Annotated in this window: 101 protein-coding genes (1 of these 101 running past the window's edge); 48 read left to right on the top strand and 53 right to left on the bottom strand. The window is 64.6% G+C overall.

Annotated elements, in window-relative coordinates; translation table 11 throughout:
• The 3 genes from fumC to WFP36_RS06240 all read right to left on the bottom strand — a co-directional run.
• A protein-coding gene (gene fumC, locus WFP36_RS06250; RefSeq protein ID WP_336978883.1) for a class II fumarate hydratase crosses the window boundary here: on the bottom strand, nt 1-1160 show its 5' portion. 238 nt of this gene lie to the left of the window's left edge; the window shows 1160 of its 1398 coding nt (coding positions 1-1160); the start codon lies at nt 1158-1160; its stop codon lies off the left edge, out of view.
• Between the two features lie 32 nt (nt 1161-1192).
• On the bottom strand, nt 1193-1915 hold the full coding sequence (gene phbB / locus WFP36_RS06245; RefSeq protein ID WP_336978882.1) for an acetoacetyl-CoA reductase: 723 nt from the start codon (nt 1913-1915) through the stop codon (nt 1193-1195).
• Nucleotides 1916-2049: 134 nt separating this feature from the next.
• Nucleotides 2050-2736 (bottom strand): hypothetical protein, encoded by a 687-nt coding sequence (locus WFP36_RS06240; protein WP_336978880.1) that lies wholly within the window; start codon nt 2734-2736, stop codon nt 2050-2052.
• Between the two features lie 494 nt (nt 2737-3230).
• Between WFP36_RS06240 and WFP36_RS06235 the strand changes: the two genes are divergently transcribed.
• The 8 genes from WFP36_RS06235 (at nt 3231) to WFP36_RS06200 (ending at nt 13097) form a co-directional block, all read left to right on the top strand.
• On the top strand, nt 3231-3665 hold the full coding sequence (locus WFP36_RS06235; protein WP_336978878.1) for a DUF3576 domain-containing protein: 435 nt from the start codon (nt 3231-3233) through the stop codon (nt 3663-3665).
• A gap of 354 nt (nt 3666-4019) precedes the next feature.
• Nucleotides 4020-6539, top strand: coding sequence for a leucine--tRNA ligase (gene leuS, locus WFP36_RS06230; RefSeq protein ID WP_336978876.1), 2520 nt, complete (start codon nt 4020-4022; stop codon nt 6537-6539).
• On the top strand, nt 6536-7033 hold the full coding sequence (gene lptE, locus WFP36_RS06225; RefSeq protein ID WP_336978874.1) for an LPS assembly lipoprotein LptE: 498 nt from the start codon (nt 6536-6538) through the stop codon (nt 7031-7033). Before leuS ends, lptE begins: the two co-directional genes overlap by 4 nt.
• Entirely contained in the window at nt 7030-8073 is a 1044-nt protein-coding gene (holA, locus tag WFP36_RS06220; protein ID WP_336978872.1) for a DNA polymerase III subunit delta, read from the top strand. Before lptE ends, holA begins: the two co-directional genes overlap by 4 nt.
• Before the next feature lie 202 nt (nt 8074-8275).
• Nucleotides 8276-8680, top strand: a complete 405-nt coding sequence (locus WFP36_RS06215) for a hypothetical protein (protein ID WP_336978871.1) — start codon at nt 8276-8278, stop codon at nt 8678-8680.
• Nucleotides 8681-8966: 286 nt separating this feature from the next.
• Complete coding sequence (locus WFP36_RS06210) at nt 8967-9662, top strand: polysaccharide biosynthesis/export family protein (protein ID WP_336978869.1); 696 nt, start codon at nt 8967-8969, stop codon at nt 9660-9662.
• A gap of 43 nt (nt 9663-9705) precedes the next feature.
• A complete protein-coding gene (locus tag WFP36_RS06205) occupies nt 9706-11919 on the top strand; it encodes a GumC family protein (RefSeq protein ID WP_336978867.1) in 2214 nt (737 codons plus the stop codon).
• Between the two features lie 86 nt (nt 11920-12005).
• The gene (locus WFP36_RS06200) at nt 12006-13097 is read left to right on the top strand and encodes a tetratricopeptide repeat protein (RefSeq protein ID WP_336978865.1); all 1092 of its coding nucleotides are present in this window, start codon (nt 12006-12008) and stop codon (nt 13095-13097) included.
• 41 nt (nt 13098-13138) lie between these two features.
• Here the strand turns inward: WFP36_RS06200 and WFP36_RS06195 are convergent, their stop codons facing one another.
• From WFP36_RS06195 to WFP36_RS06185, 3 genes are read right to left on the bottom strand one after another with little or no spacing between them, the layout of a single operon-like run.
• Nucleotides 13139-13702: an LptA/OstA family protein gene (locus WFP36_RS06195; protein WP_336978863.1), complete on the bottom strand. Its 564-nt coding sequence runs from the start codon at nt 13700-13702 to the stop codon at nt 13139-13141.
• Nucleotides 13702-14346: an LPS export ABC transporter periplasmic protein LptC gene (locus WFP36_RS06190; RefSeq protein ID WP_336978861.1), complete on the bottom strand. Its 645-nt coding sequence runs from the start codon at nt 14344-14346 to the stop codon at nt 13702-13704. The genes WFP36_RS06195 and WFP36_RS06190 overlap by 1 nt, the downstream gene beginning before the upstream one ends.
• A gap of 37 nt (nt 14347-14383) precedes the next feature.
• Nucleotides 14384-15001 carry a ribonuclease D gene (locus WFP36_RS06185; protein ID WP_336978859.1) on the bottom strand — a complete coding sequence of 206 codons (618 nt, stop codon included), beginning with the start codon at nt 14999-15001 and terminating at the stop codon, nt 14384-14386.
• A 138-nt stretch (nt 15002-15139) separates the two neighbouring features.
• Between WFP36_RS06185 and ung the strand changes: the two genes are divergently transcribed.
• From ung to WFP36_RS06165, 4 genes are all read left to right on the top strand, one after another.
• Entirely contained in the window at nt 15140-15820 is a 681-nt protein-coding gene (gene ung, locus WFP36_RS06180) for a uracil-DNA glycosylase (protein ID WP_336978857.1), read from the top strand.
• Between the two features lie 106 nt (nt 15821-15926).
• A complete protein-coding gene (locus WFP36_RS06175) occupies nt 15927-16883 on the top strand; it encodes a TauD/TfdA dioxygenase family protein (RefSeq protein WP_336978855.1) in 957 nt (318 codons plus the stop codon).
• Between the two features lie 166 nt (nt 16884-17049).
• Nucleotides 17050-17988, top strand: coding sequence for a TauD/TfdA dioxygenase family protein (locus WFP36_RS06170; protein ID WP_336978854.1), 939 nt, complete (start codon nt 17050-17052; stop codon nt 17986-17988).
• A gap of 146 nt (nt 17989-18134) precedes the next feature.
• Nucleotides 18135-19430 (top strand): HD-GYP domain-containing protein, encoded by a 1296-nt coding sequence (locus tag WFP36_RS06165; protein WP_336978853.1) that lies wholly within the window; start codon nt 18135-18137, stop codon nt 19428-19430.
• Between the two features lie 18 nt (nt 19431-19448).
• Here the strand turns inward: WFP36_RS06165 and WFP36_RS06160 are convergent, their stop codons facing one another.
• The 6 genes from WFP36_RS06160 to WFP36_RS06135 all read right to left on the bottom strand — a co-directional run bounded on the left by WFP36_RS06160 (nt 19449) and on the right by WFP36_RS06135 (nt 30564).
• Nucleotides 19449-20390 (bottom strand): TauD/TfdA dioxygenase family protein, encoded by a 942-nt coding sequence (locus WFP36_RS06160; protein ID WP_336978851.1) that lies wholly within the window; start codon nt 20388-20390, stop codon nt 19449-19451.
• 26 nt (nt 20391-20416) lie between these two features.
• The gene (locus tag WFP36_RS06155) at nt 20417-21343 is read right to left on the bottom strand and encodes a 1-phosphofructokinase family hexose kinase (protein WP_336978849.1); all 927 of its coding nucleotides are present in this window, start codon (nt 21341-21343) and stop codon (nt 20417-20419) included.
• A 25-nt stretch (nt 21344-21368) separates the two neighbouring features.
• Nucleotides 21369-22805, bottom strand: a complete 1437-nt coding sequence (locus tag WFP36_RS06150; RefSeq protein ID WP_336978848.1) for a glutamate synthase subunit beta — start codon at nt 22803-22805, stop codon at nt 21369-21371.
• Between the two features lie 12 nt (nt 22806-22817).
• Nucleotides 22818-27458: a glutamate synthase large subunit gene (gene gltB, locus WFP36_RS06145; RefSeq protein ID WP_336978846.1), complete on the bottom strand. Its 4641-nt coding sequence runs from the start codon at nt 27456-27458 to the stop codon at nt 22818-22820.
• 259 nt (nt 27459-27717) lie between these two features.
• Nucleotides 27718-29271, bottom strand: coding sequence for a hypothetical protein (locus tag WFP36_RS06140; protein ID WP_336978844.1), 1554 nt, complete (start codon nt 29269-29271; stop codon nt 27718-27720).
• Nucleotides 29272-29331: 60 nt separating this feature from the next.
• The gene (locus WFP36_RS06135; RefSeq protein ID WP_336978843.1) at nt 29332-30564 is read right to left on the bottom strand and encodes a TIGR04063 family PEP-CTERM/XrtA system glycosyltransferase; all 1233 of its coding nucleotides are present in this window, start codon (nt 30562-30564) and stop codon (nt 29332-29334) included.
• Between the two features lie 220 nt (nt 30565-30784).
• On the opposite strand from WFP36_RS06135, the gene WFP36_RS06130 reads away from it, so the two are divergent.
• The 4 genes from WFP36_RS06130 (at nt 30785) to WFP36_RS06115 (ending at nt 34141) form a co-directional block, all read left to right on the top strand.
• On the top strand, nt 30785-30958 hold the full coding sequence (locus WFP36_RS06130) for a hypothetical protein (protein WP_336978841.1): 174 nt from the start codon (nt 30785-30787) through the stop codon (nt 30956-30958).
• A complete protein-coding gene (locus tag WFP36_RS06125; protein WP_336978839.1) occupies nt 30951-32363 on the top strand; it encodes a putative O-glycosylation ligase, exosortase A system-associated in 1413 nt (470 codons plus the stop codon). The genes WFP36_RS06130 and WFP36_RS06125 overlap by 8 nt, the downstream gene beginning before the upstream one ends.
• Before the next feature lie 55 nt (nt 32364-32418).
• A complete protein-coding gene (locus WFP36_RS06120; protein ID WP_054531504.1) occupies nt 32419-32868 on the top strand; it encodes a MaoC family dehydratase in 450 nt (149 codons plus the stop codon).
• Between the two features lie 97 nt (nt 32869-32965).
• Nucleotides 32966-34141: an acetyl-CoA C-acyltransferase gene (locus tag WFP36_RS06115; protein WP_336978836.1), complete on the top strand. Its 1176-nt coding sequence runs from the start codon at nt 32966-32968 to the stop codon at nt 34139-34141.
• A gap of 346 nt (nt 34142-34487) precedes the next feature.
• Here WFP36_RS06115 and WFP36_RS06110 read toward each other — a convergent pair whose 3' ends face one another.
• The gene (locus WFP36_RS06110; RefSeq protein ID WP_336978834.1) at nt 34488-35741 is read right to left on the bottom strand and encodes a polyhydroxyalkanoate depolymerase; all 1254 of its coding nucleotides are present in this window, start codon (nt 35739-35741) and stop codon (nt 34488-34490) included.
• Between the two features lie 161 nt (nt 35742-35902).
• Between WFP36_RS06110 and WFP36_RS06105 the strand changes: the two genes are divergently transcribed.
• From WFP36_RS06105 to ppk2, 4 genes are all read left to right on the top strand, one after another.
• Nucleotides 35903-37705: an ABC transporter transmembrane domain-containing protein gene (locus tag WFP36_RS06105; protein ID WP_336978832.1), complete on the top strand. Its 1803-nt coding sequence runs from the start codon at nt 35903-35905 to the stop codon at nt 37703-37705.
• 176 nt (nt 37706-37881) lie between these two features.
• On the top strand, nt 37882-40056 hold the full coding sequence (locus WFP36_RS06100) for a M13 family metallopeptidase (RefSeq protein WP_336978830.1): 2175 nt from the start codon (nt 37882-37884) through the stop codon (nt 40054-40056).
• 64 nt (nt 40057-40120) lie between these two features.
• Nucleotides 40121-40933, top strand: a complete 813-nt coding sequence (locus tag WFP36_RS06095) for an undecaprenyl-diphosphate phosphatase (RefSeq protein WP_336978828.1) — start codon at nt 40121-40123, stop codon at nt 40931-40933.
• A 52-nt stretch (nt 40934-40985) separates the two neighbouring features.
• Nucleotides 40986-41762 (top strand): polyphosphate kinase 2, encoded by a 777-nt coding sequence (ppk2, locus tag WFP36_RS06090; RefSeq protein WP_336978827.1) that lies wholly within the window; start codon nt 40986-40988, stop codon nt 41760-41762.
• Between the two features lie 403 nt (nt 41763-42165).
• Here the strand turns inward: ppk2 and WFP36_RS06085 are convergent, their stop codons facing one another.
• The 3 genes from WFP36_RS06085 to WFP36_RS06075 all read right to left on the bottom strand — a co-directional run bounded on the left by WFP36_RS06085 (nt 42166) and on the right by WFP36_RS06075 (nt 43676).
• The gene (locus tag WFP36_RS06085; protein ID WP_336978825.1) at nt 42166-43023 is read right to left on the bottom strand and encodes an HTD2 family dehydratase; all 858 of its coding nucleotides are present in this window, start codon (nt 43021-43023) and stop codon (nt 42166-42168) included.
• Between the two features lie 12 nt (nt 43024-43035).
• On the bottom strand, nt 43036-43284 hold the full coding sequence (locus tag WFP36_RS06080; protein WP_336978823.1) for a hypothetical protein: 249 nt from the start codon (nt 43282-43284) through the stop codon (nt 43036-43038).
• Between the two features lie 95 nt (nt 43285-43379).
• Nucleotides 43380-43676 (bottom strand): hypothetical protein, encoded by a 297-nt coding sequence (locus WFP36_RS06075; RefSeq protein ID WP_336978822.1) that lies wholly within the window; start codon nt 43674-43676, stop codon nt 43380-43382.
• Nucleotides 43677-43852: 176 nt separating this feature from the next.
• Between WFP36_RS06075 and WFP36_RS06070 the strand changes: the two genes are divergently transcribed.
• From WFP36_RS06070 to WFP36_RS06055, 4 genes are read left to right on the top strand one after another with little or no spacing between them, the layout of a single operon-like run.
• Nucleotides 43853-44752 (top strand): SPFH domain-containing protein, encoded by a 900-nt coding sequence (locus WFP36_RS06070; RefSeq protein ID WP_336978821.1) that lies wholly within the window; start codon nt 43853-43855, stop codon nt 44750-44752.
• An 8-nt stretch (nt 44753-44760) separates the two neighbouring features.
• The gene (locus tag WFP36_RS06065) at nt 44761-44964 is read left to right on the top strand and encodes a type II toxin-antitoxin system antitoxin (protein ID WP_336978819.1); all 204 of its coding nucleotides are present in this window, start codon (nt 44761-44763) and stop codon (nt 44962-44964) included.
• Nucleotides 44965-44969: 5 nt separating this feature from the next.
• The gene (locus tag WFP36_RS06060; protein ID WP_336978817.1) at nt 44970-45293 is read left to right on the top strand and encodes a hypothetical protein; all 324 of its coding nucleotides are present in this window, start codon (nt 44970-44972) and stop codon (nt 45291-45293) included.
• A 47-nt stretch (nt 45294-45340) separates the two neighbouring features.
• A complete protein-coding gene (locus WFP36_RS06055) occupies nt 45341-46294 on the top strand; it encodes a right-handed parallel beta-helix repeat-containing protein (RefSeq protein ID WP_336978815.1) in 954 nt (317 codons plus the stop codon).
• Between the two features lie 123 nt (nt 46295-46417).
• On the opposite strand, the gene ribA is transcribed toward WFP36_RS06055, so the two are convergent.
• The 8 genes from ribA to pabB form a co-directional block, all read right to left on the bottom strand.
• Nucleotides 46418-47443, bottom strand: a complete 1026-nt coding sequence (ribA, locus tag WFP36_RS06050) for a GTP cyclohydrolase II (RefSeq protein ID WP_336978813.1) — start codon at nt 47441-47443, stop codon at nt 46418-46420.
• 35 nt (nt 47444-47478) lie between these two features.
• Nucleotides 47479-48273 carry an exodeoxyribonuclease III gene (locus WFP36_RS06045; protein ID WP_336978812.1) on the bottom strand — a complete coding sequence of 265 codons (795 nt, stop codon included), beginning with the start codon at nt 48271-48273 and terminating at the stop codon, nt 47479-47481.
• Nucleotides 48274-48684: 411 nt separating this feature from the next.
• Nucleotides 48685-49356 (bottom strand): LolA family protein, encoded by a 672-nt coding sequence (locus WFP36_RS06040; protein ID WP_336978811.1) that lies wholly within the window; start codon nt 49354-49356, stop codon nt 48685-48687.
• 63 nt (nt 49357-49419) lie between these two features.
• Complete coding sequence (gene rpmG / locus WFP36_RS06035) at nt 49420-49587, bottom strand: 50S ribosomal protein L33 (protein WP_054531523.1); 168 nt, start codon at nt 49585-49587, stop codon at nt 49420-49422.
• Nucleotides 49588-49713: 126 nt separating this feature from the next.
• Nucleotides 49714-50124, bottom strand: a complete 411-nt coding sequence (gene arfB, locus WFP36_RS06030) for an alternative ribosome rescue aminoacyl-tRNA hydrolase ArfB (protein ID WP_054531524.1) — start codon at nt 50122-50124, stop codon at nt 49714-49716.
• Nucleotides 50117-50797: an RluA family pseudouridine synthase gene (locus tag WFP36_RS06025; RefSeq protein ID WP_336978806.1), complete on the bottom strand. Its 681-nt coding sequence runs from the start codon at nt 50795-50797 to the stop codon at nt 50117-50119. The genes arfB and WFP36_RS06025 overlap by 8 nt, the downstream gene beginning before the upstream one ends.
• Nucleotides 50794-51969 carry a pyridoxal phosphate-dependent aminotransferase gene (locus WFP36_RS06020; RefSeq protein WP_336978805.1) on the bottom strand — a complete coding sequence of 392 codons (1176 nt, stop codon included), beginning with the start codon at nt 51967-51969 and terminating at the stop codon, nt 50794-50796. Before WFP36_RS06020 ends, WFP36_RS06025 begins: the two co-directional genes overlap by 4 nt.
• A complete protein-coding gene (gene pabB, locus WFP36_RS06015) occupies nt 51966-53777 on the bottom strand; it encodes an aminodeoxychorismate synthase component I (protein WP_336978804.1) in 1812 nt (603 codons plus the stop codon). Before pabB ends, WFP36_RS06020 begins: the two co-directional genes overlap by 4 nt.
• 101 nt (nt 53778-53878) lie before the next feature.
• Between pabB and WFP36_RS06010 the strand changes: the two genes are divergently transcribed.
• The 3 genes from WFP36_RS06010 to WFP36_RS06000 all read left to right on the top strand — a co-directional run bounded on the left by WFP36_RS06010 (nt 53879) and on the right by WFP36_RS06000 (nt 60053).
• On the top strand, nt 53879-55465 hold the full coding sequence (locus WFP36_RS06010) for a helicase HerA-like domain-containing protein (RefSeq protein ID WP_336978802.1): 1587 nt from the start codon (nt 53879-53881) through the stop codon (nt 55463-55465).
• Nucleotides 55466-55557: 92 nt separating this feature from the next.
• The gene (locus WFP36_RS06005; protein ID WP_336978801.1) at nt 55558-56997 is read left to right on the top strand and encodes a hypothetical protein; all 1440 of its coding nucleotides are present in this window, start codon (nt 55558-55560) and stop codon (nt 56995-56997) included.
• A 377-nt stretch (nt 56998-57374) separates the two neighbouring features.
• The gene (locus WFP36_RS06000) at nt 57375-60053 is read left to right on the top strand and encodes a M1 family metallopeptidase (RefSeq protein WP_336978799.1); all 2679 of its coding nucleotides are present in this window, start codon (nt 57375-57377) and stop codon (nt 60051-60053) included.
• A 6-nt stretch (nt 60054-60059) separates the two neighbouring features.
• On the opposite strand, the gene WFP36_RS05995 is transcribed toward WFP36_RS06000, so the two are convergent.
• The 5 genes from WFP36_RS05995 to WFP36_RS05975 all read right to left on the bottom strand — a co-directional run bounded on the left by WFP36_RS05995 (nt 60060) and on the right by WFP36_RS05975 (nt 65411).
• Nucleotides 60060-61496, bottom strand: a complete 1437-nt coding sequence (locus tag WFP36_RS05995; protein WP_336978797.1) for a sensor histidine kinase — start codon at nt 61494-61496, stop codon at nt 60060-60062.
• Nucleotides 61493-62236, bottom strand: coding sequence for a response regulator (locus tag WFP36_RS05990; RefSeq protein ID WP_336978795.1), 744 nt, complete (start codon nt 62234-62236; stop codon nt 61493-61495). The genes WFP36_RS05995 and WFP36_RS05990 overlap by 4 nt, the downstream gene beginning before the upstream one ends.
• A gap of 21 nt (nt 62237-62257) precedes the next feature.
• Entirely contained in the window at nt 62258-62971 is a 714-nt protein-coding gene (locus WFP36_RS05985; RefSeq protein WP_336978793.1) for an EF-hand domain-containing protein, read from the bottom strand.
• A 209-nt stretch (nt 62972-63180) separates the two neighbouring features.
• A complete protein-coding gene (locus tag WFP36_RS05980) occupies nt 63181-63588 on the bottom strand; it encodes a cupin domain-containing protein (protein WP_336978791.1) in 408 nt (135 codons plus the stop codon).
• A 23-nt stretch (nt 63589-63611) separates the two neighbouring features.
• Nucleotides 63612-65411, bottom strand: a complete 1800-nt coding sequence (locus WFP36_RS05975; protein ID WP_336980020.1) for an aminopeptidase P family protein — start codon at nt 65409-65411, stop codon at nt 63612-63614.
• A 44-nt stretch (nt 65412-65455) separates the two neighbouring features.
• Between WFP36_RS05975 and WFP36_RS05970 the strand changes: the two genes are divergently transcribed.
• Nucleotides 65456-67540, top strand: a complete 2085-nt coding sequence (locus WFP36_RS05970; RefSeq protein ID WP_336978790.1) for a S9 family peptidase — start codon at nt 65456-65458, stop codon at nt 67538-67540.
• Nucleotides 67541-67661: 121 nt separating this feature from the next.
• Complete coding sequence (locus tag WFP36_RS05965; RefSeq protein WP_336978787.1) at nt 67662-68060, top strand: acyl-CoA thioesterase; 399 nt, start codon at nt 67662-67664, stop codon at nt 68058-68060.
• Between the two features lie 10 nt (nt 68061-68070).
• Here the strand turns inward: WFP36_RS05965 and WFP36_RS05960 are convergent, their stop codons facing one another.
• The 8 genes from WFP36_RS05960 to WFP36_RS05925 all read right to left on the bottom strand — a co-directional run bounded on the left by WFP36_RS05960 (nt 68071) and on the right by WFP36_RS05925 (nt 78401).
• Nucleotides 68071-69837 (bottom strand): sensor domain-containing diguanylate cyclase, encoded by a 1767-nt coding sequence (locus tag WFP36_RS05960; protein ID WP_336978785.1) that lies wholly within the window; start codon nt 69835-69837, stop codon nt 68071-68073.
• A gap of 125 nt (nt 69838-69962) precedes the next feature.
• Nucleotides 69963-71201 carry an SGNH/GDSL hydrolase family protein gene (locus WFP36_RS05955; RefSeq protein ID WP_336978783.1) on the bottom strand — a complete coding sequence of 413 codons (1239 nt, stop codon included), beginning with the start codon at nt 71199-71201 and terminating at the stop codon, nt 69963-69965.
• Nucleotides 71202-71292: 91 nt separating this feature from the next.
• A complete protein-coding gene (locus WFP36_RS05950) occupies nt 71293-71907 on the bottom strand; it encodes a hypothetical protein (protein WP_336978782.1) in 615 nt (204 codons plus the stop codon).
• Nucleotides 71908-72134: 227 nt separating this feature from the next.
• Entirely contained in the window at nt 72135-73778 is a 1644-nt protein-coding gene (locus WFP36_RS05945) for a SulP family inorganic anion transporter (protein WP_336978780.1), read from the bottom strand.
• A 21-nt stretch (nt 73779-73799) separates the two neighbouring features.
• Nucleotides 73800-74123, bottom strand: coding sequence for a helix-turn-helix domain-containing protein (locus WFP36_RS05940; RefSeq protein WP_336978778.1), 324 nt, complete (start codon nt 74121-74123; stop codon nt 73800-73802).
• An 847-nt stretch (nt 74124-74970) separates the two neighbouring features.
• Nucleotides 74971-75258: a GIY-YIG nuclease family protein gene (locus WFP36_RS05935; RefSeq protein WP_336978776.1), complete on the bottom strand. Its 288-nt coding sequence runs from the start codon at nt 75256-75258 to the stop codon at nt 74971-74973.
• 57 nt (nt 75259-75315) lie between these two features.
• Complete coding sequence (locus WFP36_RS05930) at nt 75316-77664, bottom strand: DNA translocase FtsK (protein ID WP_336978775.1); 2349 nt, start codon at nt 77662-77664, stop codon at nt 75316-75318.
• Between the two features lie 203 nt (nt 77665-77867).
• Nucleotides 77868-78401, bottom strand: a complete 534-nt coding sequence (locus tag WFP36_RS05925; RefSeq protein ID WP_336978774.1) for a thiamine phosphate synthase — start codon at nt 78399-78401, stop codon at nt 77868-77870.
• 20 nt (nt 78402-78421) lie between these two features.
• Between WFP36_RS05925 and WFP36_RS05920 the strand changes: the two genes are divergently transcribed.
• Nucleotides 78422-79081, top strand: a complete 660-nt coding sequence (locus tag WFP36_RS05920; RefSeq protein ID WP_336978772.1) for a YggS family pyridoxal phosphate-dependent enzyme — start codon at nt 78422-78424, stop codon at nt 79079-79081.
• 36 nt (nt 79082-79117) lie between these two features.
• On the opposite strand, the gene WFP36_RS05915 is transcribed toward WFP36_RS05920, so the two are convergent.
• On the bottom strand, nt 79118-81883 hold the full coding sequence (locus WFP36_RS05915; RefSeq protein ID WP_336978770.1) for a [protein-PII] uridylyltransferase: 2766 nt from the start codon (nt 81881-81883) through the stop codon (nt 79118-79120).
• Nucleotides 81880-83577, bottom strand: coding sequence for a class I adenylate-forming enzyme family protein (locus tag WFP36_RS05910; protein ID WP_336980018.1), 1698 nt, complete (start codon nt 83575-83577; stop codon nt 81880-81882). Before WFP36_RS05910 ends, WFP36_RS05915 begins: the two co-directional genes overlap by 4 nt.
• Nucleotides 83578-83723: 146 nt before the next feature.
• Here WFP36_RS05910 and lgt point away from each other — a divergent pair, with 146 nt between their 5' ends.
• From lgt to WFP36_RS05875, 7 genes are all read left to right on the top strand, one after another.
• Nucleotides 83724-84623 carry a prolipoprotein diacylglyceryl transferase gene (gene lgt, locus WFP36_RS05905; RefSeq protein WP_336978769.1) on the top strand — a complete coding sequence of 300 codons (900 nt, stop codon included), beginning with the start codon at nt 83724-83726 and terminating at the stop codon, nt 84621-84623.
• On the top strand, nt 84620-85678 hold the full coding sequence (locus WFP36_RS05900) for a class I SAM-dependent methyltransferase (RefSeq protein WP_336978768.1): 1059 nt from the start codon (nt 84620-84622) through the stop codon (nt 85676-85678). Before lgt ends, WFP36_RS05900 begins: the two co-directional genes overlap by 4 nt.
• A 4-nt stretch (nt 85679-85682) precedes the next feature.
• Nucleotides 85683-86114: a VOC family protein gene (locus tag WFP36_RS05895; protein ID WP_336978766.1), complete on the top strand. Its 432-nt coding sequence runs from the start codon at nt 85683-85685 to the stop codon at nt 86112-86114.
• Between the two features lie 194 nt (nt 86115-86308).
• Entirely contained in the window at nt 86309-87331 is a 1023-nt protein-coding gene (locus tag WFP36_RS05890) for an alpha/beta hydrolase (RefSeq protein ID WP_336978765.1), read from the top strand.
• Nucleotides 87332-87335: 4 nt separating this feature from the next.
• Nucleotides 87336-88352 (top strand): alpha/beta hydrolase, encoded by a 1017-nt coding sequence (locus tag WFP36_RS05885; RefSeq protein WP_336978764.1) that lies wholly within the window; start codon nt 87336-87338, stop codon nt 88350-88352.
• A 30-nt stretch (nt 88353-88382) separates the two neighbouring features.
• Entirely contained in the window at nt 88383-89420 is a 1038-nt protein-coding gene (locus tag WFP36_RS05880; protein ID WP_336978762.1) for an alpha/beta hydrolase, read from the top strand.
• Between the two features lie 52 nt (nt 89421-89472).
• On the top strand, nt 89473-90315 hold the full coding sequence (locus tag WFP36_RS05875; protein ID WP_336978760.1) for a hypothetical protein: 843 nt from the start codon (nt 89473-89475) through the stop codon (nt 90313-90315).
• A 3-nt stretch (nt 90316-90318) separates the two neighbouring features.
• Here the strand turns inward: WFP36_RS05875 and WFP36_RS05870 are convergent, their stop codons facing one another.
• The 4 genes from WFP36_RS05870 to WFP36_RS05855 form a co-directional block, all read right to left on the bottom strand.
• A complete protein-coding gene (locus WFP36_RS05870; protein ID WP_336978758.1) occupies nt 90319-92115 on the bottom strand; it encodes a bifunctional metallophosphatase/5'-nucleotidase in 1797 nt (598 codons plus the stop codon).
• A gap of 89 nt (nt 92116-92204) precedes the next feature.
• A complete protein-coding gene (gyrB, locus tag WFP36_RS05865; RefSeq protein WP_336978756.1) occupies nt 92205-94721 on the bottom strand; it encodes a DNA topoisomerase (ATP-hydrolyzing) subunit B in 2517 nt (838 codons plus the stop codon).
• A gap of 173 nt (nt 94722-94894) precedes the next feature.
• Nucleotides 94895-95182, bottom strand: a complete 288-nt coding sequence (locus WFP36_RS05860; RefSeq protein WP_336978754.1) for a UrcA family protein — start codon at nt 95180-95182, stop codon at nt 94895-94897.
• A 574-nt stretch (nt 95183-95756) separates the two neighbouring features.
• Nucleotides 95757-96050: a UrcA family protein gene (locus tag WFP36_RS05855; RefSeq protein WP_336978752.1), complete on the bottom strand. Its 294-nt coding sequence runs from the start codon at nt 96048-96050 to the stop codon at nt 95757-95759.
• Nucleotides 96051-96604: 554 nt separating this feature from the next.
• On the opposite strand from WFP36_RS05855, the gene guaA reads away from it, so the two are divergent.
• From guaA to WFP36_RS05840, 3 genes are read left to right on the top strand one after another with little or no spacing between them, the layout of a single operon-like run.
• The gene (gene guaA, locus WFP36_RS05850; RefSeq protein WP_336978750.1) at nt 96605-98179 is read left to right on the top strand and encodes a glutamine-hydrolyzing GMP synthase; all 1575 of its coding nucleotides are present in this window, start codon (nt 96605-96607) and stop codon (nt 98177-98179) included.
• A 7-nt stretch (nt 98180-98186) separates the two neighbouring features.
• On the top strand, nt 98187-98636 hold the full coding sequence (locus WFP36_RS05845) for a GNAT family N-acetyltransferase (protein WP_336978748.1): 450 nt from the start codon (nt 98187-98189) through the stop codon (nt 98634-98636).
• Nucleotides 98633-99322, top strand: coding sequence for a DNA alkylation repair protein (locus tag WFP36_RS05840; protein WP_336978746.1), 690 nt, complete (start codon nt 98633-98635; stop codon nt 99320-99322). Before WFP36_RS05845 ends, WFP36_RS05840 begins: the two co-directional genes overlap by 4 nt.
• Nucleotides 99323-99343: 21 nt before the next feature.
• Here the strand turns inward: WFP36_RS05840 and phoA are convergent, their stop codons facing one another.
• The 7 genes from phoA to WFP36_RS05805 all read right to left on the bottom strand — a co-directional run bounded on the left by phoA (nt 99344) and on the right by WFP36_RS05805 (nt 104900).
• On the bottom strand, nt 99344-100783 hold the full coding sequence (phoA, locus tag WFP36_RS05835; protein ID WP_336978745.1) for an alkaline phosphatase: 1440 nt from the start codon (nt 100781-100783) through the stop codon (nt 99344-99346).
• A gap of 117 nt (nt 100784-100900) precedes the next feature.
• Nucleotides 100901-101455: a DUF924 family protein gene (locus WFP36_RS05830; protein ID WP_336978744.1), complete on the bottom strand. Its 555-nt coding sequence runs from the start codon at nt 101453-101455 to the stop codon at nt 100901-100903.
• Between the two features lie 7 nt (nt 101456-101462).
• Nucleotides 101463-101867, bottom strand: coding sequence for a hypothetical protein (locus WFP36_RS05825; protein ID WP_336978743.1), 405 nt, complete (start codon nt 101865-101867; stop codon nt 101463-101465).
• Nucleotides 101868-101985: 118 nt separating this feature from the next.
• A complete protein-coding gene (locus WFP36_RS05820; protein ID WP_336978742.1) occupies nt 101986-102507 on the bottom strand; it encodes a hypothetical protein in 522 nt (173 codons plus the stop codon).
• 23 nt (nt 102508-102530) lie between these two features.
• Nucleotides 102531-103955, bottom strand: a complete 1425-nt coding sequence (gene tldD, locus WFP36_RS05815) for a metalloprotease TldD (RefSeq protein ID WP_336980017.1) — start codon at nt 103953-103955, stop codon at nt 102531-102533.
• Nucleotides 103956-104024: 69 nt separating this feature from the next.
• Nucleotides 104025-104522 (bottom strand): hypothetical protein, encoded by a 498-nt coding sequence (locus WFP36_RS05810; RefSeq protein ID WP_336978741.1) that lies wholly within the window; start codon nt 104520-104522, stop codon nt 104025-104027.
• Nucleotides 104523-104645: 123 nt separating this feature from the next.
• A complete protein-coding gene (locus tag WFP36_RS05805) occupies nt 104646-104900 on the bottom strand; it encodes a zinc-finger domain-containing protein (RefSeq protein ID WP_336978739.1) in 255 nt (84 codons plus the stop codon).
• 101 nt (nt 104901-105001) lie between these two features.
• Between WFP36_RS05805 and WFP36_RS05800 the strand changes: the two genes are divergently transcribed.
• From WFP36_RS05800 to WFP36_RS05790, 3 genes are all read left to right on the top strand, one after another.
• The gene (locus WFP36_RS05800; protein WP_336978737.1) at nt 105002-105988 is read left to right on the top strand and encodes an ABC transporter ATP-binding protein; all 987 of its coding nucleotides are present in this window, start codon (nt 105002-105004) and stop codon (nt 105986-105988) included.
• On the top strand, nt 105985-107565 hold the full coding sequence (gene nadB, locus WFP36_RS05795) for an L-aspartate oxidase (protein ID WP_336978735.1): 1581 nt from the start codon (nt 105985-105987) through the stop codon (nt 107563-107565). The genes WFP36_RS05800 and nadB overlap by 4 nt, the downstream gene beginning before the upstream one ends.
• Before the next feature lie 71 nt (nt 107566-107636).
• Nucleotides 107637-107936: a GIY-YIG nuclease family protein gene (locus tag WFP36_RS05790; RefSeq protein ID WP_336978734.1), complete on the top strand. Its 300-nt coding sequence runs from the start codon at nt 107637-107639 to the stop codon at nt 107934-107936.
• Between the two features lie 125 nt (nt 107937-108061).
• On the opposite strand, the gene WFP36_RS05785 is transcribed toward WFP36_RS05790, so the two are convergent.
• A complete protein-coding gene (locus WFP36_RS05785) occupies nt 108062-108409 on the bottom strand; it encodes an iron chaperone (RefSeq protein ID WP_336978732.1) in 348 nt (115 codons plus the stop codon).
• A 548-nt stretch (nt 108410-108957) separates the two neighbouring features.
• On the opposite strand from WFP36_RS05785, the gene WFP36_RS05780 reads away from it, so the two are divergent.
• The 3 genes from WFP36_RS05780 (at nt 108958) to WFP36_RS05770 (ending at nt 111906) form a co-directional block, all read left to right on the top strand.
• Nucleotides 108958-111024 carry a ribonucleoside-diphosphate reductase subunit alpha gene (locus WFP36_RS05780; RefSeq protein WP_336978730.1) on the top strand — a complete coding sequence of 689 codons (2067 nt, stop codon included), beginning with the start codon at nt 108958-108960 and terminating at the stop codon, nt 111022-111024.
• A 131-nt stretch (nt 111025-111155) separates the two neighbouring features.
• A complete protein-coding gene (locus WFP36_RS05775; RefSeq protein ID WP_336978729.1) occupies nt 111156-111446 on the top strand; it encodes a hypothetical protein in 291 nt (96 codons plus the stop codon).
• Nucleotides 111447-111609: 163 nt separating this feature from the next.
• On the top strand, nt 111610-111906 hold the full coding sequence (locus tag WFP36_RS05770; RefSeq protein ID WP_336978727.1) for a hypothetical protein: 297 nt from the start codon (nt 111610-111612) through the stop codon (nt 111904-111906).
• 89 nt (nt 111907-111995) lie between these two features.
• On the opposite strand, the gene WFP36_RS05765 is transcribed toward WFP36_RS05770, so the two are convergent.
• Entirely contained in the window at nt 111996-112214 is a 219-nt protein-coding gene (locus WFP36_RS05765; RefSeq protein ID WP_336978725.1) for a DUF2171 domain-containing protein, read from the bottom strand.
• A 236-nt stretch (nt 112215-112450) separates the two neighbouring features.
• Between WFP36_RS05765 and WFP36_RS05760 the strand changes: the two genes are divergently transcribed.
• Nucleotides 112451-112834 (top strand): PepSY domain-containing protein, encoded by a 384-nt coding sequence (locus tag WFP36_RS05760; RefSeq protein ID WP_336978723.1) that lies wholly within the window; start codon nt 112451-112453, stop codon nt 112832-112834.
• A 138-nt stretch (nt 112835-112972) separates the two neighbouring features.
• On the top strand, nt 112973-114043 hold the full coding sequence (locus WFP36_RS05755; RefSeq protein ID WP_336978721.1) for a ribonucleotide-diphosphate reductase subunit beta: 1071 nt from the start codon (nt 112973-112975) through the stop codon (nt 114041-114043).
• Nucleotide 114044: 1 nt separating this feature from the next.
• On the opposite strand, the gene WFP36_RS05750 is transcribed toward WFP36_RS05755, so the two are convergent.
• A complete protein-coding gene (locus tag WFP36_RS05750) occupies nt 114045-114716 on the bottom strand; it encodes a hypothetical protein (RefSeq protein WP_336978719.1) in 672 nt (223 codons plus the stop codon).
• Between the last annotated feature and the right edge of the window lie 627 nt (nt 114717-115343).

Raw genomic sequence — 115343 nt, 5'->3', positions numbered from 1 at the left:
AGGTTTTCGGTAAAGCTCTCCGCCGCATCGGCCAGCAGTCGGACCGATTGCAGGAAGTTCTGCGCGATCACCGGGCGATAGACGTTCAATTCGAACTGTCCCTGGCTGCCCGCAAAGCTCAGCGCGGCATTATTGCCGAAGACCTGCGCGCAGACCTGCGTCATCGCTTCGCACTGGGTGGGATTGACCTTGCCCGGCATGATGGACGAGCCCGGCTCGTTTGCGGGCAGGGCCAATTCGCCCAACCCCGCGCGCGGACCGGAGCCGAGCAGGCGGATGTCGCTGGCGATCTTGTAGAGCCCGGCGGCGAGCGCGTTGAGCGCACCATGGGCGAAGACCAGCCCGTCCTCGCTTGCCAGCGCTTCGAACTTGTTGGGCGCACTGGTGAAGGGCAAGCCCGTGATCGCGGCGATTTCCTGCGCCATTGCCTCGCCGAAACCGCTCGGCGCGTTGAGGCCGGTGCCCACGGCCGTTCCGCCCTGGGCCAGTGCGTAGATGCCGGTCAGAGTAAGTTCGATCCGCTCGATCCCGGCGGCTACTTGCCGCGCATAGCCGGAAAATTCCTGGCCCAGGGTGAGCGGCGTTGCATCCTGCGTATGCGTGCGGCCGATCTTGACGATCCTGTCCCACGCCTCGGCCATGGCGGAAAGCGAGACATGCATCAGCCGCAGGGCAGGCAGCAGACGGCCCGTCACTTCGCGCGCGGCGGCGACATGGATCGCGCTGGGGAAGGTGTCGTTGGAGGACTGGCCCAGATTGACATGATCGTTCGGGTGGACCGGGCTCTTGGCACCCAATTGTCCGCCAAGGGCCAGGTTGGCGCGATTCGCGATCACTTCGTTGGCGTTCATGTTGCTCTGGGTGCCGGACCCGGTCTGCCACACCACCAGCGGGAAATGGTCGTCCAGCGCGCCCGAGGCCACTTCGCCCGCAGCCACGGCAATGGCATCGGCAAGGCGGGGATCAAGCAGGCCCAGCCGGGCATTCACCCGGGCTGCCGCCTGCTTGATCAAACCCAGCGCATGGATGACGGGCAGCGGGATGCGTTCGCCGCCGATGCGGAAATTCTCGAGGCTGCGCTGGGTTTGCGCCCCCCACAGCCGGTCGGCCGGGACGGCGATCTCGCCGAATGTGTCAGTCTCGATCCGCGTCCCTGCCATCCCGATACCCATTCCGAAGCGCAGGCTGCGCCTCAATACATATGCTGTCCGCCATTGAGCGACATGGTGGAGCCGGTGACGAAGCCCGCTTCCTCCGCCGTGAGGAAGGCGACGCCGCGCGCGATCTCTTCCGCATGGCCCAGGCGGCCGACGGGAATCTTGGCGACGATCTTTTCCAGCACTGGCTCTGGCACGGCGGCGACCATGTCGGTGTCGATATAGCCTGGGGCGATTGCGTTAACGGTCACGCCGACACGCGCGCCTTCCTGCGCCAACGCCTTGGTGAAGCCGTGGATTCCGCTCTTGGCCGCGGCATAGTTCACCTGGCCATACTGGCCGGCCTGGCCGTTGATCGAACCGATATTGACGATGCGGCCCCAGCCACGTTCCCGCATGCCCGGGAAGCAGGCCTTGGCCATGTTGAAGCAGCCGCCGAGGTTGATTCGCATCACCTCGTTCCAGTCCTCGAAGCTCATCTTGTGGAGCGTGGCGTCGCGCGTGATGCCCGCATTGTTGACCACGATCTCGATCGGGCCGACTTCGGCTTCCACTCTTGCGCAGCCCGCCAGCGTCGCATCATGGTCGCCCACATCCCATTTGTAGGCGGGGATTCCTGTTTCCTCGGTGAAGGCGCGGGCCTTTTCCTCGTTGCCGGCATAATTTGCCACCACGGTTCGGCCTTGCTCCTTCAGGGCGAGGCAGATCGCCTTGCCGATGCCGCGAGTACCGCCGGTGACGATTGCGACGCGTGCCATGTATGCTCCTTTTCAGATGATGTTTTCGTACCTCGCTCTCCTCGGGGCCATCGTTACGGGGAACCGGGAAAGCAGGCAAAGAAAAACCCCGCATTGCTGCGGGGTTCTTTCAAACTCGCGACAGAAGCGTCGGATCAGAAGCGGAATTGCGTTCCGACATAGACGGCCTGGCTGTCCTGCTTGCCATTGGTAAGCGGTTCCAGCCGGTCGCGATCCTGCGAATAGCGTACGCCAGCCGTGACGTTGAGGTTGCGGGTAAGCGAATAGCTGCCGCCGACATCCACGGTCTGATCGCCGAGCGAATCGCGAGTGCGCGGGCCACGGCCAGTTTTGTCGTCCTGATCCAGTGCGATGCGGGCAGCAAAGCGGCTGGGCTTTTCCGCAACCCCGGCAGACGGCTGGAACGCGGCCAGATCGGGGATCGCCGCGTCGTTCAGGTCCTTCGACAGCATCGGCGGGCGAGCAAAGCTCTGATAGCCAAGTGAGCGGCCGAGATTGTAGCGGGTGGGCGTGATGCGGGCGACTGCCACGCTGGCCTGCGAATCGCCGACGGTGCCCAAAGCCTGACGCACGGAGATCACGCGGGAGGCATTGCCATCCACTCGCACGGCCACGGTAACCGGGCGTGCGGCACGGTCAGCCGCGCCTGCGGGCGTGAAGCGCATCAGCTTGGTGCCGGGCACCGATTTCTGAGCGACGAGTTCGGCAAGGCGCGGATCGACCGAAGCGGGCGTGAAGGACGCGAGCCTTGCGGAAGCCGGCACACTGATGCCCTCGACATCAAGCGCGCCAAGCGCGAGGCCGGCGCTAGGAACAGCCACCAGCAACGCGGCACCGGCAAATGCGAGCGCTGCGGGAAACCCGCTACGCCGTGCCGATTTACGCTGCCTTGCCATTACCCCTTACACCTTGTCCCAGAGTGCGGACGTATCAAACGCCTATGATCCTGAACCTTCCCTTACAGATCAGGGGAATCGGCCCATTAACTCTCACCTGACACCGATAGTTTTTCCACAAGCGGATGACCAGATTCGAATTTGATCTACGACGTCTGTTTTGCAGGAGTGTTGCAGCGCGTCCACAATTTGCTTTTTCCGGGCATCCGTTCCGGTGTGGCACGGTTAAGCGCGCATTCACGCCCGGGCTGCGCATTGCGGCCTGTCCGCAAGGCCTCGCCCGCACTTGCCGCACGCGGTGCGGTGGCTATAGAGGCTCGGATGCGGCGGAAGCCCTGCAGGGGCCTTGCGCCTGCCTTTGACGAGCAACGGGAACGACATTCGTGATGACGGTCAGCAGCGGGAACGGGATTTCTTCGATGAAGCGCGCAGGCCGGGCCCTGCTGGTCGTGGGCGCGCTTGCTGCCCTTGCGGCATGCGGTGGCGGGCGCGACAAGCGGCCGCAGCTGGATGTGGCGGCCGCTCAGGTCACCTCGATCGGCGTCAATTCCTACCTCTGGCGCGCCACGCTCGAAACGCTGGCCTTCATGCCGCTGACCCAGGCCGACAGTGCCGGGGGCGTGGTGGTGACCGACTGGTACGCCAATCCCGCCAATCCGAATGAACGGATGAAGTTGTCGGTCACGATTCTGGATCAGGACCTGCGGGCCGATGCACTGCGCGTGGCGGCCAGCCGCCAGGTGCTGCAGGGCGGGGTCTGGGTCGAAGCGCCGGTGGAAGCCGCCACGGTCCAGAAGCTGGAAGACATCATCCTCACCAAGGCACGCGACCTGCGCCGCTCGACCCTCGGCTGATCCATCTAAAGAGTCGGAGCGCCTCGGCCGCGGTGCAATTCCGCGCGAGGTGCTTCAATCCGGGCCGATGAGGCTCTAGGCCGTAAACTCATAATTGCCACGCTCGAGGTTTGAGGCAAAATGGCTCAGCGCAAGGAGGAAAGGCGCAGGAATATATCGATATTTCCAGCCTTTCCGACGCGGCGCCGGGCCATTTTGGTCAAATCCCTGCGGGACATCCAAATGGCTTCCATCTCGGACCGAAAGACGCTTGCAATGGCAGCAAGCCGTCGCGGCGCGTCTTTCGGCCCGATATGTTCGCCATTTGGATGCCTCGAGGGTGGCAATTATGAGTTTACGGCCTAGGGGCACATCATGAGCGAAACACGATTCGATCCGTCGCAGGCCGACGGGCGCTGGCAGCGCGCGTGGGACGAAGCACAGAGCTTCCGCGCTGACGATTCTTCCACCAAGCCGCGCAGCTATGTGCTGGAGATGTTCCCCTATCCTTCGGGGCGCATCCATATCGGCCACGTCCGCAACTATACGATGGGCGACGTGCTTGCCCGCTACAAGGCGATGACCGGCCATGAGGTGCTGCACCCCATGGGGTGGGACGCGTTCGGCATGCCCGCGGAAAACGCCGCGATCGAAAAGGGCGTCCATCCGGGCGAATGGACCTATCAGAATATCGCCAACATGAAGGCGCAGCTCCAGCGCCTGGGCTTTGCGCTCGACTGGAGCAGGGAAGTCGCGACCTGCAGTCCTTCCTATTACGGCCACGAACAGGCGCTGTTCCTCGATCTCTATGCGGGCGGCCTCGTCTACCGCAAGGAAAGCGCGGTCAACTGGGACCCGGTGGACCAGACGGTGCTGGCCAACGAGCAGGTGATCGACGGGCGCGGTTGGCGTTCGGGCGCGCTGGTGGAGAAGCGCAAGCTTTCCCAGTGGTTCCTCAAGATCACCGATTTCGCGCAGGAACTGCTCGACGGCCTCGGCTCGCTGGAGCACTGGCCCGAGAAGGTGAAGCTGATGCAGGAAAACTGGATCGGCAAGAGCCAGGGCCTGCAATTCGCCTTCACCCTGTCGGACGGGGAGAAGCTGGAAGTCTACACCACCCGGCCCGACACGATCTTCGGCGCGAGTTTCGTCGCCGTGGCTGCGGATCATCCTGTGGCGCAGAAAGTCGCGGCGGATAATGCCGAGGCGCAGGCCTTCATCGAGAAGTGCCGTGAAGGCGGGACGACCGCTGCCGAGCTGGAAACCGCCGAGAAGCTGGGCTTCGATACCGGCATTACGGCGAAACATCCCTTCACCGGTGCCGATCTGCCGCTCTACATCGCCAATTTCGTGCTGATGGATTACGGCACCGGCGCGATCATGGCCGTGCCGGGGCATGACCAGCGCGACTTCGATTTCGCCACCAAATACGGCCTGCCGATCACCCGCGTGGTCGCCTCCAGCACCGACGATGCCGACAAGCCCTTCGCGGGTGAGGCCGAGGCTGGCGACGGGATATGCGTCAACTCCGGTTTCCTTGACGGGATGAGCGTGGGCGATGCCAAGGCCGCCGTCATCGCCCGTGCCGAAAGCGAAGGCTGGGGACAGGGCCAGACCGTGTGGCGCCTGCGCGACTGGGGCGTTTCGCGCCAGCGTTACTGGGGCACACCGATCCCCTTCATTCACTGCCCCAGTTGCGGGGTGGTGCCGGTTCCCAAGGACCAGCTGCCCGTTACCCTGCCGGAAGATGTCGACATGTCGATTCCCGGCAATCCGCTGGTCCGCCATCCGACGTGGAAGCATGTCGACTGCCCGGCTTGCGGGGGCGCGGCCGAACGCGAGACGGACACGCTCGACACTTTCGTCGACAGTTCGTGGTATTTCCTGCGCTTCGCCAGCCAGTCGACCGACCGGCCCTTCGATCCCGAAGAGATCGCGCGCTGGATGCCGGTGCAGCAATATATCGGCGGGATCGAGCATGCGATCCTCCATCTGCTCTACGCCCGCTTCTGGACCCGCGCGCTCAAGGCCATCGGCAAGCTGGACGTGGCGGAGCCCTTTGCCCAGCTCTTCACGCAGGGCATGGTCACGCACGAGACCTATTCGCGCGAGGAAGACGGGCGCCCCGTCTATTTCAGCCCCGGCGAAGTGGATCGCAGCGCGGATGGTGCGGTGCTGAAGGATGATGGCCAGCCGGTCGAGATCGGCCGCGTCATCAAGATGTCCAAGTCGAAGAAGAACGTCGTCGACCCGGACGAGATCGTCGCGAAATATGGCGCTGATGCGGTGCGCTGGTTCATGCTGTCCGACAGCCCGCCAGAGCGCGACCTGCCCTGGTCGGAAGCCGGCATCGAAGGCTGCTGGCGCTTCGTCCAGCGCCTGTGGCGCCTGTTCGGCCAGTACGATGCGGCTGCCACTGGCGAGGACAAGGCGCTCGATCGCAAGGTGCACCAGACCATCGCCGCCGTGGCCGACGATATCGAGGCGCTGAGCTTCAATAAGGCCGTTGCCCGGATCTACGAACTGACCAGCGCTGCCGAAAAGGCCGCGCCTTCTGCCAGCCGCTCGCAGGCGATCCGGGCGGTGCTGCTGCTCGCCTCGCCGATGATGCCGCACCTAGCCGAAGAAGGCTGGGCCGCGATGGGTGAAACCGGGCTGGTGGCCGATGCCGAATGGCCTGAAGTCGATCCGGCTCTTCTGGTTGAAGACGAGGTCACGGTGGCTGTTCAGGTGAAGGGCAAGCTGCGCGATACGCTGACCGTCGCCAAGGGCACGTCGAAGGAAGAGCTTGAGGCGCTTGCCCTCGCTTCCGAGAAAGTGCAGCGTGCACTCGATGGAGCGGAAGTGCGCAAGGTGATCGTGGTGCCCGACAGGCTGGTCAATCTCGTGGCATGAGGCGCGCAGGCGGCCTTTTTGCTCTGGCGCTGATTGCGCCGGTGCTCGCTTCCTGCGGGCTCCAGCCGATGTATGCCGGGGGCGGCAGCGGGGAAGTCGCCCGCTCGCTTGCCTCGGTCGATATTCCCGCGATCGAGGGGCAGGCTGGCTGGCTGGTGCGCAATGCCCTGCGCGACCGCTTGGGCGAGCCCGATGGATCGGCGCGCTATCGGCTCGATGTCCGGCTCGACGATAATCTCGAAGGTCTCGGCCTGCTGACCGACGATACGATTGGCCGTGAACGCCGCACCCTGCGCGCGCGCTATCAGTTGGTGGATACGGCAACCGGCGAAGTGCTGCTGGATGCCAGCGACGGTTCCGATGCCGGTATCGATGTGGTCAGTTCCGAATATGCCACCATCGCTGCAGAGCAGACCGCGCTCGAAAACCTCGCCCGCGATGTGGCCGACCGGATCGTGACGCGTCTCGCGCTGACCCTGCGCAAAGAGCCGTGAAGGCTACCCAGCGCGATTTCGCCAATAGCGCGCAACGCGCAGCCGGCGCCTGCAAGGTCTTCTTCTTCTGCGGGCAGGACGAGGCAGGCGCCTCCGCGGCGGCGGAACGCATCGTCTCGCTGTTGCCCGATGCGGGCGAGCGGGTGGAGATACAGGGCGGCGATCTGCGCAAGGACCCCGTCCTTCTGGGCGACGAAGCCCGCTCGACTTCGCTGTTCGGCGATACGCGCCATATCGTGGTGCGCGCCAATGGCGATGAAGTGCATGATGCGCTGGACCTGCTGCTCAAGGCGATCGACGCCAAGGAGGGCGAGCCCTGCCCCGTGCTGGTCATTGCCACGGCGGCCACGGACAAGTCACGCACGGCCAAGCTGCTGGAAAAGCGCGACGATGCGCTGGTGGCGATGTTCTATCCGCCCGATCTGGCTCAGGTTACCCAATCCGTGCGGACCATGGCCAGTGTGGCGGGGCTGCGGCTTTCGGGCGATCTTGCGGAACGGATTGCGCGTGCCTCCGGGCTGGACGTACGGCTGGCGCAATCGGAAGTGACCAAGCTCGCCCTCTATCTCGATGCCAGCGCGATCGAGCCCAAGGATGCGAATGCAGATGCGCTCGACGCGGTTGGAGCCAAGACCGAAGAAGACGGGTTCATGCCGCTGGTGAACGCGGTGCTGTCCGGAGAGACGGGCAAGCTGGCTGGCGAATTGCACCGCATGCGCGAAACCTCGATGAACCCGGTGGGCTTGTTGCTCGCGCTCGAACGCCGCGCGGCGCAGCTCGCCGCGCTTGCCGCTAAACTTGGCCCGCGCGGCGACATCAATGTCCTGCTGGAGGCTGAAAAGCGTGCCCGGCGGATATTCTGGCGCGATGAGCGCGACCTTTCCGTGCAGTTGCGGCGCTGGCGTGGACGCAAGCTGGATCGGCTGGTCGCGCGGCTGGTGGAGTTGCACCGCGCCTTGCTGACGAACAACCAGTCGGCCGAACTGCTGCTCTCGCAGGGTCTCGCGGAAATTGCACGGGCCGCCGCGCCGAAGCGCTGACGATCAAGTGTTCGATAACTTTTTAAGTTACTGATTTTACGTATATAATCTAATGTTTCCTGCCATCTCGCAGCTGGTCTCCGCTAACCATTGAAATGCTGCGTGTGCGAGAAAACGGGTGGTCGGGTATCTCTTAATGGGATAACAATCGCATCGTTCCATAGAGTGGGTCAGGGCCTTCGTGCCCAATGAGGGAATGGAAATGATCAGGAAAATCAACATCGGTCTGGCGGTTTGCGCGCTGGGTGCGATGATCTCGGCCAATCCGGTTTATGCTGCCGCAGCCACCCGCTCCGCTCAGGCGCTGCCCATGCTTGCTGCGAGCGTGGGTTCGGTTCCCTATTCGGCGGGCGTCGAAAACGAATGGCGCTGCATCGAAGTGACCGACGAGGCGCTCAAGCTGAAGAAGAAGCACGTCAATGTCGACAAGGCTGGTCGTGTGGTTCTCAGCCCCAAGGGCGCACCGTTCCGCTGCAAGCCCGCGCCGGGTGGCTACAAGTTGAGCTCCGGTGGCGGCTTCCCGTTCGAAATCGTGCTTGGCCTTGCGGGCCTGGGCGGCGCGCTTCTGGCTCTTGCTGGCGGGAAGGGCAGCGACAGCCCCGGCTGAGCCTTCGGCCGGGCATGCCGCAGGTGCAGGTGATGCAGGGGCAACCCGCTGCCCATCACGGCATTTTCCCCACAAGCTCATGGGCTTTCTGCGATATTGTCCTGCTAAAGGGCGCCTTTCAGCGGCGATTTCTTAACCGTTTTTGCGGCAATCTCGCCGCGTGCTTGTTCGAAGCAATCCGACTTTTCAGACGAGGCTGCCGGAAGCGTGGCGCCAGTTGAAGAGGCGGAAGACTTTTCGAGGCCGGGGAGCGGAGCTTTTTCCGGTCGTGACTGAAGGGAAAACAGTGCGAAGAGCCCAACCTTTCAGCCTTGTGTGGCTTGCCCCCTTTGCCCTGCTGGCGGCCTGCCAGCCGCAGCTGCACCCCGATTTGCCGACCGGATCGGCGGCCTATGACGTACTGAACGCCGCCACAGCGGAACAGAGCGGGGCTTATCTGCTCCATTCGGGCGACGTCCTGGCAATCAACGTCTTCCAGGAACCGGATCTGACCGTCGGCGAAATAGCGATCGACGGATCGGGTAATCTTTATCTGCCGCTGATCGGGGAAATCCGCGCGGCGGGGCTCAACCAGGCCGAACTCTCGCAACAGATCGAGCGTGCCTATGGCAATGGCTACCTTCGCAATCCGCGGGTGGCCGTGTCGGTGAAGCAGGCTCTTTCCTCGACCGTTTCGGTGGAAGGCGACGTAGTTCAGCCAGGCGTGTACCAGATCCAGCCCGGCGCCACCTTGCTGACGGCCATGGCGCTGGCACGCAGTCCCGCGCGCACGGCGAAGATGGACGAGGTGCTGATCTTCCGCATGGTCAATGGCCAGCGGATGGGCGCGCGCTTCGACCTCACCGACGTTCGTTCGGGCACCGCGCCCGATCCGCAGATCCTGCCGGGCGACGTCGTTGTGGTCGGCTTCTCTGCAGTGCGCGGCGTGTGGCGCGATATCCTGGAGGCTGCGCCTCTGTTCAACATCTTCACGCGGTTCTGATGGCCGTGGGGTTCAGCGGTCCAATGGACGCAAGGAGCGACAAGTGAACGTGCCCGCGCCGGTGACTCACGAGCCCGCCTATGACGGGCAGCAACCCTATGGCCTGCCAATGGGGGTCTATGGCCCTGGCGCCATCGGTGAAGTTGTACGCTATGTTCTGGCGCTGGTGCGCCGCAATCGTTGGTTGATCGCGGCCATTATCGGCTTGGCGGTCATCGCGGCGATTGCCTTCACCATGCTGGACACGCCGCGTTACACCGCCTCGGCAAGCGTGCAGATCAACGACCAGAGCGAACAGGTTCTGGGCGAAGAACTGGATGCCCAGACCGAGCTGAACAAATCCTCGGATGTCGAGCGGTTCCTGAACACGCAGCTCGAAATCCTGCGCAGCCGTGCACTGGCCCAACGGGTCGCCCGGCGGCTGGATCTGATCGGCAATGAACGTTTCTATGCCGCAATGGGGCTGCCCCTGCCGGAGCAGACCGCCTCGGAGGCCGAACGACGCGAGAATGTGATCAGTCTGCTGCAGTCCAACATGGAAGCGGTTCTGCCGCGCAACAGCCGCATCGTGACGATCAGCTTCTCAAGCACTGACGCGGCTCTGTCGGCCCAGATTGCCAACACTTTTGCCGATGAATTCATTCAGGCCAATCTCCAGCGTCGGTTCGACAGTTCTGCCTATGCCCGCAGCTTCATTGGCGAGCAGCTGGAAGAAGCGCGTACGCGGCTGGAAACGTCCGAGCGCGAGGTGAATGCCTATGCCCGCACCGCCGGCCTGATCCGCATGCGCGAAGTGGCCGGCGACGGTGAGAGCGGCGATGGCGGTTCGAACAGCGTGACCACCTCCAGCCTCATGCAGATCAACCAGGCGGCCAATGCCGCCAAGGCTGAGCGGATTGCCGCCGAAGGACGCTGGCGGGCCGAGCAATCGACCCCGCTTTTCACCTCCACGGCCGTTCTTTCCAATCCGACGGTGCAGGATCTGATGACCCGCCGCGCCGAACTGGATGCGGAACTGAAGAAGAACCGCGAACGCTATCTCGACGATCACCCATCGGTGCTGCAAGGCAAGGCGCAACTGGCGACGGTCAATCAGCAGCTCAACCAGGTGGCCGCCAATGTGCGCGATTCGATCCGCGCCCAATATACAGCGGCGCTGGCAGCGGAGCAGCGGCTGAGTGCGCAAGTAGAGCAGTTGCAGGGTGCGACGCTGGCCGAGCAGGATCGTGCCGTGCGTTACAACACGCTGGCGCGCGAGGCGGATACCAATCGTTCGTTGTATGACGGCCTGCTGCAGCGTTTTCGTGAACTGAATGCTGCCGCCGGTATCGCCAACAGCAATCTGGCGATCATCGACCGCGCCGATCCGCCGCTGGAGCCTTCTTCACCCAGCCTGCCCAAGAATCTCGCCATTGCCCTTCTGCTGGGCGTGGTTGTCGCGGGTGTCGTGGTGTTTATGCGCGATCAGCTGGACGATGCGATCCGCATCCCGGAAGATGTGGAAGAGAAGGTGCAGCTGCCTTTGCTGGGCATCATCCCCGATTCGGGCGACATCTCCCCTGCAGAGGCGCTGGTCGATCCGAAATCGGCCGTGGCGGAAGCCTATGGCTCGCTGCGGGGGGCATTGCTCTACTCGACTCGCCAGGGCCTGCCTCGCCTGATGCTGGTGACCAGCGCGCAGCCAACCGAGGGCAAGAGCACGACCGCTTTCGCCATCGCCACAGGCTTTGCCCGGATGGGCCGTACGGTGCTGTTGATCGATGCGGACATGCGCCGCCCCTCGGTCCATGGCCGCATCGGGCACGACAACCGCAAGGGGCTGTCCAGCCTGCTCGTCTCGCAGGACCCCGCAGACAGCGCATTGGTGGCAACCACCATCCCCAATTTCTACGCGCTGCCCTCCGGTCCGATTCCGCCGAGCCCGACCGAATTGCTCACTTCTCCGCGCATGGCTGCCCTGCTTGAGGAATTCCTCGGCAAGTTCGACGTCGTGATTTGCGACAGCCCGCCGGTTCTCGGCCTGGCGGATGCTCCAGCATTGTCGGCACTGGCGGATGGCGTGGTGTTCGTGATCGAGGCCGAGCGCGGCCGTCGCGGCGCGCTGAAGACCGCGCTCAAGCGCCTGCGCGCAGTGAATGCGGTGTTGCTCGGTGCGGTGCTGACCAAGTTCGATCCGAACAAGTCCGGTAACCGCTATTCCGAATATTACGGCTATTCCTATTACCGCTACGAAGCGGGCGACGAGGCAAAGAGCTGAGCCGGATGGGCGCCTCCGGACCAGCCGTGCGCCTGCTTCTTTCGACCCTGCCTCTCGCCTGTCTGATCGCGGCGTGGGGGAGCGGCTTGGATCGCGCCAGCGCGGATTCTCCGACGCTGGAACGGTTGGTGCCGGGGCCGATGCGCGCACAGGCGGATCGCAGCGCCGGGGCCATGGCTCTGGTAAGGGGTGATCTTCCGCGAGCGCTGACCTTTGCAGAAGATGCGGTGCGACGCGATCCTGGCGAGGCGCTTGGCAATTCCCTTCTCGGCACCGCCCGAGCCATGACAGGCGACATGGCCGGGGCGGAGACAGCGTTTCGCGTTGCCGCGCAGCGGGGATGGCGCGATCGGCTTACCCAGCTTTACTGGTTCGATGCGGCAATGACTGCCGGAGACGTGGAGCGCGCGGCTTTGCGCGCCGACGCGCTGCTACGCGGCGACCCCTTGCTGCCGGGGGCCGACGAATTGCTCACTCCGCTCGAAGCTGGCCCGGAAGGCCGGGCTGCTCTGGCCGCGAGACTTTCGGAGAAGCCGGGCTGGAATGGAGTCTATTTTCGGCCTCGGAGCGATCCCGATCCGTTCATGCTGCAACATCGCGCGCAGGTGGCGCTGGCAGCTTCCGCGCAAGGCAATCCGCTGGATTGCGACATGCTCGGGGATTTCTCCGCCATGCTGATCCGCAGCGGTATGCGACGCGAGGCGGAGCAGCTTCGCAATGCGAGTTGTCCGAACGCCAAGGCGGGCACCGGCGAGGGTATGCTGGCTGATGGCGGTTTTGAACGGCTTGCAGGCAAGCAGAGCAGTGGGCCTTTCGGCTGGAGAAAGTTCGCCAGCGGGGACATGGCTGTCGAGGTGATCAAGCAGTCAAAGGGCGATCATGCGGTGACGGCGCGCAATTCCGCCTCTGTCACCCGGCTGATGCTGTCCCAGGCAATCGACCTTCCGGCGGGGACATGGCGGGTGAAGGCCAATGCCATGGCTGCTCCGGGCAGTCTGGTGGCTTCGCTCGATTGCGATGGCCAGGCCCGTCGCCCGTCCCGGGTCGAGGGTGACCTTGCCGGGGCAGGCCAGCTGCTGCAGGTCGGAACCTGCGAGCGCGCGGTGCTGGGCATATGGCTGCGCCCCGGAGAGGGCGAGGCGACCCTGGACGATATCAAGATAGAACGGGCGAACTGACCTTACCCTTTCGGCCGGGGCCGGAAGCTGGCAGTGTCCGCTCAGTTCTTGGGAACGGAGAAGCTTCCGGTGACACGGCCGGACGACGACGGCGTACCGGCAGTACCGCCGGCCTTGCCGTCCACGCTCGAAAGGCCGGTCCGCAGATCGATCACCAGCCTGCCGCCGGAAAGCGAATCGCTACCGCGGCGCAGTTGGACGCCGCCGGACATCACGATGACGCGGCGGTTGAAATCATAGACGGCGGCCGCACCGCGCGCCGATTCACTGCCGCGCGTTACCTGTACGCCGCCAGTCGCATCGAGGCGCTGGATTTCCAGCGATCCACTGTCGGTATAGGCAACCGTAGTCCGCCCGGCAGTCAGCTTGAGATCGCTCTGGGTGATGATCACGTTGCCGGAGAGGACCACGCGGTTCTGCTTGTCCTGCAGTTCGATCCGGTCGGCGCTGAAGTTCACCGGGGCATCGGTGTTATGCGAGCCGAGCGCCTGGGCAGCAGGCTGCTGCAATCCCGCCACGGCTGCGGCCGTCACGGCAAAGCCGGCAAGCGCTGATCGGAAAGAGACGCTGCGAAGCAGGGCGGGCAGGGAAAACTTGCGGTCCATCATGGCATCCTGAGCTTGCCGGGCTCCATATGGAGCCGGGCATGGCCATCCAGCTTGATCGTGCGCTCATCGAGATTGGCCACGATCCGGTCGGCGCTGAAGGTTCCGGCGGGAATGGCGCCTTCAACCCTGCCTTCGCCCACCAGCGTCTTTTTCTCAAGGTCGATCGCTACATCGCGCGCGGAGGCGCGATAACCGTCGGCGGCGGAGAACTGCACCAGGCCGTTGATCGCCACCTTCTGCGCCTCGAAGTCATATTCGCCCGCGCCGGCGCTGAGCAGGGCGGGGCCCTCCGACAGCAGGATGCGCGCCTCAAGGTCGCGCATGCGCACCACCGGCACACGGGCGCTCTGCTGCACGGCCTCGCCGGCGGTAAGCGAGAAGGGGCGGCCCTTCTCATCCTCGCCGCGATACATGGCGTTCTGCACGCGCAGCCTATCTTCCGCGATGGCCACCTTGTTGCGGTCGAGAATGAAGCTCACCTCGCCGCGCGGGGCGAGCGGAGTGAAGATCATCAACGCCACCACCACGCCGATCAGTGCGGGCAACAGGCGCGCCAGCACTGCCACCAGCCGGTCATGCGAACCGCCGGGCCAGGCAAAGCGGCGCCGGTCCTTGCGCAGAAGGTCGGCTTGTTCAGTCATGATCGTGGCCGGTCATGGGCGGAAACTTTCGTGCAGCCTATTCGTGGCTGAAAATATCCTTGTCCGCCCAGCCCGCAATGTCGAGCCGCGCACGGGCGGGCAGGAAATCGAAACAGGCCTGGGCGATTTCGGTCCGGCCCTCGCGCTCCAGCCGCTCGGCCAGGATATCGCGCAGGCGGTGGAGAAAGCGCACGTCGGACGCGGCATATTCGCGCTGGGCATCCGTGAGCGAGGGCGCGCCCCAGTCCGAACTCTGCTGCTGCTTGGAGATATCCGTGCTCAGCAGTTCGGAAACGAGATATTTGAGGCCGTGCCGGTCGGTATAGGTGCGGACCAGCTTGCTGGCGATCTTGGTGCAGAACACCGGCGCGGCCGTGACGCCGAGATAATATTCGATCGCCGCCAGATCGAAGCGGGCGAAGTGATACAGCTTCACTCGCGAAGGGTCGGCCAGCACCGCCTTGAGGTTCGGTGCGTCATAGGCGCTGCCCTTGGCGAAGCGGACGAGGTGTTCGTCACCCTTGCCGTCGCTGATCTGGACGACGCAAAGCCGGTCGCGCGGAGTGATGAGCCCCATGGTTTCGGTATCGACGGCGACCGGGCCGGGCGCGAGCACGCCTTCGGGCAGGTCTTCTTCATGATAATAGACAGCCATGGCCTCCCCTAGAGCATTTTCGCCACGGGTGGAAACACCTGAGCGCGCGGAAAATACTGCATGTCGCCCGCAAGGGGCATTGGGGATAGCGCAAAAGGGGCGCTGGCAGGCCGCCGCGTGAAAGGATAGCAGGGGCAGATGGCTGAAAACGCACTCCCTCCCACATGGCAACCCGATCTTGGCAGCGTGTTGCAGACGCCCGAGGCGCGCAGGCTGGGCGGCTGGCTGAAGGCCGAGGAGGCAGCGGGCAAGCAGGTCTATCCGCCACGCGGTGCCCGGCTGCGCGCGCTGGAACTGACACCGCTCGACCAGGTGAAGGTGGTGATCCTGGGGCAGGATCCCTATCACGGGCCGGGTCAGGCGCATGGGCTGGCCTTTTCGGTGCCCGAAGGGGTTCGCGTGCCGCCGTCGCTGGTGAATATCTACAAGGAACTGGCGAGCGATCTGGGCGTGACGGCGCCGCCGCACGGCAATCTGGAAAGCTGGGCGCGGCAGGGCGTGCTGCTGCTCAACAACGCGCTCACCGTCGAGGCGGGGCAGGCAGGGTCGCATCAGGGCCGTGGGTGGGAGGCGATTACCGACGCCGCCGTGGCTGCGGTAGCCCGGCGCGAGGAGCCCAGCGTGTTCATCCTGTGGGGCAGCCATGCGAAGAAGAAGGCGATGCGGGTGCCTGAGCTGGCGAACAATACGCGGCACCTGATTCTTGCCGCACCCCATCCCAGTCCCTTGTCGGCCCATTCCGGCTTTTTCGGATCGAAGCCGTTCAGCCAGGCCAATGCTTTCCTGATGGCGCATGGGCGGGGGGGGATCGAGTGGTAACTTTGCCAAATTTGTGCGTGTGACCTGTGTAATTTGTCCGCGATCAATTTCCGACGATAATTAGCTCGCTATCTTAATCCCCATCAGAAGGGGAGAAGGATAGGTTATGGCTATCAAGGTAGAGCCGATCTCCGAGCGTTTCGGGGCAGAAGTTTCGGGCGTGGACATCACCAGGCCGCTCGACCGGGCGACCCAACGCGAAATCGTCGACATCCAGAACAAATGGGGCGTCACCGTGTGGCGCGACACCGGCCTGACCGACGCGACTCACGTCGCCTTCTCGCGCATCTTCGGCCATGTCGAACTGGCCCCGCGCCATTCCGGCAAGCCCTGCCGGATGAGCGAGCCCGAATTGTTCGACGCCTCCAATCTCGATATCGAGGGCAATATCGTCAGCAACGAGAGCATAAGGCTGGGCGCCAAGGGCAACCGGCTGTGGCATTCGGATTCCTCCTTCATGGAAGTCCGCTCCGCCCAGGCGCTGCTCTTGTGCCATGAAGCGCCGCCCCATGGCGGGCCGACCTGGTTTGCAGACACGCGCAGTGCCTATGACGATCTGCCGCAGGCGATGAAGGACCGGCTGGAAGGGCTCGAAGCCACGCATTCCTATTTCTGGTCCCGCCGCCGGGCGGGCTATCCTTACACGGAAGAGGAAATCGACGCGAAGCCGCAGGCCAGGCATCCGGTCGTCCATGTCCATGCCGGTTCCGGCCGCAAGGCGCTGTTCGTCGGGGCGCATACTCGCGACATTCTCGGCATGGATCGCGAGGAAGGCCGCAAGCTGATCGACGAACTGGTCGAATGGTGCACGCAGCCGCAATATGTCTTCGCCGTCCATTACAAGCCCGGCGACATGACCATCTGGGACAATCTGTGCACGCTGCATCGCGGCGGCGAATATGACGATACCCAATATCGCCGCGACATGCGCCGCACCACGGTGCGCGATCCGCAGGCCCCTGCCGCCGCGATCGACCACTTCACCAAGATGTTCACTGCCGCGGGCGATACGCCCTTCTCTCCTGCCGAGAAGACGAAGGAACGGATTCTGGCGGCAAGCTGATAGCGATCTCTCCCCCGGTGCAGCCCGGCTTTCCAGAGCATCGGCCGGGCTGCACCACCCCTTTCCCGCAACTCCCCTCCAGATTCTTTTCCGGCAGGGCCTTGCCTGCCCAACGCGAATTGCTTAATGGCCTGACCATATAATTAGCAGGCTAAGGATTCGCCGCATGTCGATCACGGTCAAACCGATCCTGGAACGCTTTGGCGCGGAAGTGTCGGGCGTGGATATTTCCCGTCCGCTGGACGAGGAAACCCGGCGCGAAATCATCGACATCCAGAACCGATGGGGCATCACCGTCTGGCGCGACACCGGGCTGGACGATGCCAGCCATGTCGCCTTCTCGCGCATCTTCGGCGAAGTGATTCTCGCCCCTGCGACTCGTGGCAAGCCGCGCTTTGCCTTTCCGGAACTGTTCGATGCCTCCAACCTCGATGCGGACGGGAACATCATCGACGACGAGCATCGCCGCCTGACCAATCGGGGCAATCGCCTGTGGCATGCGGACAGTTCCTTCGTGCAGGAACGCGCCGCCCAGTCGCTGCTTTTGTGCCACGAGGCGCCCCATGGCGGGCCGACCTGGTTTGCCGACACGCGCAGTGCCTATGACGATCTGCCGCAGGCGATGAAAGACCGGCTGGAAGGGCTGGAAGCGCGCCATTGCTACTTCTGGTCGCGGCGCAAGGCCGGCTATCCCTATACGGAAGAGGATGTGGACCGCTTCCCCCATTCCACTCATCCGGTGGTGCATGTCCATGCCGGATCGGGCCGCAAGGCCTTGTTCCTTGGGGCCCATGCGCGCGACATTGTCGGCATGGACCGAGACGAGGGCCGCGCCCTGATCGACGAACTCAATGCCTGGACCACGAAGCCGGATTATATCTTCCCGGTCGAATATCGCCCCGGCGACATGGTGATCTGGGACAATCTGTGCAGCTATCACCGCGCGGGCGATTTCGACGAATCCCTCCACCGCCGGGATATGCGCCGCACCACCATTCGCGATCCGCAGGCGCCCGGCTCCGGCGAAGGCTCGGTCCAGGCGATGTTCAGCCAGGCCAGCATGGCCGATGCCCGGATCGCGGGGCTGGCGCCGCTGAAGAAATAGGCTTTGCCGGGCGGCCCGGTGGCAACCCGACCTTAACCACTCTCGTCCGTGAGGCGATAAGGCTCGGTAGCTTAGCTTGTCGCCCCATGCGGCACGAGGATATCCTTCAGCGAAGCCGAAGCCATGCAGGCGTTTCGCTTGCGGAGGTGATCCGCGCCTTCGGCCATGCGCTGGATCTGGCCGAGGGCCAGCCCGAAGGGCACAGCACTCGCGCCTGTTACCTTGGCTGCCTGCTGGGCGCCGAACTCGGCCTCGGCCGGCAGGCGATGGAGGAATTGTTCTTCACTCTGCTGCTCAAGGATCTGGGCTGCTCCAGCAATGCCGCGCGGATCTGGGAACATTACCGGGCGGACGATCTGCGCTTCAAGCAGGCCGCCAAGACGCTGCCCGCCGGCCTTTCCGCCCATCTGGGTTTCCTGCTGCGCAAGAGCGCGGAAGGCGCGCCTCTTTCCCGCCGCATCGGGGTGATCGCCAGCGTGCTGCGCCATGGGGATTCTTTCGCGCAGGACATGGCCCATGCCCGCGCCGGGCGCGGCGCCAGCCTTGCGGCGCAGCTGGGTTTCTCGCCCTCGATCTGCAGCGGCATCTATCATCTGGACGAACATTGGGACGGTTCCGGTCGCCCCAGCCATCTGCATGGCGAGGATATTCCGCTCAATGCGCGCATTGCCCTGATCGCCCAGATCGCGGACGTGTTCTACATCCATGGCGGGCCTGAGGCAGCGATGGACGAAGTGGCGGCCCGTGCGGGAAGCTGGTTCGATCCGCGTCTGGTCGATGCCTTCCACGGCCTTGCGGCGCGCGCGGAAATCTGGGCCGATCTCGGCTCCCCCTGGCTCGCGGGCAAGCTGGCGGCGCTGGTGCCCGATGCGGTGGAGGAAGACCTGGACGAGGACGGGCTGGACCGGATCGCGGCCGTGTTCGGCCAGGTGATCGACGCCAAGAGCCCCTATACCGCCGGCCATTCCGTGCGCGTGGCCGAACTGGCCGACCGGCTGGCGCAAAGGCTGGGCGTCATCACTGCCCGCCGCCGTCCCCTGCGCCGGGCCGCGGCGCTGCACGATATCGGCAAGCTGGGCGTGCCGAACGCCATTCTCGACAAGCAGGGCGGGCTGAGCGAGGCGGAATGGCGCACCATGCGCGGCCATGCGGTTCAGACCAAGGCGATCCTCGGCCGCATCGGCGCCTTTTCGGATATGGCCGCATTGGCCGCCGCCCATCACGAGCGGCTCGACGGCACCGGCTATCCGCTGGGCCTGGAAGATTCCGCCATCGCCCGCGAGACGCGCATCATCACTGTCTGCGACATCTACGATGCGCTCACCTCGCCCCGCCCCCAGCGCCCGGCCATGAGCCGCGAGGAAGCGCTGGAAGTGATGCAGGCGGAAGTGGGGCAGGCGATCGACGGCGAAGTGTTCGAGGCGTTGAAGGCGCTGGTGTAAGCGCCTGACCGCCCGCCTTCAGGCCGCGATCAGCCCCTGTCCGATCATCCATTCCAGTGCCGAGGTTTCCGGGCCGCTTTCGTTGATCGTGGTGCGGCGCATGTCGCGGCGATATTCATCGCTCAGCAGCGGGGTGGCCGCGTGCATGGTGCAGCGATTGTCCCAGATCACCAGATCCCAGCGCTGCCACTGGTGGCGGTAGATGTATTTTTCCTGCGTGGCATGGGCGTAAAGCTCTTCCACCAACTCGCGGCCTTCCGCCTCGCCCCAGCCCTTGATGCCGATGCAGTGCCCGCCGACGTACAGGCATTTGCGGCCATTGGGCCCCGAACCATTCACGCTGCGGACCAGCGGATGTTCCACCGGGGGGAAGGGGATGATGCGCTTTTCCTGCGGCGTAATTTCGCCCTGCAGCCCGGCGCGGCGGCGGCCTTCCCAGAAATCGTGCACGCCGATCAGGCCTTCGATCCGGTCCTTCATCGCCTGCGGCAGATCGTCATAGGCGGCGCGGGCATCGGTGAACCATGTATCGCCCCCGGCACTGGGCGGCGGGGTCTCGACCCCGTGCAGCAGCGACCATTTGGTGGGCATCAGGTGGAACGAACTGTCGGTGTGGAAGCGTTCCGCGCCCTTGGCGAGCTTCGCGGCATCGTCGCCATAGGGAACGATCTCGCCATTGTGATCGAGATTGCCGGCATAGAAGATACCGGGAGTGATCGCGCGGCGGCCCTGCGGGCGCGGCGCCGCATCTCTGGCGCGGCTGGGGATTTCGAGCGGGCCGAAGGCGCGGCTGAAGGCCTTCTGCTGTTCGTCAGTGATTTCCGCGTCACGGATCGCCAGCACGCCATATTGCGCCATGGCCTGCTCCACCAGATCGACCAGCGCGGCATCGGGGGCGCGGGTAAGATCGGCGCCGGTCAACTCGGCCGCGAACACGGGGTGAAGGGGTTTGACTTCCATGGCCTGTCCTCTCTCATGCCCGGTTTCTACCGGGTCTCGGCGGCATAGAGCCGCTCTATATCCGCCACCCGGCACAGATCGGTGCCCGGGGTGAGCACTGCCGCGCCGCCGGCCGCCATGCCATAGCGGAAGGCCTGCACCGGGTCGCGCCCATTGGCGAGGGCATAGACCATCGCGGCGAGAAAACTGTCGCCCGCGCCCACCGCGCTCTTCGCCTCGACCTTGATGGCGGGCAGGATCTGTGCGCCCTCGCGCGTGGCCAGCAGGCCGCCCTTCTCGCCCAGGGTCACCGCAACGATCTCGGCAAGGCCCTGTTCGACAAGGGCCATGGCCGCAGCCCGATATTCGTCCGGATTGTCGAGAGGGCGTCCGGCGAGCTGTTCCAGCTCGTCTTCATTGGGTTTCACCAGATGGACCGAGCCGCCCTTGAGCCCCGCCTTGAGAGCCTCGCCCGAACTGTCGAGCACGAATTTGAAGCCCCGGTCCCGTGCGATTTCGGCGGCCATGGCGAAGAAATCCGCTGGCACGCCGCGCGGCAGCGATCCGCTGGCGACCAGATAGTCGCAGGGCACCGTGGCCAGCTGATCGAGGCAGGCGCGCCATTCTTCCTCGGCCACTTCGGGGCCTTCGGGCACGAAGCGGAATTCCTTGCCGCTTGCCATCTCGTGCACCGTGCAGGCAACGCGCGTGGCGCCCGCGATGCTTATGGGGCGGCGGACGAGCTGGTGCAGGTCCAGCAAGCCGTCCAGCGCCACGCCGGTCGCTCCGCCTGAAAGGTAATGGCACACGGCATTGCCGCCCAGCCGCACGAAGACGCGGGCGACGTTTATTCCGCCGCCGCCCGGATCGTAATGCTCGTCATGGCTGCGCAGCTTGCGCGTGGGTTCCAGGCGCTCGACGTCATAGGAGACGTCGAGCGTCGGGTTCATGGTAATGGTGGCGATGGTGGGCATGGGTCGGCCCCCTATCGCCGCCGGATCAGCGCGGCAGCTCGGTGACGCCCATCAGGGCTTCGTCCACCGCGCGGGCGCACTGGCGGCCTTCGCGGATCGCCCAGACGACCAGGCTCTGCCCACGGCGCATGTCGCCGCAGGAGAAGACCATGTCCTCGCTGGTGCGATAGCTTTCCGTATCGGCCTCGACATTGCCGCGATCGGTCAGCTTCACGCCCGCCTGATCGAGCAGACCGGCCTTCTTGGGGCCGAGGAAGCCCATGGCGAGCAGGATGAGGTCGGCCTTGATGACGAACTCGCTGCCCGGCACTTCCGTCAGCTTGCCTTCCGACCAGTCCGCACGGACGCACTTCAGGCCAGTGACCACGCCGTTTTCGCCCACCACTTCCTTGGTCAGCACGGCCCAGTCACGGTCCACGCCTTCCTCATGGCTGGTGGAGGTGCGCAGCTTCATCGGCCAGTCGGGCCAGGTCAGCAGCTTGTTTTCCTTCACCGGCGGTTCGGGCATGATCTCGATCTGGGTGACCGAAGCCGCGCCCTGGCGGTTGGAGGTGCCGACGCAGTCGCTGCCGGTATCGCCGCCGCCGATCACGACGACATGCTTGCCGGTGGCGAGCAGGCTGCCGCGCGGCGCGGCGCGGATTTCCTCATCGCCCGCGACGCGCTTGTTCTGCTGGGTCAGGAATTCCATCGCCAGGCGCACGCCGGACATTTCGAAGCCGGGGATGTTGAGCATGCGCGCATCTTCCGCGCCGCCCGACAGCACGATGGCGTCGAAGTTTTCCTTCAGGCTCTTGAACGAGATGTCGACGCCCACTTCGGTGGAGGTCTTGAAGGTCACCCCTTCGGCCTGCATCTGCACCAGACGCCGGTTGATGAGGTGCTTTTCCATCTTGAAGTCGGGGATGCCGTAACGCAGCAACCCGCCCATCCGGTCGTTCTTTTCGAACAGGGTCACCGAATGGCCAGCACGCGCGAGCTGCTGGGCGCAGGCCATGCCCGCCGGGCCCGAGCCGACCACCGCCACGGTCTTGCCGGTGCGCTGTTCGGGGACCTGCGGCTGGATCCAGCCTTCCTTCCATCCGCGATCGACGATGGCGCATTCGATCGACTTGATCGTCACTGGCTGGTCGATGAGGTTCAGCGTGCAGCTTGCCTCGCACGGGGCGGGGCAGACGCGGCCGGTGAATTCGGGGAAGTTGTTGGTGGAGTGCAAAGTCTCCAGCGCGCCTTCCCAGTTCCCTTCATAGACCAGATGGTTCCAGTCCGGGATGATGTTGTTCACCGGACAGCCATTGTGACAATAGGGAATGCCGCAATTCATGCAGCGGCTGGCCTGCTCCTGCAGGGCCGGCTCCGCATGCGGAATCACGAATTCCTTATAGTGCTTCACCCGCTCCTTGGGATCGTCATAAGTGCGATCCTGGCGGTCGACTTCGAGAAAGCCGGTTTCCTTGCCCATATTCCGTAACCCTTATTCGGCAGCCACAGAGGCGGCTTCTTCGCGCTCGGCTTCGATCTGCTGAAGCGCGCGGCGATAATCGCGCGGCATCACCTTCACGAACTTCGAGAGCGCATTGTCCCAATCGGCGAGCAGAGCGGCAGCGCGTGCCGATCCGGTGTGCAGCTTGTGCCGTTCCACCAGGATCTTCAGGCGCTCCGCATCGTGGTGCAGCATGTCGCCCATGCCGAAATCCTCGATGCTGACGGGGCGCTGCTGCGGCCGGCCGGCGTAATCGTCTTCCTCCGCGCCCGGGGCGATGCTTTCCAGATCCACCTGGGCCTGGTTGCAACGCTGGGCGAAGCTGCCGTCCTCGTCATAGACATAGGCGATACCGCCGGACATGCCCGCCGCGAAGTTGCGCCCGGTCTTGCCCAGCACCAGCACCACGCCGCCGGTCATATATTCGCAGCCATGATCGCCCGTGCCTTCGACCACCGCGATGGCGCCCGAATTGCGCACCGCGAAGCGTTCCCCGGCCACGCCGTTGAAATAGGCTTCGCCCGCGATGGCGCCATAGAGCACCGTGTTGCCGACGATGATGTTCTCGGTCGGCTCGCGGTTCACGGCGGCAGGCTGGCGCACGATCACGCGGCCGCCCGACAGGCCCTTGCCGACATAGTCGTTAGCATCGCCGACAAGGTCCAAAGTCACGCCATGGGCCAGCCATGCCGCGAAGCTCTGGCCTGCCACGCCGGTGAAATTGATCCGCACCGTATCGGGCTTGAGGCCCGCGTGGCCATACTTTTCGGCAATCCGGCCGGAAAGCATCGCGCCGACAGTGCGGTTCACGTTCACGACCTTGCGATCGATCACCACCGGTTCGCCCTTCTCGATGGCCGGCTTGCAGGCCGCGATCAGATCGTTGTCGAGCGCCTTTTCGAGCCCGTGATCCTGATTCATCGAGTGGTGGAGCGACTTACCTTCGGCCAGCGGCACCCGGTAAAGCAGCTTCGACAGGTCGACGCCCTGCGCCTTCCAGTGGCTGATCGCCTTCTTCATATCGAGGCGGTCGACCCGGCCGACCATTTCCTCGACGGTGCGGAAGCCCATCTCGGCCATGATCTGGCGCAGTTCCTCGGCCACGAAGAAGAAGTAGTTGATCACATGTTCGGGCTGGCCGACGAAGCGCGCCCGCAGCACCGGGTCCTGGGTGGCAACGCCAACCGGGCAGGTGTTGAGGTGGCACTTGCGCATCATGATGCAGCCCGCCGCGATCAGCGGAGCAGTGGCGAAGCCGAACTCTTCCGCGCCCAGCAGGGCGCCGATGGCCACGTCGCGGCCGGTGCGCAGACCGCCATCGACCTGAACCACGATACGGCTGCGCAGGTCGTTCAGCAGCAGGGTCTGCTGCGTCTCGGCCAGGCCGATTTCCCACGGCGAACCGGCATGAGTGAGGCTGGTCAGCGGCGAAGCGCCGGTCCCGCCTTCATAGCCGGAGATCGTGACATGGTCCGCACGCGCCTTGGAAACGCCCGCGGCCACGGTGCCCACGCCCACTTCGGAGACGAGCTTGACCGAAATGCGCGCAGCAGGCTGCACGTTCTTCAGGTCGTGGATCAGCTGGGCGAGATCCTCGATCGAGTAGATGTCGTGGTGCGGCGGCGGCGAGATCAGGCCCACGCCCGGCGTGGAATGCCGGGTCTTGCCGATGGTCTTGTCCACCTTGTGACCGGGCAGCTGGCCGCCTTCGCCGGGCTTTGCGCCCTGCGCCATCTTGATCTGGATATCGTCCGAATTGACGAGATATTCCGTCGTCACGCCGAAGCGGCCCGAGGCGACCTGCTTGATCGCGCTGCGCATCGTGTCGCCATTGTCCAGCGGCAGGAAGCGCTTGGGATCTTCGCCGCCTTCGCCGGTGTTCGACTTGCCGCCGATCCGGTTCATGGCCAGCGCCAGCGTGGTATGCGCTTCCCAACTGATCGAGCCATAGCTCATCGCGCCGGTGACGAAACGCTTCACGATGTCCTTGGCCGGTTCGACTTCGGAGATGTCGATCGGCTTGTCGGCCTTCTTCAGTTCCATCAGGCCGCGGATCGTCAGCAGCCGTTCGGACTGCTCGTTGATCGACTTGGCGAATTCCTGATAGTTCTTCGGGCTGTTGCCGCGCACCGCATGCTGCAGATTGGCGATGTTCGACGCCGTCCAGGCGTGTTCTTCGCCGCGCACACGGGCCTGATACATCCCGCCCACGTCCAGCATGTGCTTGTAGATCGGGTTGTCGCCATAGGCAGTGGCGTGGCGGCGCACTGCTTCTTCGGCCACTTCCTGCACGCCGATACCTTCGATGGTCGTCGCGGTGCCGGTGAAATAGGCGTCGATGAAGGACTGGTTGAGGCCCACCGCGTCGAAGATCTGCGCGCCGCAATAGGACTGGTAGGTCGAGATGCCCATCTTGGACATGACCTTCAGGATGCCCTTGCCCACGGCCTTGATGTAGTTCTTCTTCACTTCGGCCGGGGTCAGGCCGGGGTGCTTCTCGCGGCGGATCTGTTCCAGCGTTTCGAAGGCGAGATAGGGATTGATCCCTTCCGCGCCATAGCCGGCCAGTACGCAGAAGTGATGCACTTCGCGCGCTTCGCCGGTTTCCACCACCAGGCCGGTCTGCATGCGCAGGCCCTGGCGGACGAGGTGATGATGCACGGCAGCCGTCGCCAGCAGGGCCGGGATCGGAATGCGATCCTCGCTCTGCGCGCGGTCGGACAGGATCAGGATGTTCTTGTCGGCCAGCACCGCTTCGGTGGCGGCCCAGCACATTTCCTTGATCGCCTGCGCGATGCCGTCGGCACCGGCAGTCGCATCCCAGGTCATGTCGATCGTGGCGGTGCGGAAGGCGCCGTCCAGCGCCTGCTCGACCGAGCGGATCTTGGCCACGTCCTCATTGGTGAGGATCGGCTGCGACACTTCCAGGCGCTTGTGCGTGCCCGCTTCGCGGCCCAACAGATTGGGGCGCGGCCCGATCATGGAGAGCAGGCTCATCACCAGCTCTTCGCGGATCGGGTCGATCGGCGGGTTGGTCACCTGCGCGAAGTTCTGCTTGAAGTAATCGTAGAGCAGGCGCGAGCGGCTGGAGAGCACGGCAATCGGCGTGTCCGTGCCCATCGAGCCGATCGGATCGTCGCCATCGACGGCCATCGGTTCGAGGAACTTGGCCACGTCTTCCTGCGTGTAGCCGAAGGCCTGCTGGCGCTGCAGCAGGGAGCCCTGTTCTTCCACCTGGCCGCCGAGTTCGGGGTCCACGGTGTCGAGGTCTTCCAGCTTGTACTGCGCCTGGGCCAGCCACTTGTCATAGGGCTGGGCGTGGGCGAGTTCGGCCTTCACTTCCTCGTCGTCGATGATGCGGCCCTGTTCGAGGTCGATCAGCAGCATGCGGCCGGGCTGGAGACGCCACTTGCGCACGATGTCCTCTTCCTTGAACGGCAGCACGCCGCTTTCGGAAGCCATGCAGACCAGATCGTCCTTGGTCACGCACCAGCGTGCGGGGCGCAGGCCGTTGCGGTCCAGCGTGCCCGCGATCTGGCGACCGTCGGTAAAGGCCACGGCGGCCGGGCCGTCCCAGGGTTCCATCAGCGCGGCGTGATATTCGTAGAAGGCGCGGCGGGCCGGGTCCATTTCCGGGTTCTTGGCCCAGGCTTCCGGCACCAGCATCATCATGGCATGGGCCAGCGAATAGCCGCCCGCCAGCAGCAGCTCGAGCGCATTGTCGAGGCAGGCCGTGTCGGACTGGCCATGCGGGATGATCGGCCACAGCTTGTCGAGATCGGGGCCGAGCAGGTCCGATTCCATGGTGCGGCGGCGCGCGTTCATCCAGTTCACATTGCCGCGAACCGTGTTGATCTCGCCGTTGTGCGCGATCAGGCGGAAGGGCTGCGCCAGCTTCCAGCTGGGGAAGGTGTTGGTGGAGAAACGCTGGTGGACGAGGCCGAGCGCGGAAACGCAATCGGCATCCTGCAGATCCTTGTAGAAGCTGCCCACCTGGTTCGCCAGCAGCAGGCCCTTGTAGACGATGGTGCGGCTCGAGAAGCTCGGCATATAGAGCTGAGCGATCTCGGGCATCTCGTGCTTTTCGGCCAGTTCGGCCAGCGGGTTCTGCAACTGCTTGCGGATGGTGATCAGCTTGCGCTCGAACGCGTCCTGATCGGCCGTGTTGGCACCGCGCGCGATCACGCACTGGCGGATCATCGGCATGGATTCGAGCACGGCCACGCCAAGGCCCGCCGTATCGGTGGGCACGTCGCGCCAGCCGACCAGTTCCTGGCCTTCCTTGGCGATGAACTTCTCGAACTGCTCGACCACGAAGTCGCGCGCCTTCTCGCTCTGCGGAAGGAAGCACATGGCCACGGCGTAATCGCCGGCGGCGGGCAGGGTCTTGCCTTCGGCGGCAGCCCACTTGCGGAAGAGCGGATCGGGAATCTGAATCAGCAGGCCCGCACCGTCGCCCAGCAGCGGGTCTGCACCCACTGCGCCGCGATGGTCGAGATTCTCCAGAATCTCGAGCGCCTGTTTCACGATAGTGTGCGATTTCGCGCCTTTAATGTGAGCAATAAAGCCCACACCGCATGCGTCATGTTCGTTCACTGGATCGTAGAAACCTTGAGGCGGCGGATAACCCATCAAATTCCCATTCCTGTCTAGCGCCGTACGGACGCCGCTTCAGCGCAGCGCTTCCGGCAATGAAGCACGACTCACCCTGCCGCGCCGGGCAGCAAAAATGTCGCGAGTTTTCGCCATGGCGACAGGAAACTGTTTTTGCAACTAGGGCAGGGGGGCAAGGGGACGAATTTTACCTTGCGTGGCCGAAGTGCAGCGCGCGCCGGAACCGGCCAAGCCGCATGGAATCAATGGTTAAGCGCGCTTCGGCAGGTTCGGAAAATCAGGCCGCGCCGCTCATGCGGCTGGCGTTCAGGCGCTGGATCGATTCGAGGGCGGAACGCAGCACCCGCTCGGTCTCCGCCCGATTGGGATGGACACGCGGAGCGGCGTCTTCAGCGGGGGCATCGAAGGGACGCACCTCTCCTGACGGCGCACGCACCATCGGGGCAGGCATTTCAGGCAGTTGCGGTTCGGCGAATGCCCCGGGGACGAAGTCGTCCTCCTCGTACTCGTCCTCCTCGTCGAAGAACTCGTCGTCCGCCGGCACAGCTTCGCGCAGCGGCTGGCGCATGGCGAGCAGGGAACTGTATCGCTCCGGCTGTTCGCCCGAATCCCAGTCTTCCTCTTCCTCGATCGCTTCGTCTTCGATCGGCCCTTCGGCAGGGCTCAGTCCTGCAAGCGGGAGAGCGGTGGAGGAGAAGGAGGCTTCCTCATATTCATATTCCTCCTCGCCAAATGCCTCCAGCGCGGGGGCGGGCATTGGCGGGATGGCGGGATCGACATCCGGCTCCTGCGCCTTTGCCACCGATGCGCGGCCCAGGATTCGCTCGGCCGCGGCCAAAGGTTCGACTGCGGCATGCGATTCGGGTTGTGCGAAAGCCTGTTTGGCGGTCGGAATGGCGCCAGCAGGCCGGGCGGCTGCAGCCGGAGCGGCGGGGATGGCCGCGGGCGCGGGCTCCGCCAGCTGACGGGCCAGCTCGCCAAGGAAGGCAGGCGGCGTGCTTTGCGGGCGGCCGGGATGGCGCTGCATGGCCAGCGCCAGGCGTTCGGCAAGCTGCACGGTTCCCATCCGCTCCAGATCGGCATCGGGATCGGAAGGCAGGACGGCGCGCTTCGGCACGGCCTGATGCAGCAGGTGTTCCGGTTCGGGTTCCGGCTCGGGTTCTGCTTCCGCTTCCGCTTCGATTGCAGGCTCCGGTTCGGGAGAGAGCACCGATTCGAGTGCCGGCTCCTCGAAGGGCGCGGGTTCCGCCTCGGGCTCGACTTCGTATTCCGGCGGCGAATCATTCGCATCTGGTTCGGTCGGCACCGCGCGCACATCGTAGTCGAAGGGCGGTATCGGCCGGTATTCTGCCGGAGCGGGTGCTTCCGCTACCTCCACTTCCACGATTTCCTGGGGCAGGAATTCTTCGGGCGCGACATCCTCGGGAGAGGGCATGGGGGCGATGATCGGCGGGCCGAGGTCCTCCATCGCGGAAAGCGGGCGGCGGCCGGTCTCCTGCGCCATCCGCTTGCGCTGCATCGGCGGCACTTTCACGCGGGGCTCCCGCTCTTCGCGCGGGCGTCGCGGCGCGAGCAGGCGCGCGGCGAGATAGCCTGCCAGACCGCCCAAGATGGTGGCGGTCAGCGAAAGGATAAGGCGTGCAGTGAAGCCCAGCGGCGGCGCGGCGGAGGGAAGCACCGCGCTGATCCCGCTCGCCCCCACGATCCGTTCGAGCGCGCTGGCGGGCAGCACCAGCAGGCCCAGGCCGAAAAGCGTCGCGAACCATAGCGCTACCACCGCCGGAAACAGGCGATGGGCGCTGATGGAAGGCTTGGGCTGATTCGCTGCCACTTTGTACCGATTCCCTGACTGCACGGACCTGATGCCGCAGCTTTCCCGCTTTTGCGAGGGTCAGGCTGCGGCGTGAAAACGGCCCTTTGCAGGGGGTGCTAGCAAGGCGTGGTAAACAGGTTGATAACGAAGGACATTGCGGGCCCAGTCGTGGTCCCGCTCCACATGGGCGCGGCCCGCCTCGCGCATGGCGGGCCAGTTCTCGCGCGCGGCGATCAGCTCGGTGAGCGCTTTGGCACAGCCTGCCGGATCGTCCGGCGGGAAGAGGATGCCGGTCTGCCCATGGGTAATCAGCTCGCGATGCCCGCCCACATCCGACGCGGCCACGATCTTGCCCTGCGCCATGGCCTCCAGCGGCTTGAGCGGCGTGACGAGGTCGGTCAGGCGGCTCCGCTTGCGGGGATAGGCCATCACGTCGCACAGCGAATAAAAGCGTTCCACTTCGCCATGCGGCACGCGGCCGGTGAACAGGATCGCATCGCGGGCCGGGCTGGCTTCCACTTGAGCCTTGAGCGCAGCCTCCACTGGCCCGCCGCCCACCAGCAACAACCGCGCGGCGGGATGCTGTGCAATTAGCGCGGGCATGGCGGAAACCAGATCGTCCAGCCCCTCGTAATCGTAGAAGCTGCCGATGAAGCCGATCACCGGGCCCTGCACTTCGATGCCCAGCTGCGCTGCCAGTGCCTCGTCGCGCGGCAAGGGCTCGCCGAACAAGGCGAGGTCCACCCCATTGGGGACGATGGAGACCTTCTCCGGCTCCACGCCGCGCTCGATCAGGTCGCCGCGCAGCCCCTCGCAGATAGTGATGACGTGGCCCGCCCCCGCGATCACGCGGTTCTCAAGGCTGCGCGTCATGCGATATTTGAGCGAATTCTCGCGCCCGGTGCCGTTGCCCACGGCGGCATCTTCCCAGAAGGCGCGAATCTCATAGACCAGCGGAATGCCCAGCTTGCGGCTCGCCCGCTTCGCCGCCAGCCCGCACAGGGCCGGGGAATGGGCGTGGAGAATGTCGGGCCGCCATTCTTGGCACAGGGCCTCTATCGCCTTCGCCAGCGCGCCGATCTCGCGCCATTCGCGCAGGCCCGCAGGGCCATCCGCCTCGCCCAGCGTGCGATGGAAGGCAAGGCCCTCCACCATTTCCGCATCCGGTCCGGGCGCCATGTGCCGCAGGCCCGTGATCCCCCGCACTTCCATTCCCGCTGCCTGCTGCGCCTTGAGGATAGCGCGCGTGCGGAAGGTGTAGCCGCTATGCATCGGCAGCGAATGGTCGAGGACGTGCAGGATCCGGGTCATCGCGGGTAAGCTGTTCCAAATTCCAGTTTCGTCCTTGCGAGGAGTGGCGAAGTCCGACGAAGCAATCCAGCCCCGCGCCGGGCCCTGGATTGCCGCGCGGCCAATGGCCGCTCGCAATGACGATTTGTATAAACCTCGCTCCTCCTAGGAGAATAACGCTTAACACCGCGTCAACCGGGCAGTGCTAGGGGCGGGTTTCGTATTGTTTGGGAACCGGCGCTTGATCGACTATTTCGCGATTGGCCTGACGCATGGACTGATTGCACTCGCCGCATGGCGATTGCTGTCGCGCGCCGATCTCGATGACGATGCGGCCGATCCGCACACGCCGCGCCGCAAGTCGTGGCGCCGGGGCAAGCCTGCCGAACCGGAAGCGGATGCTTCAGATGCTTGACGCGATCCTGTTCCTGTTCGTGATGGGCATGCTGGCGCTGGGCCTGCGCAAGCCGTTCATCTGGGTGCTGGCCTATCTCTACATCGATGTGATCGCCCCCCAGAAGATCGGCTGGACGCTGATGCAGCTCCTGCCCTTTTCGCTGATCGCCTTCGTGGCCGCCTTTGCCGGCTGGCTGCTGGCCGACAGCAAGGAGGGCAGCCGCTTCACGTTTCGCCAGGGCCTGATCCTCGTCCTGCTGATCTATTGCGGCATGACCACGCTGATGGCCGACTTCCCCAAGGAAGCGATGGAGAAATGGGGCTGGGTCTGGAAGGCGATGGTCTTCGCGATCTTCCTGCCGCTCACCCTGCGCACGAAACTGAGGATTGAAGCGGCCGCGCTGGTGATGGTCCTTTCCGTCGGGGCGATCATCATTTCGGGCGGGATCAAGACTCTGCTGGGCGGCGGCGGCTATGGCGCGCTCTATTTCTTCGTGAACGACAATACCGGGCTGTATGAAAGCTCGATCATCTCCTGCGTGGCCATCGCGATCATTCCGCTGATCCTGTGGCTGGCGAAATATGGCACGATCTATCCCACTGACTGGCGAGTAAAGCTGATTGCGGGCGGGTTGATCTTCGCCGCGCTGCTGATCCCGGTGGGCACCGAGGCGCGCACTGGCCTGCTGTGCATCGGCGTGCTGGCGGTGCTGATGCTGCGCAGCGTCAAGCGCCGGTTTCTCTACATGGCGCTGGGCGGCGTGGCATTGCTGATGGCAGTGCCCTTCCTGCCCAAGAGCTTTACCGACCGCATGAGCACGATCGAGAAGCATGAGGGCGATGAATCCGCTTCCACTCGTGTGGCGGTGTGGATGTGGACGCTGGACTATGTGAAGGACCACCCGCTGGGCGGCGGCTTCGATGCCTATCGTTCCAACAGCTTCACTTACAAGACGAAGGTCACGCTCGACATGGGCGGAGGCATCACCCAGACCGAGACGCAGGATGTGACCGACAAGGGCCGCGCCTATCACTCCAGCTATTTCGAGATGCTGGGCGAACAGGGCTGGCCGGGCTTCATCCTGTGGATCTGGCTGCATGTGTTGGGCCTGTGGCAGATGGAGCGGCTGCGGCGGCGCTATATCCAGCGGGCGAAGACCGATCCCAGGCCGGAAGACGCGTGGAAGGGCCCGCTCGCCACGGCGCTGCAGCAGGCGCAGATCGTCTATCTGGTCGGCTCGCTGTTCGTCGGCATTGCCTATCAGCCCTTCATCCTGATGCTGATCGGCCTGCAATGCGCGCTGTGGGCCTATCTCAACCGGGTTGATTCGCCGGTGCGCAAGCGGATCGGGCCGGGGCGGCGTCCTCATGCCCCGGTGGCGGACGGCGATGCCGTAGCGGCAGGGTCAGCCGCGTTGCACTGAGCCTCACAATGGGCCATGAATCCGCCAATTCCGCGATTGTTGGAGAGGCAGAGACATGACCCCGCAGGACTTCGCAGCCAAGGTTGGCGAAACCATCGGCACTTCGGAATGGCTGCTGGTCGATCAGGAAATGATCGACAAATTCGCCGATGCCACCGGCGATCACCAGTTCATCCATGTGAACCCGCAAATGGCGGCAATGACGCCGTTTGGCGGCACCATCGCCCATGGGTTCCTGACCCTGTCGCTGATCCCGGTGCTGACCGAGAAGAGCGACATCCAGAAGCCCGAAGGGCTCAAGATGGCGCTGAACTATGGCGGCAACCGCGTGCGCTTCCTCCAGCCGGTTCGCTCCGGCAAGCAGGTGCGCGCCCATTTCAAGCTGATCGGCATGGCGGAAAAGCGCCCCGGCCAGTGGGAGCAGACGGTGGAGATCACGCTGGAGATCGAAGGCGAGAGCAAGCCCGGCTATGTCGCCGAATGGATCAGCCTGCTGTTTTTCTAGCGTCGTCCCGGCCTTGAGCCGGGACCGCTGGCCGCCTCGTGCGGCGTTAATGGACACCGATCCCGGATCGAGCCCGGGATGACGAGAGGAAAATCCAATGCGTGATGCAGTCATCGTTTCCACCGCCCGCACTGCCATCGGCCGCGCCTACAAGGGCGCCTTCAACGCCACGCAGGGGCCGACGCTCGGCAGTCATTCGCTCAAGGCCGCGGTCGAGCGGGCCGGAGTGGAAGGCGGCGAGGTGGAAGACCTCGTCTGGGGCTCTGCCCTGCCGCAGGGCAGCCAGACGCCCAACATCGCCCGCCTCGTCGCCCTGCGCGCGGGGCTTCCCGTCACCGTTCCGGGCATGAGCGTGGACCGGCAATGCGCTTCCGGCCTGATGGCCATCGCCACCGCATCCAAGCAGGTGGTGCTGGACGGCATGGATATCGTGGCCGCCGGCGGGCAGGAATCGATCAGCACGGTGCAGACCAAGGAACTGCGCGTGGCCTTCGACATGGAACTGATCGCCATGCACAACGCCACCTATATGCCGATGCTGCAGACGGCGGAGATCGTGGCCAAGCGCTATGGCATCAGCCGCGAGGCGCAGGATGCCTATGCCCTGCAATCCCAGCAGCGCACTGCCGCCGCGCAGGCCGCTGGCAAGTTCGATGACGAGATCGTTCCGGTTACCGCCACCATGGCCGTGGCGAACAAGGAAACGGGCGAGATCGCCAAGCATGAAGTGACCATCGCCAAGGATGAAGGCAACCGGCCCGAGACGACGCTGGAAGGCCTGGCCTCGCTCAATCCGGTGGTGCCCGGCGGAGTCATCACCGCAGGCAATGCCAGCCAGCTTTCGGACGGCTCCAGCGCATTGGTGGTGATGGAAGCCTCGCTTGCGGAAAAGCGCGGGCTCCAGCCGCTTGGCCGCTATGTCGGCATGGCGGTCGCCGGCACCGAGCCTGACGAGATGGGCATCGGCCCCGTCTTCGCCGTGCCGAAGCTGCTGGAACGCAACGGCCTCAAGATGGACGATATCGGCCTGTGGGAACTGAACGAGGCCTTTGCCGTGCAGGTCCTCTATTGCCGCGACCGGCTGGGCATTCCCGACGAGCTGCTCAACGTCAATGGCGGCTCGATCTCTATCGGCCACCCCTATGGCATGACGGGCGCGCGCTGTACCGGTCACGCCCTGATCGAAGGCAAGCGCCGGGGCGCGAAATATGTCGTGGTGACGATGTGCGTCGGCGGCGGCATGGGCGCGGCCGGGCTGTTCGAAGTGTTCTGAGGCAGGGTGAAAAGGGGGCCGAAGGTTACGCGAAACGGCCCCCGAAACCCTGTGACTTTCACCGGATATTTGAAAGGTTTTTCAAAAGCTTGTTCTGAAATTACGGCGCGGCGAATGTGACTTTCCGCGCGGGGGCTGTGTCACGCCGCTTTTGCGAGCGGAAACGCTGACGATGGGAAAGAGCGGCCGGCACCCTAGCGCGCAGGGGCGATGTAGGAAAATGTTATAAGCCCCGTCACCCCGGCCTTGTGCCGGGGTCCAGCTTGCGGTTGCCCCGCACGAATACCGGGATACCCGATCCACCCTTAGCTGGACCCCGGCACAAGGCCGGGGTGACAGGAGAGCTTCACGCCACCGCGTGCAGTTTCGAACCCTTCGTGCCCGGATTGGCGCGCATCCATTCTTCCACCACGGGGGCAATGCGTCCGCGCCACTTGCTGCCGTTGAAGATGCCGTAATGGCCGACATCGGGGGCGAGGTGATAGAGCTTCTTCGCCTCGGGCAGATTATGCGCCAGGTCCAGCGCGGCCTTGGTCTGCCCGATGCCGGAGATATCGTCGCGCTCGCCCTCGATCGCCAGCAGTGCCGTGTCGCGGATCGCGCCCAGATCGATCAGCTTGCCGCGATGGACGAACTTGCCGCGCGGCAGGGAATGTTCCTTGAACACATGCTCCACTGTCTGGAGATAGAATTCCGCCGTCAGGTCGCAGACCGAGAGATATTCGTCATAGAAGGCCTTGTGCGAAGCCGCCCCGTCGCCATCGCCTTCGATCAGATGATTGAAGTACTGGTAATGGCTCATCAAATGGCTGCCCAGGTTCATCGCGATGAAGCCGGACAGCTGCAGGAAGCCGGGATAGACCTGCCTTCCGGCGCCCGGATAGGCAACCGGCACAGTGGCGATCACATGGTTGCGGAACCAGCTGAGCGGCCGGTCGGTCGCCACGTCGTTCACGCTGGTAGGCGATGCGCGGGTGTCGATCGGACCGCCCATCATGGTCAGGCTGGCCGGGCGGCAGGGGTGGTCTTCCGCGCCCATGATCGCCGTTGCGGCATAGGCAGGCACGGACGGCTGGCACACGGCCATCACATGGGTGTTGGGGCCCAGGAAGGTCAGGAATTCGATCAGATAGTCGATATAATCGTCCAGATCGAAATGGCCCTTGTGCATCGGCACCATCTTCGCGTCGGCCCAGTCGGTGACATAGACGTCCTGATGCTCGATCATTCGCGCCACCGTGCCGCGCAGCAGCGTGGCGTAATGGCCGCTCATCGGTGCGACCACCAGCAGGCGCGGCGCATCTTCCGGCAGGCCTTCGCGGCGGAAATGCTTCAGGTCGCAGAAGGGCTTGTGCAGCACCACGCTCTCGTTCACCGGCCAGTCCTGCCCGTCGACATAGGCATGGCCCAGATGCCATTGCGGCTTGCCGCGCGGGGCATAGGCATGGGCGAAGACTTCCAGCGCGCTGGCCATCACCGGCGCGGCGCCGGCATAGCCGAGCGGATTGGTCGGGTTGGAGAGAAATTCAGCCCAGACGGAGGCCCAGGTGCTTGCGCCCGAGAGCATGGCGCGCTGGATCTCATATGTATGATAAAGCAAGCGGCGATCCTTGGATGGCCCGACTCCGACCGGCTGAGCGGACCTTTGCCCGGCATTGTGGCGCGTTTCATTTCATTGTGCAATGCAGCACGGATCGGGCGGCGGAGACGGGGCGCCGATCTTCGCTTCATTCCGCCGCCGGATTGGGCTAGGCGCGCGCCATGGCACGCGCACCGCAGAACCGGCCCGATCTAGAACCCGCCAAGTCGCTCGGCCCGCTGGGCATGATCTGGCAGGCGGCGATGCGCTATCCCACGCAGGTCGCGCTCTCGCTTGTCGCGCTGGTGGTGACCGCCGCGGCCACGCTGGCGATCCCGGCGGGCTTCCGCCTGATCATCGACCGGGGCTTTGCCGAAGGCGGCAATCCGGAAGATATCGCGCGCTGGTTCCGTTACCTGTTCATGATCGTCTTCGTGCTGGCCATCGGCACGGGCTGCCGGTTCTATTTCGTCAGCTGGCTGGGCGAACGGGTGATCGCCGATATCCGCAAGGCGGTGCAGTCCAACCTGCTGCGCCTGTCGCCGGGCTTCTTCGAAGAGAACAGCCCGAAGGAAATCTCCTCGCGCATGACGGCGGATACCGCCCAGATCGAACAGGTGGTGGGCACCACTGTCTCGGTCGCCCTGCGCAACCTGATCACTGTGCTCGGCGGAGTGGGCTACCTGTTCTACCTAGCGCCGCAGCTCACTCTGATGCTGGTGGTGGCGGTGCCGGTTGTGGTGTTGCCCATCGTCTGGTTCGGCCGCCGCCTGCGCAAGATCTCGCGCGAGAGCCAGGACCGGGTGGCCGATGTCGGCGCGATGACCACCGAAGTGCTGGGCGCGATGAAGATCGTGCAGGGCTTCAATCAGGAAGGACGCGAGGCCGGACGCTTCGCCGCGATTGTGGAGCGGACCTTCGACACGGCCCGCCGCCGCATCCTGCTGCGTTCGATCATGACCGCCATCGTCATCCTGTTCATTTTCGGATCGATCACCACCCTGATGTGGCGCGGCGCGATCCAGGTTGCCGAAGGTATCCTCAGCGGCGGCACTATCGCCGCCTTCGTCCTCACCGGCGCGCTGGTGGCCGGGGCCTTCGGTTCGCTGACGGAAGTCTATGGCGATCTGCTGCGCGGCGCCGGGGCGGCCAGCCGCCTCAACGAACTGCTCAAGGAAAAGCCCGCCATCGCCCCGCCCGCGCGCCCGCTGGAACTGCCGGTTCCCGCGCGCGGCAGTCTGGCCTTCCAGGGCGTGACCTTCCGCTATCCCACAAGGCCCGAAGTGGCGGCAGTGCAGGATTTCGACCTGACCATCGAACCGGGCGAGACAGTGGCCATCGTCGGCCCTTCCGGTGCGGGCAAGTCCAGCCTGTTCCAGCTGGCGGAGCGTTTCTACGATCCGCAGGCAGGCACGATCCGGCTGGACGGCGTGCCGCTGACCAGCGTGGACCCGGCCGAAGTGCGCCGCCGCATGGCGCTGGTGCCGCAGGAAGGCATCCTCTTCGCCGCCAATGCGCGCGACAATCTGCGCTACGGCAATTGGGACGCATCGGACGAGGCGATCTGGGAAGCGGCCCGCGCCGCCAATGCCGAGGAATTCCTCAGGGCCCTGCCGCAGGGACTGGATACTTATCTGGGCGAGAGCGGCGCGCGCCTTTCGGGCGGCCAGCGCCAGCGCGTGGCGATTGCCCGCGCCCTGCTGCGCGATGCCCCGATCCTGCTGTTGGACGAAGCGACCAGTGCGCTCGACGCGGAAAGCGAACGGCTGGTGCAGCAGGCGCTCGAACGGCTGATGGAGCATCGCACCACGCTGGTCATTGCCCACCGCCTCGCCACCGTGCGCGCGGCGGACCGGATCGTGGTGATGGATGGCGGCCGCATCGTCGAACAGGGCACTCATGCCGAACTGACCGCGGCGGGCGGGCTCTATGCGCGCCTCGCCTCGCTCCAGTTCGACAATGTGGGCTTTGAAAGCGCGAAATAGGGCACATTTTTGCCTTAGGCGGGGCTTGCATTCCGGCGCCCTTTTCGACCAAGTAACAAATGCAACCGATTAACGGCGGCCGTTCGCTGCCGGATGCCGCTATGGCATTGTCCCATGTCCCCCTGACGGAGCCCGGTGCGCCCCCGCGCCGTGCCCGCATGATCGAAGGTTGATTGATGATCCGATCCCTCATCCTCGCCGGTGCCTCGGCCGCGGCGCTTGCCGTTTCCGTTCCCGCCCTTGCCGCCCCGGCCGACAACACGCCCGCGCTCGAAACGCTCGAGCATGAATTCGACGCCGCCCCTGCCGCAGAAGGCGCCGGCGCGCCGGAAATGAGCTTTGGCAGCTGGGGCTTCGATCCCGCCACGCTCGACACTGCCGTGAAGCCGGGCGACGATTTCTTCGCCTACGTCAACGGCAAGTGGGTGCGCGAAAATCCGATCCCGCCGGAATATACCCGTTACGGCGCGTTCAACTATCTCGACGAAAAGTCGAAGACCGACGTGAAGACGCTGATCGACGAGCTGGTCTCGAAGAAGCAGCAGCCCGGTTCGGGCGAGCAGCGCATCGTCGATGCCTATAATGCCTATCTCGATACCGCCGCGATCGATGCGAAGGGCCTTGCGCCCGCCTATCCCTATCTCACCCGCATTTTCCAGGCGAAGGACCTGACGGAACTGAACCAGCTCTTCGCCGAACCCGGCTATCCGGGTCTGGTCGGCGCGGGCATCGCGATCGATGACAAGGACCCGGATGCCTATATCCCGTCCATGGGGTTCAACGGCATGGGCCTGCCGGACCGCGACATGTATCTGGTGGACAGCGAGAAGAACCGCGAGATCCAGGCCAAGTACAAGGACTACCTCGCATGGATGCTGGGCAAGGCAGGCTATGCCGATCCCAGGCCTGCGGCCGAAGCGGTCTATGCCTTCGAACACAAGGTGGCCGAGCTTGAATGGGCCCGCACGGCCCTGCGCAACAGCGACCTGACCTATCACAAGCTGAGCCGCGCGGAACTGGAAGCGCTGGTTCCGCAATATCCGCTCGCCACGCTGCTGGATGCCTCGGGCCTCGGCAAGGTGGAGTATTTCCTCGCTCCGCAGCTTCCGCCGACGAAGGAAAAGGCGGCCGAACTGGGCCTGACGCCCGAGCAGCTGGCCGAGATCGGCGGCGGGTTGCCCGCGATGATGAAGCTGGTGGCCGAAACGCCGCTGCCCACGCTCAAGGCGTTCATGGCCGCGCGCTTCCTTGCCGCCCATGCCGATGTCCTGCCCAGCGAGATCGATCAGGCCAATTTCGATTTCTACGGCAAGGTGCTGAACGGCGCGCAGGAACAGCGCCCGCGCTGGAAGCGCGCGATCGAAGCGACCGAAGCCCAGCTGGGCGAAGTGCTCGGCAAGGCCTATGCCGCGCGCTATTTCCCGGCCGACAGCAAGTCCTCAATGCAGGACCTCGTCGCCAATCTGCGCAAGGCACTGGCGCAGAGCCTGGAAGAAAACACCTGGATGAGCGCCGAGACCAAGGTGCAGGCCGTGGCGAAGCTGGAAAGCTTCTTCCCCAAGATCGGCTATCCCGACAAGTTCGAGACCTATCAGGGGCTGGCGATCAGCCCCGGTGATCCGCTGGGCAATGAAATCGCGACAACCGGCTGGCAGTGGAAGAAGGACCTCGCCCGCCTCGGCACGCCGCCGGATCGTGCGGAGTGGTTCATGCTGCCGCAGACGGTGAACGCCTATTACAACCCCTCCTTCAACGAGATCGTGTTCCCGGCCGCCATCCTGCAGCAGCCCTTCTTCGGGCCGAGCGCGGATATGGCCGTGAATTACGGTGCCATCGGCGGGGTGATCGGCCATGAAATGGGCCACGGCTTCGACGATCAGGGATCGAAATACGATGCCAAGGGCCGTCTGGAAGACTGGTGGACCGATGCGGACCGCAAGGCCTTCGACGCCAAGGGCGACAGGCTGGCGGCGCAATACGACAAGTTCTGCCCGCTCGACGAAGGCAAGACCTGCGTGAACGGCCGCCTGACGCTGGGCGAGAATATCGGCGATCTTTCGGGCCTCAGCCTTGCCTATCGCGCCTACAAGATGGCCTTGGGCGGCAAGGAGGACAAGGTGATCGACGGGCTGACCGGCGACCAGCGCTTCTTCCTCTCCTGGGCGCAGGCGTGGCGTTCCTCGATCCGGCCGGAGCGGCTGCGCCAGCAGATGCTGACCGATCCGCATTCCCCGGCCGAATTCCGCGTCAACGGGCCGCTGCCCAATGTGGATGCGTGGTACAAGGCGTTCGACGTGAAGCCGGGCGACAAGCTGTACCTGCCGCCGGAAGAACGCGTCCATATCTGGTAAAAATACCAACGGTTGGTCGGGCCACGCTTGACTTGGCCCGGCCAGCCGCCATCACCCCCGACCCATGGACCTGACGCTCACCGCTATCCTCCTCGGCATTGTCGAGGGCCTCACCGAATTCGTGCCGGTGTCTTCCACCGGCCACCTCATCCTCGCCACGGAGCTGTTCGGCTATGACGCGCACCAATGGGCGATGTTCAATGTCGTGATCCAGCTCGGCGCGATCCTGGCGGTGGTGGTGCAATATTGGCGGACTTTCTGGAGCGCTGGCATCGGAATGTTGCGGCTTGAACGCGGCAGCCTGCTGTTCGTGCGCAACATCCTCGCTGCCTTCCTGCCGTCTGCCGTGCTCGGCCTGCTGCTGAAGGATTATATCGACGTGCTGCTCGGCAGCCCCTCGGTAGTGGCATGGGCGCTGATCATCGGCGGTATCGCGATCCTCGCCATCGAGAAGAATGCCCATCCCGGCCCGGAAAGAGGCGTGGCGGAACTGCCGCTCAAGCAGGCTTTGGGCGTAGGCTTCGCGCAATGTCTCGCCATGGTGCCCGGCGTCAGCCGTTCCGGCGCAACGATCATGGGGGCGCTCGCCATGGGCATCGGCCGCAAGACGGCGGCGGAACTGTCCTTCTTCCTTGCCGTGCCGACCATGATCGGCGCCTCCACGCTGGAACTGGCCGGCGGGCATGAGGAAATCGCGGCCGGCGTCGCCACGGTCGGCTGGGACGAGATCGCCATCGGCTTCGTGGTGAGCTTCGTGGTCGCGCTGATCGTGATCCGCGCCTTCATCGCCTATGTCAGCCGCCACGGCTTCTCGCCCTTCGCCTGGTACCGCATCGTGCTGGGCGCGGCGGCGGTCGCGTGGCTCGCCTTGCGCTGATCGCCCGGGCGAGGTTAGAACTCCCGCTTCCAAAGGGGGGAGCGACCGGCGCATGGGCAAGCTCAAGGGCAAGCAATATGAAAAGCTGCTGGAACCGCTGCAGATCGGTCTGATCTCCATGGCACAATGGGCCAAGGTAACCGGCGCAAGGGTGCTGGTCCTGTTTGAAGGGCGCGATGCCGCGGGCAAGAGCGGGGTCATCAACGCCATCACCGCCCCGCTCAATCCGCGCCAGTGCCGTACCGTGGCGCTCGCCAAGCCGAGCGAGCGCGAGGCCGGGCAGTGGTATTTCCAGCGCTATGTCGAACATCTGCCCAGCGCCGGGGAAATCGTGCTGTTCGATCGTAGCTGGTATAATCGCGCGGGCGTCGAGAAGGTCATGGGCTATGCCAGCGACGAACAGGTCGACGCGTTCCTCGCCCAGGTCCCGATATTCGAGAAGCAGCTGGTCGATGACGGGCTGCTGCTGTTCAAATACTGGCTGACCACCGACCAGGCCGAGCAGGAACAGCGGCTGGCGGAGCGCTATGACGATCCGCTCAAGCGCTGGAAGCTCTCGCCCGTCGATATGGCCGCGCGCGAGCGATACATTGCCTATACTGTGGCGCGCGAGGCGATGCTGAAGGCCAGCCACAGGGAATATGCGCCCTGGACGCTGGTCGATTTCAACGACCAGAAGCGCGGCAGGCTTACCGTGATCAACAATCTGCTGGCCCGGCTACCGGACGTTTCGGTTCCCCCGCCGGAATTCGCCTTCGAACCGCTCGATTACGAACCGGCCGAGGAATATTACAGCGTGGTCAAGCCGATCCCGTCCTACGATTGTTAGGCAACGTGGACAAATTCGGACCTGAATGAGTGTCTGTTATCTGGGGGAACAGCCTGCGGCTTAAATGACAGGAACGGGGTGGATTGCTGCCAGTCCTCAATTCATCATTCCCGCCTTCGCGGGAATGATGAAGTTGAGTGATTAGAATCCTTATCCCAAGCCACCACACCCGCTCGTCCTGAGCTTGTCGAAGGACACGGGAAACCGTCAGCCCCATATCCCTTTGTTGGGCAAGCGCTGGCGCGTGTCCTTCGACAGGCTCAGGACGAGCGGAGATTGGGAATGACCGCAATGTTGTCGTATCCGGACTGGCAGCTTCCCAGTTGGGATTCTGAAAAGCGGCCATGGAAGCTTGCGCCGGAATTTGTTCGCGCCGCCCAGGATTGAGTGCCGCCCCGCCCGATCAGGAATGGCAGGCGGCTTCGGCCTTCATCACCTGCCGTCCGTCCGCGGCAAAGGCGCCCAGTTCCAGCGCATCGCGCGGCCCCTTGAGCGCCAGCACCAGCTCTTCGTCGGCAATTGCCGGGCTCAGCCCGCGAAAGACGAACCGCGCCAGCCGGTTTTCCCCGCAGGCCCGCGTGGCAAGGCGCAGCAGCAGGGTCGCGGTCAGCGGGCCGTGGACCACCGGGCCGCGATAATTCTCCACCTCGCGCACGTAATCGGCATCGTAATGGATGCGGTGCGTGTTGAAGGTCAGCGCGGAATAGCGGAACAGCAGCGGCAGGGTCGGCACGATCCGTTCCACTGCGTCCCATCCGCTTTCGTCGAAGCGCGTCTCGTCCAGCGGCGGCGGGGCGGGCGGCGTTCCGGGCGGCGGGGCATCGCGATAGACCAGCGTCTGCTTCTCGCTGACGGCGGGGGCATTGTCGGAACGGGTCTCGTGCGCCAACGTGACGAAAGTCAGCTTGCCGCTGCCGCCCTGCTTTTCCTCGATGGCCTCGATCCGGCTGACACGCTCGATCCGGGCGCCGATCTGGATCGGGTTATGGAAGGTCAGCGAACTGCCCGCCCACATGCGGCGCGGGGCGGCAACCGGGCGCAGGAAGCTGCCGGGCGAGCCGTCCGGCGCCGGGTGCCCATCCGGCCCGAGCCGCGCCGTGGGCGTTTCCGGCACGCACAGGCACCAGTGGATCCCTTGCGGCATCGGGCCGTCCCCGCGCGGAGTGAGGTTGAGCGTGGCGAGCCAGCGATGCGCCAGCGGCACGCCCATTCGGTCGGTCTGGCGCTCTTCGCGGCCGATCCAGTCTTGCGCGTCGGTCATGGATTATCCTGCCTATTCGCCCGGGGAGGATTGAACGGCGGTGGAGGCAGGCGCCGCCGGCGTGGCGGAGGGTTCCTCCAGTGCCTCGGGCTGAAGTCGGCGCTGCTCGATCATCTGGGCCGCCTCGTCCAGCGCGCGGGCTTCGGCCACGGTCACGCCGCCCGGGCCGGGATCGGTATCGTTGGGGCCGCAGCCCGCCAGCAGCAGGGCCGGTGTCATCGGCAGGAGAGCAAGGAAGCGCATGGGCGGATCATAATGCATTGCGGCCAAAGAAAAAGCGGGCGCGAACCCCTAGAGTCCGCGCCCGCCCTGTTTCTGTCCGGCCCGACCAGATAGCTGGCCGGCGGCGCCGTGCCTCAGTTGGCGTTCTCGGCCTCGGCAGCGGCGGCTTCCACGTCGGCGGCCGCGGCGGCAGCGGCATCGCCGGCAGCGTTCGCGGTGGTGGTCGCATCGTCGGCCGGCTCGGCATCCTCGGTCGCACCGACATCGGCGGCGGGCAGGGCACCGGCGTCTTCGGCTCCGCTCATCGCTTCGTCCGCAGGCACTTCGACATCATCGGCCATCGCTTCGGTGGAGGCGTCGTCGGAGCTGCCGCAGCCGGCCAGCGTCAGGGCGACGGCCGATGCCAAGGCGATGTGTGCAATCTTCTTCATGGGAATCCCTCTTCCAATCCAGGAATGGCGGGAGGCAAAATCAGGCGCTCCCTGCCTTCAAGCCTAGCCAAGGCGGCCCGCGATGCAATGCCAATCTGCCCGGTTCCGATTCCGTTTGACGGCGAACCGTGCAAAAAATATGATATCATAATTATATCATTCAGGGGAGATTCGCCATGTCGGATTCCAATCGGGCGATGACTGTAAGCCGGGAAATGCCGGCCAGCACCTTCAACGGCTACACCATGTTGCTGATCCTGCTGGGGCTTACCGCCATTGGCGGATGGTGCATCGCGGCGCTGAAAGGCGGGGCTGACCCGGTGCTGGGCCTGCCGTTGGCGCTTTGCATCCTGTTCTTCGTGCTGATCCTGGCGGGCTTCTACATGGTGCAGCCCAACCAGGCCTATGTCATTACCCAGTTCGGCGCCTATCGCGGTACGGACCGCACGCAGGGCCTGCGCTGGGTGTGGTTCTGGCAGGGACGGCGCAAGATCAATGTGCGCGCGCATAACGTCCATTCCGAACGGGTGAAGATCAACGATCTGCGCGGCAATCCCATCGAAGTGGCATGCAACGTGGTGTGGCGCGTGCAGGATACGGCGCAGGCCAGTTTCGACGTGGACGATTATCGCGAATTCGTGAACATCCAGATCGAGGCGGGGCTGCGCACCGTGGGCGCGCGCCATCCCTATGACGACATGAGCGATGACGACAAGACGACCCTGCGCGGCAGCGCCGATGTGATCAGTTCCGAATTGCAGGCCGAGTTGAACGACCGGCTGAAGGTCGCCGGCATCATCGTGGACGAGGCTGGCCTCACTCATCTGGCCTATGCGCCCGAAATCGCCGGGGCGATGCTGCGGCGCCAGCAGGCCGAAGCCGTGATCGCCGCGCGCACCAAGCTGGTGATGGGCGCCGTGGGCATGGTGGAAGATGCGCTGAAGAAGCTGGCAGAGGATGGCGTGGTGGACCTGGATGACGAGCGTAAGGCCGCCATGGTTTCCAACCTGATGGTGGTGCTCTGCGGCGACCGCGAGGCGCAGCCGGTAGTGAACACGGGCACGCTCTACCAGTGATCTGAACCATGGCCGGCCCCGCAAAGAAAGCCTTCGCCCTCAGGCTCGATCCCGCGCTCTTCGCGGCGCTGGAACGCATGGCCGCGCAGGATCTGCGCTCGGTCAATGCCGAGGTCGAAGTGCTGCTGCGCGAGGCGCTGGCCCGGCGCGGAGTGAAGGTTCCGGTGGGCGATGCACCGCGCCGGGGCCGCCCGCCCAAAGAGACGGAGTAAACCCGATGCTGCACAAATTCCTCGAACCGGGCGACTGGTTCGCGCCCAAGAAATACGGCTATGGCTCCGGCCTGCCGATTGCCTGGCAAGGCTGGGTAGTGATGGGCGCCTATATGCTCGTCGTTCTCGGCGCCTTGCTCGCCATCGGAACCGGGGATTCTGTCGCAATCATTGCCTCCACGGCTGTGGTTCTCGGCGCTACCGTGGTGTTGATGCTCATCGCTCGCAAGCGCACGCGCGGCGGGTGGAAATGGCGTTCGGGCGAGGACGACGACACGCCCAGGGGCGGCAGTCGGGGTGGGCGCCAGCGCCCCAAGGGCCAGCGCTGAAACGCGGTTAGCCGCTCCTTAACCGCGCAAATGCTAGGGCCGCCGCCATGGAGACCCGCATCCGCCTTTCGCTCGCTCTTGGCATGGCCGCGCTCGCGGCGGCTTCCGCCCCGGCCCTTCTCGCCCAGGGCGGCAGCGCGCCCTATCAGGTGGTCGAGACCGGGCGCAGCTATGCCAAGCTGCAGCAGGCAGTCGATGCGATCGGCGGGGGCAAGGGATCGATCTCCATCGCGCCCGGCCTCCATGCCGATTGCGCGGTGCAGACGGCGGGGAGCATTTCCTATCTTGCGGCAGAGCCGGGCAAGTCCGTGCTGGATGGCGTGACCTGCGAAGGCAAGGCGGCGCTGGTGCTGCGCGGCAAGAATGCCACTATCACTGGCCTCGTCTTCCAGAACCTGCGCGTGCCCGATGGCAATGGCGCGGGCATCAGGCTGGAACAGGGCAACCTCACTATCGCGCAGAGCTGGTTCCGCGACAGCCAGCAGGGCATCCTTACCGGCGAGGCGCAGAACGGGCGCATCGTGATCGACAAGTCCACCTTTACCCGGCTGGGCACTTGCGAAGGTGCGGGCGGCTGTGCCCATTCGATCTATATCGGCGATTACGGCCAGCTGCGCGTTACTCGCAGTCGCTTCGAACAGGGGCGCGGCGGCCATTACGTGAAATCGCGCGCGGCGCAGGTGCAGATCGCTTCCTGCAGCTTTGACGATACGGGCGGGCGCGGCACCAATTACATGATCGACCTGCCGGCCGGCGCAACCGGGCAGATCACCAATAATTGGTTCGTGCAGGGGACCGACAAGGAAAACCGCTCTGCCCTGATCGCCGTGGGCGCGGAAGATTTGCGGCATACATCGGACGGACTGCAGATTTCGGGCAACGATGCCCGCCTCGCCCCGCGCGCCCAGCCGACCGTGTTCGTGGCGGACTGGACCGGGCACCGCCTTGCCATCGGGCAGAACAAGCTGGGTCAGGGGCTGACGCGCTACGAACGGCGGTGATTCGCGCCATTCGTTACCCCGCTAGTCATCCCGGACTTGTTCCGGGATCCCGCTTTCTTTTCACTATCGCAGCTGGCTTTGAAGCTGGACCCCGGAAAAGGTCCGGGGTGACAAAATGGGTGTCTAAACCAGCAAATGCCCCGCGCCGTCGCGCTTGGTATCGAGATAGCGCTGGTTGTGCGGATTGGCGGGCAACTGGTGCGGTACGCGTTCGATCACGCTGACCCCTGCCGCTGAAAGCGCCGCGACCTTTTCCGGATTGTTCGTCATCAGCCGCACATTGGGCACGCCCAGCAGATCGAGCATCCGCGCGGCAGTGGCGAAGTCGCGCGCTTCTTCCGGGAAGCCAAGCCGACGGTTCGCCTCCAGCGTATCGAAGCCCTGATCCTGCAGGCGATAGGCGCGCAGCTTGTTGACCAGGCCGATGCCGCGCCCTTCCTGCCTGAGATAGAGCAGCACGCCCCAGCCGCCTGCCTGCGCCTCATGCGCCATGGCGTGGAGCGCGGCGTCGAGTTGCGGCCCGCAATCGCATTTGAGGCTGCCGAGGATGTCGCCGGTCAGGCATTCGGAATGGAGCCGCACCAGCGGCGGGCGGTCCGCGTTCTGCTGTCCGATTATCAGCGCGACATGTTCGCGCAGATCGTCGGCACTGCGGAAGGCGACGATTTCCGCATCCTCGCTCGCCGAAACAGGCAGGCGCGCGCGCGTGGCGATGGAAAGGCGCTGCGCATCCGCCAGCGCGGCGACATCGCCCGGAGCCACTGGCTGGGCTTCCCCGGCGTTCACCGGGTCCACCAGAAAGGCCGGAAGGATGCCCGCGATCCGCGCCAGTTCCAGCGCGGCTGCGGCAGCCTCGCGCCAGTCGAGATGCTCGGCCAGGAACGGGCCCTTCATCGGCGCCGATAAGTCCAGCGACGGGTCCGCGATCGGCAGGGCGGCGGCAAGGTCGAAAGGCTCGGTCCCGCGCATCAGCACCGGGGCATGCGGCTCTGCCGCCTCGCGCTGGTTGGCGAGCTTGAGCGTGGCCGCCCGCGCGGCGGAGATCAGCATCTGGCGCGACGAGGCGCCCGGCGCGATGGCGGTTTCCACCGGCAGCAGGATAGGGCCGCCCTCCAGTGCCAGCGGCCAGCCGTGGCGCAACGCGTCCACGGCCTGCGCCGCCCGGCGCGAGGGCGAGGGATTGCTCAGAGTGCAAACTCCGTGATCAGCGGCACATGATCGCTCGGCTTGTCCCAGTCGCGTGCCGCTTCCAGCACGGAATGGCCGACAGCCTGCTTCGCCAGTTCGGGCGAGGCCCACATATGGTCCAGCCGGCGGCCGCGATCATTGGCCTTCCAATCCGGCGAGCGATAGCTCCACCAGCTGTAATAGTGTTCGGGCGCCTTGATCAGTTCCCGCCCGATATCCACCCAGCCATGCGCGTCCTTGAAGCGCTGGAGGGTTTCCACTTCGATCGGGGTGTGGCTGACCACCTTGAGCAATTGCTTGTGATTCCACACATCGCATTCGAGCGGGGCGACATTGAAATCGCCCACGATCAGGGTTGGCCGGTCCACTGTGTCGGCCCAGCGGGTCATCCGCTCGAAGAAATCGAGTTTCTGCCCGAACTTGGGATTGATCGTGCGGTCCGGCTCGTCTCCGCCAGCCGGAATATAGACGTTCTCGAGGATCATGCCCTGGCCCGGCCCGAGCAGTTCCACGCCCACATGGCGGGCCTCGCCATTGTCCTGCCAGTCATGCCGCGAGAATTCGCGCAAGGGGATGCGGCTGACCGTGGCGACGCCGTGATAGCCCTTCTGCCCGTGGATCGCGCGGTGGGTATATCCCAGCTCGTCGAATGCCTTGTGCGGGAAGCTCTCTTCGATCGTCTTGATTTCCTGCAGGCAGAGCACGTCGGGCGCCTCCTCCTGCAGGAAGCGTTCGACGATCGGCATGCGCAGGCGCACCGAATTGATGTTCCAGGAAGCGATCTTGACCATGGCCGGGGGAGATAGGGGGGATGGAACGGGGCGGCAAGGGTGAGGGTGCTTATGCGAGGTGGGTCCCGCTTCCCCACCCGGCCACGCTGGCAATTATGCTGTCTGGGGGGCCGGGTGGGGGAGCGGGCTGGCACGGCCCCGGCGGACCATCGTTCGCCTTGAGCGGCACGGCTGCACGACCGCCGGAATGGGAAAACAAAGAACCCCCGTCCCGGGGGCATTGGGACGAGGGTTCCGTTTGAGCGTTCGTCACGCTGTACAAGGCAGCTTGCTTGGCGGAGGTCAGGGCAACAGGGGGGAAACCCTCCTCGCGCCGCCTTGTGAAACTGTTTTAGGGTCCTTCAGATTGCTGCCTCCTGAACAGGTGAAAGCAGTTCATCGCAGGCCAGTTTCGGCTTGCTGTCAGGCCGTTTAACCCGGGCGACGAGTCGTTACGCGGGGGTCGCGCCACTTGAACGTCGAGTCGGGAATCGCGACTCCGTAACGGTGGTCGGACAGGCGCACGGTGGTGCGCTGATTCTGCGAATCGAGTGCCACCCAGCTCACCAGTTCCAACCCGCCCGGCGCGCCCGGCTTCTTCACGAAGATCAGGGTGATCACGCCATATTCGGGCTTCTTCGGGTCCTTCACCTCGATACTGACGATATCGGGGCTGGAGGTCGGCTGGATCTTGCCGAACTGGGCCACATCGCGCGATGGGTCCAGCAGGGCGCCAAGCGGCGAATTCTTGATCGGCCAGCGCTGCACCTGCGCCACGTCATAGTCGATCATGGTCAGCGAACTGCCATTGCCGACGATCAGCAGGTTCACGCCCTTTTCGTATTCGAAACGAATCCGGCCGGGCTGCTTCAGGCTGAGCACGCCCTTCACTCGCTGGCCGTTGCGGTCCGTCTGAGTGAAGTTCGCCTTGAGCGTGGAGATTGCGCGCAGCGCGCCCACCGCCTGATCCAGCCGCGCATCGCTGGCGGCCGCGGCAGGGGCGGGAAGAGCGGGTGCCAGTGCCAGCGAAGGCACGGCGAGCGCCAGCGCACCGGCAATGACCGGGCGGATGGCGCTCTTCGAAAATGCAGAGATCGTGTTCATGCCCCGCCTGTTAGCACGAAGCCTTGAACTGTGCGTGAATTCCGGACCGGGCCGGAATTCAGCTTACTTGATCTTGGCTTCCTTGAACTCGACGTGCTTGCGAGCAACCGGATCGTACTTGCGGAAGCTGAACTTTTCGGTCGTGTTGCGCGGGTTCTTCTTGGTCACATAGAAGAAACCGGTGTCGGCGGTGGAGACCAGCCGGATCTTGACGGTTGCGGGCTTCGCCATGGCTCTATCCTAAATCTATCTGATGGCCACAGCGGGCCAAAACAACAAAGCGGTGCGCGTGGCACCGCCTACAGGGGGCGGCCATTGCGTCAGAAGTGGCCGAAAGTCAAGCGCGACGGTGCCATTCTACCACTCCACCTTGCCGCGTCCGGCCTTTACGCTGCCGCGCTTCTTCTTGGACTGTAGACGCGCTTCCTTGCCTATCCGGTTCAGGCGGCTCTTGGCGCGCTTCTTCGGCTCACGCTGGGCTTCTTCCAGCAGCTGTGTGAGTCGCGCGCGGGCATCGGCGCGGTTCATTTCCTGGGTGCGGTGATTGCGGGCGGCGATCACGATTTCGCCCTTCGCATTCATCCGGCTGCCCGCCAGTTCCTTCAGCCGGTGGAAGACGGGCGGCGAAAGGCGCAGCGCATAGACATTCACGCGCAGCTGGACGGCCGTGGCGACCTTGTTGACGTTCTGCCCACCGGGGCCGGATGCGGCGATGAAGCTCTCTTCCGCCAGCGCCAGCGCACGCGGAACGAGATCGTCCTCAGTCATCGCCGCCAGTAAAGCCGAACACGGCAAAATCGGCGGGCATCGGCGCGGCGGCGGCAATCGGGGCCTTCCCCTCGCGCTCCAGCAGCAGGGCCGATGCGTGCAGCATGGTGCGCCCCACGCGCGAATCGCGCTTGCCGTAGACGGGATCGCCCGCCAGCGGGAAGCCGATGCCCGATGCGGCATGGACGCGAATCTGGTGCGTGCGCCCGGTGATCGGCTTGAACTCCACCAGCGTCACGCCGTTCTTCACTGCGATTCGCCGCCAGTGAGTGACAGCGGGCTTGCCCTTCCTGGCCGGGATCATGCGCCAGCCATCGGCCGCGCTGCTGATCTTGGAAAGGGACAGTTCCACTGTGCCTTCTTCCTGCGCGACTTCGCCGGCGAGGATGCCGAGATAGGTCTTCTCCACTCGCCGTTCCTCGAAGGCCTGCGAGAATCGCTTCAGGGCCTTGGGATTGCGGGCGAGCAGCAGGCAGCCGGACGTATCCATATCGAGCCGGTGCGCGGGGGCGGGCGCGCGCTGGAAGCCCAGCCGCAATTCGCCCAGATGATCGTCGAGCGATTCGCCCCCGGCGCGTGGCCGGTCGAGCGGCATGCCGCCCGGCTTGTCGATCACCAGCGCTTCGGCATCTTCGAACAGGATGCGGTCGGCAAGGTTCGACCAGCGGCTCATGCCAGCGCCCCCGCAATGCGCCGCATGGCTTCCGCCAGCACGGCATCGTCGGCGGCAAAGCTGATGCGGAAGCCGTCGCGCCCGCCAAAAGCCGATGCGGCGACCACTGCCACGCCATGATCGAGCAGATGCATCGCCAGCGCCTCATCGTCGCCGAAACGCTCCATCAAGGGCGCCGCGTCGATGAAGCAATAGAAGGCGCCGTCCGGCACCGGGGTCGACAGGCCGGGGATCGCGTTGATCGCACCCACCACCATGTCGCGCCGCGCGCGGAAACGTTCGCGCCATTCGCCCAAGAACTCCTGCGGCCCTTCGAAAGCGGCCACGGCAGCGGCCTGGCTGATCGAGGCGGGATTGCCCGAGCTGTGCGATTGCAGCCGCCCCATGGCAGAGATCAGCCATTCCGGGCCCGTCGCCACGCCGATGCGGAAGCCGGTCATCGCGTGGCTCTTCGACACGCCCGAGACAGTGCAGATGCGGTCGGCAAGGTCAGGGCAGAGATTGGCCAGGGTCGCATGTGGCTGGCCGGTATAGATCAGCGGCGCATAGATATCGTCGGACAGCACCAGCACGCGCGGATGGCGGCGCAGCACTTCGCCGATGCCCAGCAGCATTTCCGCGGGATAGACCGCGCCCGTGGGATTGCCGGGGCTGTTGAGCATCAGCCACTGCGTCTGCGGCGTGATCAGCGCCTCCACATCGGCGGGGCTGAAGCGGAAATTGTCTTTCGCACGGGTGATCAGCGGCACCACGCGGCCACCGGCAAAGCGGATGATCTGCGGATAGCTGACCCACCAGGGCGCGGGCACGATCACTTCCTCGCCGGGGCTGAGCGTGGCGAGCAGCGCATGAAAGATCGCCTGCTTGCCGCCTGCGCTGACGATCACCTGTTTCGGATCGGCCTCGATCCCCAGATCGCGCTTGAAATGCAGCGCGGCGGCTTCCTTCAGTCGCATCGTGCCGGTGACGGGAGTATATTTCGTCTGCCCCGCATCCAGCGCCGCCTTGGCCGCCGCGATCACATGGGCGGGAGTGGCGAAATCGGGCTCGCCTACGGAAAGGGAGATGATATCCCGGCCCTGTTCGCGCAGTTCGGTCGCGCGGTCGGTCATCGCCGTGGTGCGCGATGGTTCGATGCGGGAGAGCGCCTGCGAAAGGTGCGGCGAGCTCATTGGCCATTCTCCATAAGTTGTGCGGCCATCAATCCGCGCGTGGCGTTGCCCAGCAGGAAACCCTCCGCAAGATCGGCCACGGTAAGCTCCGCCTCCACCGCCTTGCCTGCATCGATCAGCGAACGGCGCAGCACGCCGGGCAGCAGGCCGAGCCGGAGCGGCGGGGTAAGCAGCATACCATCCCGTTCGACAAAGATATTGGTGAAGCTGCCTTCGGTAATCAGCCCGTCGTCGCGCAGCAGCAGTGCTTCGTTCGCGCCCGCTTGCTTCGCCAGATCGAAGGCCATTTCGTAAAAGGCGCGGTCGGTGGATTTATGGCGCAGGCGCCAGTCCCCGGTGACGACCGGCAGCGGCACCAGCGCGCAGCGCATCGGCCCGGCGGGCGGGGCGGGCACTGGCCCGGTTTCCAGCGTGGTCGCCCCGCTGCGCGCCAGCAGCAGGCGCAGCTTGGCGGGTTCTTCCAGTTCGAAGCACAAGGCCTGAATCTGGTTGCGCGTCGCATGGCGATCGAAGGCGAAGCCCAGTTCGGCGGCGCTGGCCTTCAACCGTTCGAGATGGAGTTCCAGCAGCGGGATGCCCTTTTCGGGATCGAAGCCCATCGTCTCGATCAGGTCGAACCCGGCGGCGGCCTGCCGCACGAAATCGGCCTTCACCAGGCATTCGCGCCATTCGGACATGGCGGTGCTGTCGGCCACGATGGCGCCGCCCACGCCCATTACCGCCGTGCCGCAGCCGTTTTCTTCCGGCGTCAGGCGGATCGTGCGGATGGCCACGTTGAAGGCGGCGTCGCCATTGGCGGCGATCCGGCCGATGGCGCCGCAATAGGGGCCGCGCACGTCGCGCTCGGTCTCGTCGATCAGTTCCATCGCGCGGATCTTCGGCGCGCCGGTGATCGATCCGCAGGGGAACAGGGCGCGGATCATGTCCATCGCGCCCAGTCCGGGCTGCAATTGCGCGCAGACCGTGGTGGTCATGGTGTGGACGGTGGGATAGGTTTCCACGAGGAACGGCTTTTCCACGCGCACCGTGCCCGCCACTGCAACCCGGCTGACGTCGTTGCGCATCAGGTCCACGATCATCAGGTTTTCCGCCCGGTCCTTGACCGAAGCGGCCAGTTCCTCGGCCAAGGCAGCGTCTTCCGCCGCGTCGCGGCCGCGCGGGCGAGTGCCCTTCATCGGCTTGCAGCGCGCCGCATCGCCTTTCAGGCTGAAGAACAGTTCCGGGCTGAACGACAGCAGCCAGTGCGATCCGTCGAAGATCACCCCGCCATAGCCGGCATTGGCCGAAGGGCGAATCGCGGCATAGAGCGCCAGCGGATCGCCCCGGGTCGATCCGGAAAGCTGCATGGTGAAATTGGCCTGGTAGATATCGCCGGCCTGAATCGCTTCCTGCAGCCGGTTGAACTGCTCGATATAGGCGCCGGTCGAGATCTGCGGCTGCATCGGGCCGATCGAGGGAGGGGCGCCTTCCCCGGCATGGTCTTCCAGCCAGCGCGGCACGTCGGCGGCGGGGATGATCTGCGGATCGTCGAACAGGGCCAGCCAGACAAGCGGCCCCGCCCCACCGGTGCGGGCCTCTGCCAGCGGCATCAGCCGGGGCTCAAGCGCAAGGCCAGCCTCATAGGCTAAATATCCGGCCAGCGTCCCGCCCTGCTCGCGCCGGGCCGTCTCGGCCGCTTCGAGCACGGCGGTGACTTCCTCCGGGCGGCGCGCGACAAAGATCGCGCGCGGGTTTTCGAACAGTTGCGCGTCGCTCGCACCATGCTCGCGCGCGTCATCGAACAGAACAAAGGGTTGCCGCGTGGCCATGCGCCCGGCTTTAGTAAGTTTCCCGCGCAAGTCGAGCGCTTGACCGCGCGTGAGTGCATCAGCATCACCATGCGGCAGCAATTTCAGGGAGCCGGATACCCATGGGTGACATTTTCATCGGCCTCGGCGCCAATGGTGAAAGGCAGGTCCTCACTCTTTCGCGGGCGAACCGCCACGGGCTGATCGCGGGCGCGACCGGCACCGGCAAGACCGTGACCCTGCAGGGCCTGGCCGAGAGCTTTTCGGCCGAGGGCGTCCCGGTATTCGTTGCCGATGTGAAGGGGGACCTTGCGGGTATTTCCATGGCCGGTTCCCCCACCTTCAAGAATGCCGCGATCCTTGAGGCGCGGGCAAAGGAACTGGGCATGGAGGATTATGCCTATTCCGATAATCCGGCGGTGTTCTGGGACCTTTACGGCGAACAGGGCCACCCGATCCGCACCACGATCAGCGAGATGGGCCCGCTGCTGCTCTCCCGCCTGATGGACCTCAACGAAACGCAGGAAGGCGTGCTCAACATCGTCTTCCGTTATGCCGACGAACAGGGCCTGCTGCTGCTGGACCTCGAGGATCTGCAGGCGATGCTGGCCCATGCGGCGGAAAATGCCGGGGAGCTTTCCGCGAAATACGGCAATATCACCAAGCCCAGCGTCGGCACGATCCAGCGCGCCTTGCTGACGCTGGACAGCCAGGGCGGGGCGCAGTTCTTCGGCGAACCGGCGCTGGAGATAAACGACTTCCTGAAAGTGGACGATCAGGGGCGCGGCTACATCAACGTGCTGGCGGCCGACAAATTGATGCGCAGCCCCAAGCTCTACGCCACTTTCCTGCTGTGGCTGCTGGCCGAACTGTTCGAGACGCTGCCCGAAGTGGGCGATCCGGAAAAGCCGAAGCTGGTGTTCTTCTTCGACGAGGCGCACTTGCTGTTCGACGATGCGCCCAAGGCCCTGCAGGACAAGATCGAACAGGTAGTGCGCCTGATCCGCTCCAAGGGCGTGGGCGTCTATTTCGTCACACAGAACCCGATCGACATTCCCGAGGAAGTGGCTGGCCAGCTGGGCAACCGCGTGCAGCACGCCCTGCGCGCCTTCACGCCGCGCGATCAGAAGGCGATCAAGGCGGCGGCCGAAACCTTCCGCATCAATCCCGATCTCGACGTGGCGCAGGCGATCACCGAGTTGAAAGTGGGCGAAGCGCTGGTGTCCACCCTGATGGAAGACGGCGCGCCTTCGGTGGTGCAGCGCACGCTGGTGAAGCCGCCCCGCTCCCGCCTGGGGCCGGTGACGGAAAAGGAACGTGCGATCATCCGCTCGATCAGTCCGGTGGACGGGAAATACGATCAACGCATCGACCGCGAGAGCGCGGAGGAAGTGCTGGCGCAGAAGGCTGCAGACGCCGCCGCCACCGCGCAGGAAGTGGCGGAAAAGGGTGAGGAGGAAGTGAGCCGGCGCGAACGCACCAGCACGTCCATCTGGGGCGCGATCTTCGGCAAGGCCACCAAGCGGGCGACCGGCGCCGTGGCAGGCTCCGCCGCCAGCATCGCCGCCGCGACCATTTCCGGCCGCAAATCGCGCGCCGACCCGATGAAGACAGGTGTGACTGCCGCCGCCGGCTCGATCGCCACCGATCTTGCCGGGCCCTTGGCGGGCCGCTTCGTGCGCAATCTCATTGGCGGGTTGATGCGATAGAATTTGTATAGAATACTTAATTGCCTGAATGTAATTTTGGAATAGATTGTCCATGAATTGAAATGACGAGTCGTTTCAATTGGGGGCAATTCATGAACAAAATCAGGAATTTCTCGTGCGCTCTGCTGTTGGGCGGGATATTGCTCTCCGGTTGCGTGGCAAACAATAAAGTTGCTTTCCGCAAGAAGGAACTGAGCAACGAAGTCGATCAGGTCATCGCGATCGACGCCAAGCAGCGCGCTATTCTGACGACGCAGGGCGAAAAGAAGACGACGATAATCAGGTCGGAAGCTGCCGACGGCACGGTCAGGCAGGAGGAACTGACCAGCGAGTTCCGCCGCTTCTGTGCCGAGCCGAGCCCCGATGTGTTTTCCGTGCTGGCGCAGTCCTTCTCGGCTTCCGGTTCGTTCGGGCAGGAAGCGTCCGATCCGAAGGCGGTTCAGGCCGCCATGCAGGCCGCCGCCACCTCGAACGAGACAGGTTCGAGCATTCCGCGCACCCAGACGATGAACATGCTGCGCGAGCTGATGTACCGCACCTGCGAGCGTTATCTGAACGATGGAATCGGCGCGACGGAATTGTCGGTTCAGGCCATTCGCGATCAGCGGCTGATGGTGTCGATCCTGGCGATCGAGCAGTTGACGGGGGCCGTCACGCCCAGCCCGGTTGTGCTCAAGACTGGCGGTTCGGCATCGGGGGGCCTTGGCGGAGATGCGATCGCGGTATTCGACCGGTTGGCCAAGGCCAAGGAAGAAGCTGAAGAAGCGGAGGAAAAGGCCAAGTCCGCCTATGACGAGAAATTCGGCGAGGGCAAATCCTGCACCGCGATTGCCGAGGCAACCGAGGCCGGCACGGATCTCACGGACGAGCAGAAGGAAGAGGCTCCCAAATGCGATGAACTCAAGTCCGCCAAGTCGAAGGCAAGCAAGGATGCCGAGGCGGCGCGCTCCAATTTCGAGACAGTGAAGAAGGCGATCGATACCGGCGGAGTCTCGGTCTCAACGGTCGCCGATGCCATCGCACAGGGCGGTTTGAATCGCGCCAGTCCGGGCAGCGTCGGCGATGTCAGTACGGTCGTGAAGGACATCGTGGCGATGAACTTCGACGATAATTCGGAAACATTGCTCTTCTGCTTGAGCGTACTGCGCGACCCGCCTCCGCGCCTCTCGTCGGGCCAGTCCAGCCCGTTGATCGAGCAGTGCATTTCCTATCTGCAGGCGGATGTCGATGCCGCCACTCAGAAGCTGCTGCTCAATGCGGAGAAATATTCCGCCGCGCGGTCGGAAGTTACGGCCGTAAGGGAGGCGTCGTTCGAACAGCTCTGGAACAAGGTGAAGAACGGGCCGGGCGAGAGCGATCTCGCGGCGGACAAACTGAAGAAGTTGGCCGATGCGGCATTCCCACCTCCCGCGAATAGGAACGCGCGCCAGAAAGCAGCTTACGACGCGTTGATCAAAGCGAAGACCAAGACCGAACTGGCAGCTGCCTTCAGGCAGGCGACGCCGGATGTTCGTATCAGATTGAGTGAATAGGCGCTTCGGAGGTCGATTATGTGCCCTGCAATAGTAATCGCTGAGACGATCGAGAAACTCTATGCCGTGGCAGAGGATATCATCCCTCCGATCACAATCGATCCGGATACAATCCGGCAATTCGATGGCCTCGATCTACTGGCAAGTCCGCAGCTTGGCACCGGTGGGTCATTCACTACCGTGAAGAGCGGTTTTGTCGCCTTCGGGTTTTAGGCAAAGACTGCCGAAACAATCTGGCCGAAGCAATCTGGACGCCGCTCAACGCCCCTCGTCGATCCCTGCGCCCCTTTCTGAAAGTTACGGTTGAAATCGCATCCTTTTCAGGTGAGGCAGGAGATTCCCGGGGGATTCCCGTTCGTCACCTGCAAAGGCTATCCATGCGCGCCAGACTGCTTGCCGCCTCGTTCCTCGTTTCCGCTTTTGCCTGCGTGGCCCAGCCCGCACTGGCGCAGGAGAAATCCGCCGAACTTGCCGCGGTCGAGGCGCTCGGGCCGGTGCCTGCGGGGCGGCTGACCGATGCCGTGGTGCCTTCCGCCTATCGGCTGGACCTGGCGATCGACCCCGCGCAGGAAACCTATTCGGGCCGCACCCAGATCGATGTGACGATTGCCCGGCCGGCACGCTATATCGACCTGCACGGGCTCGATCTCACCCTGCTGTCGGCCACGGCCACCATTGGCGGGAAGGCCTATGCCGGGCGCTGGACCCAGCTGGACGAGACGGGCGTGGGGCGGCTGGTGTTCGACGAACAGCTTCCGGCAGGCGCGGCCCTTCTGGAATTTACCTATAGCCACGCGTTCAATGAAGGGCCTGCGGGCATTTTCCGCACCAAGGTAGGCGATCAGTGGTTTGCCTGGACGCAGTTCCAGTCGATCGATGCCCGTCAGGCCTTCCCTTCATTCGACGAGCCCGGCTTCAAGGTGCCCTTCACGGTCACTCTGCGCACGCCGCGCGGCCTGGTGGCCGTGTCGAACGCGCCGGAAGTTTCCACCGCAGTCGATGGCGACTGGGAGGTGCATCATTATGCCCAGACCAAGCCGTTGCCGACCTATCTGGCGGCCTTCATGGTCGGGCCCTTCGCGGTGGCCGAAGGGACCATCCCGGCAACGCCCGAACGCCCCTCGCCCCTGGCCCAGCGCCTGATCACCACGCCGCAGAATGCGGAGCAGAGCGCCTTCGCGCTGGATGCCACGGCGAAGATCATCCCGCTGCTGGAACGCTATTTCGGCTCTCCCTATCCTTACGAGAAGCTGGACCAGATCACTTCGCCGATCATGCCCGGCGCGATGGAGAATGCCGGGGCCGTGCTCTATGGCGACGGCATCATCATGATGGATGAAGGCGCCCCGGTTTCGGCCAAGCGCGTCGCCGGCATGGTGCTGGCGCATGAACTGGGCCACCAGTGGTTCGGCGATCTCGTTACTCCGGAATGGTGGGACGATATCTGGCTGAACGAGAGCTTCGCCACCTGGATCGGCTATTACGTGGCGGATCAGTGGCGGCCCGATCTGCGTGTGTGGGAAGGCGCGCTGGGCGAAGGCTTCGATGCGATGGGCACCGATGCGCTGGTAGTGGGGCGTCCGATCCGCCAGCCGATCCTCACCAACGGTCAGATCGATGCGGCCTTCGACACGATCACCTATGGCAAGGGCGGCCATGTCATCGCGATGATCGCCGCCTTCATGGGCGAAGAGAAGTTCCGCAACGGCGTGCGCCAGCACCTTGCCAACCACGCCTTCGGCAATGCCACGGGCGACGATTTCTTCTCCGCCCTAGCGGGGGCTGCGGGCGATCCGCGTATCGTTTCGGCAATGAAGGGCTTTGTCGAACAGCAGGGCGTGCCGCTCGTCACCGTCAAGGGTTCGCAGGGCGATTATACCGTCAGCCAGAGCCGCTATGTCCGCTTCGGCAGCAAGGGGCCGGACGTGCAATGGCAGGTGCCGCTGTGCATGCGCCGGGTGGGATCGGACGCCGAACGCAAATGCGAGCTGCTGGCCGACAAGGCCATGCCCTTCACGCTGGGCGGAGACGGCGCGCTGCTGCCCAATGCCGGCGGCACGGGCTATTACCGGTTCGAACTGCCCGCCGAAGAGTGGGACCGGCTGATCGCCACGGCAGATACGCTGAAGGGCGGCGAGGCGCAGACCTTGGCCGACAGCCTGCGCGCAAGCTTCCTTGCCGGGCGCGCAACGCCTGCGCAGCTGATCGCGCTTGCCCGCAAGCTTTCCGTCAATCCCGATTCCTACGCCTTTGGCGAAGCGGGACAGACACTGGCTCTGCTCGACATGGGCGGGCTGCTGGAAGGCAAGTCGGAAACCGCGTTCCGCAATCTGGTGGATGGCCTCTATGCCGGGCAGCTCAAGGAGATCGGGTTCGATCCCCGGCGCGGCGCCCATGCCGGCGAGGATGCCGAAGCGAGCGAACGGCGCGAGCGGCTGGTCTCCCGCCTCACCTTCCAGGCCCGTGACGCGGGCGTCCGTGCGACTCTCCTCAAGGCTGCCCGCGCCTATCTGGGCGGCGATGAGGCCGCGCTGGACCCTGCCTTCCTGCCCGAAGCGCTGGACGTCTATATCGAGGATGGCGATCTTGCCCGGGTGAAGGACCTTGCCAGCCGCGCGCTTGCCTCGCAGGATCCGGTGTTCCGCCCCGCCGCTCTCGGCGCGCTGGCCGAAAGGGGGGACAGGAAGATCGCGGATTGGCTGCTGAACGGTTTCAAGGATGAAAGGCTGCGCCCGACCGAGAAGCTGCGCCTGATCACCGGGGTGCTGCGCCGCGAGCAGACGCGCGAATTCGGCGCGGAATGGCTGCGGACAAATTACCGCGATCTGGTGCAGCAGATGGGCGGCATTTTCGTCACCCGTTCGATCCCCGGCATGCTTTCGGGCTTCTGTTCGGCCAAGCGGGCCGGCGAGTTCGAGACCCAGTTCGCGGAACTGGTCGCCAATACGCCTGCCCAATTGCCTTTCGAGCGGACGATGGAAGAAATCCGCGCTTGCGACGCACTGGTCGCCGCGCGCGGCGGTGCTGCCCGTTCGGCGCTGATCTCCGCCAAATAGGGCGCGTCAGGCCAGCGGAACGCGGATTTCGGCGGTGAGGCCCTTCACCTCGCCGCCGGACCCGTGGCGATTGGCAAGCCGCAGACTGCCGCCATGCTGGTCGGCAATGGCGCGAGCGAGGGTGAGGCCCAGCCCGGAGCCGCCCGTCACCCGGTTGCGCGAGGTTTCGCCGCGGCGGAAGGGTTCCATCATCGCGTCGATCTCGTTCTCTGGAATGCCCGGCCCGTCATCCTCCACGCGCAGCACGGCCATGCTGCCTTCGCGCAGCAGCGAGACGCGCGCCTTGCCTCCGCCATAGCGCAGGGCATTGGCGACGAGATTGCGCAGCGCCCGGCGCAGCCAGGTGGTCCGGATCAGTGCGGCGATCCGGCTGGTTTCGCCGAATTCCACATCCTCGCCCATATCCTCGAACTCCTCGACTACCGAGGCGGTCAGGGCGGCAAGGTCCGTGGTCTCGGGCTGGTCGGAGGGACGGCCCACGCGGGCGAGCGACAGAATGTCGTCCAGCGTGCGGGTGATGTCCTCGATCGTGGCGGCCATGCGCTCGCGCTCGGTCTGGTCTTCCACCGATTCGATGCGGACGCGCAGGGCGGCGAGCGGGGTCTTCAGATCGTGTCCGATCGCGCCCAGCATCACGTCCTTCTCGTCGAGCAGGGCGGCGATGCGGGCTTCCATCGCGTTATGCGCCTCGATCAGGCGGCGGGTGTCGTCGGGTCCGGCGGGCTGCAACTGCCCATCGGTTTCGCGCGTGCGGGCGAATTGCTCCATCCGGCGGGTCAGTGCGGCCAGCGGCCGGGTAATGCGGCGCAGCAGCAGGGCCAATCCGCCCACCAGCATGGCATAGATGATCATGGTCTGGCCGATGATCCCGCCCAGCGCGCCGGGTTCGGGCGCGGGATGCGGCATGCGGGCGACGGTCCAGCCCGTCTCGCCCTTGCGCTGCAAGCCGGCGACGATCAGGTCCCGGTCGGCCCATTCGGGGCGGATACGCCATTTCTCGCGGTCGCGCAGGCGCTGTTCGACATAGGGATCGTCCGCCACGTCGCGGGTCGTCACGACCAGCTGAGCCGGTTCGATGCCCTGTTCGGCCAGAATGACGCGCAATTGCTCCTCGCGCGCCGTGTCGCGGCTCTCGCCGGGGCGCAGCGGGCTGATCTTCGTGTGTTCCACCCGCAGGCGCTGCCAGCGCCGGGGCCGGTCTTCCTCTGGCCGGTCATCCTCCCGCCGGTCTGCGGAGGCGCGGTTCGGCCCTGTCTCGCGGTAATCGATGCGCGGCTCGGATACGAGCTGGAAGGCCAGGCCATTGGCCACGCCCATCTGGCGGCGCTGTTCGGAAGCGCGATAGAGCAGGGCGGCGGAGATCGCCTGCGCCACCAGCAGCGCCACGGCCACGGCGAGCAGCATCTGGCCCAGCAGGCTGCGGGGATAGAGACGCAGCTTCACGCAGCCGCTCCCGGCAGTGTGCGGCGTACATCGGTGGCCAGCACATAGCCGCCGCCGCGCACGGTCTGGATCAGGCGGGGCTCGCGCGAATCCTCCTCTATCTTGCGGCGCAGGCGGCTGACCTGATTGTCGACTGCCCGGTCGAACAGATGCGCCTCGCGGCCCTGCACCATGTCGAGCAGCCGGTCGCGGTCCATTACCTGGCGCGGATGGTCGAGGAAGGCGACCAGCAGGCGGAACTCGGCCGAGGAGATCGGCACCAGCACGCCCTGCCGGTCAGTCAGGCGGCGCTTGACCGGGTCGAGCCGCCAGCCTTCGAATTCGTAATGGGCATCTTCCTGCGGCGCGGGGCCGCTGCGCCCGGCACGGCGCAGCACGCTCTTGATCCGGGCCACCAGCTCGCGCGGTTCGAAGGGCTTCACCACATAATCGTCGGCCCCGATTTCCAGGCCCACGATGCGGTCCATCGCCTCGCCCTTGGCGGTCAGCAGGATGACGGGAAGGTCTTTCGCTTCCGTCAGATGGCGGCAGAGCGAAAGCCCGTCCTCGCCGGGCATCATGATGTCCAGCAGGACGAGTTCGGGCGTGTGATTGAGCAGGAGGGTGCGCGCCTCGGCCGCGCTGGCGGCCTGGGTCACGGCAAACCCCTGGCGGGTGAGATACTCCGCCAGGGGCTCGCGCAGGCCCGGTTCGTCGTCCACTAGCAGGATGCGGATCGGTGCCGCATTCTCGCTGGTCATATCGGGCCCCCTTCTGCCTTCTTATTCGCCGGGCTTGCCGTCCGGCGCCTGACGCATGGCGCGCCATTCTTCCTTGTGGCCCTTGCGATCGCCCTTGTGTGCCTGCTTGGCGGACTTGCGCTCGGCCTTCGAAATAGTGCCGTCATGGTCGGTATCGATCTTGTCGAAACGGGCAAGGGCGGCTGCCTTGAATTCTTCCTTCGAGATCGCACCATCCTTGTTGGCGTCGGCTGCCTGCGGGTCCATCATCGGGCCGGGGCCACCGAAGGCCATGCCGGGATGGCCCTTCATGCCCTTGCCCGGGCCGCCCTTACCGGGAGCGCCCTTTCCGGGACCGTCCTTGCCGTCCATCGGCGGGGGCGGGCCGTCGGGGCCGCCGGGGGCCATGCCCATGCGGTGGCCGCCGTGATCTTCGGGCCCACCGGGGCCGCGCATGTCGGGGCCCTCCGGACCGCCGGGGCGGGCATCGGCGAATTCCTGGCGGCTGATCTGGCCGTTGCCGTCCTTGTCGATCTTGTTGAAGCGTTCCGCGTCGCGGGCTTCACGGTCCTTGGCATCAAGCTTGCCGTCCTTGTTCACGTCCATCAGGGCGAACATCGCATCGGCGTGTTTTTCAACTTCGGCGCGCGTCTGCGGGGGCATGCCCGGACCATCGGCTGCATTGCCGGTCTGGGCACAGGCACTGCCGGCCATTGCCAGCGCGGCCGCCGAAAGAGCGAGAGTGATCTTGCGCATCGTAAGGGGCTCCATAATCCGAAAATCCGGTTTGGGGGAACTGCGGGGCCCAGTGGGAGGGAGGGGACTGAAGCGGGCCCCGCAGCTCATGAGACAGGTTCTACCGTGCGCATGTCGCTGGTTTATGCCGGGGCGCGGCAAATTTGTCGCAAAGTGTCGCGCCTGAACGGGCGTGTTCATCGGGGGGCAAGACGGTGAGGCATCGGCGGTCAACGCGGGCGGTGCTGGGTGCCCTCGCCGGCGGTGATGAACAGGCCGGCGGCCTCGCGGTCGATATTCGCCGTATGCCATGTGCCGGCTGGATTGATGGCATATTCGCCGGGGGCAAGGCGGGCATGCACGTGGGTGCCGTCTTCCAGTTCCTGGATCAGTTCCATGGTGCCTGACAGGCAGACGACCACTTCATCGCCCGCCGGGTGCATTTCCCAGCCGGGCCAGTCCCCGGCGAAGCGGAACAGCGAGACGAGCCGCCCCTCCGCGCCGTCTTCCCCGTGGCGGGCGGCATAATCGGCATACCATTGCATGGCCCGCTCATCGCGCGGAAACTCGGGCTGCGGGATCGCGCTGGCGCCCCTGCCCAGATGGATCGGGTTGGTTTCCGGCACGTGCCTGGCCATGGGGCCTCTCCCTTTTTGTGCCGTCAGAGCGGCGCGCATTGCTCCTCCAGCCAGGCGAGTACCTCGCCTTCCAGCTGGGGAGAGATCACGTCCCAGATGCGTGCGCAATAGAAGTCCCACCAGGCACGCTCATTATCGGTCACCTGATCGAGGTCGATCAGGCGGCGGTCGATGGGCACCAGAGTGAGCGTTTCGAAGCCCAGCCATGCCCCTTCCGCGCCGTGGATGTGGCGTTCTTCCACCACCACCAGATTTTCCACCCGGATGCCGTATTCGCCGGTCTTGTAATAGCCTGGCTCGTTGGAAAGGATCATGCCGGGCAGCAATTCCTGCTCGCCGCCCGCCTGCGCCCCGCGTGCCTTTGCAATGCGCTGGGGCCCTTCATGGACGGACAGGAAGCTGCCCACGCCGTGGCCGGTGCCATGGGCGTAATCCAACCCGGCCCGCCACAGGAACTGCCGGGCCAGCGTGTCGAGCTGGCTGCCGGTGGTGCCAGTGGGAAAGGTCTGGGTGGCCAGCGCCAGATTGCCGCGCAGCACGCGGCTGAACCGGTCTTTCACGTCATGCGGCGGCTCGTCCGGCCCGATCCATATGGTGCGGGTGATGTCGGTGGTGCCATCGGGATATTGCCCGCCCGAATCGACCAGATAGACGCTGTTCGGATCGAGCCTGCGATTGGTCTCCTCGCTGACGCGGTAATGCACGATGGCCCCATTCGGCCCCGCGCCGGAAATCGTGTCGAAGGACAGGTCGCGCAAATCGCCGCATTCGCGGCGGAACTGGTGCAGCTTTTCCGCCGCGGACATTTCGGTGACGGTCCCCTTGGGCCCTTCGACCGACAGCCAGTGAAGGAAGCGCGTAACCGCCGCCCCGTCACGCGCCTGCGCGGCGCGGTGGCCGTCCAGTTCGACCTGGTTCTTGATCGCCTTGGGCAGCACGCAGGGATCACCGGTTTCGACCACCACCGCGCCCGCATTGTCGAGCGCGGCAAAGATGCCCGCCACGCAATTGGTGGGATCGGCCGCCACGCGCTTGCCGTGCAGTTCTTCCAGCGCGGACACGAAGTCCGCCTTGTCGCGCAGGCGCACGGCATTGCCCAGATGGGCGATGAATTCGGGCGTGACCTTTTCGGGCGCGATGAACAGATCGGCCGTGCCGTCCGCATGGGCGACGACATAGGACAGGGTCACCGGCGTGCGCTCCACATCGGTGCCGCGGATGTTGAGCAGCCAGGCGACGGAATCGAGCGCGGCGATCACCGCTGCGTCGAGCCCATAGGTCTTGAGCCATTCGCCCAGCTCGGCGCGCTTTTCGGCACTGGGCTTGCCGGAATAGACATCGTCATGGACGAGGGCGGGGGCGAGCGAGGGCTCGGGCCGGTCCTGCCACACGGCATCCACCGGATTGCTGTCCACCGCGACAAGCCTGCTGCCCTTGGGCGCCAGCGCGCGGGCCACGGCCTCGGCCCAGCCCTTGGAATGGAGCCAGGCATCATAGCCGATGGTCGCGCCATCGGGCGCATTCTCGCCCAGCCATTTGGCGGGGCTGGTCTCGGGCACGCCCTGATATTCCCAATGGGCGCCGTCCACCTGATCGCGCACCTGCAATGTGTAGCGCCCGTCGACGAAGATCGCCGCCTTGTCGGCAAGGACGACCGCCGTTCCCGCCGACCCGCCAAAGCCCGTCAGCCAGGCAAGGCGCTGGGCATAGGCGCCGACATATTCGCTCATATGCTCGTCGCTGATCGGCACCACGAAGCCGTCGAGGCCGCGTGAGGCGAGTTCCTTCCTCAGGGCGGTCAGGCGGGCTTCGTGTGTTTGCATCAGCATTGCTTGCGGTCCTTTCCGCACCAACATAGGGCGGGATCATGGCCGATACCACACCCGCAACGCCCGTCACCGCGCCTCTCGCGGCGAAGAAGCCCCATTCCGTCACGCATCACGGCATCACCGTGGCCGACCACTACGCATGGCTGCGCGATCCCCTCTATCCGGACGTGACCGACAAGGACGTGCTCGCCCATCTCGAGGCGGAGAATGCGTGGTTCGAAGCGCGGATGAAGCCGCACCAGCCGCTGATCGACAGCCTGTTCACCGAAATGCGCGCCCGCATCAAGGAAGCGGACAAGTCCGTGCCGCAGAAGGACGGCAACTGGCTCTATTGGATCGAATTCGAGGAAGGCGCGGAATACAAGAAATGGTGGCGCCGCCCCCTGGGCGCGCCCGACGATGGCAGCGCGGACGAACTGATCCTGGACGAGGTCGCGCTGGCGGGCGACCTTGAATATTTCCGCCTCGGCGCATTGTCGGTCAGCCAGAACGGCATGATGCTGGCCTATGCGGTGGACGATAACGGCTCCGAACGCTTCACCGTGCGGATCAAGGATCTGGCGACGGGCGAATTGCTGCCCGACACGATCCCCGGCACGCTCTCCTCGCTGGTATGGGTCGCGGGCGACAAGGGCCTGATCTACTCGCTGGCGAATGAACAGTGGCGCACGGACAATGTCCGCCTGCACTGGCTGGGCCAGCCGCTGGAAGAGGATGTGGAACTGTATCACGAAGATGATGAAGGCTTCCGCGTCGGCTCCACCCTGTCGGCCAATGAGAAATGGGTGATCATCTCCGCCGGAGACCATGAGACGAGCGAGGCGCGGCTGATCCCGGCCGACGATCCGCTGGCCACGCCGATTCTGGTCAGGGCGCGGCAGGCAGGCGTCGAATATGACGTGGACGAGCGCGACGGCACCTTGTTTATCCACGCCAACGACACGCATGAGAATTTCCGCCTCGCCACCGCGCCTTTGGCCGATCCGGGCAACTGGACGACTCTGATCGAAGGGTCGGACGAGTTCTACCTGACTGGCTACGATCTCTTTAGGGATTTCTACGTAATCGAGGGTCGCCGCGCCGGGCTCGATCAGGTGGAACTGCGCTATTACGACGATCCGGCGCGGATCGAGCCGATCACTTTCCCCGAGGCGAGCTATGTCGCCGGGCTGGGCGACAATCCCGAATGGGCGATGGACAAGCTTCGTTTGTCCTATGAAAGCATGGTCAGCCCGCGCTCGGTCTATGATTACACCGTGGCGGATCGCAGCCTCGAACTGCTCAAGGTGCAGGAAATCCCCTCGGGCTACGACGCCTCGCTCTATGCGACCGAGCGGCTGGAGATCGCCGCGCGGGATGGAACGAAAATCCCGGTCAGCGTGGTCTATCGCAAGGATCGCGCCTCGCCCGGTCCGCTGCACCTTTACGGCTATGGCGCCTATGGCATTTCGATCGAGCCGGGCTTCTCCACCACGCGCCTCAGCCTGGTGGATCGCGGCTTTGCCTATGCCATCGCCCATATTCGCGGCGGCGACGATCTGGGCCGCGCCTGGTACAAGGCGGGCAAGCTGGAACGGCGGACCAACACGTTCAACGATTTCGTGGATGTGGCGCAGGGCCTGATCGCTCACGGCTTTACCGAGGCAGGGCGGATCAGCATTTCCGGCGGTTCGGCAGGTGGCGAGCTGATGGGCGCGGTGGTCAATTCGGACCCCGGCCTGTGGGGCGCAGTGGTGGCGCATGTGCCCTTTGTGGACGTGCTGGCGACCATGCTGGACGCCTCCCTGCCGCTGACGCCCGGCGAATGGCCCGAATGGGGCAACCCGATCGAGGACAAGGCGGCCTTCGAACTGATCCGCAGCTATTCGCCCTATGATCAGGTGAAGGCGCAGGCCTATCCGCCGATCATGGTGACCGCCGGCCTCAACGATCCGCGCGTGACCTATTGGGAACCGGCCAAGTGGGTGGCCAAGCTGCGCGAGTTGAAAACCGACAGCAACGAGCTGATCCTCAAGACCAATATGGGTGCGGGCCATGGCGGCAAGTCCGGCCGGTTCGAGAGTCTGAAGGAAACGGCGGAAGAATTCGCCTTCATCCTGTGGCAATTGGGAGTGGCGGAATAATCCATTATCCGCTCATGCTGAGCCTGTCGAAGCATGTGCGCCACGGCCGCCTTGACGCTGGCCAATGCGTGCATCCTTCGACAAGCTCAGGACGAACGGGCGTTTGGTTCGGGAACCCCCAATGAGCAACTCCTTCACTCTCACCTTCACTGCCGGGCCGGAGCACATCGACTTCAATGGCCATGTGAACAACATGGTGTGGCTGCAATGGGTGCAGGACATCGCCACGGCCCATTGGGAAGCGGTTGCCCCGACGGAGCATCAGGCGCGATATGTCTGGTTCGTGACCCGGCACGAGATCGATTATCGCGGCAATATCGTGGAAGGGGAGGAAGTGACGGGGCGCACCTTCATTCCCGATCCGCCGCAGGGCGCGCGCTTCCTGCGCTGCGTCGATTTCACCAATGCGGTGGGCAAGCCGATCGTCAAGGTGCGCTCGATCTGGGCGATGATCGACCGGGAAACAGGCCGGCCGCAGCGGATAACGCCCGAAATTTCCGGGCCCTTCATGGCGGAGTGACGGGGTCGCCTCAGGCGCTCTTGCTACGTTCCGTGGTGCGTTCGTCCATGCGCCGATCCTGTCGGCGCCGGTCGCCGCCCCGCCGGTCTTTCCCATGGGCGTCGAACAGGGTCAGCTTCTCGCCGATAGTGCGGTTGCGGCCGGCCTGCTTGGCTTCGTAGAGCAGCTTGTCCGCACGGGAATAGAGCGCGCGGAAGGAACTCGCGCCCATGGCCTCGGGCGGGCCTTCCACCACGCCCATGCTCGCGGTGACAAGGCGGCTGAGCCCCGGCACTTCCTCCGCGATCCTAAGTGGCAGCATCTGGCGGCGCTGTTCGGCGCGGGCGCGGGCATCGGGGCCGCGCAGCAGCAGCAGGAATTCCTCCCCGCCCAGCCGCATCACCAGCGTATCCTCGTCGGGCGCAAGGCTGCGGGCAGTTGCGCGCAGCACTTCGTCGCCCATGGCATGGCCGTGCAGGTCGTTGATTGCCTTGAAGTGATCGAGATCGAGCAGGGCATATGTGCCGAAGCCGTGTTCGCACAATTGGTGGAAGCGCGGCTCGATCGCACGACGGTTGAGCAGGCCGGTCAGCGGATCGTGATCGGCCAGCGTTTCCAGCACCTGCGCGCGGGTGCGGGCAGTGTCGCGCTGGTCGCGCAGGCCCATCATGCGGTCGGCCACGCCCACGGCGGAAATGATCACTTCCACCACCAGTGCTGCATAGATCAACTCATCAACCAGTTCGGGCGCGCCATACAGGCCCACGCCCCGCGCGATCCGCTCCACCCCGCACAGGATGATCGGGGTCCAGGCGGCGATCAGGAACTTCACCGAGCGGCTGCGGCGGCGCAGCGCCTGCGCCATGGCCGCCAGCTGGAGCAGGAGCGCGGGCAGATAGCCGATGAAATAGAACTGGTGGGACCGGTAATCGAGGAAGGGCGGGTGCAGGGTAATCAGCCCCGGCCCCAGGATCACCAGCAGGCTGGCGACCCGCACTGCCAGCCGCATTCGCTTGCTCAGGGCATCGGGTTCGAGGAAATCCGCCAGGAAGAAGCCTGCCAGCCCCACGGCCAGCGCGGGGGTGAAGCCGTTGATCTTGGCCAGCGTCACCACCCCTAGGTCAGTGAACAGCACGATCAGGCCGGAAAAGCTCGTCACATAGCCGATCATCGCCAGCACCATGGTGACGTGCCACAGGATGAAGCGCTGGCGCAGCACCGAATAGAGCGCGATATCGAAGATCAGCGGCGCGAAGAGCAGCCCGGCCAGCATGCCGAACCCCACCATCACGGCAATCGGCCAGTTTCCCGCACCGGCTTCGGCGGACAGGCGCGCATCGGAGAGGACGGCGGCGTTCCACGGCCGTTCGAACCGCACCACCACTGCCACCGTATTTGCCGAGACGCGGGGCAGCGGCGCGGAAAAGACCGAGCGGCCCGCGCGCGGCGTAACCTGCTCCGGCGAGAAGTTCAGCGCCCGTGCCGTGCCATCGGCATCCACGGCCAGAATGCTCAGCCGGTCGAACTTGGTCACGCGGGTGACTAGCGTCAGGGGCAGTTCCTTGCCCTGCCAGGCGCTGGCATCGAAGCGCAGCCATCCGGCCGGCTGGCTATCCTTCCAATGAGTGGAATTGCAGATCCAGGCATCGGGATCGGCGGCCAACTGCACGTAAGTGGTGCCGGCGGGGCTGAAGGCATGGCATGTGGGCGCAATCGCCGCCACCCCCTCTTCATGCGCCGCAGCGGGCGCGCAAAGGGCAAGGGCGGACGCAATCAGCACCGCAAGGCATGCGAGCATGCGCCTGAAACCACCTATCCCCATGAAGGCGGCCTAGGCCCGAGAAGTTTACCCGGAGTTAAGTATGCGGCGAGCCGAGCAGCACTTTCGCGCCGCCCGACTTCGCTCCCGCCCGTCGCGGTCGATCAGCGCGCCTTGAACAGCTTCAGGTCGATGGAATCGCCCACAGCCTTCAGCCCGGCATCGCTGCCATGCAGGTGGTCGCCCATGTGATAGCCCTCTCGCATCTGGCGCGGGTCGGCAGGGTCGGCAAAGGCGGTGTCGAGCCGCACGATCCCGTCGAAGGCGCCGCCGGTCAGGATCCATTGATTGATCTTTTCGCGCGCCGCCTCGCCTTCTTCGGACCAGTAGCTGGCGCCCTTGTAGGGGCCGATGGGCGATCCGATCACCTTGATGCCCTTTTCATGGGCGCGGGCGATGATCTGCTTGTAGCCGGCGATCATCTGTTCGACCGTGATCTGCGGCTGGTCCAGCCCCGGCAGCTGCGGCCCGCCGCTGCGCACGCCGAAGCGGTTGCCGATGTCGTTCACCCCTTCGAACACGATCATGTATTTCACGTTGGGCAGGCTCAGCACGTCCTCGTCGAAGCGGGCCAGCGCCGCTTCGCCCATGCCGGGGCTGAGGATGCGGTTGCCGCTGATGGCCGTATTGGCCACGGCCCATTCCTTGCCCGCGTCCTGCAACCGGTTGGCAAGGATATCGGGCCAGCGGCGATTGGCGCCGGGAGTGGAACCTACGCCGTCGGTGATCGAATCGCCGAAGGTCACGATCGTGCCCAGCGCATCGGGCGAATCCACTTCAACCACGCTCAGGAAAGCGCGGTATTGCGCCTTGGACACGGGCTCGAAGGCCTTGCCTACGTGATTGCCGGGGGGCGACACGGCCAGTTCGTCCATGCCGGTAAGGTGGCAGGTGCAGGGGCCGGTCGGCTTGGGCAGGTAGAATTCCACTTTCACTCGCGCCAGATCGGGCAGGTGCAGCTTGACCGCGTCGCTGACAAAAGGCGCGCCGCGCGGGATCACTGCCCCGGCTTCGCCGCCGAAAGTCAGCATGCGCGAAGTGCCGGGCACTTCCTTGCCCGCATCGTCGATCCGCACGATCCGCGCCGCGCCGATCTCCAGCGGGCCGGGGCCATAGCGATTGGAAAAGCGCAGCCGAACGCTGGTGCCGCCTTCGCTCAGTCGTAGGATCTGGCTCAGCGTGACATTGTCATAGGAAGCGGCGGCAAAGGGCCCTTCCGTGCCCAGCGGCGCATGGGGCGCGGCAGCCCAGCTTGCCACCCATTCGGCCTGCGCGGGCGAAGCTGCGGCAAGGCTGAGTGCGGCGGCGGCAAGGCCCGCGCCCGTCAATCGGTTAAAACGCATCCCCCAATTCCTTCCTCTCATGCGGATTTTGCCGCATCATGGAATGGCACATGGGGGATGCGCAAGACTTGCCTTTGAGCGTCGCCCACGCTCAGCCCTTGTAGACCCAGTAATTCGGGCCGAAGCGCTGTTCCAGATCGGCGAGGCATTCGCGGTGAATCTCGCGCACGCGCTCGGGCGTCATATATTCGGCCGGGTCGATTTCCTCGATGGTGAGGGTGGATTTGTCTTCATACAGGTGCTCGCCCGTCAGCAGCGCCTTGTCATTATAGGGCCAGATGAAGGCCTGGCGGCTGGAGACGAGATAGAGCCCGTCTTCCTTTTCCGCCTTGATGCCGATCTTGGCCAGTTCCGCGCCGGTGGACATCTGGTGGAACCACATCTCGTCGGCAATGCCCCAATCGGCCACGGCCACCTGGTCGCCGCTGTTCCACAGCACGATGTCGCCGATGGACGAATAGAAATCGAACACGCCCTGCTTGCCGTGGACCTGCACCGGATTGTCGCCCCAGCACACGTGATAGACGGGATCGTCGGCCATCATGTCGTCGGCAGTGATTTCCTTGAACATCGCCGCGCCTTCCAGATGTACGTGGCGGCAGTAATTGAGCAGGATCGCGCGGTGCAGCGGGTTTTCCGTCCGCTCGATCAGGTCGAGCGTCGGGTTCATGCAGTCATAGACTTCCTGTTCGTATTTGCTGGCCATGGCCTCTCTCTCCGATCTGTTTGAGCCAGCTTGTGCCACGCATGGCCGCCCACCCGCTAGGAGCGGGGCGCAGAAACGGTGTGACGGCAGCGCAAGCGCGGCGAGAGACGTCGTCCCGGGCCTGACCCGGGACCGCTGGCTACCTGGCACCCAGCCTTCAGCGATCCCGGCGCGACCACCGGGAGGTTTATCCTGAGCCTGACGAAGGGCCGGGATGACGATGGGCCTCAGTCGGTCGAGCGGCGGTCGATCCGGGCAATGGCGCTGTCCAGCGATTTCACCCGTTCGGCCCCGGCAAAGCGGGGTTCGGCGCGGGCGAGCGTTTCCCACACGGCGGGCTGCATGTCGCACAGGATCACTCGCGTCTCGCGCTCCTTCGCCTGGCGGACGAAGGTTTCGAGCACGGAGAGGCCGGAGGAATCCATATAGGGCACCCGGTCCAGCCGCAGGATCACCGCGCGCGGCACCTGGCCGATGCGGGTCAGCGTATCCAGCATGTCGCCCGCCACGCCGAAGAACATCGGCCCGGCGATGCGGAACACTTCCACGCCCTGCGGCAGGGCGGCGCGCTGGCCCGGGTCCTCGATGCTGAGATCGTCGGCCAGCACGCCCGTGGCGCTGGAAATGCGGGCCATGAACAGCAGCGAGGCAAGCGTCACGCCCACGCCGATCGCCACGGTCAGGTCCACCAGCACGGTCAGCGCGAAGGTCAGCAGCAGCAGCACCCGCTCGCCCACTTCCATGCGCAGCAGCATGCGGAAGCGTTCCACCTCGCTCATGCCCCAGGCCACGATCAGCAGGATCGCGGCCAGCGCCGGCATGGGAACATAGGCGACCAGCCCGCCTGCCACCAACAGCACCACCAGCAGGGCCAGCGAATGGAAGATGCCCGCCATCGGCGTCTGCGCGCCGGCGCGGATATTGGTGGCGGTGCGGGCAATCGCACCGGTGGCGGGCAAGCCGCCGAACAGGGCGGAAGCGAGATTCGCCACGCCCTGCCCGATCAGTTCCTGATTGGGGCGGTGCTTGTATCCGGTCATCCCGTCGGCCACCACGGCGGACAGCAGCGCCTCGATCCCGGCGAGGAAAGCGATAGTGAAGGCCGATGGCAGCACGTCGCGCAGCATGGGCAGCGTGAAGCGCGGCATTTCGGGCATGGGCAGGCTGGTCGGCATGTCGGGGAAGCGTGCGCCCACGGTCTCCACCGGCAGGCCGAGCAGCAGCACGGCGAGCGATGCGACGCCAATGGCGATCAGATAGCCGGGCAGCTTCGGATTGATCCGCTTGAGCAGCAGGATCACCGCCAGCGATCCGGCGCCCACCGCCAGCGTGGGCCAGCTGGTGGTGCCGATGGCGTTCAGATAGGCTTCCCATTTGCCGAGGAATTCGGCGGGAACCTTGCCCGCCTGCAGGCCCAGGAAATCGCCGATCTGGCTGGAGGCGATGATCACCGCGATGCCCGCGGTAAAGCCCGTCACCACCGGCATGGGCACGAATTTCATCAGCTGGCCCAGCCGGGCATAGCCCGCCACGATCAGGATGATCCCGGCAAGGATCGTCGCCAGCACCAGCCCGGAATAGCCGTGCTGCGCGATCACGCCCGCGATCACCACCACGAAGGCGCCGGTCGGCCCGCCCACCTGCACGCGCGATCCGCCCAGCGCGGAAATGAAGAAGCCCGCCACCACGGCCGTTACCAGCCCCTTGTCGGGTGAGGCGCCGCTGGCGATGGCCAGCGCCATGGAAAGCGGCAGGGCCACGATCGCCACGGTCAGCCCCGCCATGGCATCGGCCCGCAACCGCGCGGCGGTGTAGCCTTCGCGGAAGGCGGTGATCAGCTTGGGGGTGAAGGCGGGGGGCAGGCTGGCCATCATTCGTGCCTCGGGTTGCCACTAGGGGCAGGGGGCCGGTTGCGGGGCCTGCTTGTCATAAAGCAGCGATGCATCCGCGCCGCTGGAAGCGCCCGCCATCGTCTCGCGCAGGCGCACGCCCCGGCCGATCCCGGCGCTGGGCGAATGTTCGCCGATGATCTCGATCCCGGCCTTTTCAAGCCCGCCGATCACCTTGACCAGTGTATCCACCGTGCCGCGCACCTGCCCCTCGCTCGCCTCCATCCGCTGGATCGTGGGGAGGGACACGCCTGCCAGCTCGGCCAGCTGCTTCTGGTCGATCCCGAGAAGCGCGCGGGCAGCGCGGATTTGCTGGGCAGTGATCATGTATGATTCCTGATGTATAGAACATCTATATAGGTGTTTGGATGCAGGATTTGCAAGAGATGAACATCATGAAGCCTCCATCTCGTCATCCCGGAACCCCCGCCTGCCCCCGCGCAGGCGGGGGTTCCGGGATCCCGCTACTTCTCTCTTAGGAAGCTGGACCCCGGCACAAGGCCGGGGTGACGGTGGATGGTAGGGCCGCCTAGTGGCCAGCGATCCCGGCGCGACCGCCGGGAGGTTTATCCTGAGCCTGACGAAGGGCCGGGATGACGATTGGGTGTGCCATCTTGACATTATGAACCATTTGGGTTATATGCACCAAGGCCAGCTAACCACTGGCACCAGCGACGGGGTGCAGGAGCGGTAGCGCTTCGTTTCCTCTCCCGCGCCGGGCCGGCGCTTCCTGAGAGCCGGGCATCAGGGCAAGGTGGATGTCAACGCCGGGCCCGCCCGCTGGATCAGCGCCCGTGATACGATGCGTGGCCGGATAGATGTTTCGCCCCAGAGGAACCTCTGTCCGACAGGGAAAGGCTCAGCTGCGAGCCCTAGGTCTTTCCCGCTGCGCCTCGCAGGGCCGAGCAGACAAGTTTGCCGCGATACTTCGCCTGCCATTCGCAAGACCAACAACGCGCAAAGCCTCGCTCGCCAGAGCGGGCGCCAGAAAGACCGGCCCGGCCCCGTCCGTTCGGTTTCTCTCCCCCGGCGTAGTCCGCATTCGCCAGCGGAGGATTTGGCGTGTCTGGCGGAGGCGTCGTCCCGGACTTGATCCGGGACCGCTGTGAACTGGGTGCTTCGTGGCCAGCGATCCCGGGTCAAGCCCGGGATGACGATTGTTCCAAAGCATTGCTCAGGTGAACGTCGATCCCAGATTCAGCCATTCAGGATTGGCGGCTTCGATAAGTTCTATCTTCCACTCGCGCTTCCAGTTCTTGAGCTGTTTCTCGCGAGCGATGGCTTCTTCGATCGTAGGATATTCCTCGGTCAGCACCAGCAGGTCGACGCCGTATTTTCGGCAGAAGGCAGAACCTTGCCCATTCCGGTGCTGCCACATGCGCTGATCGATGTTCGCAGTAACGCCGATATACAGGATGCCATGCGCGCGGTTGGCCATGATGTAGGTCCACCCGCCTTGCATCCGACGTATTCTCCTTGATGCCAGCGGTCCCGGATCAAGCCCGGGACGACGAAACCATCAAAGCGGATTCCCGTCCCGGTCGCGGAAAATCTCGCGCCTACCCACATGGTTCGCCGGGCCGACCAGCCCGTCTTCCTCCATGCGCTCGATCCATTTGGCCGCAGTGTTGTAGCCCACGCCCATCTGGCGTTGCAGCCACGAGCCGGAGGCCTTCTGGTTTTCGATCACGATCTGGCAGGCCTGGCGGTATTTGCGCTCTTCCGGATTGTCGGAGGCAGTGAACTCGTCCTCGAAGCCGAAGCCGCTGTCTTCCGTCTCTTCGGTGACGGCGTCGATATATTCGGGCTTGCCCTGCTTGCGCCAGTGATCGGCAATCGCCTCCACTTCCTCGTCGCTCACGAAGGGGCCGTGCACGCGGGTCAGCGCGCCGCTGGAGGGTTTGTAGAGCATGTCGCCCTTGCCCAGCAGCTGTTCGGCGCCCTGCTCGCCCAGGATGGTGCGGCTGTCGATCCGGCTGGTGACGTGGAAACTGACGCGGGTGGGCAGGTTCGCCTTGATGACACCGGTGATGACGTCCACCGAAGGGCGCTGCGTCGCCATGATCAGGTGGATGCCCGCCGCGCGGCTCTTCTGCGAAAGCCGCTGGATCAGCACTTCGATTTCCTTGCCGACCGTCACCATGAGGTCGGCCAGTTCGTCCACGATCAGCACGATCTGGGGCAGCGCCTCGTAATCGAGCTGTTCTTCCTCGAACAGTTCCTCGCCCGTATCGGGATCGAAGCCGATCTGCACCCGGCGGCCCAGCGGCTTGCCCTTGGCGATGGCGCTGGTGACGCGTTCGTTGAAGCCATTGAGGTTACGCGCGCCGATGGAGGACATCATGCGATAGCGCCGCTCCATTTCCTCCACGGCCCATTTGAGCGCGCGGATGGATTTGTGCGGCTCGGTAACCACCGGGGCCAGCAGGTGCGGGATATCGTCGTAGCTCTTCAGCTCCAGCACCTTGGGATCGATCAGGATCATGCGCAATTCGCGCGGCGTGAAGCGATAGAGCAGCGACAGCAGGATGCAGTTGAGGCCCACCGACTTACCCGAACCGGTGGTGCCCGCCACCAGCAGGTGAGGCATGGCGGCAAGGTCCGCCACGATGGGCTCGCCCGCAATGTCCTTGCCCAGGATGATCGGCAGCATGCCCTTGTGCCCGGCAAAGGCCTCGGACGCGGCAAGTTCCTTCAGGGCCACGGTCTGCCGATCGGCATTGGGCAGTTCGATGCCCATCACCGTCTTGCCCGGAATGGGTGAAACGCGCGCGCTGATCGCGCTCATATTGCGGGCGATATCCTCGGCAAGGCCAACTACCCGGCTGGCCTTGACCCCGGCGGCCGGTTCCAGCTCGTACATCGTCACCACCGGGCCGGTGCGCACGGCAGTGATCTCGCCCTTCACGTTGAAATCGTCGAGCACGTTTTCCAGCAGGCGGGCATTGCGCTCCAGCGCCAGCTTGTCGACCTTGGGGGCCGAATTGGCCGGCGGGTCTTCAAGCAGGTCGAGGCTGGGCAATTCGTATTCGTCGAACAGATCCTTCTGGCGCTTGCCCGCGCTGCTGATCTTGGCAGGCGTGGGCGGGGCGGAAGGGTCGGCGATTTCCGGCGGCTTGCGCGCGGGATTGTCCGCCAGCGGGGCAGGGCGCGGCTCGGCGCGGTCGGGCTTCTCGGCCTTTTCGCGCTTGGGCACGAAGGGCAGCGCATCGGCGCTTGGCAGCGAGGGCGCACGCTTCAGCGCGGCGGGAATGGTGAGCAATTGCGCCCAGTCGATTGCGAAGACGCGGCCGACCATGAAGGCCCCGCCCCCCAGGCAGACAAGGCCCATCGCCAGGATTGCCCAGCCCTGCCCCGCTTCGGGCAGGCGCGAGGCAAGCGCCTCGATCGCGCCCTTACCCAGCAGGCCGGTGATCCCGCCCAGCGAGGCGGGCAGGCTGGTGCCCAGGGAGGTGAAAGTGAGCGAAAGCGCCGTGGAGAGCAGCGCCATGGCGAAGATGAGCATCGCCACCGTGCGCCACCAGCGCGTGCCGTGCGGCGTATCTTCCTCCCCATCCGCATCGCGCCACAGCTTGCGCGCGAAGGCGTAGAACAGGGGAATGAACAGCACGGAGACGAGGCCGAACAGGAACAGCCCGCGCTCCGCTGCCCAGGCCCCGGTCGTCCCCATCCAGTTCAGTACCGGGCCGCCCGCGGCCGTGGAGGGGGAAGGATCGGTCTGGTGATAGGAGGCCAGCGACAGGGTATAAAACAGCATCGCCGCCACCAGCGCCAGCGCGCCGGACAGCTGCACGGCACGGCGCAGCGACCGCCGGAAGGCGGCGCGCCAATCTGCCTGCGGGGCCTTCCCGATTGGGCGGCTGGCCATGAATATTCCCCTCTGGTCTGGAAGGGGAGAATCGCAGAGTCGGGACTCGCGGTCAAGAATGGCGGGTTGGGTCGCGCGGAGAACCCAAATCTCCTCCATCGTCATTCCCGCGCAGGCGGGAACCCAGCAGCAAGGGTGGAACTGGGTCCCCGCCTGCGCGGGGATGACGAGAAAAAGGGGGGGTGAAGGGCTTGGAGAAAAACTCAGGACAATCCATCAATCGCCGCCCAGCGCGGCCATTGGAGGCGCCGCACGTTGCGGCTGCTCATGCCCCCCAGCGCGATCACCGGCACGCGCGAGTGGCAGGCCAGCAGGCGGAAGCGCAGCGGGCCAAGCGTGTTGGCGCCGGGGTGGGAGCGTGTGGGGAAGACGGGCGAGAGCAGCACGGCATCGGCGCCCAGCAGGTTCGCCTCCGCGATCTCGCGCAGGGAATGGACAGTGGCGAGCCGCAGGTGCCGCCGCCGGGGCCACAGGGCGCGCGGCGCGCCGTAAATGCCGCCTGCGCCCCATTCGGTGGCGGTGAGGGCGGAATCGGCCAGCACAGTGACGATCCCCCGTGCCCCCGCGATTCGGGCGAGCTTGCGAAAGCGCGCGATCCGTTCGGGCGGTTCGAGATGGTAATGGCGATAGATGAAGCCCGATCCACGCGGCAGGCGGTTGAGCGCGCGCTCCAGCCCGGCATCGTTGCGGGCATCGGAGATCAGCCACAGATGCGGCAGGGTCTGGCGCGTCACCATCAGCGCGCTATAGGCGCGGGATGGATCAAGCTTCAACTCCGCTGGAAGCCGTCGAGGCCGGGATCGCCCGCGCCGCGACAATCGCCGGGCGCAAAGCCGAAGACATCACCCTGATCGCCATCAGCAAGACGCATGATGCCCAAGCCATCCTGCCGCTGATCGAGCAGGGCCAGCGCGTGTTCGGCGAAAACCGCGTGCAGGAAGCGCAAGGCAAATGGCCCGCGCTGAAGCACCGCTTCCCCGATGTGGAACTGCATCTGGTGGGCCAGTTGCAGTCGAACAAGGCGGAAGATGCCGTGGCGCTGTTCGACTGCATCCATTCGGTCGACCGGCCGAGCCTCGTGACCGCGCTGGGCAAGGCGATGGAGAAGGCTGGGCGCAAGCTGCCCTGCTTCATCCAGGTCAATATCGGCGAGGAAGAGCAGAAGGGCGGCTGCGCGATCGCCGATCTGCCCGCCCTGCTGGCTCAGGCGCGCGAGGCCGGCCTGCCGGTGGTGGGCCTGATGTGCGTACCGCCCGCCGAGATCGAACCGGCGCCCTTCTTCGCCTTCCTCGCCAAGCTGGCGGCGGACAACGGGCTAACCCAGCTGAGCATGGGCATGAGCGGGGATTACGAAACCGCGATCAAGCTGGGCGCCACTCATGTGCGCGTGGGCAGCGCGCTGTTCGGGGCGCGCTGATTTTCGTCCCTCCTCTTCAGAGGAGGGGGAATTTGCCTAAGCCTCGACTTTCTCCGCCATGGCCTGAGCCTCGTCTCCCGAAGCGGCCAGCAGGGCGTTTTCGATCGCGGTCAGGCGATCGGTGGAGAGAATCTTCCCGCCCAGCAGGTCGGTGACGTAGAACGTATCCGCCGCGCGTTCGCCGTAATTGGTGATGTGGGCGGAGTTCACCATCAGCCGGTTTTCGAACAGGGTCCGGGCAAGGCGGTTGAGCAGGGCGGGCCGGTCGCGCGCGTTCACTTCGATCACGGTGAAGCGGCCCGAGGCCTTGTTGTCGATGAACACGCGCGGGCGCACTTCGAAGCTGGCGGCGCGGGCGTGGCTGAGCGGACGCTTGGCCAGCTGGGGGACCAGTTCGATGCGGTTGGCGAGCGAATCCTCGATCGCCGTCGCCAGCCTTGCCAGCTGGCTATCCTCGCTGAAGGGGCGGCCCAGCGGGTCCTGCACCAGGAAATTGTCGACCGCCTTGCCCACGCGAGTAGTGTGGATGCGCGCGTCGATGATGTTGCCGCCCGCCAGGCTGATCGCGCCGGCGATGCGATAGAACAGGCCCGGATGGTCATCCGCGATCACGGTGACGAGCGTGGCCCCGCGCGCGGCGTAATATTCGCAATGGATCGACAGCCGCTTCTGCAGGCCCTTCGCCTCGGCATATTGCCGAAGGTTCATCGCGATGATGTCCGCAGGTTCGGCGATCCAGTAGGAATCGTCGAAACGGTCGTCCAGTTCCTCCATCACATGGGCAGTGGTGCCCAGCAGATCGGCGACTTCCTCGCGCTTGCGGGCTACGCGTTCGGCCCGTCCGCTGCTGACATGGCCCAGCCGCAGGCCTTCCTCGGCCAGCGCGTAAAGCTGAGTGAGCAACTGGCGTTTCCAGCTGTTCCAGATGCCCGGCCCCACCGCGCGGATATCGACGATGGTCAGCAGGGTCAGCAGGCGCAGGCGCTCGATGCTCTGCACTTCGGCCACGAAATCGGCGATGGCCTTGGGGTCGGACAGGTCGCGCTTGAAGGCCGTGGCGCTCATCAGCAGGTGCCAGCGCACCAGCCAGGCGACCAGCTCCGTCTCGTCCTCGTCCATGCCCAGGCGGGGGCAGAGCCGTTCCGCCACTTCCGCGCCGAGGATCGAATGATCGCCCCCGCGGCCCTTGGCGATATCGTGCAGCAGCACCGAGACATAGAGCGCGTTGCGCGACTGGAGCTGCGGGAACAGCTCGGTCGCCAGCGGATGGTCCTTGCGCAATTCGCCGCGCTCGATCTTCGCCAGCAGGCCGATGGCGCGGATCGTATGCTCGTCCACCGTATAGTGGTGATACATGTCGAACTGCATCTGCGCGTTGACGCGGGCGAAATCGGGAATGAAGCGGCCGAACACGCCCGCCTCGTTCATCCAGCGCAGCACCGTTTCCGGATCGCGCCGCCCGGCCAGCACTTTCAGGAACAGGGCATTGGCGCGCGGATCGTGGCGCACGTCTTCCTTGATCAGGGCGCAGTCGCGCGCGGCCATGCGCATGGTGGCGGGGTGGATTTCCAGCCCCTCTTCCTCCGCGATCTGGAAGATTTCGATCAGGCGCACCGGATCGTCGCGGAACCAGTCGTCCCCCTGCGCGGCGATACGCCCGCCGAACACCTTGTAGCCGCGCACGGAACGGGCCCGGGCGCGGAAGCCCGCCAGCAGCCCGCGCGGCGTCTTGCGGGCGAATTGCTCGTCCAGCTGGGCCAGGAAGATGCCCGAAAGGCTGCCCACGCGTTTTGCCTGCAGGAAGTAATATTGCATGAAGCGCTCGACCGCGCTCTTGCCCGGACGGTCGGCGAACTGCATCCGGCGGGCGACTTCGCGCTGGAGGTCGAAGGTCAGCCGGTCTTCCGCGCGATTGGTGATGGTGTGCAGGTGAGACCTGACCGCCAGGAAGAAGCCCTCCGCTCGGCGGAAGGCGCGATATTCGGCGCGGGTGAACAGGCCGACCTCGACCAGTTCGGCCGCGCTCTTCACCTTATGGATGTATTTGCCGATCCAGTAGAGCGTCTGCAGGTCCCTGAGGCCGCCCTTGCCCTCCTTGATGTTCGGTTCGACGACATAGCGGCTGTCGCCCAGGCGCTTGTGTCGTTCATTGCGCTCGGCCAGCTTCTCGGTGACGAATTGCCGCTCCGTCCCCGCGACCACTTCGGCGAAGAAGCGTGCGCTGGCTTCCTCGTAAAGCTCCTGATCGCCCCACAGATAGCGGCCTTCGAGCATGGCGGTGCGGATCGTCAGGTCGCCGCGCGCCATGCGCACCATATCGTCCACCGAACGGCTGGAATGGCCGACCTTGAGGCCCAGGTCCCACAGGAGATAGAGCATCGCCTCGATCACCTGCTCGCACCACGCGGTCTGCTTGCCCGGCGTGAGGAAGGCGATGTCGATATCCGAATGGGGCGCCATCTCTGCCCGGCCATAGCCGCCCACGGCCATGATCGTCAGCCGTTCGCCCGAACTGCGATTGTTGACGGGATAGAGATCGGTGACGACGTGATCGTGCATCACGCGGATGATCTGGTCCATCAGGAAGGCGAAGCCGGCCGTGATCTCGTGCCCGGCGGAAGGCTTTTCGGCCAGGCGCCGGGTCAGTTCCTCGCGCCCTTCGGCCATGGCGCCGCGCAGCAGTTCCACCACGCGCTTGCGCGCCTTGGCGGCGCCCGCCTCCGCCACCGCTTCCGCGATGTCGCCGGCCAGCTTGCGGCGATCGAGCACCGCGCGTTGATTGGGTATCCTGATTGCGCTCACCGATCCTCAGATAGAGCCAGATATTTTTCGCGCAACGCACGCTTGTCCACTTTTGCGGTTCCAAGGCGCGGCAGCGGCCCTTCTGCGCGCCACATGCGGGCGGGAATCTTGAACGGGGCGAGTGTTTCGGCAAGGAATTCGCGCAGGTCCCCCTCGTCCAGATCGTGGCCTTCCTTGGGCAGCCAGACGACGGCGGGAATCTCGCCGAAGCGGTCGTCGGGCAGGCCGAAAACGGAGCATTCCGCGACTGAGGGATGGGCATAGATCGCCTGTTCCACCTCGATGCAGGAAATGTTCTCGCCCCCGCGGATGATGATGTCCTTCTTGCGGTCGACAATGAAGAGATAGCCGTCCTCGTCCAGAAAGCCGAGGTCGCCGGTCAGGAAATAGCCGTCCTCTCGCAAGGCCGCCCGCGTGGCTTCGGGATCGTTCCAATAGCCGAGGAAATTGCAGACGGACCGGATCGCCACTTCGCCCGTCTCGCCCTGCGGCAGTTTCGCGCCATCCGCGCCCAATATGGCCAGGTCGACCAGCGGCAGGCTGGCCGGGCCGGTGCTGCCGGGCTTGGCGAGGTAATTCTCGTTGAAATTGCCGCAGCCCACCGCATTGGTCTCGGTCAGGCCATAGCCGATGATCGGAAAGCCCGAGGGCAAGCTGGTACGGATGCGCCGGACATGGTCGGGCGGGCGCGGGGCGCCGCCGGCGGCGAAATTGGTACAGCTCGAAAGGTCGAACTTCCCGCGTTCGGGATGAGTGGCCAGCTCGATGCTCATCAGCGGCACGCCCACGAAATAGGTGATCTTCTCCGCCTCGATCAGGCGCATCGCCTCCAGCACGTCCCACTTCGGCAGTATCACCAGCCGCCGCCCCAGCGCGAAGCTTTGCAGGAAGACGGGCACTTCGCCGGTCACATGGAACAGGGGCACCGCCACCAGCGAGGCGGAGGGATGGGCCGGGGCCTCGCCGCGCTTCAGCATGTGGCCATAGACGATCAGCGTCTGTGCCCCGAAATTCATCGTCGCCTGCACCACCGCGCGATGATCGGACAGGGCGCCTTTCGATTTGCCGGTCGAGCCGGAGGTGAACAGGATCGTCGCGTGGTCTTCCGGCGCCAGCTCGGGCAGGGGCGTTTCGGCCCCGCCGCCACGGGCGATCAGTTCGCGCAGGCCTTCCAGCGGCTGTGCGTCATGCGTGAAGACCAGCACCTGCGCGCCATGCGCCCGCCCGTCCAGCCGCGCGGCGCGCTGGGGATCGGCCAGCACCAGGCTGCATTCGGCCAGCGCGATCGCCTCGGCCAGTTCCTCGCCGGTCGAAAAGCCGTTCAGCAGCGTGACGCAGCCGCCTGCCAGCAGCACGGCCATGTAGGCGATGGCCCAATTGGCCGAATTGCGCGCGGCAATGCCGATCCGGTCGCCCTTGCGCACTTCGTGCCCTTCCACCAGCCCGCCTGCCAGCGCGCGGGCGGCTGCGAAGCTATCGGCAAAGCTCAGGCGCAATTCGCCATCGACCAGAAAGGTCGCATCACCATGCCGGGCACAGAAATGCGCGAAATAGGCAGTCAGGGTGGGCGGTGCCTGCCTGAACAGCGGCAGATCGGTGCCATAGCGCGGGATGGTGGTGAGTTCGAGCGGACCGCCCGGGGCAAGGCTGGCTTCCAGATTCGCCTTCAGGCTGCGATCCATCTCGCTCGGCATCGGCATTCTTCTCCAATCCCATGCGTCCGGTGTTACCCGGCTGCCTGTGGAGGCGGAGTGCAGCGCAGGCTTTCGCCGCGCCACCCGCTGTGCCACAAGCGCCCGCGTCCCCGGCGCTGTGAAGCCGATAGTAAGAGGAACACCAAGTGCTGTCACTATTGGCCGCCACTGTCGGCGAAGCGGCCGGCAACGGCCCGATCCAGTGGGCGGATCTGGGCCTTCGGCCGGGCATCGAGCTGGGCTTCTTCACCCTGCGCTTCTATTCCCTGGCCTATATCCTCGGCATCGCCTTCGGCTGGTGGCACCTCTCGAAGATGGTCAAGGCCCCCGGCGCGCCGATGGCGCAACGCCATGTGGAGGATCTGTTCTTCTACTGCACCCTGGGCATCATTCTGGGCGGGCGGCTGGGCTATGCCACTTTCTACACCGGCGGCGACACCGGCATTCCCAGCCTGTGGGCCCATCCCGGCGAACTGATCAAGCTGTGGGAAGGCGGCATGAGCTTCCATGGCGGGCTGATCGGCGTGCTGCTGGCCGTGGCGTGGGTCTGCTGGCGGGGCAAGCTGCCCATGCTGCGCGTGATCGATTACGTGGCGGTCAACGTGCCGGTGGGCATGATGCTGGGCCGCCTTGCCAATTTCATCAATGGCGAGCTGTGGGGCCGCCCGACCGACGTGCCCTGGGCCATCGTGTTCCCCGGCGCCGGCCCTCTGCCGCGCCACCCCTCGCAGCTTTACGAGGCCGCGCTGGAAGGCGCGGTGCTGATCGTGGTGATGCTGCTGCTGTTCTGGAAAACCAATGCCCGCTTCCGCCCCGGCCTGATGGCGGGCGTGTTCACGGCAGGCATCGCGATTGCCCGCTTCACGGTGGAATTCTTCCGCGAGCCCGATGCCCAGCTGGCCGAATTCGCGCGGCAGACGGGGCTTTCGATGGGCCAGTGGCTCACCGTGCCGCTGATCGTGCTGGGCGTGGCCGTGGCGGTGCGCGCCTTGCTACGGCCGCCGCTGGCGAGCGGAGCGCCTGCGGGGAGCAAGCCGGAGGCATGAGCGAGAGCGGAGAGGGCAGCCTCTCGGCCAGCTTCCGGCGCCTGATCGCGGCCACCGGCCCGATCAGCCTGGCGCATTACATGGCAGAGGCGAATGCCCGCTATTACGGCTCGCGCGATCCCTTCGGCACGGCTGGGGATTTCGTCACCGCGCCGGAAATCAGCCAGATGTTCGGCGAACTGGTCGGCCTGTGGCTGGCCGATATGTGGCATCGCGCGGGTCAGCCCCAGCCAGTGCATTATGTCGAGCTTGGCCCCGGGCGCGGCACGCTGGCGCGCGATGCGCTGCGGGCCATGGCGCGGGCGGGACTGGTTCCGCAGGTCCATCTGGTGGAAGGCTCCCCCGCCTTGCGGGACATCCAGCGGCAGGCCGTGCCGCAGGCCCAGTGGCACCACGATCTGTCCACCCTGCCCACCGACGGCCCGATCCTGCTGGCGGCGAACGAATTTCTCGATGCCCTGCCGGTGCGGCAATTGGTCAAGGCGTCGGGCGGCTGGCGCGAGCGGATGGTGGCTGTGGGCGAGGACGGCGGTTTGGTCTGCCTCGCGGGCACCGCACAGATGGACCCCGCCGTGCCGGAAGACCGGCGCGAGGCGGAGGACGGCACGCTGATCGAAACCTGCCCGGCTGCCGCTGCCGTGGTGCAGGAAGTGGCCAGCAGGCTCGCCGTGCAAGGTGGAGCAGCGCTGTTCATCGATTATGGCCATGCGCATTTTCGCACCGGTTCCACATTGCAGGCCGTGCGCGCGCACAGGAAGGTCGATCCCTTCGTCGATCCGGGCGAGGCGGATTTGACCGCCCATGTCGATTTCGCAACTCTGGCCCCACTGGCGCAGGCCCATGGCGCGACATGGCTCGGCACGACAGGGCAGGGGCCATGGCTCAGTGCGCTGGGGATCGAGGCGCGCGCTGCCGCGCTCACCCGCGCCGCGCCGCATCTGGCGGGCGAGATCGAGGCGGCTCGCCACCGCCTCGTCTCGGAGGAGGAAATGGGCGATTTGTTCAAGGTGATGGGCCTGGCTGCACCGGGCTGGCCCGAAGGTGCCGGGTTCTAAAGCCATGAGCGCGCGCGGCCTCGTCCACCATGTCGATCTGACGGTGAGCGATCTGGCCCGCTCCCGCCTCTTTTACGACGCAGTGCTAGGGTTCATGGGTTATGCCCGCGCCGACGATCACGCAAATGGCACGGATTGGGACTGGCGCGGCGCCGCGGAACCGGGGGCGCCGTTCCATTCCATCGGCATAGTGCTGGCGCGTGGAGAAAATGCCGGGCGCGGGCATGATCGCTATTCCCCCGGCCTCCATCATCTTGCGTGGGCGGCGAACGATCCGGCCGATGTGGACCGGCTGCATGCGCTGCTGCTGGAAATCGGCGCGACAGTGCTCGATCCGCCGGCCTTCTATCCCCAATATGGCCCGGACTATTATGCGGTGTTCTTTGCCGATCCCGATGGGCTGAAGCTGGAATTCGTTTCCGGGCGGACGGGGTAGTTTTCCGTCATTGCGAGGGGCAGGGCCCCGAAGCAATCCAGGGCTGCGCGCGTCGGGCTCTGGATTGCCGCGCGGCTTTGCCGCTCGCAATGACGAAGCGGGAGAACACGCCCCCAATTTGACAATGTCCGTGACAGCGCCTCGCGGCTTTGCTTAACTGCCCCGCAGAAAAACATCTCGGGGGAGAATTGAGGATGCTGAACCGTATCATGCGGGGGCTTGCCCTGCCCGCACTGGCTCTGGCGGCTCTGGCCACCAGCCCTGCACAGGCGCAGGAAAAGGCGCGGATCGAGTGGAAGACGCTGCACAGCCGCGCCATGGAAGGCAATCTGGAAGGCAATCCGGCGGATCGCGGCGCCTATGTCGTCACTCCTCCCGGCTATGACGAGCATCCGGATAAGCGCTATCCTGTCGTCTACTTCCTGCACGGCTACTGGGCCACGCCCCAGATGTATCAGGAGCAGATGAAGTTCGACGTGGCGGTGGACGAAGCTGCCCGCGCCGGGAACGAAGTGATCATGGTGATCCCCGATGGCCATTCCAAGCTGAAGGGCGGCTTCTATTCGAACTCGCCCACTGTGGGGAATTACGAAGCCTTCGTGGGCGAAGACCTCGTGAAGTGGGTCGATGCCAATTACCGCAGCATTCCAAAACGCGAGGCGCGCGGCCTTTCCGGCCATTCCATGGGCGGATACGGCACGATGCGGCTGGGGATGAAATATCCCGAAACCTTCTCCAGCCTCTATGCCATGAGCGCCTGCTGCCTCTCGCCGATGAAAATGGACGAGGCCGGGGCAAAGCGGATCGAGGCGATGACCGATGAGGATATTGCCAAGGCCGATTTCGGCGGGCTGGCGCAGCTTTCCACGCTCGCCACCTGGTCGCCCGATCCCACGAAGGCGCCGAAATATGTCGATACCGGCCTGAAGGCCGACGGCACGATGGACCCGCTGGTCAATGCAAAGCTGGCCGCCAATTCGATCCTGGCGATGGTCCCGCAATATCTGCCCTCGCTGCGGCAGATGGAGGCCATCGGCCTGGAAGTGGGCGACAAGGATTTCCTGCTGAACGACAATGTCGCCCTCAATGCCGAACTCACTCGCTATGGCGTGGCCCATGGGTGGGAAACCTATGACGGCGATCACGGCAACCGCATTGCCGAACGCATCCGCACGAAATTGCTGCCGTTCTTCGCGCAGCATCTCGACCGGAAGTAAGGCCATGGCAAAGCGCATTGCGGCCCTTGCGGCGCTCGCCCTCACCGCTTTCGCTTCACTCTCGCCCGCCGCCGCGCAGGAGCAGGCGCGGGTCGATCTGGTGAAGGTCCACAGCCCGGCGATTGCGGGCAATCTGGAAGGGAACACGGCGGACCGCACGGTCTATGTCGTGACCCCGCCGGGTTACGACCAGCACCCGGAAAAGCGCTATCCGGTGGTCTATTTCCTCCATGGCTATTTCGTGGAGCCCAAGGCCTATGCCGATCTGTTCGACCTTGGCGAAGCGCTGACCGGCGCGGCGGGGGCGGGCAATGAAGTGATCTTCGTGATGCCGGACGGGTTCTCCAAGCATCGCGGTTCCTTCTATTCCAACTCGCCCACCACCGGGAATTACGAGGATTTCGTGGCGCAGGATCTCGTCGCTTGGGTGGATGGGCATTACCGCACGCTCGCCCGGCGGGAGAGCCGCGGCCTCGCCGGTCATTCCATGGGCGGCTATGGCGCGATGCGCGTGGGGATGAACCACCCGGATGTCTTCTCCAGCCTCTATGTGATGAGCGCGGGCGGCGGCTCGGTGAAAATCATCACCAAGGAAATGGCGGAGCGGGCGCAGGCCGATAATGGCACGGTGGACATGTCTGCCCCCATCGGCGGCGCGCAGGGCGATCTGGCCCAGCTTGCCGCATGGTCGCCCGATCCGAAGCGCCCGCCCAATTTCGTCAATGCCGGGTTGTTGCCCGATGGCACAATCGACCCGGTCGTGCAGGCGCGCGTGGCCGCCAATTCGCTGATGGGCATGCTGCCGCAGCACATCCGCGAGTTGAAGCAATATGAAGCGATCATGCTCGACGTGGGCGACAAGGACGGGCTCGCGCCCGACAGCAAGGCCATGTCGGCGGAACTCGCCCGCTTCGGTGTCGTTCACACGTTGGAGGTCTACGATGGCGGCCATGGGGACAAGGTGAAGGAACGGCTGCGCGCCAATGTCCTGCCCTTCTTCGCCGCGCATCTCGACCGGTAGAGATTCAGGAAAAGGGGAAGGATAGCTGCAATGCTGAAGAAACTCGCCGTGCTGGCGGCCGCTTGTGCCGCCATGCTCGCCGCGCCTGCCATGGCGCAGAATATCACCGCTCCGGCCGCGCCGGTGCCTGCCGGGATCAAGGTGGATACGATCAAGGTCCACAGCCCTTCGCTGGAAGGCAATCTGGAAGGCAATTCGACTGATCGCGAGGCGCTGGTGGTGCTTCCGCCCAGCTATGGCAAGGACAAGAAGAAGCGTTACCGCGTGGTCTATTACCTGCACGGCTTCGCGATAGACGGGCGCAATTTCTACAACTTCATGAAGGTGCCCGATGCAGTGAACAACTCGGCCAAGCGCGGCGAGGAATTCATCGTGGTGGTGCCCGATACGCTGACCAAGCTGGGCGGCAGCATGTATTCCAGCTCGGCCACCACCGGCGATTTCCGGGCCTTCGTGGCGAAGGATCTGGTCGCCTATGTCGACAGCCATTACCGCACCATCGCCAGGCGCGAAGGGCGCGGCCTCGCCGGCCATTCCATGGGCGGTTACGGCACCTGGGTGATCGGCATGACCTATCCGGAAACCTTCGCCGCGATCTATGCCCAGAATGCCTGCTGCATCAGCCCGCGCACCGAAACGGAAGAAAGTGCGAAGAAGCTCTCCAGCCTGCCGATCGAGGAAGGCGTGAAGGCCGATTTCGGCACGCGCGCCGGCCTTTCCTCCATCGTCGCCTGGTCGCCCAACCCGAAGAACCCGCCCTATTTCGCGGACTTCCCCTATAAGGACGGCAAGGTGGACCAGCTGGTGATCGCCAAATGGGCGGCCAATTCGCCCTATGCCATGGTCGCCTCGCATGTTCCGGCCCTGCGCAGCTTCCGCGCCATCGGATCGGATGCGGGCGACAAGGACGGGCTGCTGCATGACGACACGATGATCCACGAGGAACTGGACCGCTTCGGTATTGCGAACCAGTGGGCCGTCTATGATGGCGATCACGTCAACCGCATCGGCCAGCGCTTCGACGAAGTGGTGCTGCCCTTCATGGCGAAGCACCTCGACCGGAAGTAAACGTTAGAGGCGCGAGGCCGATGGTCTCGCGCCTCGCATCTTGGAGGGAGAAATGGCCTTTCAACCCTTCGGAATGCGTTTCGAAGCCATCTCTTACCTCGCTCCGCCAGAGGCGAAGGCTGCCATCAAGGCTCGCCTGAAGGGCTGGTTCGATGTCACGCGAGCGCCTCGGGGATGGATCGTAGGCCCGGTCATCTGCCTGTGGCTCAGTGCCTTCGACCGCCACGGCCCAATGCTGTTCGGCTTCATGTCCAACCGGGACGGTGTAACCCGGATAAGCGGGCGCGCAGGCTCGAACCTTAACGGGATGGTGTTCGCAGTCTTTTTGGCTGTGATTCTTCCCATCATTGCCATCGGCCTCGTCTCAAATCGTCAGGCTTCGGCTGCGCTGCTGTTCGTTCTTGGATTCTCCTTTCCGTTTTGCGGCCTGGCGTTGTGGTCGGGGCATGCCTTCCGGCGGGACGCTGCGCCTCTGGTCGATTTTCTAGATAAGACCCTTTCAAAGGGGCCTGCGCCACAGCGCCGGGAAGCGCCTGTTTCCGAATATGCTGGGCCCTATCTCCCGATGACCTTGCAGGTCGACGGAGAGAAACTGGAAGGTCGGGCCACGCCTGAAGTCATCCGCGAGGCAATCGACGGGATCGCAGCGGCCGGGACAGGTTTCGCGATCCTAGATCATGCAGATGGCAGCTTCATTCAGGCTGCGCTGGAACATCCGGGCTTCGTGATCGAACGCGGCCCCGGTTCGGGTGAGTATGTTGCCGCCCGGCGTCTGTCGGCGCCATCGGAAGAAGAGTGGACATCCCCCCGCCACTTTTCCGGCGCGGAAGTTCAGGCGGCCTTCATTGCATTTCTTGCAGGCAATTCGGAACCGAGGGGAATGCAGTGGGGATAGTGCCTACTGGATTGTGGCATTCTGCGCGGCATCCACTTCGCGCTGTTCCTGCGGCACCGGGCGCGGCGTATTTCCCTTCACCCATAATTCCAGCGCATCGATGTCACTGATGCCGATGGTAGCTTCGCGCTGGGCGGCTAGCAGGGTGAAGCTGTCGCCCCCGCCAGCCAGAAAGCTGTTGGTGGTCACGCGGTAGCTGGCGTTCATGTCGAGCGGCTTGCCGTCCAGTTCGATCCGCACCACTCGCTCGCCGATGGGCCGCGTTCTGTCGTACCAGTAGACGAAGCCCGTCGAGGGAGAGAGGTGCTGTTCGGGGGCGTTGTCGTCGAAGCCCTGTTCGAGCACGGCCTTGATTTCCGCTCCGGTCATGGTTTGCGTCACCAGCGTATTGGCAAAGGGCTGGGTCTTGTAGAGATCGCCGAAGGTCAGCGCGCCGCCCGGCGCCGGGTTCAGCGTTGCACGCACGCCGAAGGGGTTCATGAAGGCGATCCGAGCGCCCGCCTTGCGCGTGGCGGCCAGTTGCGCATCGGCGATCAGATTGCCTGCCGTGCCGCCGTCCGGCCCCTCGCCCTTCAGCGCGGGGCCATCCAGCGCCCCCACCGGCCGCAGCGTGAACTCCGCCGCCCGATCGGTATAGAGCTTCACATAGCCGGCAATGTCGGGGCGGGGCTGGAACTGCTCGAACAGGGGCGAATTGGCGGTCTCCCCGCGCGAGGAGACATAGGGCCGCGATTGCACGATCACGTTGCGGGCGCGCTTGGTCACCACCCTGTCGACCGCCGGATCGATCTCCAGTGCGATATCGGTCACCAATTCGCCGAACACGCCCGCGCTGGTCAGCAGGAAGGGGCGCGAGGGATCGATGGTGCCGTAATCGCAGACATAGGACCAATGGGTGTGGCCGGAAACGACCACGTCCACGCGCGGATCGAGCCGGGAAAGGATCGGCAGGATTTCGCCCGAAAGCGCTTCGCAGCCATTTGGATTCGGCTGACCGCCGGTGCGCCCGCCCTGATGGATCAGTACCACGATGGCATCCGCGCCTTCGCTTTTCAGCCTGGGGATCGCGGCGTTGATCGCCTGTGCCTCGTCCCCGAAAGTGAGTCCGGCCACTCCGTCCGGCGAGACGAGGCTGGGCGTATCCTTCAGCGTCAGCCCGATGAAGCCCACGCTGACTTTGGCATTACCGCTGCCGAAGCTCTTTATGCCAGTGGCGGGGAACAGCGTCTCGCCATCCCTGGTGAAAGTGCTGGCCGACAGGAAGCGGAATGTCGCGCCCCGGAACTGTTCGACCTGGCACGGCTCGCGCGAGGTGAATTTGGCGCAGCCGCCGCTCTGCTTGCGCAGCAATTCCTGCTCGCCGCTGTCGAATTCGTGATTGCCTACCGCGTTGAAGTCCAGCCCGATGCGATTCATCACGCCGATGGCCGGCTCGTCGAGGAACAGCGAGGAAGCCAGTTGCGAGGCGCTGATCAGGTCGCCTGCCGAAACCACGGCATTGTTGGGATATTGCGCACGGATCGAATCGATCGCCGAAGCCAGCCATGCCGCACCGCCTGCGGGAACCAGCGTGACGCCGCCCTTGCCGTCGCTCACCACGACAGACTGGTTCGGCGGCTCCAGCGCGCCATGGAAATCGTTGATCGCCACGATCCCCACCGAGACGGTCCCGACAGGCGCGGCCTCGGGCGCCTTCTGGCGCAGGGTCAGGGTGCCGTGATCGTAATTGGCCGCACAGCCCGAGAGCGTGAGGGCAAGGATTGCCGGGGCGAAAAGGGCGCGGGGAGAGAGACGCTTCATGCGCGAATCCTTGCCGGAATGCATGACAGCATCATGGCGCGGCCGGGCCCTTGGGCCAAGCCGCGCCGGGATTCAATTCGTCCGGATATTCAGATGTCCAGATTGGCCACGTTCAGCGCGTTCTGCTGAATGAAGTCGCGGCGGGGTTCCACCACGTCGCCCATCAGGCGAGTGAAGATTTCGTCGGTCACGTCGGCGTCTTCGACCTTCACCTGCAGCAGCACGCGGTTTTCCGGATCGAGCGTGGTTTCCCACAGCTGCTCGGCATTCATCTCGCCCAGGCCTTTATAGCGCGAGATGGACAGGCCCTTGCGGCCTGCCTCGAGCACGGCTTCCAGCAACTGCGCCGGGCGGGTGATCCCGCCATCGGCCACCACCGAAACAGCGGGTGTATCCTCGTCATCGCCGGAAGTTTCCGGCTCCGGCTCGGCTTCGGCGCTGCCCTTGGTGAGGCGGGCGGGCGCGTCGTAGAATTCGGCCATCTGCGTGGCGAGCTGGTGCATCTTGCGCGCTTCGGCACTGGTGAGGAACGCGGCTTCGATTTCGTGCACGTCGGTCACCCCGCGCCACAGGCGGGCGAAGATCACCGAACCGTCCTCGCGCCGCTCCACGCTCCAGGCGGCTTCCGGATCGCCCATGCCCAGATGGCGGGCGGCCTTTTCCAGTGCGGTCATGCGGGCGGCTTCGGCCAGTGCCGGATCGAGCGCGCCGGAAAGGCCCATCGCCTCAACCACGGCCGAATCATATTTGCGCGGCACGAAGGCCATCAGGTTCTTCATGCGCAGGGCATGGTCGACCAGGCCGGACAGTTCCGCTCCGCCGCGCACGATGCCCAGATTGTTTTCCAGCACGCGGCCCTGAAGGCCCGCTTCCACCAGATAGCGGTCAAGCTCGCCCTGGTCTTTCACATAGACCTCGCTGCGGCCCTTGCTGACCTTGAACAGAGGCGGCTGCGCGATGAACAGGTGCCCGGCCTTGATGATCTCCGGCATCTGGCGATGAAAGAAGGTCAGCAACAGGGTGCGGATATGGGCGCCGTCCACGTCGGCGTCGGTCATGATGATGATCTTGTGGTAACGCAACTTGTCCAGATTGAATTCGTCGCGCAGGCCGGTGCCCATTGCCTGGATCAGCGTGCCCACTTCCTTGGAACTGATGATCCGGTCAAACCGGGCGCGCTCAACGTTCAGGATCTTGCCGCGCAGGGGCAGGATCGCCTGATACTGGCTGTCGCGCCCGCTCTTGGCGGAACCGCCTGCGGAATCACCCTCGACCAGGAACAATTCGCACTTGCTGGCATCGCGCTCTCGGCAGTCGGACAGCTTGCCCGGCAGGCTGGCGATGTCCATCGCGCCCTTGCGCCGGGTCAGTTCGCGGGCCTTGCGTGCCGCTTCGCGCGCGGCGGCGGCATCCACCACCTTTTGGACGATTTCCTTGGCATTGGCGGGGTTCTCTTCCAGCCACTCGTTCATCTTGTCCGCCATCAGGCTTTCCAGCGGCTGGCGCACTTCGGATGAGACGAGCTTGTCCTTGGTCTGGCTGGAGAATTTCGGGTCGGGCAGTTTGACCGAGACGATAGCGGTCAGCCCTTCGCGCATATCCTCGCCGGTGAGGTTCACCTTCTCCTTCTTCAGGAGGCCGGACTTCTCGGCATAGGAGTTGAGCGTGCGGGTCAGCGCGGCGCGGAAGGCGGCCAGATGGGTGCCGCCGTCGCGCTGCGGGATGTTATTGGTGAAGCACAGCACGTTCTCGTAATAGGAATCGTTCCATTCGAGAGCGACGTCGATCCCCACGCCGTCCCGGTTGGAACTGATCGCGATGGGATCGGCCAGCAGGGGCTGCTTGTTGCGGTCGAGATATTTGACGAAAGCCGCGATGCCGCCTTCGTAATAGAGATCGTGTTCGGCCACTTCGGCATGGCGCTTGTCGCGCAGCAGGACATGCACGCCCGAATTGAGGAAGGCGAGCTCGCGATAGCGATGCTCCAGCTTTTCGAAATCGAACTCGGTGACGTTCTTGAACGTGTCCGTCGAGGCGAGGAAGGTCACGCGGGTGCCCTTCTTGGGCAGGCCGCTTTCCAGCACCGGCGCGTCGCCCGTGACCTTGAGCGGGCCGACCGGATCGCCATGCTCGAAGCGCATCCAGTGTTCCTTGCCGTCGCGCCAGACGGTCAGTTCCAGCCATTCGGACAGGGCGTTCACCACCGACACGCCCACGCCGTGCAGGCCGCCCGAGACCTTGTAGGCATTATCGTCGCTGGTGTTCTCGAACTTACCGCCCGCATGAAGCTGGGTCATGATCACCTCGGCGGCGGAAACGCCTTCTTCGGGGTGAATGTCGGTGGGAATGCCGCGGCCGTTATCTTCCACCGAGACGGAGCCGTCCGGGTTCAGTTCGATCAGAACCAGGTCGCAATGGCCGGCCAGTGCCTCGTCGATCGCGTTATCCGAGACTTCGAACACCATGTGGTGCAGGCCCGAACCATCGTCGGTATCGCCGATATACATGCCGGGGCGCTTGCGCACCGCATCGAGCCCTTTGAGGACCTTGATGCTGTCGGCGCCATAGGTGTTGGTGTTCGGGGTGTTTTCGGGAGTCTCTGCCATATCCATCATATAGGCAGGACAGGCCGGGTTAGGAAGCTTTGAAGCCTATGTTCCACAGGCTTGTGGCGGCCTGATGCGGCTGCCGGACATGGAATGGCCCGCTGCAGAGGGAGAGGAGTGCAGCGGGCCGAACCGTTTGCCGCCTTGCGGCGGAAGAAGATGCGCGAATTAGCTCATTCGGCGGCAGGGAGGCGGGCTTCCAGCTCGTTCAGCGCCTTGGCCTTGCCGTCTGCCACGCAGTCCTCGACGGCCTGCTTGCCGTAGAAGCGGAACATGGCCGGCATCTTGCAGGCGCGGGAAACGGCGGAGTCGATGCGATCCTTGGCCGTATCGAGCGAAGCGGGATCGGTGAAGTCGATGCCGTCCATCCGCACGCGGATGGTCACTTCGCCGGCGAGGGCGGGGGTGGCGGCACCGGCAAGGGTGGCGACGGCGAGAAGGGGGAGGATGAACTTACGCATTGCACATTCCTTTTCGAGGTTTCGCGACCTTATCGTTGGGCCCTCACGGAGGCTCGGTGCCTGAAGCGGTCTGTCTTTGTCGAAGATCATGCTGCAGTGCAGCAGGAAATTGTGCAAATGCAAAAAACTCGCGGGTTGTTGCGTCTTCGGCAACGGCCTTTTGGCTGCTGCTCGAGGGGCGAGTGCAAACGAAAACGGCCGCCCCGAAGGGCGGCCGCCTGTCATCCCGTGCGGATGCGTTCTGCTAACGCTCAGAGCGTCCAGATGAACGGCATCGGGTAGCGCGAGGCACCGCGAACATAAAGTTCGACGACGCGCTTTGCGAAAGTGGCCATGGTTGCCTCCTTGAAAAGGTATCGCGGGCAGCAAAGGGGGGGAGAGGAGCTGCCCGCGAAACTGTCTAACTGCTTACGGGGCCCATATGGTTCTGAGGCCCCGATGCTGCAAGTGCGAAAATCGCGAGCAGTGTTGCGTCAAGCGCAACAGGAATTCGGACCTTACAAGGGTCCCGAAAAGCACAATGCCGCCCCGTCAGCGACGGCGCGGCACTGTGTTTTCGACGGCGGCCCGATGATCAGATGCTGGCGAGCTCGAAGCTCTTGGCCAGCTGTTCCTCGGCGCCGGACTTGGCGGAAGACTTGCAGCTTTCCCAAGCCTGCATGGTCTTGAGATCGCGGGTTTCCGGCTTGACGCAGGCGACCTTGATCGCGGCGGCGACGCGGGTTTCCAGCGCCTTCTTGCCCGCCGAAGTGGTCAGGTCGAGATCGGTGTGAGTGACGGTCACGGTCACTTCCTCAGCCGCGGCGGGGGTGGCGATGGCACCCGAGATGCACATGGCGGCGAGGGCGGTTACGACAAGATTACGCATTTCGATTACTCCATGAGGTGGCTGTCGGCCGCCTTCCTTGGTCATCCTGACTTGTCGTTTTTCTGTGATCCGATGGTGCACTGCACAAGCGATGTGTGCAAATGCGAAATTTGCGCCAGGCATTGCGTGAAAAGCAACGCTGTCTGTCATGGAATTGAAACGGGCAAAACGCCAATTGGAGCCGCCCCCTCTTGTGGGAGCGGCTTCAATATGGGGTCCAGCGAGGGCTGCGATCAGACGATCGCGGCGCTCAGCAGCAGGCCGCTGGTCGAAACTGCGGCAAGCAGCGGAAGGACATGGGTCGCGAGGATGCGCATGTGTCCACCTAACGTTTTGTGTTTTCTTTGGGTTAGCCGGAAGGCTTCGTGCCCCCTCGGCTTCCGGGGGCGCAAATGGTGTACGCAACGAAATGTTGCAAGTGCGAAATATTACAGTTCTGTTGCATAATTTTCATCTGCGATTGCACATTCCGGGCAGGGATTGACGCCCTCGCGCGGGGGATGCGCGCGCGCGATGGCTGGACAGCGCGCCGCGCTTGATATTAACGCGCCGGGATGGAACCAGCCCACCTTCCCGACTCCATCCTCATTGTCGATTTCGGCAGCCAGGTGACCCAGCTCATCGCCCGCCGCGTGCGCGAGGCCGGGGTCTATTCCGAAATCGCTCCCTTCTCCATGGCAGAAGAGGCGTTCCACCGCCTCAAGCCCAAGGGGATCATCCTTTCCGGATCGCCCGCCTCCGTGTGCGACGAGGGCAGCCCGCGCTCGCCGCAGGTGCTGTTCGACAGCGGCTTGCCGATCCTGGGCATCTGCTACGGCCAGCAGGTGATGAGCCACCAGCTGGGCGGCGAAGTCCGCCCCGGCCACGAAACGGGCGAAGGCGGCGAATTCGGCCGCGCCTTCCTCAACGTCACTGAGCCTTGCGTGCTGTTCGACGGGCTGTGGGACGTGGGCGAACGCCATCAGGTGTGGATGAGCCATGGGGACAAGGTGACCAAATTCGCCCCCGGCTTCCGTATCGTTGCCACCAGCGACGGCGCGCCTTTCGCGCTGATCGCGGATGACGAGCGGCGCTATTACGGCACGCAGTTCCACCCCGAAGTGGTCCACACGCCTGACGGGGGCAAGCTGATCGCCAATTTCGTGCGCCATGTCTGCGGCCTCAAGGGCGACTGGACCATGGCCGAGTTCCGCAAGACCAAGATCGAGGAAATCCGCGCCCAGGTCGGCAGCGGCCGAGTGATCTGCGGCCTTTCGGGCGGCGTCGATTCCGCCGTGGCCGCCGTGCTGATCCACGAGGCGATCGGCGATCAGCTGACCTGCGTGTTCGTCGATCACGGGCTGATGCGCATGAATGAGGCCGAGCAGGTCGTGACCCTGTTCCGCGATCACTACAATATCCCGCTGGTCCATGTGGATGCGGAAGAGATGTTCCTGGGCGGTCTGGCCGGCGTCACCGATCCGGAAGCCAAGCGCAAGTTCATCGGCAAGGCCTTCATCGATCTGTTCGAGGCCGAGGCGAAGAAGATCGGCGGGGCGGACTTCCTGGCGCAGGGCACGCTCTATCCCGACGTGATCGAAAGCGTTTCCTTCACCGGCGGGCCTTCGGTGACGATCAAGAGCCACCACAATGTGGGCGGCCTGCCCGAACGCATGAACATGAAGCTGGTGGAACCGCTGCGCGAATTGTTCAAGGACGAGGTCCGCGCGCTGGGCCGCGAACTGGGCCTGCCTGAGATATTCGTGGGCCGTCACCCCTTCCCGGGGCCGGGCCTTGCCATCCGCATTCCGGGCGAAGTGACCAAGGAACGCTGCGACATCCTGCGCAAGGCCGATGCGATCTATCTCGAAGAGATCCGCAATGCCGGGCTCTACGATGCGATCTGGCAGGCATTCGCCGTGCTGCTGCCGGTCAAGACCGTGGGCGTGATGGGCGATGGGCGCACCTATGACAGCGTCTGCGCCCTGCGTGCTGTGACCAGCACCGATGGCATGACCGCCGATATCTATCCCTATGACGCGGCTTTCCTCAGCCGCGTCGCCACGCGCATCATCAATGAAGTGCGCGGCATCAACCGCGTGGTCTATGACTATACGTCGAAGCCGCCCGGCACGATCGAGTGGGAATGATCCGCGCATGGGCGCATCGGGCCTCCTGATCCGCCCTGCCCGGCAGGACGATGCCGCGGCGATTGCCGTGCTGGTCGACCAGCTGGGCCATCCGGGAAGCAGCGCGGCCGATATCGCCGCGCGCCTGCCACTGATCGAGGCGGCCCGCATGGATGCACTGGTGGCCGAACTGGACGGGCGTGTTGTCGGTTGCGTCACAACCTCGGTCATGCCGGTGCTCCACCGCGCAAGGCCCGTGGGGCGTATTTCCATGCTGGTGGTGGAAGAAGGCCTGCGCGGCCGGGGGATCGGCGCGGCGCTGCTGCGCGCGGGCGAGACGGCGCTCGAGGCGCGCGGCTGCGCCATGATCGAAGTCACCAGCAATAATAAGCGCAAGGACGCCCACCGGTTCTACGAGCGGGAAGGCTACGAGGCGACCAGCCTGCGCTTTTCGCTCAATTCCCAGGCGGGCCATTGACCTCCAGCGCGCTCGCCCGGCGGATACGCTCCGCACTGGAAGGCGTGGCCGATCCCGCCCGGGCACCGGGAATGCAGGCCTATATGAAAAGCGCCATGCCCTATCTTGGCGTCAGCACGCCTGCGCGGCGGGTGCTGTGCCGCGATCTGTTCAAAGGGCTGGAATTCGCCTCAGCCGCCGAATGGCAGGCCGAGGTGCTGGCGATCTGGCGCGGGGCGGAGTTCCGGGAAGAGCGCTATTGCGCCATCGAACTGGCGAGCATCCGTTCGGCCCGTTCGTTCCAGCGCATGGATGCGCTGGCGATGTATGAGGAACTGATCCTTACCGGTGCCTGGTGGGATTATGTCGACTGGATCGCCAGCCAGCACCTGTTCGCCATCCTCAAGGCAGAGCCCGCGGCGATGAAGCGCATGATGCTCGACTGGGCGCAGGGCGAGGATATGTGGAAGCGGCGTAGCGCGATCCTTTGCCAGCTGCTCGCCAAGCGCGAGACGGATCTCAAGCTGCTTTACGCGGCCATTGCCCCGTCGATCCGCTCCAAGGAGTTCTTCCTGCGCAAGGCCATCGGCTGGGCGCTGCGGCAATATGCCCGCACCGACCCGGCCGAAGTGGCCCGCTATGTCGCCGCGCATGAGAGCGAGCTGAGCCCGCTCTCCAGGCGGGAGGCGCTCAAGCATATTGCCTGAGCCGCCCCCGCTTTCGAGCGATCACTTCGCCGAGGTCAGCCCCAGCGCGTCGCGCATGATGTAGAAGATGTCGGTCTGGTCGAGCAGGCCCGTGACGTTGAAGGAACGCGGGCCATAGGCGGCGACGCGCAATTGCGTGCCGGTGTGGCCCATCGAGCCGTCCTCGCTATTGCCGTAGCTTACTGTCATCACTGCGCCGTCCTTCGTCATCAGTGCCTGAGTCAGGCCGGGGGCCTTTTCGTCGGCATAGATGATCTGGCCGGAATGGGCATGGTCGGCCGTGACGATCACCAGCGTGTTGCCGTCCTTGCGGGCGAATTCCAGCGCCACCTGCACTGCTTCGTCGAGGTCGACAGTCTCACCGATCTGGCCGCAGGGATTGGCACCGTGCGATTCCTTGTCGATCGAGGCGCCTTCCACCTGCAGGAAGAAGCCCTTGGGGGCCGGCGAGAGCAGGTCGATGGCCTTGCGCGTCATGGCGGCAAGCGTGGGCTGGCTGGCCGGGCGGTCCGCATTTGCCTCGCAGGTCACCGGCGGCAGATCGATATTGCCGTGATAGCTGGCACGCGGGCCCTTCCAGCGCACCGGCATATTGCCTTCCGCGAAGAGGCCGAGCAGCGGCTTCTTCTGATCGGCGGAAGTAACGGCTGCAAGCTGCGCCGCATCGGTCACGAGCGTGAAGCCGCGCTCCGCTGCCTGATCCAGCAGGCTCTTGCCCTTCCACTTGCCCGCATTGGCCGGCTGGCGGAAATATTTGGCGCCGCCGCCCAGTGCCACGTCGGGGCGGGTATCCAGCAATTGTTCGGCAATGGAGCCGCGTCCGCCATTTTCCAGCGCATCGGCGGGGCAGGTCGCCAGCGTTTCCTTGGGCCCCTTGCAGTCGCGATCGGCCACATGGGCAATCTGCGCGGCGGGAGTGGCGTCCTGGATTTCGGCAGTGGAAACGTCGCCCGTGGCCAGCCCGGCGGCGCGCGCCAGGGTCAGCAGGCTGGGATGGGCCTGCCCGCGAATGTCGACGCCGATGGCGCCGTTATAGCTCTTCACCCCGCTGGAGAAGGCCGTGGCGGAGGCTGCGGAATCGGTGACGTAGTTCGGTTTACCGGTTGTCTTGTCGAGCGAGTAATGCGTGTATTGCCCGCTCACCGGCAGGGCATCCAGGCCCTTGAAATAGCCGCCCGCCCCTTCGGCATAATTGCGGGCGATGGTGATTTCGGAATCGCCCATCCCGTCGCCGATCAGCAGGATCACATTGCGCACCGGCTTTTGCGCGTCGGCGGAAGCCATCGCGGCATAGGCGGCGCTCAGATCGCCCTCGATCCTGCGGGCGCCATCGGGAAGGCTGGGATCGGCCGAGGCAGCGCGCGGCATGGCGGAAAGGTCCTGCGGTGCGCTCTGGGCGAACAGAGCCTGCGGCATGGCCGCGCCGAACAGCAGCGCGATCGCGAAAACGGGATATTTCATGGGGAGCCTCGAGCGCCTGATTGCCTTGGAAAATCTCCGCCCCTCGGGATGGAAACCTGCGCTCGCCTTGGCCCGGCTCTGTGACACCTTGGTGTCACAAGCGCGGATTCAGGAGGTTCACCAATGATTGCCCGCCGCAATCGCCGCGATTTCTGCCGGGGTGCTCTTCCGGCCCAGCACCTCGTTGCGATGCGGGAAGCGGCCGAAGCGGGCGACCATGCGGTAATGGGCGCGGGCGAAGGCGAGGATGAAGGCATTGTCCAGCGCAGTGTAATAGGCGAGCGAGGCGAACTGGTCCGCCTTGTGCTCGCTATGCATCAGCGGCAGGCCGAGGAACTGGCGTTCCGGCCGGGTCAGGCCCCTGTCCCACCCGCGCGCGATGGCTTCCTTGGCGATGCCGCGCGCCAGAGGATCGAAGGCGAAGGCTTCGGCGGTTCCGCGATAGAGATTGCGCGGCAGCTGGTCGAACAGCAGCACGGCCGCGCGGGCAGTGAGCGGATCGGTCAGGAAACGGTCGGCGCTCTGAGTGAAGAGCGCCAGCAGTTCGGGTTCGAAGCGCCTGCGCAGCTGTTCGTCCACCTCGGGCCCGCCGCCGAACCAGTCGCGCGGGCCGAGAGTGTGGAACCAGAAATGCAGCAATTCCGCCGCCCAGCGGCGCGGGGCGGCGGCCATGCGCGGATCAGTTCTTCGGCTTGGTGTAGGGCACGAAGTCCTTGAGGAACACGGCCCCGCTATACATGCCGGAGGTCTGGTCCATCGTGTACATCGTATCGTTCGTGCACAGCTGGCTGCCGTTCACCCGGTCGATCACCAGAATGTCGGTACGGCGCAGCTGCTTCGGATCGGTCGGGCGTGCGACCCACACCGTGTCGCCCGCTTCATAGACGATGGCGGTGCGGTCGATGATCCGCATGCCGTCGCGGCGCATGGTGTTGATGCAGCTCTTCGGCTCGCCGGCAGTACGGCCTTCGATCAGCTTCTGCAGCTGGGCTTCGCCCTTTTCCGCAGCAGTCTGCTTGGCGCTGGCGACACCGCCGGTAAGGGCGAGGGCAGAGATGGCGAGAGCAGTCATGATCTTGCGCATATAAGTCTCCGTAAGATGGCGGGACCTTATCACCGGCAGGCTTAATGCATCCTGACAGCGGGTTCCTGCCCGAAAGACGGACTCACTGGGCCAAAACCCCAGTAATCATATAGCGTTTCTAGCGGCCATTACAGCGGAGCAGATAGGAAATGTCGCCTGTTTCGGAAGTGTCCGCTGCGCGGATCAGGGCAATCCTGTCTTCCCCCATGATGGCGATCATGCCGCCGAAGAATTCCTTCTCCGCGAACAGCCCGCGCCGTTCGAACAGGATCGGCACGACATAGGATGCATCCTCGAAGCCCGGAACCGTAGCGGGATCGACCGGCGCGCCGAGCGAGACGGAGGAGATCACCGGTTCCCGGCGCGTCTCGGCATCCTGCGATCCGTTGGATTGCACTTCCAGATGGGCAAGGTCGCCGGAAAAGACATAGGCGGAATCCGCGCGGGGGTGGCCGCTGCGGCAGGGAGCGTAGATGAAATCCTCGGGCAGGTCCTGCCAGTCCGATCCGGCATCGCCCCAGCGGCCGGCAAGGAAGGCGGCGATGTCCCTGTCTTCCACACCCCTGTCTTCTGCAAGGCCGGGCGCGGGCAGGGCCAGCGCGGCGATGAGCAGGCAGGCGCCCTTCGCGAAAATCTTCATCCGATTGCCCCCTTGACGGTCGTTCAGGCCGTGCCGCCCACCGTCAGCCGGTCGATCAGCAGGGTCGGCTGGCCCACGCCCGCAGGCACGCCCTGTCCGCCCTTGCCGCACATGCCGATGCCGGGATCGAGTTCCAGATCGTTACCGATGCCGGTCACGCGGGTCAGCACGGTCGGCCCGTCGCCGATCAGCGTGGCGCCCTTGATCGGCGCGCCGAGCTTGCCGTTCTCCACCAGATAGGCCTCGGTGCAGCTGAACACGAATTTGCCCGAAACGATGTCCACCTGCCCGCCGCCGAAGCTCTTGGCGAAGATGCCGCTCTTCATGCGGGAGAGCAGTTCTTCCGGATTGTCGTTGCCGGCCTTCATGAAAGTATTGGTCATGCGCGGCAGGGGCGCGTGCTGATAGCTTTCGCGGCGGCCATTGCCGGTGGGCTCCATGCCCATCAGCCGGGCGTTGAGCCGGTCCTGCATATAGCCTTTGAGGATGCCGTCCTCGATCAGCACCGTCTCGCCGGTGGGGGTGCCCTCATCGTCGATGGAGAGCGAACCGCGCCGATCATGGATCGAGCCATCGTCCACCACGGTCACGCCCGGTGCGGCCACACGCTCGCCGATCCGGCCAGTGAAGGCGCTGGTGCCCTTGCGGTTGAAATCGCCTTCCAGCCCATGGCCGATAGCCTCGTGCAGCAGCACGCCGGGCCAGCCGGGGCCGAGCAGCACGGTCATTTCGCCAGCAGGCGCCGCGACGCTGTCGAGGTTCACCAGAGCCTGACCCAGCGCATGGTCGATCGCCTCGTTCCAGGCGCTTTCCACGAACAGCCGGTCATACAAATGCCGCCCGCCGATGCCGTAGCTGCCGGTTTCGCGCCTGCCGTTCGCTTCCGCCACGATGGAGACGTTGAGCCGCACCAGCGGGCGCACATCGGTGGCGACGAAGCCGTCGGCGCGCACGATCTCTACCACCGACCAGCTGCCCGAGAGGCTGGCGGTGACCTGCGCCACGCGCGGATCGCGGGCGCGGGCGGCGGCGTCGATCTTTTCCAGCAGGGCCACCTTTTCGGCAAAGGGCACCAGATCGAGCGGGCTGACATCGGTATAGAGATGCCGATTGTTGAGGCGCGGCGGCGCGGCGGGGCTGCCGGTGGCCGGATCGAGCAGCTTCAGCGTCTCGCCCGCCCGCGCGATGGCAGCGGCGGAAATGTCATTGGCATGGGCAAAGCCGGTCATCTCGCCCGAAACACCGCGCAAGCCGAAGCCCGAATCGCGCGAATAATCGGCGGTCTTCAGCCGGCCGTCGTCAAAGGCGAAGCTCTCCGATGCCACGAACTGGAGGAACAGTTCCCCATCGTCGCATTGCGCCAGCGTCTTGCGGGCGAGGGCCTGGGCTTCTTCGGGCGAAAGCTTGCCGTCTGCATAGAGATGGCCGCGCGGATCGGTGAAAGTCATGCCGGGGATATAAGCCCGCCCGGCGGCGGGCGAAAGGGCGGGTTCGGGCCTCTGCTGCATATTCTCGGCTCAGCGCAAAGGTGACACAGAACGCGGGGCGAAAACCTGTGACCTTCCGGGCGGCGGTCCGCTTTGCTGCCCTGCGCGGTCAAGCTGGGCGAGATAGGAAAGAAGCGCGGAATTGTCCGCCTTTCGCATGGTGCCGACATGCTGCCCGCCATAAGTGACGGGCTTGAGCAGGCCGAACAGAGCGCGCTGCCCGCGTTCCTGCAGTGTGACCTTCCGTTTCTGCCCGCTCTCGCCCTGTACCGGCGCGCGTCCGAGCACCTTGTCCCACGCGGCCGCGAAGCTTTCCGCGCCCGGTTTCATCCGCAGGCGATAGGCGGTTTCGCGCGCCATGCCGACCCGGCGCGCGGCTTCGCGGACGGAGCGGGTGATGGCCAGATGGGCGAGGAAGGCAGCCTGCCGCCGGGGTGTCCACCCATCGGCGCGGGCGCGCAGCGGAACGGGCGAAAAGGCGGGAACACGCGCATGGCGCGCCGGGCGGCGAGGCGGATAGGACTTCATCCGCGAGTTTAAGGCAGATTTCGGCGATGTAGGAAAGCGGAACTGCCGCTACCCTACATCCCTTTCACCCAAATCCGTTCGTCCTGAGCCTGTCGAAGGACGAACGGGGAAGGGAACTTCCCCTCAGCCCTGCGGGCTCGCGCCCGAAGCGATATCCGGCAGTTGCGACTGGTCCGCGCCGTCGGCCGGGCCGCCCTTCAGGATGAAGCGGTGGTCGCAATAGCCGCAATCGACATAGCCATGCTCGTCGATTTCAAGGAACACGCGCGGATGGCCAAGGGCGGCAGCGCGATAGCTGGCGCCGCCACGAATCCCGCCCGAGCCGTCACACGACACGCGGGTGGTTTCGACGATAGTGGTTTCAGGGGGCGGAAGCATGGATTCGCCCCTAACCCCAGCCCGCACGATCTGCAAGACGGTAGCGCATCTGTCACAGCTTGCCCTTTACGCGCGCGCGTGGGTGGCCCAAGGAGCAGGCCATGAGTGACAGCAGCGTTGCAATCGCAATTCGGGACCTCGTCAAACGCTATGCCCCGGTGAAGGGCAAGGGCGGCAGAGCAGGGCAGAACGGGGCCGGGCGGGGTGCAGAAGGCAAGCTCGCCCTGGGCGGGGTCAGCTTCGATGTGCCGCAGGGCCAGATATTCGGCCTGCTCGGCCCCAATGGCGCGGGCAAATCCACTCTCATCAACATCATGGCCGGGCTGGTGATGAAGACCAGCGGCACGGTGGAGATCTGGGGCCACGATATCGATCGCGACAGCCGCAACGCCAAGGCTTCCATCGGCATCGTCCCGCAGGAAATCGTCTTCGATCCCTTCTTCACTCCGTTCGAGGTGCTGGAGAATCAGGGCGGGCTGTGGGGCGTGCCCAAGGCGCTGCGCCGTTCGGAAGAATTGCTCAAGGCCGTCCATCTGGCGGACAAGCGCAATGCCTATTCCCGCTCGCTCTCGGGCGGGATGAAGCGGCGCCTGCTGATCGCCAAGGCCATGGTCCATTCCCCGCCGATCCTCGTGCTGGACGAGCCGACCGCGGGCGTGGACGTGGAACTGCGCCGCCAGCTGTGGGAACTGGTCAGCGAGTTGAACCATCAGGGCGTCACCGTGGTGCTGACCACGCATTACCTCGAGGAAGCCGAGGAACTGTGCGACCGGATCGCGATCATCAATCACGGCCAGCTGATCGCCAACCGCCCCACGCGCGAGCTGGTGGAAATGACGCGGGAAAAGATCCTGCTGCTCACGCTGGATCGCGACATTGGCGATCTGCCCAGCCACCCGGCCTTCGTCAAATGCCGCAAGACCGGGGAGCGGGAGATCGAGATCGCCTATGACAAGGATCGCGTCACTGCCGGCGAAGTGCTCGGCCAGGTGCAGGCGCAGGGCTTCGTCATCGTGGACGTCTCCACGCAGGAACCGGACCTTGAGGATGTGTTCGTCCAGCTGACCAGCTCGCGGGAAGCTGCATGAGCAAGGCGGATGTCCTCATCATCGGCTCCGGCGCGGCGGGGCTTACCGCGGCGCTGACGCTGGCCGAGCGCTGCAAGGTGCTGGTGCTGGCCAAGGGCGCGCTCAATTCGGGCTCCACTGCCTGGGCGCAGGGCGGGATCGCTGCCGTGCTCGATGCCGGGGACACGTTCGAGGAGCATATCCGCGACACGATGATCGCCGGGGCCGGGCTCAACCGGCGCGAGACGGTGGAATTCGTGATCGAAAGCGCGCCTCATGCGATCGACCGGCTGATCGAGCTGGGCGTGCCGTTCAACACCGAAGGGGCCAATCTGCACCTCACGCGCGAGGGCGGCCATTCGCATCGCCGGATCGTGCATGTGGCCGATGCCACCGGCTGGGCCGTGCAGATGGCTCTGCTCAAGGCGGCGGAGGAACATCCCAACATCACTCTGCTGCCCAATCGCAGCTGTATCGAACTGATCACCGGCAAGAACGAGCTGCGCTATTCCGGGTCGGGCCGGGTGTGGGGCGTCTATGCGCTCAATACCGAGACCGACCGGGTGGAAGCCTACACGGCGCGGGCGACCATCATGGCCTCGGGCGGGGCGGGGCGCGTCTATCAGTTCTCCACCGCGCCGCGCGGCGCCACGGGCGACGGCATCGCCATGGCCTGGCGCGCGGGGGCCCGCGTCTCCAACATGGAGATGATGCAGTTCCACCCGACCTGCCTCTACAATCTGGAGGTCAAGAACTTCCTCATTACCGAGGCAGTGCGAGGTGAAGGCGGGCGGCTGATCAATCCGCGCACCGGCAAGCGCTTCATGGAATATTACGATCCCGAGCGGCTGGAACTGGCCCCGCGCGACGTGGTCGCCCGTGCGATCGATTCCGAGATCAAGCGCTTCGGGCTGGATTACGTCCATCTCGACATCAGCCACCAGCCGCCCGAATTCGTGCGGGAGCATTTCCCGAACATCCACGAAAAGCTGCTGGGCCTCGGCATCGACATGACGAAGGAGCCGATCCCGGTGGTGCCCGCGCAGCATTATACCTGCGGCGGCATCCTGACGGACCTTCAGGGCCGCACGGACCTGCCCGGCCTCTATGCCGCGGGCGAATGCAGCGAAAGCGGGCTGCACGGGGCGAACCGCCTCGCCTCCAACAGCCTGCTGGAATGCTTCGTGTTCGGCGAGGCGGCGGCCAAGGACATTCTCGCCCGCTGGGACAGTTTCGACGCCCCGCCCCAGGTCCGCCCGTGGGACGAAAGCCGCGTGACGGATTCGGACGAGGCCGTGATCATCAAGCAGAACTGGACCGAGATCCGGCGGTTCATGTGGAACTATGTCGGCATCGTGCGCACCACCAAGAGGCTGGAACGCGCGCAGCACCGCATCAAGCTGCTCTACGAGGAAATCGAGGATTATTACGGCCACTTCCGCGTGACCACGGACCTCATCGAGCTGCGCAACCTGCTGCAATGCGCCGACCTGATCGTGCGCAGCGCCTTGAAGCGCCACGAGAGCCGGGGGCTGCACTACACGCTGGATTATCCGGGCATGCTGCCGGAGGCGCTGGATACGGTGCTGGTGCCTTAGGCAGCCAGTTCGCTCCACATCCGCCCAGCCTGAGCTTGTCGAAGGCCACGGGAAACCGTTAGCCCCAGTGGATGGCGTTCTACGCATATCTCCTGCGCTGCAACGACGGCAGCTATTATGCCGGCCACACGGATGACCTCGACCTGCGTATGACCCAGCACCAGACCGGTGCGCTGGGCGGTTATACGGCGAAGAGATTGCCGGTCGAACTCGTCTGGTCCGACAGCTTCCCCAGCCGGGACGGTGCCTTCGCGGCAGAGCACCGGATCAAGGGCTGGAGCAGGGCGAAGAAGGAAGCCCTCATTGCAGGGGATTGGGAGTTGGTTTCCCGGCTTTCGGTTAGTCGGCAGGGTTCGCGGACTGTCGGGTGATGTGGGCGCGTGGCCTCCGACAGGCTCAGGCTGAGCGGATGTGGTGTGATCGGCTTATGTGTAGAGCGGCAAAATACAACGACCGCCCAGCCTGAGCCTGTCGAAGGCCACGCGCCGCCGTTTCCTTACTTCCCATACTGCCCCGCCAGCGCCTCGGCCACGCGGCCGATCAGCTCCAGCGGCAGCGGGTCTTTCAGCGGGAAGGCGAGGTTGCCCTTGGGCCCGCGCCATGGGGCCAGTTCCTCCACCAGGGCGGCGGGTTCGTGCACCGGGGGATAGATGCCCAGGTGCTTCCGGAAGGCCGCGAAATAGAAGAACACTCGCCCCTTGCGCAGGGCGGGCATCTGATAGGCGATGCAGCGCTGCGCATCCGGCACGCGCCGTTCGGCCTCCGCGCGGATCGCTTCCAGAAGGGCGCGAATCTCTTGCGGCTGGCGGGCGAGATAGTCGGCATGCGGATCGGGTGCGGTCATGGCTGCGGTTCTTCCCCCCGGCTTCGAGAATGGCCCTGGCTTCGAAACAGGGCATTTCCGCGCTTTCCTGCGCAGCAAAATTTCCAGCTCCGATTCGATTGATTCAAAGCCCCGAAAGAGAAAACTTCACAGCAAAATTTTTGCCCGGATTCATTTTGACTCTTGCGCCTCTCGCCAGCCCAGCTTTGACCGCGCGTCGCGCTGTATTGCCTGGCTAGGACACCGAGTCTTGACTGCGTCATATATAGTGAATCCCCCATTTAAGGCCTTGCGCCTGATTCCCGGTAAAAGCACTATGCCTAGGTCGAACAGCGGGGGGTACCCACAAGACCTAGTTTCCGTAGCGGGAGGCGAATCGCCCCCGAGAAATGCGGATCGGGTCGGTCAGGGAAGCCCGCCGGCCATTCGGCTGGGGACAGGCGGGGGAAAAGTTTTTCCCTGTCCGGGGCCTCGAATTGGTAGTCTGATCGCTTGGCTGCCGATTCGAACGAATGCGGAACACGGGCATTGAAACCGATGCCCGGGATGATCAGATCGGGGGCTCGTACATGGATTTCAGGACTGGGGACGGAGCTGCGATGGGGCTCGACGATGTGGACGCGCTGGCCGGCAAGGATGCCGATGGCGCGCAGCAGGAAACCAAGGCTGGAAAGAACCAAGGCAAGACAGATGGCCCGGCAATGACGATGGACAGCAAGGATACAGCCACCGAGACTTTGGTGGAAACGGCCGCCGCCGATGCGCTTGCGCAGGCGATGACGGCTGCCGCCCAGAGTGCCGCTGCGCCCAAGGACGATTCCAAGTCCGTGCGCCCGCGCCGCTTCGATGTGGTGACCGATACCAGCCGCGATGCGCTGCTGACCGATTTCGGCAAGGAAACCCTGACCGACCGCTATCTGCTGCCCGGCGAGGATTTCCAGGACCTGTTCGCCCGCGTGGCCGATGCCTATGCGGACGATGCCGATCACGCCCAGCGCCTGTACGATTACATCTCGCGCCTGTGGTTCATGCCGGCGACGCCCGTGTTGTCGAACGGCGGCACCAATCGCGGCTTGCCGATCAGCTGCTATCTCAATTCCGTGTCGGACAGCCTCGAAGGCATTGTCGGCACCTGGAACGAAAACGTCTGGCTCGCCTCGCGCGGCGGCGGCATCGGCACCTATTGGGGTGCGGTGCGCGGCATTGGCGAGCCGGTGGGCCTCAACGGCAAGACCAGCGGCATCATCCCCTTCGTGCGCGTGATGGACAGTCTGACGCTGGCCATTTCGCAGGGTTCGCTGCGTCGCGGCTCGGCGGCCTGCTATCTCGACGTGTCGCACCCGGAAATCGAGGAATTCCTAGAAATCCGCAAACCCTCGGGGGACTTCAACCGCAAGGCGCTGAACCTGCACCACGGCGTGCTGCTGACCGACGACTTCATGGAAGCCGTGCGGGACGGCAAGGAATTCGAGCTGAAGAGCCCGAAGGACGGTTCCGTGCGCGGCAAGGTCGATGCGCGCAGCCTGTTCCAGAAGCTGGTCGAAACCCGCCTCGCCACGGGTGAGCCCTATATCGTCTTCTCCGATACGGTGAACCGGATGATGCCCAAGCATCACCGCGACCTGGGGTTGAAGGTTTCCACCTCCAACCTGTGTTCGGAAATCACCCTGCCCACTGGCAAGGACCACCTCGGCAACGATCGTACGGCGGTGTGCTGCCTCTCCTCGCTCAATCTCGAGACCTGGGACCAGTGGAACACCGACAAGCGCTTCGTGGAAGACGTGATGCGCTTCCTCGACAACGTGCTGCAGGACTATATCGACCGCGCGCCCAGCGAGATGGCCCGCGCCAAATATTCCGCCGAGCGTGAACGGTCTGTCGGCCTGGGCGTGATGGGCTTCCACTCCTTCCTCCAGATGAAGGGCATCGCGATGGAAAGCGCGATGGCGAAGGCGTGGAACCTCAAGATGTTCAAGCATATCAGCGCCAAGGCCAACGAGGCCTCGATGCTGCTGGCCGAAGAACGCGGCGCTTGCCCGGACGCGGCTGATCAGGGCGTGATGGAACGCTTCAGCTGCAAGATGGCAATCGCGCCCACCGCGTCGATCAGCATCATCTGCGGCGGCACCAGCGCCTGCATCGAACCGATCCCGGCGAATATCTACACGCACAAGACCCTGTCGGGCAGCTTCGTGGTGAAGAACCCCTATCTGGAAAAGCTGCTGCAGGCGAAGTCCAAGGATTCCACCAATGTGTGGAACACGATCCTGGAACGCGGCGGCTCGGTCCAGCATCTCGACTTCCTCTCGCCGGAGGAAAAGGCCGTCTACAAGACCAGCTTCGAGATCGACCAGCGCTGGCTGCTGGAATTCGCGGCCGACCGTGCGCCCTTCATCGATCAGGCGCAGAGCCTCAATCTGTTCATCCCGGCCGATGTCGACAAGTGGGACCTGCTGATGCTGCACTTCCAGGCATGGGAGAAGGGCATCAAGTCGCTCTATTACCTGCGCTCCAAGAGCGTGCAGCGCGCGGGCTTCGCCGGCGGGGTGGAGGCGGACAACACTGCCGACGCGCCGAAGATCGAACTCAGCGCCGGCGGCCAGACCGATTACGAGGAATGTCTCGCCTGCCAGTAAGAATCTGCCGTTAGACGCGGCGAAACGAATAGAGGGCGGGCGGCGCTGCGGAACCATCCGCGCCGCCCGCCCGTTTCACATATCGAGGCATGGGCACCGGGGGGATTCGACGATCCCGAGGAGTGCCCGAAATGCCCCTTTACGTTCCCCAGATCCTGCTGGCCCTCGCCATCGTGCTCACTGCGGGCACCGGCGTGTGGCTGATGATCAATGCGCGCGCCGTGGCGCGCCTGTTCCGCCACAGCGACATTATCGAGCCCGGCCCGGTGCTGGGCCGCCGGCGCATCCCGCCGCCGCGCGGACTTGTGATGGTGATGCTGGCGGGCTTCGCCTTCGGGGCCATCGCCAGCGTCGCGATCTGGAGCTGGGCGATGACGGAGGAAGCGGTGGAGATGGTGGATGCGCGGGCCTCTGGCGCTTGAAACGAGATTGTTTGGCCGCATCGTCATTGCGAGGGCCAGCGGCCCGAAGCAATCCAGAGCGCAATGCGTTACGCCCTGGATTGCTTCGCTGCGCTCGCAATGACGAACTATAACGCGCAAGCAGGGCGACGTTCCGGCAAGTTCTGGAAGCAGGAGCATTACGATGACGAAACAGGTTGTTCGGCCCGCCGCACTGGCGCTTGCCATCCTCCTCCTCACCGCCTGCGCGCGGCAGGTGCCCGAGGCAGTGAGCCATGGCGCCGATGTACCCGGCTTCTGGTGGGGGCTGTGGCATGGCTTCATCTTCCCCTGGGCGTGGATCGGCTCGCTCTTTTCGGATGAGATCGCCGTCTATGCCGTGCCCAATAGCGGCGGCTGGTACGATTTCGGCTTCTTCGTGGGCATCACCGTGCTGGGCGGGGGATCGTTCTTCGGTTCGCGCCGGCGCGACCGCGACTGACCCGCACAGGAAAGGCCCGGCCCCCTTTGCAGGAGCCGGGCCTTCCCCCCACCGTTCCGCGGGCAGAGGCGGAACGGCTATCGCCTGACCTATGCCTGCGGGGAAATGTGCGCCTCGGGCTTGAGGTAGATGCGGTTGTCGTCGATCCGCGCCACGTCATCCAGCAGCAGGAAGTGATGCTGGCCATCGCCGCTATCGCTGCGGGTCAGCTTGATCCGCTCGTCCTCCACCGAATCCACGGTGCCGATGTGCTGGCCGCTGGCATTGGCCACTTCCATATGTTCCTTGATCCTGAGCTTCTCGAACATGGCTTGCTCCTTATCGTTGCAGCCCCCGGTTCGGCCCTGTTGCCCCATGAACGGACATGCGCGCGGCCCCGTTCCCCCGCTTGTCGCAGGTCATGCACCAATCCGGGCCGGGCCGTTACAGGATGCGACATTTCGCGGCTTGGTTCCGGATCGGGCGCGCCGTATATTAGCAATATGGAATGCGGCTTGGGCTAGATCCGCGTTTCCGGAACGAAACGCACATAAAGGCATATCCCATGCGCAAATGGCATCGCTGGATCTCGATCTTCTTCGGGATCTTCATGGTCTGGATCGCCGCCACCGGCATTCTCAGCCAGGTCTTCGTCCTCTGGCCCAGCGGCGCGGAAGGCCCGGCGGCCCTGCCCGCCACGCCGGAAGGCTTCACTTGTCCCGAAGGCTGGCGCTGCATGCCCGCAGTCGAACCTTCGGGAATGCGCGGGCTGGTCGGCCTGATGCACCACCTCCATTCGGGCGAGAGCTTCGGCGCAATCGGCACTGCGATCTCGATCCTCTCGGGCTTCGCGCTGCTGTTCTTCGCCATCTCGGGCCTGTGGCTCTACATCCAGATGTGGCGCAATCGCGCGAGCCGCGGCCTGAAGGGCGGCATGTTCTGGAAGTGATTTCAATCGCCTGCTGCAAAGGTGGGCTGAGGCGGGGATAATTCGCTTTATCCCCGCCGAATCATTCCCCCTTGCCTTCGAATCACAGGCATGATTCCCTATGTTGGCTGTTCGCACTGACGCCCATGGAGACACAACATGTCGCTGCTCGAAGCACGCAAGACCTACAAGCCCTTTGAATATCCCTGGGCTTACGAGTTCTGGAAGCGTCAGCAGCAGGTCCATTGGCTGCCGGAAGAAGTTCCCCTGGGCGAAGACTGCCGCGACTGGGCGCAGAAGCTGTCCGATCACGAACGCAATCTGCTCACCCAGATCTTCCGCTTCTTCACTCAGGCCGACGTGGAAGTGCAGGATTGCTACCACGAAAAATACGGCCGCGTGTTCAAGCCGACCGAGGTGAAGATGATGCTCACCGCCTTCTCCAATATGGAGACGGTGCACATCGCCGCCTATTCCCACCTGCTCGACACGATCGGCATGCCCGAGAGCGAATATGGCATGTTCCTCGAATATGAGGAGATGAAGGCCAAGCACGATTACCTGCAGGAATTCGGCGTCGAAACCGACGAGGATATCGCCCGCACGCTGGCCATGTTCGGCGGCTTCACCGAAGGGCTGCAACTCTTCGCCAGCTTCGCCATGCTGATGAACTTCCCGCGCTTCAACAAGATGAAGGGCATGGGCCAGATCGTCACCTGGTCGATCCGCGACGAGAGCCTGCACTGCGAAGGCATCACTCAGCTGTTCCACGCCTTCTGCGCGGAACGCGGCTGCCTGACCAAGGCCGTGAAGGACGACATCATGGACATGTGCCAGAAGACGGTGCGCCTGGAAGACGCCTTCATCGATCTTGCTTTCGAAGCCGGCCCGGTGCCGGGCATGACGGCGAAGGAAATCAAGCGCTACATCCGCTACATCGCCGACTGGCGTCTCAGCCAGCTGGGCCTCCCGGCGATCTACATGGTGGACGATCACCCGCTGCCCTGGCTCACCCCGCTGCTCAACGGCGTGGAACACGCCAACTTCTTCGAAACCCGCGCCACCGAATATTCGAAGGGCGCCACCAAGGGTAACTGGAACGACGTCTGGACGAGCTTCGACCAGCGTCGCAAGGCCAAGACCGGCGACAGCGCGAATGACGTGGCCACCGACGATGGCGAGCCGGATATGTTCGGGGATGCCTCGGGCGGGGTGCAGGCGGCGGAGTGAATTAGCCTTCGAAGAGGGTTTCCCGCAGAAGCTCAAGATGCCTTATCAAGTGGTCATAGGTCTTTCGGGTAACTTCACCTGAGAAACGTATTTCCGCGCGGCAATCAGAGCCAAGAGGCAATGCGATAACTTCATCAGTCTCGATTCCACTCGGATAAGAGCTGATAGAGTTATCGGCTGGCGAGGGTTGCTTCACTCTGACTTCGACGTCAGGCAGAGGCTCATCTTCACTCTCATCTAAATCATCGGGAAAGTCTGGCAGCTCGTCAAAAGTTTCCCGAAGAACGCTTACAACCTCATTCGCCCCGCTTTGTGAGAAGCCTAGATGACGAACAAGATACGCCAGAATAGGGGCGTCGGATTTTGGAAGCTCATCAGGGAATTGTCGTAGAACCTGAGAGAAGACTTCTGGGTAATTTGCGGCTGTGTGAAGTGCTGCGATATGCTCTTCCGCATCCATTGGCTGAAGGATGCGCATAGCGAGATCGCTAATATTAATGTCGCCGCGCAGGCCGTCCACAAGTCCATATTGCCTTAGCGCGCCGATCGCCCCTGCGCCTGCCCCGCTTGAGCTACTAGTATAGCCAATAACTTTAGCGGCTGTGTCGGCATCTATCTTGCTTTGGTGCGCGCCCTCATAAAGGCGCTTTGCTAAGCCCACAGCCTTGCTCAAGCTGACTCGTGGGTAACGCGGACTACGTTTTCCAGCCATAGAAACTACCAATCTCAAATTAATTAAGCCGATAAAAGCTTATTAATGAGATAATAGATAGTTGGCTAGAAGTTTAAAGATTGTGATTGAGGCGCGCAATCGTTCTGTCGCAAATGACGCACGCTTTGGCGATCACGCAATGAATCTGAGTGGCGGGGAGGTGCGATCTGGATTAAAGCTAAGCCTCGTTAGCTCGGGCTGCCGTCCAAAGGCAGGTCAACCCGAGCTTCCGAATATGCAAAAGGGGCTGGGGTCCACACCCAGCCCCGCTTCTTATACCTGAAGCGTGCATCAATGCAAAGCTGATCCGGCACTGCGCAGCCTTCCCTTTTTTCAATCTCGTCATCCCGGACTTGTTCCGGGATCCCGCTATTTCTCTCTTAGGAAGCTGGACCCCGGCACAAGGCCGGGGTGACAGTGGATGGAGGGCGGCCTCACCCGTCGTCCCGGGCTTGACCCGGGACCGCTGTGATCTGGGCGCCAAGCGGCCAGCGATCCCGGCGCGACTGCCGGGAGGTTTATCCTGAGCCTGACGAAGGGCCGGGATGACGAATTGGTGTGCCACCTTGACAATGTGAACCATTTGGG

This window comes from Fulverythrobacter fulvus (assembly GCF_037154085.1).
In the GTDB taxonomy this organism is placed as follows: Bacteria; Pseudomonadota; Alphaproteobacteria; order Sphingomonadales; family Sphingomonadaceae; genus Andeanibacterium; species Andeanibacterium fulvum.
This window is presented reverse-complemented; position numbering and strand designations above follow the sequence as displayed.

Excerpts from the sequence above, each read along its gene's own strand:
- phbB (WP_336978882.1), bottom strand. The coding sequence starts at position 1,915 with ATGGCACGCGTCGCAATCGTCACCGGCGGTACTCGCGGCATCGGCAAG.
- WFP36_RS06235 (WP_336978878.1), top strand. The coding sequence starts at position 3,231 with ATGAAGCGCGCAGGCCGGGCCCTGCTGGTCGTGGGCGCGCTTGCTGCC.
- leuS (WP_336978876.1), top strand. The coding sequence starts at position 4,020 with ATGAGCGAAACACGATTCGATCCGTCGCAGGCCGACGGGCGCTGGCAG.
- lptE (WP_336978874.1), top strand. The coding sequence starts at position 6,536 with ATGAGGCGCGCAGGCGGCCTTTTTGCTCTGGCGCTGATTGCGCCGGTG.
- WFP36_RS06215 (WP_336978871.1), top strand. The coding sequence starts at position 8,276 with ATGATCAGGAAAATCAACATCGGTCTGGCGGTTTGCGCGCTGGGTGCG.
- WFP36_RS06195 (WP_336978863.1), bottom strand. The coding sequence starts at position 13,702 with ATGGACCGCAAGTTTTCCCTGCCCGCCCTGCTTCGCAGCGTCTCTTTC.
- WFP36_RS06190 (WP_336978861.1), bottom strand. The coding sequence starts at position 14,346 with ATGACTGAACAAGCCGACCTTCTGCGCAAGGACCGGCGCCGCTTTGCC.
- WFP36_RS06185 (WP_336978859.1), bottom strand. The coding sequence starts at position 15,001 with ATGGCTGTCTATTATCATGAAGAAGACCTGCCCGAAGGCGTGCTCGCG.
- ung (WP_336978857.1), top strand. The coding sequence starts at position 15,140 with ATGGCTGAAAACGCACTCCCTCCCACATGGCAACCCGATCTTGGCAGC.
- WFP36_RS06175 (WP_336978855.1), top strand. The coding sequence starts at position 15,927 with ATGGCTATCAAGGTAGAGCCGATCTCCGAGCGTTTCGGGGCAGAAGTT.
- WFP36_RS06170 (WP_336978854.1), top strand. The coding sequence starts at position 17,050 with ATGTCGATCACGGTCAAACCGATCCTGGAACGCTTTGGCGCGGAAGTG.
- WFP36_RS06160 (WP_336978851.1), bottom strand. The coding sequence starts at position 20,390 with ATGGAAGTCAAACCCCTTCACCCCGTGTTCGCGGCCGAGTTGACCGGC.
- WFP36_RS06155 (WP_336978849.1), bottom strand. The coding sequence starts at position 21,343 with ATGCCCACCATCGCCACCATTACCATGAACCCGACGCTCGACGTCTCC.
- WFP36_RS06150 (WP_336978848.1), bottom strand. The coding sequence starts at position 22,805 with ATGGGCAAGGAAACCGGCTTTCTCGAAGTCGACCGCCAGGATCGCACT.
- gltB (WP_336978846.1), bottom strand. The coding sequence starts at position 27,458 with ATGGGTTATCCGCCGCCTCAAGGTTTCTACGATCCAGTGAACGAACAT.
- WFP36_RS06135 (WP_336978843.1), bottom strand. The coding sequence starts at position 30,564 with ATGACCCGGATCCTGCACGTCCTCGACCATTCGCTGCCGATGCATAGC.
- WFP36_RS06125 (WP_336978839.1), top strand. The coding sequence starts at position 30,951 with ATGCTTGACGCGATCCTGTTCCTGTTCGTGATGGGCATGCTGGCGCTG.
- WFP36_RS06120 (WP_054531504.1), top strand. The coding sequence starts at position 32,419 with ATGACCCCGCAGGACTTCGCAGCCAAGGTTGGCGAAACCATCGGCACT.
- WFP36_RS06115 (WP_336978836.1), top strand. The coding sequence starts at position 32,966 with ATGCGTGATGCAGTCATCGTTTCCACCGCCCGCACTGCCATCGGCCGC.
- WFP36_RS06105 (WP_336978832.1), top strand. The coding sequence starts at position 35,903 with ATGGCACGCGCACCGCAGAACCGGCCCGATCTAGAACCCGCCAAGTCG.
- WFP36_RS06100 (WP_336978830.1), top strand. The coding sequence starts at position 37,882 with ATGATCCGATCCCTCATCCTCGCCGGTGCCTCGGCCGCGGCGCTTGCC.
- WFP36_RS06095 (WP_336978828.1), top strand. The coding sequence starts at position 40,121 with ATGGACCTGACGCTCACCGCTATCCTCCTCGGCATTGTCGAGGGCCTC.
- ppk2 (WP_336978827.1), top strand. The coding sequence starts at position 40,986 with ATGGGCAAGCTCAAGGGCAAGCAATATGAAAAGCTGCTGGAACCGCTG.
- WFP36_RS06085 (WP_336978825.1), bottom strand. The coding sequence starts at position 43,023 with ATGACCGACGCGCAAGACTGGATCGGCCGCGAAGAGCGCCAGACCGAC.
- WFP36_RS06080 (WP_336978823.1), bottom strand. The coding sequence starts at position 43,284 with ATGCATTATGATCCGCCCATGCGCTTCCTTGCTCTCCTGCCGATGACA.
- WFP36_RS06075 (WP_336978822.1), bottom strand. The coding sequence starts at position 43,676 with ATGAAGAAGATTGCACACATCGCCTTGGCATCGGCCGTCGCCCTGACG.
- WFP36_RS06070 (WP_336978821.1), top strand. The coding sequence starts at position 43,853 with ATGTCGGATTCCAATCGGGCGATGACTGTAAGCCGGGAAATGCCGGCC.
- WFP36_RS06065 (WP_336978819.1), top strand. The coding sequence starts at position 44,761 with ATGGCCGGCCCCGCAAAGAAAGCCTTCGCCCTCAGGCTCGATCCCGCG.
- WFP36_RS06060 (WP_336978817.1), top strand. The coding sequence starts at position 44,970 with ATGCTGCACAAATTCCTCGAACCGGGCGACTGGTTCGCGCCCAAGAAA.
- WFP36_RS06055 (WP_336978815.1), top strand. The coding sequence starts at position 45,341 with ATGGAGACCCGCATCCGCCTTTCGCTCGCTCTTGGCATGGCCGCGCTC.
- WFP36_RS06045 (WP_336978812.1), bottom strand. The coding sequence starts at position 48,273 with ATGGTCAAGATCGCTTCCTGGAACATCAATTCGGTGCGCCTGCGCATG.
- WFP36_RS06040 (WP_336978811.1), bottom strand. The coding sequence starts at position 49,356 with ATGAACACGATCTCTGCATTTTCGAAGAGCGCCATCCGCCCGGTCATT.
- rpmG (WP_054531523.1), bottom strand. The coding sequence starts at position 49,587 with ATGGCGAAGCCCGCAACCGTCAAGATCCGGCTGGTCTCCACCGCCGAC.
- arfB (WP_054531524.1), bottom strand. The coding sequence starts at position 50,124 with ATGACTGAGGACGATCTCGTTCCGCGTGCGCTGGCGCTGGCGGAAGAG.
- WFP36_RS06025 (WP_336978806.1), bottom strand. The coding sequence starts at position 50,797 with ATGAGCCGCTGGTCGAACCTTGCCGACCGCATCCTGTTCGAAGATGCC.
- WFP36_RS06020 (WP_336978805.1), bottom strand. The coding sequence starts at position 51,969 with ATGAGCTCGCCGCACCTTTCGCAGGCGCTCTCCCGCATCGAACCATCG.
- pabB (WP_336978804.1), bottom strand. The coding sequence starts at position 53,777 with ATGGCCACGCGGCAACCCTTTGTTCTGTTCGATGACGCGCGCGAGCAT.
- WFP36_RS06010 (WP_336978802.1), top strand. The coding sequence starts at position 53,879 with ATGGGTGACATTTTCATCGGCCTCGGCGCCAATGGTGAAAGGCAGGTC.
- WFP36_RS06005 (WP_336978801.1), top strand. The coding sequence starts at position 55,558 with ATGAACAAAATCAGGAATTTCTCGTGCGCTCTGCTGTTGGGCGGGATA.
- WFP36_RS06000 (WP_336978799.1), top strand. The coding sequence starts at position 57,375 with ATGCGCGCCAGACTGCTTGCCGCCTCGTTCCTCGTTTCCGCTTTTGCC.
- WFP36_RS05990 (WP_336978795.1), bottom strand. The coding sequence starts at position 62,236 with ATGACCAGCGAGAATGCGGCACCGATCCGCATCCTGCTAGTGGACGAC.
- WFP36_RS05985 (WP_336978793.1), bottom strand. The coding sequence starts at position 62,971 with ATGCGCAAGATCACTCTCGCTCTTTCGGCGGCCGCGCTGGCAATGGCC.
- WFP36_RS05980 (WP_336978791.1), bottom strand. The coding sequence starts at position 63,588 with ATGGCCAGGCACGTGCCGGAAACCAACCCGATCCATCTGGGCAGGGGC.
- WFP36_RS05975 (WP_336980020.1), bottom strand. The coding sequence starts at position 65,411 with ATGCAAACACACGAAGCCCGCCTGACCGCCCTGAGGAAGGAACTCGCC.
- WFP36_RS05970 (WP_336978790.1), top strand. The coding sequence starts at position 65,456 with ATGGCCGATACCACACCCGCAACGCCCGTCACCGCGCCTCTCGCGGCG.
- WFP36_RS05965 (WP_336978787.1), top strand. The coding sequence starts at position 67,662 with ATGAGCAACTCCTTCACTCTCACCTTCACTGCCGGGCCGGAGCACATC.
- WFP36_RS05960 (WP_336978785.1), bottom strand. The coding sequence starts at position 69,837 with ATGCTCGCATGCCTTGCGGTGCTGATTGCGTCCGCCCTTGCCCTTTGC.
- WFP36_RS05955 (WP_336978783.1), bottom strand. The coding sequence starts at position 71,201 with ATGCGTTTTAACCGATTGACGGGCGCGGGCCTTGCCGCCGCCGCACTC.
- WFP36_RS05950 (WP_336978782.1), bottom strand. The coding sequence starts at position 71,907 with ATGGCCAGCAAATACGAACAGGAAGTCTATGACTGCATGAACCCGACG.
- WFP36_RS05945 (WP_336978780.1), bottom strand. The coding sequence starts at position 73,778 with ATGGCCAGCCTGCCCCCCGCCTTCACCCCCAAGCTGATCACCGCCTTC.
- WFP36_RS05940 (WP_336978778.1), bottom strand. The coding sequence starts at position 74,123 with ATGATCACTGCCCAGCAAATCCGCGCTGCCCGCGCGCTTCTCGGGATC.
- WFP36_RS05935 (WP_336978776.1), bottom strand. The coding sequence starts at position 75,258 with ATGCAAGGCGGGTGGACCTACATCATGGCCAACCGCGCGCATGGCATC.
- WFP36_RS05930 (WP_336978775.1), bottom strand. The coding sequence starts at position 77,664 with ATGGCCAGCCGCCCAATCGGGAAGGCCCCGCAGGCAGATTGGCGCGCC.
- WFP36_RS05925 (WP_336978774.1), bottom strand. The coding sequence starts at position 78,401 with ATGGTGACGCGCCAGACCCTGCCGCATCTGTGGCTGATCTCCGATGCC.
- WFP36_RS05920 (WP_336978772.1), top strand. The coding sequence starts at position 78,422 with ATGGATCAAGCTTCAACTCCGCTGGAAGCCGTCGAGGCCGGGATCGCC.
- WFP36_RS05910 (WP_336980018.1), bottom strand. The coding sequence starts at position 83,577 with ATGCCGAGCGAGATGGATCGCAGCCTGAAGGCGAATCTGGAAGCCAGC.
- WFP36_RS05900 (WP_336978768.1), top strand. The coding sequence starts at position 84,620 with ATGAGCGAGAGCGGAGAGGGCAGCCTCTCGGCCAGCTTCCGGCGCCTG.
- WFP36_RS05895 (WP_336978766.1), top strand. The coding sequence starts at position 85,683 with ATGAGCGCGCGCGGCCTCGTCCACCATGTCGATCTGACGGTGAGCGAT.
- WFP36_RS05890 (WP_336978765.1), top strand. The coding sequence starts at position 86,309 with ATGCTGAACCGTATCATGCGGGGGCTTGCCCTGCCCGCACTGGCTCTG.
- WFP36_RS05885 (WP_336978764.1), top strand. The coding sequence starts at position 87,336 with ATGGCAAAGCGCATTGCGGCCCTTGCGGCGCTCGCCCTCACCGCTTTC.
- WFP36_RS05880 (WP_336978762.1), top strand. The coding sequence starts at position 88,383 with ATGCTGAAGAAACTCGCCGTGCTGGCGGCCGCTTGTGCCGCCATGCTC.
- WFP36_RS05875 (WP_336978760.1), top strand. The coding sequence starts at position 89,473 with ATGGCCTTTCAACCCTTCGGAATGCGTTTCGAAGCCATCTCTTACCTC.
- WFP36_RS05870 (WP_336978758.1), bottom strand. The coding sequence starts at position 92,115 with ATGAAGCGTCTCTCTCCCCGCGCCCTTTTCGCCCCGGCAATCCTTGCC.
- gyrB (WP_336978756.1), bottom strand. The coding sequence starts at position 94,721 with ATGGCAGAGACTCCCGAAAACACCCCGAACACCAACACCTATGGCGCC.
- WFP36_RS05860 (WP_336978754.1), bottom strand. The coding sequence starts at position 95,182 with ATGCGTAAGTTCATCCTCCCCCTTCTCGCCGTCGCCACCCTTGCCGGT.
- WFP36_RS05855 (WP_336978752.1), bottom strand. The coding sequence starts at position 96,050 with ATGCGTAATCTTGTCGTAACCGCCCTCGCCGCCATGTGCATCTCGGGT.
- guaA (WP_336978750.1), top strand. The coding sequence starts at position 96,605 with ATGGAACCAGCCCACCTTCCCGACTCCATCCTCATTGTCGATTTCGGC.
- WFP36_RS05845 (WP_336978748.1), top strand. The coding sequence starts at position 98,187 with ATGGGCGCATCGGGCCTCCTGATCCGCCCTGCCCGGCAGGACGATGCC.
- phoA (WP_336978745.1), bottom strand. The coding sequence starts at position 100,783 with ATGAAATATCCCGTTTTCGCGATCGCGCTGCTGTTCGGCGCGGCCATG.
- WFP36_RS05830 (WP_336978744.1), bottom strand. The coding sequence starts at position 101,455 with ATGGCCGCCGCCCCGCGCCGCTGGGCGGCGGAATTGCTGCATTTCTGG.
- WFP36_RS05825 (WP_336978743.1), bottom strand. The coding sequence starts at position 101,867 with ATGCGCAAGATCATGACTGCTCTCGCCATCTCTGCCCTCGCCCTTACC.
- WFP36_RS05820 (WP_336978742.1), bottom strand. The coding sequence starts at position 102,507 with ATGAAGATTTTCGCGAAGGGCGCCTGCCTGCTCATCGCCGCGCTGGCC.
- tldD (WP_336980017.1), bottom strand. The coding sequence starts at position 103,955 with ATGACTTTCACCGATCCGCGCGGCCATCTCTATGCAGACGGCAAGCTT.
- WFP36_RS05810 (WP_336978741.1), bottom strand. The coding sequence starts at position 104,522 with ATGAAGTCCTATCCGCCTCGCCGCCCGGCGCGCCATGCGCGTGTTCCC.
- WFP36_RS05805 (WP_336978739.1), bottom strand. The coding sequence starts at position 104,900 with ATGCTTCCGCCCCCTGAAACCACTATCGTCGAAACCACCCGCGTGTCG.
- WFP36_RS05800 (WP_336978737.1), top strand. The coding sequence starts at position 105,002 with ATGAGTGACAGCAGCGTTGCAATCGCAATTCGGGACCTCGTCAAACGC.
- nadB (WP_336978735.1), top strand. The coding sequence starts at position 105,985 with ATGAGCAAGGCGGATGTCCTCATCATCGGCTCCGGCGCGGCGGGGCTT.
- WFP36_RS05790 (WP_336978734.1), top strand. The coding sequence starts at position 107,637 with ATGGCGTTCTACGCATATCTCCTGCGCTGCAACGACGGCAGCTATTAT.
- WFP36_RS05785 (WP_336978732.1), bottom strand. The coding sequence starts at position 108,409 with ATGACCGCACCCGATCCGCATGCCGACTATCTCGCCCGCCAGCCGCAA.
- WFP36_RS05780 (WP_336978730.1), top strand. The coding sequence starts at position 108,958 with ATGGATTTCAGGACTGGGGACGGAGCTGCGATGGGGCTCGACGATGTG.
- WFP36_RS05775 (WP_336978729.1), top strand. The coding sequence starts at position 111,156 with ATGCCCCTTTACGTTCCCCAGATCCTGCTGGCCCTCGCCATCGTGCTC.
- WFP36_RS05770 (WP_336978727.1), top strand. The coding sequence starts at position 111,610 with ATGACGAAACAGGTTGTTCGGCCCGCCGCACTGGCGCTTGCCATCCTC.
- WFP36_RS05765 (WP_336978725.1), bottom strand. The coding sequence starts at position 112,214 with ATGTTCGAGAAGCTCAGGATCAAGGAACATATGGAAGTGGCCAATGCC.
- WFP36_RS05760 (WP_336978723.1), top strand. The coding sequence starts at position 112,451 with ATGCGCAAATGGCATCGCTGGATCTCGATCTTCTTCGGGATCTTCATG.
- WFP36_RS05755 (WP_336978721.1), top strand. The coding sequence starts at position 112,973 with ATGTCGCTGCTCGAAGCACGCAAGACCTACAAGCCCTTTGAATATCCC.